The sequence below is a fragment of the Methylosoma difficile genome (assembly GCF_054657615.1).
This window is the reverse complement of record NZ_BAAHYJ010000002.1, coordinates 518,019-630,964: the sequence shown is the minus strand read 5'-3', so window position 1 is coordinate 630,964 and position 112,946 is coordinate 518,019. Positions and strand designations below refer to the sequence as shown.

The window sequence follows — 112,946 nt, the reverse complement described above, 5'->3', positions numbered from 1 at the left end:
TTACGCTGCAAATAGCCTTGTGACTGCATTTCTATTAAGCGCGATACGGTGCGTCTGAATTCAAAGGCACCATCGCCTTCGACATACAAATCTTGGGCGGGTACTTCGGCGCTGCATATCAATTGGATATGGTGTTCGTACAAGACATCGACCAAGGTCACGAAGCGCTTGGCTTCATTGCGCTTTTCGGCGGTCAGTTTGGGTATGTCGGAGAGGATGAGGGTGCGGCAATGTTGGGTGATAGCCAAGTAGTCAGCTGCACCCAAGGGTTGCACGCACAAGGCTTCGAAGCTGGTCATGATGATATCTTGGTGCGCTGCCGACAGCAACACTTGTCGTCCGCTGACGGTTAATGTCAAAGGCTTGATGGCCGCGCCTTGGCTTAAGTCTTGGTAGCTTTGCCGGACAAAACGGTCGGCGTGTTCGCCTAACGGATGCCAGTAGCTGGGCGAGGCAGGCATGCCGTTAATCAGCCGGTAATCTTCTTTGGCGACCAGTTCGATAATTTCTGCCGAGTTGCGCAGCACTTTAATAAAAAACAAGAATTGCTCGCGTTGCAAGCCGCCTTGGTATAAATCGTTGGGATGGCGGTTGCTGGTCATGATGATGCTGATGTTGGCTTCAAACAGTTTGCTGAACAAACGGCCCAAAATCATGGCATCGGCAATATCGGTGACGTGGAACTCATCAAAACACAGCAATGACACCGATGCGCTGATTTGTTGCGCCAAAGCGCTTAAGGCGTCGCTGCCATCGGTTTGCCGATAGGCATGGATGAAGGCATGGACTTCCAGCATAAAGCTGCTGAAATGGACGCGGCGTTTTTCTTGGATAGGGCAGGCATCAAAAAACAAAGCCATTAACATGGATTTGCCGCGCCCGACATCGCCAAAAATATATAAGCTAGGGAATTTTATCGGCGGCGGTGCCAGCCATTTGTGTAAAACGGGTTTGCGTTGTTGCTGATGGGCAATGAGCAGCTGCTCCAGCACAGTTTGCAAATGCTGCAAGGCGCTGAATTGCGCGGCGTCAAATTGGATATGTTGGCTGGCGATTTGCTGGTGGTAAAGCTTTTCCATCAGCCCGTGGACGTGGCTAGGGACGGCAGCTTGAACCGATTTGGGGGCGAAAAAAGAGGGTTTGTTCAGCATGTCCGCTATAACAACTGATGGGGCATAGTGAGTTTTCTTGACATGAAAGTCTTGCTAGCGGCGCTTACCTTCGGCGTTAACCGAAGGTAAGCGCACAAAAAGAGCGTCAGTTGATTTTACCGTGGCACTGTTTGTATTTTTTTCCAGAACCACAAGGGCAAGCATCATTACGACCGACTTTGTTACCGATCCTTACAAAAGGTTGTTCCGCGTCTTCTTCTGGTTCTAAGCTGGTAGCTTCAGCGGCCTGCGCTTCGTCGAAGGCAGATAAGGCGGAAGCCGCTTCGGCGTGTTCAAAATGCATCTCGCGGGGCGCTTGCATTTGTCTGTCCAAGGCTTCGACATCTTCTTCTTCACGGACTTGTACTTTTGCCAAAATGCTGACCACTTCATGTTTGATATGGTCGAGCAAATCGGTGAACATTTCGAAAGCTTCGCGTTTGTACTCTTGTTTCGGGTCTTTTTGTGCGTAACCCCTAAAATGGATGCCTTGGCGCAAATAGTCCATCGCTGCCAAATGTTCTTTCCAGCTGGTATCCAAAACTTGCAACATGACCGATTTTTCAAAGTGTTGCAGCACTTCTTTGGTGATTTGCTGTTCTTTTTCTTTGTAGTTGTTTTCGATCAGGTCAACAAGGCGTTGGCGTAAGGCTTCTTCGTGCAATTTATGGTCTTGTTCAACCATTTGTTTAACAGGAATTTGGCAGCTAAATTCTTGTTCGATTTGCTCTTCCAAGCCTTCCAAATCCCACTGTTCCGCCATTGTTTTCGGTGGGATATAGCCGGTAATCATTTGGTTGACCACATCGCCACGGATCGCGGAAATGATTTCGGACACTTCATCCGCCGCCATCAATTCGTTACGTTGGGCGTAGATGACTTTACGCTGGTCGTTGGCGACATCGTCATAAGCCAAAATTTCTTTACGGATGTCGAAGTTGCGGCCTTCCACTTTACGCTGGGCGTTTTCAATGGAACGGGTCACCCAAGGATGTTCGATGGCTTCGCCGTTGCCCATGCCCAATTTTTTCATCAGTCCGGCTACGCGGTCTGAGGCGAAAATGCGCATCAAATCGTCTTGTAATGACAAATAGAAACGGGTTGACCCCGGGTCGCCTTGACGACCGGAACGACCCCGTAACTGGTTGTCGATACGGCGCGATTCATGGCGCTCGGAGCCAATCACATGCAAACCGCCGCTGGCGACCACTTGGTCGTGGCGGACTTGCCAAGCGGCACGGACAGGTGCTTTGGCGCTATCAGGTGCATCCAGACCTAATGCCGTCAATTCGGCTTCCAAGCTACCGCCCAAAACGATGTCGGTACCACGGCCTGCCATGTTGGTGGCAATGGTGACGGCACTCGGCATACCGGCTTGTTCAATAATGTGCGCTTCGCGTTCGTGTTGTTTGGCGTTCAGGACTTCATGGGCGATACCCATTTTTTTCAATAAAGCCGAAACACGTTCAGAGTTTTCAATCGATGTGGTGCCGACCAATACCGGCTGCCCACGACTGACGCAATCTTTAACGTCATTAGCCACAGCTTGGTATTTTTCATCGGCGGTCAGGAACACCACGTCGCCGAAGTCTTTACGGATCATGTTGCGGTGAGTAGGGATGACCACCACTTCCAAATTGTAGATTTTGTTCAGCTCAAACGCTTCGGTATCGGCGGTGCCGGTCATGCCGGACAGCTTTTCGTATAAGCGGAAGTAATTTTGGAAGGTGATTGAAGCTAATGTTTGGTTTTCATTTTGGATAGCAACGCCTTCTTTGGCTTCAATCGCTTGGTGCAAGCCTTCCGACCAGCGACGGCCTTGCATCACCCTGCCGGTAAACTCATCAACGATGATGACTTCGCCATTGGCAACAATGTAATCGACATCTTTTTTGAACAACACATGACCGCGCAAGGACGCGTTCAGATAATGCATCAAGCGGATATTGGCGGCATCGTACAGGCTGGTGCCTTCACTCATCAGGCCGTATTCCAGCATCAGGCTTTCGACGCGTTCATGACCGGCTTCGGTCAAATACACTTGGCGGACTTTTTCGTCAACCGTGTAGTCGCCAGGGTGTTCTTCGTCTTCCTGTTTGGTCAGGAAGGGAATGATTTGGTTGGCCTTAATATAGACTTCGGTGCTTTCTTCGGTAGGGCCGGAGATAATCAGCGGGGTTCTGGCTTCGTCGATCAGAATGGAGTCGACCTCATCAACGATGGCAAAGTGCAGGTCGCGTTGGACTTTTTGCTCTAAGTTGAAGGCCATATTATCGCGCAGATAATCAAAGCCAAATTCGTTGTTGGTGCCGTAGGTGATGTCGGCGGCATAAGCTTCACGGCGCTCGGCCTGCAGCATGCTGCTGAGGATAACGCCAGTTGTCAAGCCTAAAAAGCCGTAAAGGCGACCCATGGTGTCGGAGTCACGCTTGGCAAGGTAGTCGTTCACCGTTACAACATGCACGCCTTTGCCGGGCAGGGCGTTTAGGTAGGCTGCCAAGGTAGCCATCAGGGTTTTACCTTCACCGGTTTTCATTTCGGCAATTTTGCCGTCATGTAAGATCATGCCGCCAATTAATTGCACATCGAAATGGCGCATGCCAAAGACACGGGTGGAGGCCTCGCGGACGGCGGCAAAGGCTTCTGGGACAATGCTTTCCAGCAGTTCACCTTTGCCTAAGCGGTCACGAAACTCTTGCGTTTTGGATTTTAGCGCGTCGTCCGATAATTGTTCGTACTCAGAAGCCAAAGCGTTGATCTTTTTGACCAGCTTTTTTTTCTTCTTAATTATCCTATCGTTACGGCTACCTACAACCAATCTGACTAGCTTACCCAGCATGTTTTTTCCGATGTGAAATTAGTAAATGATTAAATCAAAAATCCCAATTATATACGTTATAGGCGCTAAGTGACAGTTAAAACGGCTGACAAACGGCAATACTAAGCCCAAGCGCTTGAGATTAGTTGACAGATATGGGGATACTTTTTGATTAGTAAAGTGGTGCGGTCTTTTTTTTATCGACGATAGCGGCGTTTAATTTAGCCTATAATTCGCGGCTAGGATTTGGCTAAAGGGATTTTACGGCGTCGAGACTGCAACTGACACCTTGCACATCATAACAATTATAAAAGTGAGGACATCATGAAAGAGTTATTAAAGAAGCTTTTCAATTACTTCCTGATCGGGACATTTGCGGTTGTCCCTATCGTTATCGTTTTGCAGATCATTTTCTTTGTTAAAGGGATTGTTTCTGACTTGTTCCAAATTGTTTACCATTTTTCGGATAGCTACACGTATACGGCCTTATTGTTCATTATCAGTTTTGCCATCTTGGTTTCCATTGGCAACACGCTGGTCAAAAATGGCCGCTCTTGGATTATCAGTTCGTTTGATTTTGTAATAGACCGGATTCCGGTGTTGAGCAGCATTTATCGGGTTTTGAAAAAAATCATCACCATGTTTTCTTCGCGCGAACAAAAACAAGCCAAAGAGGTGGTGTATGTTGAATATCCTAAGGAAGGTGTTTGGGTGCCCGCTTATATCACTAACCGTTACGATAACTGGTATGTGTTGTTTATCCCCACATCGCCCAACCCAACTTCCGGTTTTACCGTGATTGTCGATCAGGACAAGGTTATCAAGTCGGACATGAATATCGAGGAAGCCACCAGCTTTATTGTCAGTGTGGGCGTTGATTTCAATAAAGTGGAAGAAATGAAAAACTTAGGCTGACAGCCTAAAGCTTAAGCTTGGCGTTAGATGCCGCCAAGCTTAAGGTGAGGGGCATTACTGGGCTTGTCCGTCTTCCTTATGGTAGCGGACAATACGTTCAACTTCATTTTTGGAGCCTAAAATCAGTGGAACGCGTTCATGGACGGCGCTGGGCTTAATGTCAAGGATGCGTTCACGGCCTGTCGAGCAAGCGCCGCCGGCCTGTTCGATAATAAACGCCATCGGGTTGGCTTCATACATGATGCGCAATTTTGCAGGACGGCTTGGGTCGCGCAAGTCATGCGGATAGAGGAACACGCCGCCACGCGTCAAAATTCGGTAAACTTCCGCCACTAACGAGGCCACCCAGCGCATATTGAAGTCTTTGCCGCGCACACCTTCTTTGCCTTCCAAGCATTCGCCGATATAACGCTGCACAGGCGGTTCCCAAAAACGTTGGTTCGACATATTGATGGCGAATTCGCTAGTGTCTTCAGGAATCCTCATATTGGAGTGGGTTAAGATAAATTCGCCAATGTCCTGATCTAAGGTAAAACCGTTGACACCGTGTCCGGTCGTCAGCACCATCATGGTCGAAGGGCCATACAACACAAAGCCAGCGCACACTTGCTCGGTGCCTTTGCGCAAAAAATCTTCCAGCTCAGGTTCGACACCTTCGCGGCAACGCAAGATCGAGAAAATGGTGCCGACTGCCAAGTTGACATCAATGTTTGATGAGCCATCCAGCGGGTCAAACAAGGCCAAATATTTGCCACGCGGGTATTGTTCGGGGATGGCGATTGGATTGTCGTCTTCTTCAGAAGCCATGCCAGCCAAGCAGCCGGTCCAATTGAGGGCATTAATCATGATTTCATTGGTAATTACATCCAGTTTTTTTTGTACTTCGCCCTGAATGTTTTCCGTACCGGCGCTGCCCAGCACACCGATTAGGTTGCCTCGGTTAACCTTATGGGAAATCTGTTTGCAAGCAGTCACAATATTGTTCAGCAGCAAGGTAAATGTGCCTGAAGCATCGGGCAAGCCGCGTTGTTGTTCAATTAAAAACTGCGTTAAGGTAACTTTGTTGGTCATGCAACTCTCTCGGTTTTTACAATTAGGTTGGTTAGCCATGTTAGTGGCAAAATTTTTGGCATCTGGCTTAGAGGAGGGCAGGGAAGGAAAAACCTAGTACCCCAAATCGGACGGCTGACATTAACACAACGCCATTTACAACTAAACAGCGAAAAAATCGGTTTAACTTTTTTTGATAAAGGTGTTGTAAAGCTTAAAGCACAGAATAATTAGCGCTAATAGAAAAGTAATTGAATTAGCAAAGATTATTGCTTTGTCATCAATAAATATCCCATAAAATAGCCACAATAAAACACCTAAAGTAAACAGACTATACATCGTTAACGACAAAGATTGGGTGTCTTTGGTCTTAATGGTCATGATGGCTTGGGGTAAAAACGAGACGGTGGTCAACACGGCTGCAACATAGCCGACCAAATCAGGAACAATATTCATAGGAAGCATTTTTAAAAAATTAGGACACTTGCGACACCTCAACACAAAGATGTTTTTCAAACCGCATAATGGCTGAATTAGTTCAGTCTCAACAATACGGCGACATCTTAAGTGCAGGTGTTTATGTCAGTGCTTATCTAGGTTAGCACTGACACGACAATTTATAAGTTTAACCAGTTTTGCGGTTTCAGATAGCGCTCATACAAAGCCGCTTCAGGGCTGCCCGCTTCGGGTGACCAGTTATATTGCCATTTGGCATAGGGCGGCATCGACATCAATATAGATTCGGTACGACCACCCGATTGCAAGCCAAACAAAGTACCTCGGTCGTAAACCAAGTTAAACTCCACATAACGGCCCCGACGGTACAACTGGAACTCGCGCTCACGCTCGCCATAAGGTGTGTGTTTGCGCTTTTGCACAATCGGCAAATACGCTTCCACATAATGGTCGCCCACGCTTTGCATAAAAGCGAAACATTGTTCAAACGACCATTCGTTCAAGTCATCAAAAAACAAGCCCCCGACGCCACGGGTTTCTTCACGGTGCGGCAAATGGAAATACTCGTCGCACCATTGTTTGTACATGGGGTAGACATCATTGCCAAAGGGCTGGCAAGCGGCGCGGGCAACGCGATGCCAATGCAATACATCTTCTTGGAACGGATAAAAGGGCGTCAAATCAAAGCCGCCGCCAAACCACCAGATTGCCGGCGACCCGGGTTTTTCGGCAATCAAAAAACGCACGTTGGCATGGGAAGTGGGTACATACGGATTTTTGGGGTGGATCACCAACGATACGCCCATGGCGTGGAATTGGCGGTTGGCCAATTCGGGGCGTTTGGCGGTTGCCGAAGGTGGTAAACTGATGCCCGACACATAAGAAAAATTGACGCCGCCTTGTTCGAAAACATCGCCGGTCAACACCCGGCTTCTGCCGCCACCGCCTTCGGCTCTATCCCAAATATCTTCAACAAAAAGCGCACCGTTTTCTTCACCTTCCAGGGCCGCGCAAATTTTGTCTTGTAAGTTAAGCAGATAGTCTTTTACTTGGTTAATATCGTAAGAGTTCATGATTAGCCCGGCGTTATTCTTATTGTAATAATTGGAGGTTGAGAAAACCAAAGGCGATTGAAACGCCCCCGCCCATAACCGCTGCAAGTATAGGGGTTGCCTTGTCCGCATTCAACCACTGAGTTTGCTAGGAAACACGGCTGCCAAAAATCAAAATCGCACCAAAACAGTGAAATAATGCACAATCTTAGCAATATCAAACATTAATCAGCGATTATTTGCATTGTGCCTGAAATTTTAGGATTATTGTCTTTGATAATTCTTGATTTTACCGGTCACAGACCTCGGAGATATAAATGCACGTTGTTACGTTAATTAAGGGTGATGGCATCGGCCCATCAATTATGGACGAAGCGGTAAAAGTGATAAACGCCACGGGCGTTAAAATCGAATGGGAAGAAGCCTACGCAGGCATGTCCGCGTTTGAAAAATTTGGCACGCCGCTGCCAGAAGAAACCATGGCCTCGTTCGACAAAACCCGCGTCGCCTTCAAAGGCCCGCTAACCACTGTAGTGGGTTCTGGTTTTAGAAGCATCAACGTCGCCTTACGCCAACAATACGATTTATACGCCAACGTCCGTCCTGCGAAAAGCTGGGCCGGCATCAAAACCCGTTATGAAGATGTTGATATTGTTATAGTTAGAGAAAACACCGAAGGCTTATACGTCGGCTTAGAACATTATTTGTCACCGAAAAAAGACATCGCCGAAAGTTTGGCGGTCGTCACCCGCACCGCTTCTGAGCGCATTGTTGAATACGCCTTCCAATATGCCCGCGACAACAACCGCAAAAAAGTCACCGTCTGCCACAAAGCCAACATCTTAAAGTTCAGCCAAGGCTTATTTTTGGATGTCGCCCGCGAAGTGGCGGCTCGTTATCCTGACATTGCTTTCGACGAAAAAATCGTCGATGCGGCCTGTATGCACATGGTGATGAAGCCAGAACAATTTGATGTTGTGGTCACCACCAATATGTTCGGCGATATTTTATCGGATTTAACCGCAGGTTTGGTTGGTGGTTTGGGCTTGATTCCTGGTGCCAACATTGGCGCAGATGCCGCCTTGTTTGAAGCCGTCCACGGTAGTGCGCCGGACATTGCCGGCAAAAACTTAGCCAACCCCATCGCCGTCATCATGGCGGGTGCCATGATGTTGAACCACTTGGGCGAAGCGGAAGCCGCCGAGAAAGTCGTTAAAGCCGTTGAAAAAGTCGTTAATGAAGGCATTTACGTCACGCCGGATTTAAACCCCGATTCCAAATACGGCACCATAGAAATGGGCAACGCTATTGCCGCAGCGGTAGAGTAAATAAAATGGGTTGGGGTGGCCTATGTTGCCCCAACCTAATCCCGCCTATGCTTTATCCGCCCCTAGCTCAATCTACGAAAAGTTAAATTGATGGTAGATTTCAACCGTAAACGATTACAAGTATTTGTTTCGTCAACTTACACCGACCTTATCGACGAACGTCAAGCCGCCGTGGAAGCCATTCTAAGTCACGGACATATACCAGCTGGCATGGAGTTGTTCACGTCTGGCGATGAATCGCAAATGGACGTCATCAAACAATGGATTGAAGATTCTGATGTCTATCTGTTAATTCTGGGCGGTCGTTATGGCAGCATTGAGCTTAATTCAGGAAAAAGCTATACCCAGCTTGAATACGAATATGCGATTGAATTAGGTAAACCTTATTTTGCTTGTGTAGTGAATGAGGCAGCACAAGAACGCCGTGCTAAAAAATACGGTCCTAAAAAGGTAACAGAAACTGAAAACCCCAAGGAACTCAAAAAATTTCGGCAATTAGTCGAAAGTAAAGTAAGAGGAAAACCATGGGAAGATACAAAAGACATTAAAATTATCGTCGGCGAAACGCTGGTGGCTTTTGCCCGTCGGGAAAATTTAGTGGGTTGGGTTCGTGCCGATCAAGTGACGGTAAATCCGGCGGTTGCGGAAGAAATGGCTCGGCTTAGTAAAGAAAATGAGCAATTGCGGAGTCAAATTGCCAATGGTGTCCCAACTGAAGAAATAATTGATGGTTTAAGTTTTTCTGAATTTAAGATGCTACTTGAACACAACGGCTTACTTGAAATAATTAAGCAGGCTGCCGCCTCCGAAATACAATATTGGCATGATGTAACCATGAACTATTTTGATGAAATTGAAATTAAAAATCTGGGTTTTTTTGAGGATGATTCAGCAATAAAACTGACAAGCTCAGGACGCAGATTTATCAACAAATTAAACCTCGAAGAGCTAAAGCTCAAAATAGATTACGTCACAGTACGTGATGATTAGCTATAGGATGTATTGAGGAATGAAGCAAATTAATGGCATTACCCAAATGATGTTAGGCAACCTTTATCACTTTTTATAATCGCATCCAAACGCTAAATTTTTGCTTGAACAACTTAAAGAAACACATCAGCAGTAACACAAAACCGTTGCGCTAAGGCGCGGATTTGCCGGACATTCAATTGCCGTTTTCCGCGTAAAATTTCCGAAACTACGCCTTGGCTTCCGATTTCTGGCAAATCACTTTGTTTCAGCTGGTGTTCCGCCATTAAATAAGCCAACACATCTTGTGGCGTTGATGTGGGAATAGGATAGTGGGCTTGCTCATAATTAGATACAGCGATGCCTACTATATCGAGCAAAGAAGCCAGCGGATGATCTTCGTTTTCGCCCACTTCATCGATTAAATCGTTAAGTAAGGCTACCCGTTCTTGGTATTCGGTTTCGGTGTATGGTACGGCAACTAAAGGGGCGATAGGTTGCCAGTTTGTTACCATTGTTTCTAAGGTATTATTCATATAAAAGCTCCTGTCCCTAAGCGAGGCAATCAGCAAACGTAATGTGTCTTATGAGGTTTATTTGTAATACAACCCAGTAATTTTAAAACTTCCATTTCCCTTTATCGTACTCTGCATGGGTAAGAATATCGCGGATATACAACTTATTACGGTTGTAATGAATGGCAGCGATCAGTCTGACGTGATTACCATGGATATTGAATACCGTCAGCGTATCGCCCTTTTTGTTTTTAACAACGTCCGCACTCGGGAAAATGACTCTTACTTCGTTAATATTAGAAAAATTATTTTTACTCACCAATTTGAACCATGCCTCAAGCGAGGCTTTGGCATCAGGATGCACCTCGCAAAATTCCTTGATTATGGGGTATGAAATTATGTGCATAATTTAAACGTCCTTTTAAAAATTAGTTAAATTCCAACCTAAAAATATCTCGATTTGAGATTTATTGCAAGTTATATCGCCTTAAGGAGCCACCATGCTAGAACAATACCGCACCCACGTAGAAGAACGCGCCGCTGAAGGCATCGTGCCTAAACCTTTGGACGCAGCACAAACCGCTTCCCTATGCGAACTTATCAAAAACCCACCTGCTGGCGAAGAAGCTTTCATCTTGGATTTGCTCGCCAACCGCATTCCCGCAGGCGTGGACGAAGCGGCGTATGTCAAAGCCGGATTTTTGACCGCGATTGCTAAAGACGAGGCCACGTCACCGATTTTAACGCCGGAAGATGCCACCGAATTGCTCGGTACAATGCTGGGCGGTTATAACGTCGCACCGTTGATTGATTTGCTGGATGTCGCCGCACTGGCACCGATTGCCGCAAAAGCCTTGTCGCACACTTTATTAGTGTTCGATGCTTTCCATGACGTACAAAGCAAAGCCGATGCGGGCAATGCTTACGCCAAACAAGTCCTGCAATCGTGGGCGGATGCGGAGTGGTTCACCAGCAAACCTGCTGTGCCGGAAAAACTCACCGTCACCGTGTTTAAAGTCACGGGCGAAACCAACACCGACGATTTGTCACCCGCACCGGATGCGTGGTCGCGCCCTGATATTCCGTTACACGCCAAAGCCATGCTGAAAATGCCGCGCGAAGGCATCACTAACGCCGAGCTGCAAATTAATGAATTGAAACAAAAAGGCTTCCCTGTCGCTTATGTCGGCGACGTGGTCGGCACGGGTTCGTCGCGCAAATCAGCAACCAATTCCGTGCTGTGGTTCATGGGCAATGACATTCCGTTCATCCCCAACAAACGTGATGGTGGCGTGTGTATCGGCGGCAAAATCGCGCCGATTTTCTTCAACACCATGGAAGATTCCGGCGCGTTGCCGTTTGAATGCGATGTGACCCGTTTATTAATGGGCGATGTGATCGACATTTTTCCGTATCAAGGTGTGGTCAAACGCCATGACAGCGAAGAAGTGGTGTGTAACTTCAGCTTAAAAACCGATGTGCTGATGGACGAAGTCCAAGCAGGCGGACGTATTCCGTTGATTATCGGACGTGGACTGACTGACCGCGCCCGTAAAGCACTGGGTTTACCTGCTTCCACCGTCTTCATCCGCCCAACTGACGAAGCTGACAGCGGCAAAGGCTACACGCTGGCGCAAAAAATGGTCGGCAAAGCCTGTGGCGTTGCAGGTGTTCGCCCCAACACTTATTGCGAACCGCACATGACCACCGTCGGCTCGCAAGACACCACCGGCCCGATGACCCGCGACGAGCTGAAAGATTTGGCGTGCTTGGGTTTCTCCGCCGATTTGGTGCTGCAATCGTTTTGCCACACCGCCGCCTATCCCAAACCTGTCGATGTGACCATGCAACACACCTTGCCAGATTTCATTATGAATCGCGGCGGCGTGTCCTTGCGTCCTGGCGACGGCATCATCCATTCGTGGTTGAACCGCACTTTATTGCCAGACACCGTCGGCACGGGCGGCGACTCGCACACCCGTTTCCCGATTGGCATTTCCTTCCCCGCAGGTTCTGGCTTGGTCGCCTTCGCCGCCGCCACGGGCGTCATGCCGCTGGACATGCCGGAATCCGTGTTGGTGCGTTTCACTGGCACGATGCAGCCCGGTATCACTTTGCGTGATTTGGTCAACGCCATTCCTTACGCCGCCATCCAAAAAGGTTTGTTGACGGTTGCAAAGCAAGGTAAAAAGAACGTCTACTCAGGCCGCATTTTGGAAATCGAAGGCTTGCCGGATTTAAAAGTGGAGCAAGCGTTTGAATTGTCGGATGCCTCCGCCGAACGTTCCGCAGGCGGTTGCACCATCAAATTGAACGAAGCCCCGATCCGCGAATATTTGAATTCCAACATCACTTTGATGAAATGGATGATCGCGCAAGGCTACGGCGATGTCCGCACTATCGAACGCCGCATCAAAGCCATGCAAGACTGGCTGGAAAACCCTGTGTTGCTGGAAGCCGACCCCGATGCCGAATATTTTGAAATCATCGAAATCAACATGGACGAGATCAAAGAACCGCTGCTGGCTTGCCCGAACGACCCCGACGACATCAAACCATTGTCCGAAGTCGCTGGCACCAAAATCGACGAAGTATTCTTAGGTTCGTGCATGACCAACATCGGCCACTTCCGCGCGGCGGGCAAATTGCTGGAAAAAAACAAAGGCGAATTACCGACCCGCTTGTGGGTTGCACCACCGACCAAAATGGACCAAAACCAATTGGTCGAAGAAGGCTATTACGGCACATTCGGCAAAGTCGGCGCACGTACCGAAATGCCAGGCTGTTCTTTGTGCATGGGCAACCAAGCACGGGTCGCGGAAAACTCCACCGTGGTTTCCACATCAACCAGAAACTTCCCCAACCGCTTAGGCAACGGCGCAAACGTGTTCCTGGCCTCGGCAGAATTGGCAGCGGTGTGCTCCATCTTGGGTAAAATCCCGACTGTTGAGGAATATATGGCTTATGCGGATCAAATTAATGCAACGGCTGATGACACTTATCGGTATTTGAATTTTAATTTAATGGATAAGTATCAAGAGGCGGCAATCGCTTAATTGACGCTGGATGGCAGGGTTAATTCCGTAGAGACGTTGCACTGCAACGTCTCTACAATATTGATGTTGCGAATTGAAATGATGTATCGACGACCTAACGAAATAAAATAGTGGGTATTGGGATCATGAAACAATGGCGCGGTAAATACAGAATTTCTTCTGCACGTTTGCAACATTACGATTATCGTACCAACGGCGCGTATTTCATTACCATTTGCACTCATCAACAGGTGTATTTTTTCGGCGAATGCCTCGATGGTGAAATGAAACTTTCCACTATGGGCGCAATTGTGCAAGGCTTTTGGTACGAAATCCCGAAACATTTTTCGTTTGTGTCACTAGGCGAATTTGTTGTCATGCCCAACCATGTTCATGGCATATTGATATTGAATAACACCGTAGAGACGTTGCAATGCAACGTCTCTACCAACGCCGCGCAACCCGAACAATCGTTGCAACCTGTACAGACGTTGCACTGCAACGTCTCTACGGACGCACCGAAAAATGAATTTTTTTCCGCCATTTCACCCGATGCAGGTTCTGTTTCAACCATCGTGCGCTCTTATAAATCCATCTGTAGCAAACATATTCGTTTAGCCTTTCCAGCTCAGAATTTCAGATGGCAAACACGTTTTTATGACCACATAATTCGGGATGAACCCGCGTATGAAAAAATTTCAAATTATATTTTGCACAATCCCGCATCTTGGGAGGATGATAAATTTAACCATTCCGTAAAATGGAGAAATGAAAATGCACAGAATGTTGAAAACCGTTGTGGGGACGTTGCGATTTGTACAGCGAGGTAGGGCGGAATAGCGCAGCTTATTCCGCCGCATGGTCGAAGCTACAAACATACGACGCAATGCCCGTTGGTTATTACGTCCTACTTGCTTGGCAACAAAAAAAGTAAATGGTAGGTTGGGCAGGCTTTTTTGCCCACCGAATCGTACTTTCTGACTTTTGATATTATACAAATGGTGGGCAAAAAAAACTGCCACCCAACCCAACCAGCAATTTATAAATCTAAACAGAGGCTTCAATAGATGGAAATTATCAATTCAATTGCTCATAAAATTATTAAACACAAGCGAGAAAAAGATAAGTCAAACGTTGAAGCCGAAGTTCAGTTACGAGATGATATTTTTGATCCCGCCAACGAAAAAGTAGTCACGTTAATTGAAGCGCTCTTAAAAATTTACAAAGGGAAAACATTTGGTTCATTTGAAACTGACACAAAAAATCACCCTTTTCAATTATGGGCGAAAAACCTATATGCTGAAGATTATTCAAAGCAAGTATTTATTGAACTCACTGTCAGTACTGTCAGCAGAATAAAATATTTTATTGAAAAAGAAAATTTTGCAACAGGTGGTTTTTTGGTGTTTGTGCATTACAGAGATAACAACCAGACCTATTTAATGATCGCAATGATTAAAGATAAGGGTGGCTTAACTTTTACGCCTAATATGGAATTAACCGATGTTCAACATATTGATTTGGAAAAACTTCATCAAGCATCCCGTATTGATTTAAACCGATTTGAGCATGACAAAGACAGTTATTTGAGCTTTCTCAAAGATGCCAAACCTAAAGGCGACAAGGAAAGAGAGGTTACAGGATATTTTACAGATGCTTTAGGGTGTACTGGTTTAATTTCATCAAATCATGCAACAAAAGCTGTATTAAATTTAATTGACGAAATTTTTATCGAAGCAAAGTTAGACCCTAAGCCTATCCACGATGAAATCTATGACTTTCTACAAGAACGTCATAAAATCGGTGTCAAAATAGAAGAAATTGCAGCAAAGATAAATTACTATTTGCCAATCGAATCACACGATGCCTTTATTGAAAAAGCAAACTCTGACAAATTCCGAATTAGCCAAGAATTTTTTCCAAGTCTAACAATCTTAAACAACTTTAAAAGGGTGTATCACAAATCGCCTACTTGGAATTTATCTTTTGATAAAAACGCCTTAGGAACTCCAGAATCACAAGCAGAAATTATTTTTAATGCCAAAGAAAATTCCTTGACAATTAATAGCCTTCCTCAAAAATTTATTGATGAATTGATTGAATTAACTATACCAACAACGAATACAAATGGATAAGCAATCACTATTAAATGATGTTGTTAAACTCTATAGGTTATGCGGTAAGCCTAACTTTATGGACGGGACAGCAGTTAATTGTGAAATTTTGTTAAATGAAGAAGTTACTTTACTAATCAACGCTATTTATTGTCAAAACGAGGATGTTTTAGGCTCTATTAAATGTGACGGTGACTATATTGATTTACCCATACAAGAGTTAAAAACTGGGCAGGATTTAACGTTTAGACTAAATATTCCTCTCATAGAACATAAGCTCTTTTTTAAAGATATAGCTGATTTAATCACCAATTACACAGGAATAAAAATAGGCAAATTACCAGAATCTTTTTATTTAATAGGAGAAGATTATTTGACTACTGAAGCGAATGAGCCTGAAAAGCTAATTCAGCTTAGGCGTGTTTGCAGATGGATTTTATTTTTAGATAAAGCCTTACCACATACGGACAAATCAAATAACTCTTTCACTTTTGTACTGCTAACTGAGGACAAAGAAAATAAGGGGTTTAAAAAACATCTTATTGAATCGCGTTTTACTTTTGCAGATTTAAAACCATTGGATGGGTTAGAAAGCTTTGAAGAAATGCTGAAAAACCAAGATTTGCATTGCTCAGAAAGATTAGCAGTAGTTCGTAACGCATTAGAAGAATTACTTTCTAAGCGTCCTGCAACAAATCAACAGCTTGGGTATATTTTGTCTGAATTCGAAGTATTCAAAAAACTTTATCAAGACAACTACGAAACCTACATAAATGGCTTTTCATTAAAAGACTTTAAAAAAGAAGTTATTGAAAAACATCAAGACGTTGCCTCTAAAATTGACGGGGCATTGTATGACGTGATTAATAAAGCTCTAGCTATTCCAGTGTCAATTGTAACTATTGGCGCTTTAATTAAAGAAGATCAACTTATCAATAGCTTAGTTGTAAGCTGCGCTGTTTTGTTGGTCCCTGTTTTAATGTGGTGGTTAATCGGGCAACATTTAAAAAGACTGGAAGAAATTCAATTAGACATAAAAGAAATATTTGATAAATTTGAAAATAAAAAAGAAAGTGCCGCTCAATTTGTTGACGAAAAACGACAAAGTTTAGTTGATAGATCAAAATCAATTACTGTGGTTTTGAAAATTTTGAAATGGCTTGGTTTTGCTCCAGTTATTGCTGCTATTTTTTTGTTATTGAATAAATTTCCTGCAATTCCAATATTTTTTTGTGATATATATTACTTTATTGTCTATTTTGTATTTTGTGGGTAAGTCAAGTAGGTGGATTAGCCTTTGGAATTCAACATTTAGATAATTTCCTGCTATGAATCTAAAAAGCCCCATTAATACCCCCCAAATCCCGAATCGCATCCATGACTATTCCGGTGCCGACTGAAAGCATCAGGACATCGTTGGCGACGCGGACGTATCGGTAGCCAGGCATGGGTATGCTGATTTGGCTAATTACGGCGGGTGGCAGTTCATAAACAACCACATCTTGCGGTAAAGGCCGCCCCAAAACCCATTGCCGTTGTCCTGGAGGTACGCAGCCGTTATGTCTTTTGGCTAAGCCCGGAGGGCAATGGCCCGAATTGTATTCTTGGATATAGTAGTTGTTGACGATAGTCCGGTGATTGTCATTGAAACCTTGTTGCGGATAGCGGTAATCATCATCCCTTTCATAGTCTTCGTAGTCACCATGCCGCTCGTAACCGCCGTGCCTTTCATGATGCCCGCCATGATGACGCTCCCTGTCGGCTTGGCTTGGTAGGGCAAGCATCAATCCGGCAAGGGTTGCTAAAAAATGCAAGATTGTTAGGTTGGAAACTTTCATGGCGGATTCCTTATAAAATTGTAATGGCGTTAACGGCTGGCGATAAGCTTATACGGGTTTTCTGAATCGGAGCTGTATCAGAACTGCCCCGTTGCCACCTCAATAATTCAGTCCCTCCCTAACTGCAATTTTAGTCGCCTTCCGCGCTGGCAAATACGCCGCCAACATCGCCAAAACCAAAATCACCGCCAACCAAATCGCCACCGCAGCCCACGCAAAAACAAAATCCAAATGGATGCCGAGCATAGTGATGCCAAGCTGTTTGGCTAACGGTTCGGCGAGCAGATAGGCTAGGGGGATGCTTAACAGCCAAGCCAACAAACCGTGGAACAAACCTTCGAGCATGAATAATTTAAAAATAGCTGACGAGCTAGCCCCGATGGCGCGGAGTACGCCGATTTCGCGGGTGCGTTGCAGTACGCCGATGGCGAGTGTGCCGGACAGACCAATCGCACCGACAGCCGCGATCATGCCGGCTAAGCCAAGCAACATGCTGGTCAGTGGACGGAATTGGTTTTGCGCGAATTGGCGTTGTTCGAGCTTGGAGAGGGTGGTGTAGATGTCGAGTTTGATTTGTTGCTCGGCGAAGGCGGTTTTTAGGCTGTCGATGTAGGTTTTTTCTTCGTCTAGGTTGTTGATGTTAGCGGCGAGTAGGGCGAAGGAATGGTTGTTGTCAGTTTGGATGCTACTGAGTGGGGCGTAAACGGGTTCAACCGCGTAGCCTGAACCTGCAAACCAGCGGTAGAGGCCGATGACTTGCCAGTCGGTTGTCGGTGTTGTAGTTATGTTTTTGGGCAATTCCGATACGAGGTTAAGCCGTTCGTGGTGAGCCTGTCGAACCATGGACGGCTTAACCGTTTTCCCTTCGACGACCAATGGAAGTCCCTGTGGGGCAGGCTCAGGGCGAACGGTTAAGCCTTGATTGTCTTGATGTTTCATGGAAATTTGCTGAAAAACCTTCACTTGCAAAGTATCGCCAACTTGAATCCCATTCAATTCAGCCGTCGCCGCATTCAACACCAAATGCTGTTGCCCTTCGTCAGATTGTTCAAACCACCGCCCCGCAACTATCAAAGGCTGGTACATGTTGGTTTCAACTGGCAAGGCAATCATCTGCACACCTAAACTGCCAGATTGCTTAAGCAATTGCCCATTTTTCGAAAGCTCAGCGGGTAGGCGATTCCAAAATTCCACGTTGGTGGTCGGCGCAATGCCTTGCACGACAGGCGTGATGGTGTCGGCGGCTTGGTCTTGGCTGAACCCTAAACGCACGGCGTAGCGGCTACGCGCTAGTTCGTTGTCCAGCGTCAATTTGACTGATGCAATCAAGCTCATAATGATGATGAACAATACCACCGCAATGATTAACACGCTTTGCGTCCAAAACAACCGCGCTTTGCGGCGCAGCAAATTGCCCAACGCAACGGCGTAAATGGTCGGTAACAAACTGGTGGCGCGACGTTCCAACCAGCGATCAAAACCGCCGCTGGCAAAATCCGCCCCTAAGCCATAACTGGCAAGCGCTTGCCGCACCGACATCGCCGCGCCTTTCCAGATAGGCCACAGTGCCGCCAATAAAGGTGCGGTCAGGCCGCCGACGATCATGAAAACTAATGCGCGGGGCGAATAGGCAAAATCCGCCAATTCAATATTGAACAAACCCAGCAACCAGCGGCTGCTAAAGAATGCGCCCGCCCAACTGACCGGCACGGCAATCACCAGCGCAACCAGCGACAAAATCAACACCTCACTCAAGTAAATGCTGGCAATCGTCCAACGGCTTGCCCCTACTGATTTCATAATGCCGATTTGATCGGTTTGCTGGGTAATCAGCGCGGCGACGGTGTTTAGAATCAGCACCGAACTTAACGCCAACGATGCCCACGCCATCACCGTCAGCACCAAATGGATGCCAGAAAAAATTGCCCGTCCCCAGTGTTCGTCAGGGTTTTGCAACAGCGTGGCGTTGACGGCGATGCCGGATTTTGCCAACTCGGCGCGGAGTTTTCCGGCGATGTCGCGGGCTTTGTCAGCAGAGTAGGGTGGTTGGATTTGCACCAAGACTTGCCGGAAGCTATGTTCAGGAATGCCAAACTTGGGAGCCAATTCCGGCGCGATAAAGAAATGCAATTGCCCACCAAAAGCAGGTGGTTTAACGAAAGGATGGCGGATGATGCCGCTTAAGCTGACAATTTCCGAACCTTTAGCCGTGGCGAATTCGATAGTGTCGCCAATATTAAGTTTGGCTGATTGCGCTGATAAACGTTCGGCAGCGATGTGCTGGTCTTTGGGAAAATCACCAGACACCAAGCGCATCAAATCATAGCGTTGGCTTTGGTAATCAGGCCGGAAAATCACTGTTCCGGTTTGCCATTGTGCGGATTGCGGCGTTTTGTATTGCGCGGTGAATTGCGTTAGCAAGTCGATATTGGCAACGCCGTCGATAGTTTTTAGTGTGTCGGCGATGGTTATATCGGCATCTTGGCGCAAAATCAGACTGATGTGCGAGGGTTGTGATTGCCGATGGGCGTTGTCCATGCTGCCTAATTGCAAATCCATCATGCCTAATAAAGTGCCGATGACGAACAGGCCGATGGCGATGCTAGAAATGGAAAGGGCGGTGCGGGATTTGTGCGTTAGTAAATCAGACGCAATTTTGGAGTAAAAAAACATGTTTTTTACTCCGAATGAAGGCTATCGTGATGAATCCGCCCCGCGTGAATGGCAATGCGCCGCGACGCCGATTGCGCCAGTTCCTCGTTATGCGTCACCATCACCAGCGTTTTGCCTTGTTGTTGCAAAGTGCTGAACAGATCAAACACGGCATCGGCGGTGGCGGTATCGAGGTTGCCCGTGGGTTCGTCGGCGACAATCAAGGCCGGATCATTCGCCAAGGCACGGGCAATTGCCGCGCGTTGTTGCTGACCGCCGGACACTTGTCCTGGCAATTGCTTGGCTTGCGCGTCCAGCCCGACCAAATTCAGCAAATACCGCGCCCGTTCCAGCCGCTCACGTTTCGGCAGTTTGCCGACAAAATCCATTGGCAATTGGATGTTTTGTAAAAGATTCAGCGACGGCAACAATTGGAAAAATTGAAAGACAATGCCAACATTTGCCCCGCGCCATTTCGATAATTGTTCTTCTTTTAGTTTATGCAACGCCGCACCGTTGACTCGTACTTGGCCTTGGCAAGGGCGGTCGATGCCTGTCAATAAATTCAACAAGGTCGATTTGCCATTACCCGACGGCCCGACGATAGCGACAAATTCTCCAGCGGTGATGGTCAGGTTGATGTCGTGTAGCACAGGCGTGGTGATTTGCCCCAGCGTGTAGGCTTTGTGAACGTTGTTGAGTTGGATGATGTTGGGCATGGCGGGATTTTGGCTGGTATTATTAGGAAAAACTGGTAAATTCTAGCATGTGGCTGAATTAATTCGGTTTTACGGTAGGGTACGCATTGCGTACCTTTATGATTTTCAATATAAACCAAGTACTTAAAAATGTACGCGATGCGTACCCTACCAATAAACGAATCATCTGAATGAACCCAACACAAATCCTCTGGCTAAGCCTCGCCAGCCTCTGGGCGATAGCCGAAATCGCCATCGTCATAAAAACCCGCACAGCCAATGAAGCCAAGCCCGCCGCGTTCCGTTCGGCAAAATGGATTTGGTGGGCGATTATTGCCGCCTTGCTGATGGCTTTGGCTTTCAAACGCTGGCAATTAGTGCCGATTCCGCTAGATTACCAGCTACGGCAAATCATCGCGTTATTGATATTTAGTTTTGGTCTAGCATTGCGCTTTTACGCCATCGCCAGTCTGGGGCGGTTTTTTACCACCACGGCGATGGTGCAAGACCAGCACCAACTCATCAACCACGGCCCGTACCGACTCATCCGCCATCCGGCTTATTCAGGCTTGTTAATCAGTTTTTTCGCGGCGGGTTTGGCGATGGGGGATTGGCTGGCATTGTTCAGTTTATGCGCCCCACTCGCATACGCCTTGGCAAAACGCATCCAGTATGAAGAATCGCTGCTAGTAGGATATTTCGGGCAAGTCTATTATGATTACTGGCAACGTACTAAGAAATTGATTCCTTGGGTTTATTAAAGAGGTTATGCCATGCAAGCAGTCAAACAAGCCGCCCTGAACACTATCGCCCGCCTTCCCGAAGATGCCAATATGGAAGAGATTATGTATAGGCTTTATGTGTTGGAAAATATCCGGCGTGGACAGGAAGATGCCGCGCAAGGTAAAAGCCAAACGGTTGAAGAAATGCTGATAGATATTCAAACATGGTGAGATGGACAGCCCATGCCAAAGCGCAACTTCGGCATATTCATAGTTATATCGCTGATGATTCACCGCTTTACGCCAAACGGGTCACGGATACGATAGTGCGTAAAACCGTCGGGCTTGATGAATTGCTTTATCAAGGACGAAAAGTGCCTGAACTAAATGAGGATAATATTCATGAGTTGGGGATTTATTCTTACCGTATTATTTATGAAGTGAAAGCTGGTGCTGTTGAAATTCTGGCGGTTATTCATAAACGGCGGGATTTTTCGAAGGATGATTTGCTTTGATCCGAATATAGAACAACATAAATATGTTGGTACAAAGCAAATCAAAATAAATCCTCAGCCAACGCATTAAGAAATTGATTCCTTTGGTTTATTAAGGATTCATCCAAAAATAGATAGTTAAACATATAACAGTATGTTCCATAAATTTTTTCCAAAAAAACTTAAAACACCACATATCAAGCTTGGAATCGAATTGCGAGAAGCTATCGATATTCTCCGCTCAGTGGACAGCCATATTTTTGAAGAATCTGGCAAAGAAGATTCATATCGTATCAATACAGCGGATTTTGATATGGCTATTTATCCTCATGGTAATATCGTTAAATCAGTCTGGTTTGATGACTCTGCTGGAAGGTTTCTTGCCGCTGGAAAATTAAAAAAATCCAAATGTACCTCGATAGATACAGCTCCTTAAATAATTGGGGGCTTCGATTAGATAATGGTTGGATGCAATATTGGTTTAATGATGTTGACAAAATGCAGATGGTTTACGGACTACACAAAGATGTAATCAGGTTCAATCAATATTCCAATAACGACGAAGTATGAATTGAGAAGTGAATTGCATCATGATTTTTCTTAAAACGATGCGCTTCCTATCGTCAGCACATCCTACAAACCTAAAAATATCAATAACCTCCAAAATTTCCTTTAACCCGTAACCCTACCCAATCCATGCCCGAAAAAAAACACATCGTAATCATTGGTGCAGGCCCTGGCGGCTTGTGCGCTGGAATGCTGCTTTCCAAACGCGGCTTTAAAGTCTCTATTTTTGATAAAAACAGCGAAGTGGGTGGACGTAACCGCCCAATCCGTTTAGGAAAATTCGTTTTCGATACCGGCCCAACGTTTTTGCTGATGAAGCATGTGCTGGATGATATGTTCGCTTTATGTGGACGGCGTAGCGAAGATTATTTGGATTTTATCAAGCTCGATCCCATGTACCGCTTGCTGTTTTCTGACCGTGCTGTGCAGGTGTATTCCGACCGCGAGAAAATGCGCGAGCAACTGAGTGATGCGTTTCCTGAAGGCAGCGCGGGCTATGATGCTTATCTAAAAAAAGAAGGTGAGCGGTTTGAGAAATTGTATCCGTGCATCAAACGCGATTATTCCAGCCTGAAAGCGTTTTTCTCGTGGGATTTGCTCCGCGCTGCGCCTAGCCTGGCGCTGAACCACAGCGTGTTTACTAATTTAGGCAAGTATTTTAAAGAAGAGAAAATGCGTTTGGTGTTTTCTTTTCAATCCAAATACTTAGGCATGTCGCCGTGGGATTGTCCGGCTTTGTTTACCATGCTGTCGTATTTGGAACACGAGTACGGCATTTATCATGTCAAAGGCGGTTTGAACCAAATCGCGGCGGCGATGGCGAAAGTGATTATTGAACAGGGCGGGGAAATCCTTACCGATACGGCGGTGAAGTCACTCATCGTTGACAACAAAACCGTCAAAGGCGTGCGTCTGCAAGATGGCAGCGAAGTGCTGGCGGATGAGGTGATCGTCAACGCCGATTTTGCCTACGCGATGACTAATCTCGTCGAACCGGATGCGCTGCAACAATACAGCCCTGAGAAAGTGGCAAAGCTGGAATACTCTTGTTCGACCTTCATGCTCTATTTGGGCTTAAACACCCGTTACGATTTGCCGCACCACACCATCGCGTTCGCTGAAGATTACGTCACCAACGTCAGCAATATTTTTCATAATAAAATTCTCAGCAAAGATTTTTCCTTTTATGTGCAGAACGCTTGTGTCAGCGATGACACGCTCGCACCGGAAGGCAAATCGGCCTTGTATGTGCTAGTCCCTATGCCCAATAACGAAAGCGGTTTGGATTGGGAAAGCTTGTGTGCGGAAAAACGTGAACAAGTGTTGGATATGTTGGAAACGCGGATGGGGTTGACGGGCATCCGTGAGCACATCGAATGCGAGAAAATCATCACCCCGCAAACCTGGGAAACTGAAGAAAACGTGTATCGGGGCGCGACGTTTAGCTTGTCGCATAAATTCAGCCAGCTGCTTTACTGGCGACCACACAACCAATTTCAGGAATTGCGCCAATGTTATTTGGTGGGTGGTGGTACGCATCCGGGTAGTGGTTTGCCGACCATTTATGAATCCGCGCATATTTCGGCTAAGTTGATTTGTAAAAAGCACGGCGTGGATTTTGCCGTGGTGAAGTAATTTGGGTAGAGACGTTGCATTGCAACGTCTCTACATTTCTAGCCTGATAACGGTAAAGAAGCATAAGCAACATAAATAGTCTTATTCAATCGTTAACATAAAAACAATCAATTTTTATAATAGATAATTCGCTCGTATAGTGTTTACCAAGCCAGACGAGAAGCCTTTTCAGCTACTTAGCCCGAAAAGGACTGGCTTGAAACCAAACATTAACGAGGAGAATTATCATGAAATCACATACCAAAACTATCATCGCCATGATTGCCGCGATGACCATCACCAGTATTGCCAATGCCGATACTACCGCCTCCGGCACGATTGTTTACGACAGCAACGCAGCAATATACAGCATCCATAATTCACCCAACCCTGTGCAAGCGCAAGTGGTTGAACATGCCGAGATGGTCTATGTGAACCAAGCCAATGGGCCCGCGATTTATAGCTACCCCAGCCGTGTTGAACCCAAGGCCGTCAAATTGGAGATGATTTATGTTGACCAAGCTTATGGACAGGCCATTTACAGCTATCCACATAACCACTAAAAATCAACAAGAGAACATCCATGACTGAAAAGCCCTTCTCGCAAGCTTGTGAAAACAACAAAGTGCCGATTTTGCAAGTGTTGCAATCAGTATTTACCCATCCGGTAACGGTTTGGGAAATCGGCAGCGGAACGGGGCAACATGCCTGCCATTTTGCCGGACACTTGCCGCACGTGGTTTGGCAGCCGACTGACAGGGCGGAAAATTTAGCCGGTATTGAACAGTGGCGTGTTGAGGCGGCGTTAAGCAACCTTAATGCGCCCTTACCGTTGGATGTTGCCGATGCCGTTTGGCCTTGTGCCACGACCGGTATCGACGCGCTGTTTACTGCCAATACCTTGCACATTATGAGCTGGGCGTTGGTGCAGCAGATGTTTGTGCGTTTAGGGAATTACTTGAACAACCAGGCAAAAGTCTGCATTTACGGGCCGTTCAATTACCACAACGCCTACACCAGCGACAGCAACGCCCGTTTTGATGATTGGTTAAAAGCCCGTGACCCGCTCAGCGGTATCCGCGATTTTGAGGCCGTGTTGGTTTTGGCGGAAACAATAGGTTTGCAGTTGCATGAAGATATTGCCATGCCTGCCAATAACCGTTTGTTGGTGTTTGAAAAGTAAAGGTTTTTAGATTGTTCCGTTCGTCCTTCGACGCGCTCAGGACGAACGGAAACCAAGCGTACAAAAACCATTTTTGTACGCCGGATTGAGGTTAAGGTTTAGCTGCAACTAAATTCTGCTGCGCTGGCGGTTGGTTTTGGCTGTACAGTGAGTACGCACCGAATACCATTTGATGGGCGCGGCCCAGTTTTTCTTTTGTAAAATCAATACTGAATTGCTGGCTAAGCTGTTTGCCATCCCAGTTGTAGGCTTTCAAAAACTGTTCATTATCCGCACCTTTTTTATCCCAGTTCGCCAGTAAAGAAGACGTGAAATAAACGCGTTTGCCATCCCAGCTGGATGAAACCATATTCACCTGTGCGCCAATTTTGTGTTCATAAACTTGTTTCGGGCTGAACGGGTCGCTGATGTCGAAGGCGCGGGTTTTGCCGTCCATGAAGGTATTGACCCATAAGGTTTTGTCATCACTGGCAATGGAAATGTCAACCGGCAGCGGGATTTGTTTAGGGTCGCCAATGTCCGCCACGGCTTTCGCTTGCCAAGCACCGTCTTTGTCTTCGTAGATCAGCCAGATTTTTGAGGTAAGGGCAGTGCTGGTGAAGCAGTAATTGTGGTTCTCGCCCCAAGCGCAGCGGATTTCCAACGGCGCGCCCGGTACGTCAAAGATTTTTTTCGGCTGTTTGCTGTGCAAATCCCATTGCACGACGGTATTGCCGAAACGTTTCATGGCTTCGGGGTCTTGCAGCATTTTGCCAAAGTCCATCATGTAGTTCGACCAACCGGTGAACGATGAGGTCAGCATCAGGTTGCGGCGCGGTAACACGCGCAGGTCGTAGCCATAACCATCGGCATAGTTGCCGGTTTTGTTTGCGCCCTGCAAGTCGCCGTCAGTGGGTGTCCAATGCGTGGCGATATAGTCGCCGCTGTTGGTGTATTCAACAATGCCGGTGCGTCCGCCGTGGTCTTTGTTGTTGGAAAGACCCGTTATTACCATCCGCCCTGGTAAGGCGTAGGTGGTGTGTGGCCCGACAACACCTCCACTTTTGGCGACAAAATCGCCAATGGTTTTGACCAGCTTAGGTTTCGCGGGGTCGCTGTGGACATCGAAAACAAACAGTTTGTTGGTGTCCAAACCGCCCGCCCATAAATATTGGCGGTCATCGGTAAAGCCGGAATGATGGGCTTCGTTGCGTCCGCCCACCGACAAGCTGGCAACCACTTTGCCGTAATGGGGCGATTTTGGGTTGACATCGACGGTGACCAGTTTGTCTTGTTCATCGCCCAAGCCTTCCACGCCCAGCGTCCAGACGTAAATAAAATCTTCTTGTCCGACAATTTTTGCCATGTATGGCGATTGGCAGGTTTCGTCGGCATTGACCGGGCTGATGTTGGCGATTGCCAAAGTCGCGGCAGCAAATGTGCAGGCCGTTGCCAGTTTTTGTAAGGGTTTGCGGTGGGTTTTGTGCATTTTCCTCTCCTATTTTATTTTTAGTTATTTTGTGGTGCTGAGTGCGGCTGACGGGCATTGTCCGATCACGGCGAGCAGTTCCTCTTCACGGGCTTGGCTGCTGTCAATGACAAATTGACCATCTTCAATTTTAAAAACTGCGGGTAGATTTTTGACACAAACGCCGGCATGGCAGCATTTGTTGGGATCCCATTGGATTTGCATAAGCGTTTCTCCGGTTAGCTTTCGGCACTGGTGGGGTCGATGATGGTTTTCACTTCCGAAATCCGGTTGGCAGGAAAACCGCCTTGTTCAGCGTGTTGCTGGATGGCGGCGGCATCGGGTGCGATGTAAACGCAGTAAATTTTGTCGTCGGTCACATAGCTTTCCAGCCATTGGATGCTAGGCCCCATGGCATTGAGAATGCTGCAGGATTTTTGTGAAATGCTTTGCAGGTCTTGGGCGCTAAGTTTACCGGCATCGGGAATTTCACGTTCGATAATAAATTTGGGCATTGCGGCCTCCTGTGTATTTTTATATGACGGGTCGTCTTAAAAAAGGGCAATAAAAAATCACGCCTTGAAAAAGTCATTGAGCAGCGCTTGGCTGCATTGTTTCAGCGGTTGCGCCGATTGTTCTATTTTCATTCTCAGCAAAGCGCCTTGCCAGGTGTTGACCAATAAGTCCGCCATGTCTTCAGCGGATTGGTCGTTCCTTACTGTGCCTTGCTGTTGGGCTTTTGCCAAACCTACCGCCAAACTTTGCCGGTATTGGTGGACGGCAGTTTGCAGGGCTTGTTTGCATAACGGGCTGGTGTCGCCAATTTCACCCATTAAATTGCCCAACAAACACCCGCCTTGAAATTGGTTTTGCTCCAAGGCGGCAATCAGTTCGGCAAAATAGTTTTGCAATGCGCCTAAAGCATCGTGGTCGGCGCTTTGCAGATGCCGCTCAACTTGCACGATAAACGGGGCGATGTAATGCCCGATGACTTCGGCGGCAAAATTTTCCTTACTGCCGAAATAATTGTAAAAAGAGCCTTTCGGAATCTGTACGGCATCTAAAATCTCTTTCAGGCCGGTACCGTGGTAGCCTTGCTGCATCAGCAGGCTGACGCCTTGGTTGAGCAAGTTTTCGCGGTTGATTTGTTTTTGTGCGGGCTTCATCATGGTTATAAATAATACGACCGGTTGTCTTAAAGTGTCAATGTTTTTTAAATTTAGGGCAAATGACACAGTGACTGGGGCATTTGCCTGGGTGATTTGTGTGATGGATGGCTGAAAGCCTTGCCAGTAGCGGCTTTCAGCTGCATTTTCTATTGCCCAAGAGCTGCCATAAGCAATTAGTTTGCCAATTTTCGCTACTTTTTGTCGCGCGTCAATATGACACATTTTCAAGCGCTTGGACTGACATTACACTGCACGCGCTGTTATCGAATTCCCTTCCGTGACAGTGCAGATCCTTCCTCTCCGATGCGGGCAGTTGCTTAGCCCGCATTCTTTTTCTTTCGAGGTCACTATGAATCGTAGCCATGCCAGCAAAAATGTCGTTAACTTTGTCGATAGTAAAGAGCTGCTGAGAAAAACCGCTATCCACGAAGCGGGTCATGCGGCAGGCATTTATTTGGGCAATCTTGCCAAGCAGTTGCCGCCGGTGCATTTCCAGATTGTCCTAAAGCGCGAACACAACCGCCTACGCTTAATGGCCCATCAAGCCCATGCTCTTGACGGGTTTGCCAAGATAGAAGGCGGTCGTCTATTGCATACCTTGCCATCGTCGTTGGCGGAGGTGTTTGCCGAATTGTCGGCGGAACAAGCCTTGGCTTATCAAAAAGCCTTCGAGGCCGATATTGTCAATTATTTAATAGGTCCGTTGGCGGAAGCCAATTATGTGGCTTTGCGTGACGATGAAGTGTTTAACCCCAATTTGATTAACAAGGCGGCTTTGGGCAATTACGGTGGGCGTTATGATTTGGAAGTGGTGGATGAATATTTGCAATGCCTGGCTGATGACTTTGCATTAAAGCAGCAAAAAATCGACGCATTATTTCTGGAAGCCTTCCATTTTGTGAACGACCGCGCCAATTGGTTTGCCATTGCCAGCTTAGCCAATTTTATTTTGGCGGATAACAAAACCGTGATTCCCTGCGAAGAGGCTATCGCGGTCATGGATGCGGGGTTGATTTCAGCCAAGAAAAGAGTTTGGCGATACTGATGGGCCTTATGAGCGGCTACCAAACAAGGCTGTGCCGATCCTAACCAAGGTCGACCCTTCCGCAATCGCCGCGTGTAAATCCCCGCTCATACCAAAAGAAAAGGTATCCAAATCAGGCATGTCCGCTGAGTCGTTTAAAGTGCGTACAACCTCCATCAATTGTTGGTAAGGCCAACGCTGTTTGGCAAAATCATCTTCTGGCGACGGAATAGCCATGACTCCCCTCAAGGCCAATCTTGGCAGGCTTGCCACTTGCCGGCACAAATCCGGCAGTTCTGCCAAAGCCGTTCCCGATTTACTGTCTTCGTCACTAATATTCACTTGTAGGCAAATGTTTAATGGCGGCAAATGCTCGGGTCGTTGCTCGCTTAAGCGTTTGGCTATCTTCATGTTTTCAACACTGTGAACCCAGTCAAAATGCTGGGCGATTGGCTTGGTTTTGTTGGATTGGATCGGTCCGATAAAATGCCAGCAAATATCGAATGCGCCCAATTGTTGTTGTTTGGCGAGGGCTTCTTGGCAATAGTTCTCGCCAAAATGGCGCTGCCCCGCCTGATAAGCCTGGGCAATATCGCTGGCAGGTTTGGTTTTGCTGACGGCGAGCAATTGCACGCTGTGGGTTGGGCGTTGGTAAGCCAATTCGGCTTGGCGTATTTCGCTAAGCACTTGTTGTAATCGGTTGGCGATCATGCGTTCGGTTATTTTTTGTTGATTAATTCACTTCATTAAACATTATGGCTTTAAAAAACTAAAGACCTGAACTATGTTATAGGTCATTATTTTCTAATTTCACGTTTGAAGGAAGGTTTATGGATATTACAGAGTTGCTGGCGTTTTCGGTTAAAAACAAAGCCTCGGATTTGCATTTGTCGGCAGGACTGCCACCCATGATCCGTGTTGATGGTGACATCCGCCGTATTAACGTGCCGGAGTTGGATCATAAAACCGTGCATGCGCTGATTTATGACATCATGAACGACAAGCAACGCCGCGACTACGAAGAGTTTTTGGAAACCGACTTTTCGTTTGAACTGCCCAATGTTGCCCGTTTCCGGGTCAACGCCTTTAACCAAGAACGCGGCGCTGCGGCGGTATTCCGTACCATTCCTTCACAAGTACTGAGTTTGGAAGAATTGAAGGCCCCACGCTTTTTTGAAGAGCTCTGCCAAAAGCCGCGTGGCTTGGTCTTGGTGACGGGCCCTACGGGTTCCGGAAAATCGACCACTTTGGCGGCGATGATTAACCATATCAACACCAACGATTACGCCCATATCCTGACCATTGAAGACCCTATCGAGTTTGTTCACCAAAGCCAAAAATGCTTAATCAACCAACGTGAGGTCCATCGCGATACCCACGGTTTTAGTGAAGCTTTGCGTTCGGCGCTCAGGGAAGACCCTGACATCGTTCTGGTGGGCGAGATGCGTGACTTGGAAACAATCCGTTTGGCCTTAACCGCCGCCGAAACTGGTCACTTGGTATTTGGCACTTTGCACACCACCTCGGCAGCAAAAACCATCGACCGTATTATTGACGTGTTCCCCGCCGCCGAAAAAGACATGATCCGCGCGATGTTGTCAGAATCGCTGCAAGCGGTTATTTCCCAAACCTTGCTGAAAAAAATAGGTGGGGGCAGGGTGGCCGCCCATGAGATTATGGTGGGTACGCCCGCTATCCGAAACTTGATCCGTGAAGCTAAAGTGGCGCAAATGTATTCTGCTATCCAAACAGGCCGTAAAGACGGTATGCAGACCTTGGACCAAAATTTAAAAGAGTTGGTCGATAAAGGTTTGGTATCCGCCAAGGTAGCTATTACGCGTGCCGTCAATAAAGAAATATTTAGGTAATCGCTTAACCGACAGGGGAATGGTATGGATTTTAGAGCTTTACTCGTCTTAATGGTGGAAAAAAAGGCCTCGGACTTGTTTATTACTGCCGGTCGGCCTCCCATGCTTAAGGTGGATGGCGGCTTGCTGGCGGTTTCCAAAACGATTCTTGATCCTGAGCAAACCCTCAAGATTGTACAGAGCATCATGGATGATCGGCAAAGGGATGAATTTGAAGAAACCAAAGAGTGCCAATTCGCGATTGGCTTCCATGATTTGGGGCGTTTCAGGGTCAGTGCTTTTACCCAACGCAACGCCGCCGGTATGGTGTTGCGCCGCATTGAGCATAATATCCCCGATTTGGAAGATTTGAATCTGCCGATCATTTTAAGGGATCTTATTATGGAAAAACGCGGCCTGATTATTTTTGTGGGCGCGACAGGTACGGGCAAATCAACCTCATTGGCTTCGCTGATCAAATACCGTAACCAAAACAGCAGCGGTCATATCATTACCATTGAAGACCCGATGGAGTTTGTCCATCCGCACCTAGGCTGTATCGTGACCCAGCGCGAGGTGGGGGTTGATACCGAATCTTATGAAATTGCCTTAAAAAACACTTTGCGGCAAGCCCCGGATGTCATTTTAATTGGTGAGGTAAGAAGCCGCGAAACCATGCAAAATGCTATTACCTTCGCCGAAACCGGACACCTATGCTTAACCACCTTGCACGCCAACAACGCCAACCAAGCCATTGAACGTATTCTGCATTTTTTCCCCGATGAAATGCATAGTCAGTTGCTAATGGATTTGTCTTTGAATTTGCGCGGTATTGTTGCACAGCAGCTTATCAAGCGTGCCGATGGTCAAGGCCGCTATCCGGCGATAGAAATCTTCCTTAACACGCCATTGGCAAAAGACTATATTCGTAAAGGTGAAGTCCATAAGCTAAAAGAATTGATGCGTGATTCGCGTGAGCAAGGCATGCAAACCTTCGACCAAGCTCTGTTCGATTTGTACAAGTCCGGTAAGATCGGCTACCAAGATGCACTCAATTCGGCGGATTCTAAAAACGAAGTGCGCTTAATGATTAAACTTAGCTCGGAAAATCCGGGCGAAATCCTTGGCGACATTACCTTGACCGATGTTGAAAACCAAGATACCGGTTACATATCGTCAATGTCGCGTTTCAAAAACAACAACTAAACATGCCTGCATCAATAAGGGTTTAAGCTTGCTTAAGCCCTTGCTCCGCAAATAATGCTAGAATGTCTGCCAACATTTATAACCGTTATTGCGAGGAACTATGAGCGCCGAAGACGCACTTTACCAATCAGACCTGCCATCTTTAACGCTACTCGCCCGTGGCAAAGTGCGTGATATTTACGATATTGACGGCGAGCATATGCTGATTGTCACCACTGACCGGCTGTCAGCATTTGATGTCATCCTGCCCGATCCCATCCCTGGCAAAGGCCGTGTGCTGACCAGCGTATCCAATTTTTGGTTTGAAAAAATGCGCGACATTATCCCAAATCATTTGTCGGGCATCCCTTTGGCGCAAATTCTGCCCAACGATGAGGAGCGCAAACAAGTTGAGGGCAGGGCAATTGTGGTCAAAAAGCTCAAACCTTTACCGGTTGAAGCGATTGTGCGCGGCTACTTGATTGGTTCAGGCTGGAAGGATTATCAGCAAACCGGTGCGGTGTGTGGCATCACTTTGCCGCAAGGTTTGCAACAAGCCCAGCAATTGCCTGAACCCATTTACACGCCATCAACGAAAGCCGATGTCGGCTTGCATGACGAAAATGTCTCCTTTGAACGCACCGTAGAATTGATGGGGCAAGAGAAAGCCGAACAAGTCCGTGCTGCCAGCATCCGCCTTTATCAGGAAGCCGCTGCTTACGCCAAAGAGCGGGGCATCATTATTGCCGACACCAAGTTTGAGTTTGGTGTGGATGAACAAGGTGTGCTGTATTTGATCGACGAAGCCTTAACGCCTGATTCTTCACGTTTTTGGCCTGCCGACCAATACCAAGTGGGTATCAGCCCGCCAAGTTTTGACAAGCAATATGTCCGCGATTATTTGGAAACTTTAGATTGGGATAAAACCGCTCCAGGACCCCATCTGCCGGCAGAAGTGGCTGAATATTGTGCAGCCAAATATAAGGAAGCACAAAACCGCCTGACCCAAAATTAATCCGTCTCTTTATTCGAGGCTCGTTGCCAGATAAGCAATGGGGTTTCAAGCTTAAATAAGCCCATGTTCGGCAAATGAGTACGGTTGCCCGTCGCCAATAATGAAATGGTCCAGCACGCGGATGTCAAATAAGGCCAACGCCTGTTTAAGCTTGTCGGTAATAAATCGGTCGGCTTGACTGGGTTCGGCAACACCGGAAGGGTGGTTATGTGCGAAGATGACAGCTGAAGCGTTGTGGTGCAAGGCTTGTTTGGCAACTTCGCGTGGGTAAACGCTAGCACTGTCTAACGTGCCACGAAATAACTCGTCCAGTTGGATGACGCGGTTTTGATTGTCAAGAAACAAACAGGCAAACACTTCATAGCTGTAGCCGCGTAATTGCGCGCTTAGATAGGCGCGGGTAATGTCGGGGTTTTTCAGGGCGTCGCCGCGCTGCAACACTTCTTTAAAATGACGCCTCGCCATTTCCAGCACTGCTTGCAGCTGTGCATATTTGGCACTGCCAAGGCCGTGTCCTTGGCAGAACTGGGATTGATCTGCATCAAGCAGCGTTTTCAGTGAACCAAAGCTGTCCAATAATTCGCGTGCCAGATCAACCGCTGATTTGCCAGCGGTACCGGTGCGTAAAAAAATGGCCAGCAATTCAGCGTCTGTGAGCGCACCGGCGCCACGTTGTAAGAGTTTTTCGCGAGGCCGTTCTTCTGCAGGCCAGTCTTTAATTGCCATAGTCAAATATTGCTCTGTTGATTAAGTGAGTATTTAAATATTAGGTTAGGATTGGGTTTTTGCCAAGCATCCGTCGGTATCGGAATATAATCTAAGCGGTTTTCCGGTCTTCTCTATGTGATTGAATGGTTTATCTAAGAAGGCTTTTTGGGTGAAAAAACTAATTTTTCACCCAAAATTTGACGGAGCTCGGCTACGATGGGGAATGTTGTTTACAAATCTAAAGCGGCGCGTAATTGCTTTTCGATTTCTGTCGCCAACCATTGCGCGTGATGGCGTTTTAAGATCGAATCACTCGGTGCAGCCGTTAAGCTTTCGGTGATTTGTTGGCGCAGCAGGCTGAGGGTGTGGCGCCTAAGTATGGAATCTTCTGGCAGAATTGTTTTCTGGGTGCATGATTTAGTAGTGCTGATGATTGTGTTGCCAATTGCTGCACTTAAAGCTTCGCTGGCAATAGCGGCGTCTTGGGTATCGGTTTCCATTTCGTCATCATCGAAATCCATTTCGGCAAACAGATTGGCAATCTCTGTTTCGGTAGCATCTTCAGGGTCTGTTGATGCTTCGGCAGTCGAATGGGCTTGTGCTTCATCGCTTTGCTTTGCTAAGGTGTTGTCAGTTATATCAGTTTGTTTATGTGCGTGTTTTTTGGCGTTAATCCAAACTACGATCGGCATGATGATGCCCACTAAAGCAAAGCAGCCAGAAACTGCCGCCCAGTTAAACAGTTCAATGGTAATCAGATTGAATGTCCACCATGTAAAGCCGAAACAAACCAATAGCCCGTAGATCACTTGTAGGATAACGGCAAGTGAAGGAAAAACTTTGGAGTTTGCTGATGAGTGGCGCTTGCTGCTCAGGGCGATGATTTGGATGAGTGTAATTGAGCTAATGGTAATGCTGGCGATAGCGGTTGCTACCATTTCGTAAGGCAAGGTTAAAAACTCTTGAAGCGTCATAGTGTCCTCCTCAATTTATATTTTTTGTTATAAGGATTGCCCATTTTTATGCTTTATCGTTGGGGAAACGGCATTTTTTTATGCCTGTCCAATGTTTGCCAACACCTGAAATTTATCAGAAAAACAAATGCTTTTCTAACAAATTCTAGTTTTCATACCCAAGAAATGTGTATTATTACCAAAATGTATCCATATAGTTTTTTATGGACTTATTCTTGTCGTTTTTCATATCTATTTTTCGCTAACTATTATCTCGCCCGTTATGCTTTCACCTTTACAAGTTTTTAAATCGCTTGCTGATGAGACACGCTTGCGTTGCATGATCTTATTGCACAAAGAAGGCCGTCTTTGTGTTTGTGAATTGGTTACCGCCTTAAACATGTCGCAGCCAAAAGTTTCCCGCCACTTGGCTTTGTTAAGACAAAATCAAGTCTTGCTGGATAGCCGTGAAGGGCAGTGGGTTTATTACCGAATTAATCCAGATTTGTCTGAATGGGTATCCACAGTTTTAAGTGCAATGCTGCTCGACGAGGAAATACAACCAGTATTGAACCAAGATTTTGCCCGTTTACAAGCAATGGAAGGGCGTCCGACAACCACTAATGGGGAAAGTAAGTGTTGTAATTGATGCATGACCCCAGTAATATATGGTTTTCCATATTTACAAGCAACTGAGGTCAACGTGTTAAACATCCTTATTTTATGTACCGGCAACTCCTGCCGCAGCGTCTTGGGAGAAGCCTTAATTAACCATTTGGCAAAAGGCCGTTTCCAAGCTTTTTCGGCGGGCAGCCGTCCGGTTGGTAAGGTTAACGATAACGCCTTGGCAACTTTGGCTCGTAACGGTTTGCCCACCCATGGTTTTAGCAGCCAGTCATGGGACGAATTTGCCGATCAAGGCATCGACATTGCCATCACCGTTTGCGATCAGGCTGCCGGTGAAGTGTGTCCTGTTTACCTGAACAGCACGGTAAGGGCGCATTGGGGATTGCCAGACCCTGCCCATATCACCGGTACGGAAGCGGAAATCGAAGCCGCTTTTCAGGCCACCTACAATGCTCTGCACGAGCGCATCACCAAAATGCTGGCTTTGCCGGTAGAATCCATGGCCAATGCCGAACTGGCACAAGCATTGAATGCGATTGGTGCTGAACATGCAGGACACTAAAGCCAGCCCAAGCTTAACTTCAAATCCTGAAAAACGCTTAGGATTTATCGAACGTTTCCTGACCTTATGGATTTTTCTGGCAATGGCTGGCGGTGTCAGTATTGGCTATTTTGTACCCGACTTTACACAATGGCTGGCGCAATTCCAATCCGGAACCACATCAATACCCATCGCCATCGGCCTGATTTTAATGATGTACCCGCCACTGGCTAAAGTGCGTTACGAAGCTTTGCCGCAGGTTTTTAAAAACGGCAAAGTCTTGCTGTTGTCATTGGTACAAAACTGGCTGATCGGCCCCGTTCTGATGTTTGGCTTGGCGGTGCTATTTTTGCGCGACTATCCCGAATACATGGTGGGCGTGATTATGATCGGCCTGGCACGCTGTATTGCCATGGTATTGGTTTGGAACGAATTGGCACAGGGCGATGCGGATTATTGCGCTGGATTGGTGGCGTTCAACTCCATCTTCCAGATGCTGTGCTTTCCTTTATATGCTTATTTTTTCGTGACAATCCTGCCCGATTGGCTGGGCATTGCCTCTGGCCTTGCCGTTCCTGTGACGATTATGCAAGTGGCACAAAGCGTGTTCATTTATTTGGGCATTCCTTTTTTTGCCGGATTTCTTAGCCGAGTGTTGTTAGTGAAATTTAAAGGCGTGGAGTGGTACGAAAAAGCATTTATCCCCGCTATCAGCCCGATAACTTTAATCGCTTTGTTGTTCACCATTGTCGTGATGTTTTCTTTAAAAGGCGAAATCATCGTGCAATTGCCCATGGATGTCTTGCTGATAGCCGTACCGCTGGTGATTTATTTTGCGATTATGTTTTTGGCGACATTTGTCATGTCTTACTGTGCTGGCGTAACTTATCCAGTCTGCGCCACATTATCGTGTACGGCAGCGGGCAATAATTTTGAGCTGGCGATAGCCGTGGCTGTTGCCGTTTTTGGTCTGTCGTCGGGGCAGGCATTTGCTGCCGTTGTCGGGCCGTTAGTGGAAGTGCCTGTACTAATTGGTCTGGTGAATTTGGCTTTATATTTCCGCCGAAAACTCCATTTAAAATAAGATTATTACCCAATATGTGCGCTAGCAATCTACTTTAGTCTGGCGCAACTTTTATAAGATATTGATTTTTATTATTTTATAGTCTGATCCATAAACTTGCTCCTTAATTTGCCCTATATCTGGTATTCCTGTGGTTTTCCATCGTATAAGCTTCAGTCCTGCCGCTTCTATTGCCTTGTTTTTTCTGCTGTCAGCTTCTTTTCTTTTTACGGTTTCGTGGCTTTTGTCGTCCAGTTCAATTACTGCCACAATGCTAAAATCTTTCCTGCAAACCAAGTAATCAACACTCATCCTATTGATTCTGTTAAACCACTTACCGAAATCATTACCTTTTTTAACCCCCAAAAACCGTGACATTTGCACTTGTGCAAGCACAACATAATCGGGCAGGGCATCCACAAGCCTGAAATACAAAACTTGCTCAACTTTGCTTAACGGCTTTTTGGCATAAAACGGCCATTCCCCATCATCGCTTTTTTTTGACCTGACCGTTATCCAGACCAGCACCACGATTAAGCTTAAAACGATTGCCAATATTTTCATTCATAAACTCCAGTTAAAAAAAACCGCCACCGGCGGTTTCTTCGCAATACTTTTTTGTTTTACTTCCCGTAATAACAGTCCACCGTTTCGTTACTGATGACCTTGTCTTTGCCCATGCACTCGCTTAGCTCATGTTGCTTTGACCTGACCGTATAAGCCTCTTTTTTTCCAGCCCACCGGTTCAACCGTTTTGATGTATCCACAATATCCAGATCCGCCTTGTTTTTTAATACCTTGCCCACAATCGTTTCCCTGATCGCTTTCTCAACAAGCCTGCTGGTTCTGTCGTCACAATTTCCCTCGATCGACAACACCAACAAAACTGCATGATTTTTCATTAAAGTATCCTAAAAAAACGGACATAAAAAAACCGCTCGATCGCGGTTTGATGATTAGACTTTAAATTGGCATCAATTTCAGTTAACTGTTTCACACCTCCTGTAATTTTCTTTATTATTTAACATAATATACAGAAGGTGCTTAAAAAACCATTAAATAAGCCAAGCACGGGCTGATAGAGGAACAAAAAAACAAAACTCATACCCGACCGAAGACTAATATTTTCCCACGCCCTACGCACCTCTCCTTTGCTTCTTGCGATTGCCGCTGCAATTAATACCTCACCTTCGTTTATCCCTAGCTGCTCTGCTATTTTTATCGCGGTTTCGTCCTTAATGTTCCCGCCTTTTCTAATTACGCTTACTGATTGTTTGGTTATGCCCAATGCCTTTGCTGCAGCATAATCACTTCCGGTTTTTTCTTTAAGTTCGTCTAAGTATTCGCTGATATTTTTCATATTTTCACCTCTTGCGTCAGTTTACGCTTGACCTTATTTTTTTCTATGGTCACATAATAACTGACCGTCAGTTAATATCTGACTTTGAACCATAGAGGCAAGCTATGAAACCCCAAACCACCCAATGCCTACACTGCTCGGCACCCATTACCCAACATCAAAAGGGCAGGGTACGCCTTTACTGCGCCAGCGCACATAAAAAACTCCATTACAACCTGCTTGAACGTCAAGCTAAACAACGCGAATGGTTGGAATCTGAACACGCTTATCGTTCATCCTTTGGCATTCTTTCGCGTCAAACCCACATCGTTGATCTGGTAGGTTTAGCATGACCACCAACAACACCCTATCAACCGGCCTTGCCCGGCCTGATGTTCCGCCGGTGGTGGATTTAGCTCATCAGGCCACCCGCTGCCCTTATTGCTTGAACAAACCGCTTCGCGTCACTCTCGATTGTGAGCATTGCAACGGCACGGGATTGTTTCGCGCTTTCAAACGCCCCGCTCCGGTCGAAAAACTCTCGCGCATGATCCGCCAAGCCGGTGAATGCCAAAAATGCAACATTACCAAAACCGTCGAAACTTTTTACCCTGCTTCTGAGCCGTCAAATTTTGTCGTCCGCGTTTTCTGTAAATGCCATTTCACACAAACCAAAGTCATCTACAACCCACGCAAATTTTATGAACAGAACTACGACAAAAACCACGTCGGATTTTTACACCCCGAGGACATCTTGAATGACATTCTTCCTAATGTAAAAAAACAAAACTCCGCCGCTTCGGAAGTGCCTGTACTTGTAACACAGGCACTTTGTCTCATGGGTGAGACTTTTACCCCAAAAACTCACCTTTTTAGCTGTTAGGAACTGCCATGTTAATTGACTGGATAACAGCCTATTTGCCTATGTCAAAAATCAACGAATCAGAGTGGCAAAAACTCATTCTGATGACAGAACGCGTTATGCGTTTTAAGCCGGATTCACAAAGTCACAGTGCGGATGATTGTTTTTTTCTGATAGACCGCGATTCCGTTGTTTATGAAACTTCGGCTTGGGAGTCTGTCCGCTCCGACTCCCATCAGATCGCCTTTAAAGTCGGCGGCGATTCCATTTACGTCCAAGGCAGTCCGGCGCGTCTTTGTGGTTCGGGTGATGCGGTCTTTGGCGAAGGTGCAGCCGCTGCTTTGGATTTGACCGCTTGCGTACACCGTATGGCTGCCTTTGTCGCTTCCAAGTTCTCGCTTGATATATCGCTCAATCCTGATGATTGGCACGTTACCCGAATCGACGTGACCGGCAGCTTGCTCCTTGATGACTTAGCCGCCGTCCGCGAAGCCCTCCGCGTCCTCCGTAATTGCGAAGGCGGACGTTATCGCGTTAGCCAGCAAGCGGGTGACACCGTTTATTGGTCTCACAAAAGCCGCTTAAAAGCGGGCAAAGCCTACGCAAAAGGCCCACACATCGACTATTCAACCAAACGGCCTGACTACACCGGTCGTGAATATACCGACTCCGAAAAACAATTGGTTAACCGCCTCTTACGGTTAGAGCTTCGCTTAGGCGCTCAATGGATAAGGGAAAGGGCAGGGCTGCCTTGGCAAAAACTTACACCTGAAATGCTAATAGACCAGTGGAAACAATACTTTAACCGAATGATAGGTGATACACACATGAAAACAACAGACGACGTAAAAGCTAGGGTGATGGCAGCCGCCAAAACAGAAGGGCAGGGCAAGGCCGCTTATTGCTGCTTTCTCATGATTCAATCCCAAGGTTGGGAAAATGCCCGAAATAACCACACTAAACCTTCATGGTATAGACATCTAAAAATTCTCCGCGCCGCTGGCCTCGGTGATGCTGACATTTCAGCCGGTAAGGTCGTACAGCTCCGCCGCAAAATCATTGAATGTCAAGTAATCAACTCATGGTCTGACTTCAAAAAAGCCGCTTAACCAACTAAACATAAAGGAAAAAAACAATGACATTACAAGTAATCATAGATCACGACCAAGTTAAAAACGTACGTATTCGCGAAGGCCAAAAAAACGGTCGCAACTGGCGTGTTGTCTCCCAAAACGTTTGGATCAAAAAACCAAACCAACATTTTCCAGAACAATATTCGATTGATATTCCCTCCGGTGCTGACCCGTATCCAGCGGGCAACTACACCATCGACATTGAAAGCATGGTCACACCTGGTCAATTTAAGTCTTTGTCGCTTGATACCCGTGGCGGCGTCTTGCTCACTCCACACATCAAAACGGGGTCAGTCCAAGACCTTAAAACCGGCACGGCTGGCTAACCCTTAAGCCATTGGCGGCAAGCCGTTGCCGCCAATGGCAATACAAAATTCACCACACTTTGTGAATCCGCACCGGACGGCATCCGGTTTATTGAACCTTCTAGGACTCGTATTATGAAACGTATCTTATCAACCTTACTGGCGGTCGGTGCGCTTACCGCCTTTTCATCCACTCAAGCGGCTAACAGCCCGTTGTTCCATTCCCCAACAACCGGCAACAACTACATCGCCTATGATCTTTACCGCACGGGTGCACAGGCAAAAGCTTACTGTGTTTCAAAAGGCGGTCAGCTCGCAGTTGTCAATACCCATGCCGAAGCTGATGAATTGATGGCTGAGCTGGATCTGCTTTTACCGGATGCCGTCTTACCCGATTCCGAAGCCTATTACACAATCGGCTCAACCATTCCGGCTAATACAACCGTTCCCAAAAACATCAACACCCAAGCTTTCTTTCAAGACCCTGCTTATTACTACTTGGATTTTGACGGTACAGCCACGGCAACTGAACGTTATTTGACCGTTTCGCCTTTATCACAATATTTCAAGTGGGTTGATTTGACTACGCAAACACGCCGTTTTGTCTGCGAGTTCAACCACGCCCCAATTTAAAGCCCACGCTTTAAAAACCTGTCGCAAGACAAAACCAACCGCCCATTCTGGGCTTTTTAACCAACTTTAAAAGGTGATTTATGAAAAACGTTTATAAAAAAATCTCAACCGGCGTATTGGTTGTTTCAGCTTCTGTTGCCGGTACCGCTTATGCTGACGGCGCGTCAGATGCCGTATCTAAATTGGCGGATGTTGCTGTAAACGGTGCAGCGATCGGCGGCGCCGTCCTTGTTGGTCTGGCTGCGATCGCAGTTTTCAAACTGTTGCGCCGCGCCGTGTAACAAAACCGAGGCCAGCTATTCGCTGGCCTCACCCTTTCGGATGATTACCCATGAACCTCTATAAAAATTACTGTTACCCAGACTCCCAAGCCGTTGCCGAGGCCGTCCACAGCGAATTTACTATTGAAGGTTTCGGCATTATCCAAACAGTTACCCCTAACGGTGATGCTTTGACCATCACTGTTTTAACGCCAGATCTCACCCAGCAAACCATCAACTATACGCTTCAAACTTGCAACCAACTGGGCTTCAACCAAAGTTACACCGGCCTTACTGTTGACGATTCTTTGCTTTTATCCGGTGAAATACTTTTCGCCCTCGCTTCCGTCTATGCAATTAAAGCCGTAAGGAAAGCCTTCTGATGGACATTTACGCCCTTATCATCCTGATTGTTAGCATCATTGCTTATACAATCCTCTTTACGGATTGAACCTATGCGCGCCATTATTTTTACTTTGCTTTTTTGGTTGTTTGCATTGACATCAGCTTCCGTATCAGCTCAAGACTGCACAACGAAACTCTCCGCTTGTTCAAATTCTACCGTACGCCTCAATTGTCGTTTGTCATCTTCTGGGGTTACTAATGCTATCGTCTATGACACTCCAGATCAGTCCTCAATGGGTTTACCTCAAAAAACTGGTCTGGCTTATCAGTCTTGCACTGCAACCCAATGTCCTACGGGTCAAACGCTCAGTCTTTATAACGCTCTCTGCGGCGTTCCTTCTGCACCTACTTGCTCCGCGAATTCTTCAACCGCTGCAATCAATCCCGGTATGCCTTGTTCTCCGGCTGCTTCCGGCTGCAACTCAACCGTCTCCGGCTTTATAACTGGTCTACCCCTTTGTGCGTCTGCTAATGACGTTCCAACCTCTCCACCAACCGGCACGGGAGGCACTCCTTCTGGTACTGGTAATACTGGAGGTACTCCATCCGGCACAGGTGATACAGGGGGTACATCTGGAGGTACATCTGGAGGCACGTCTGGAGGTACATCTGGAGGCACGTCTGGAGGCACATCTGGAGGTACAACCAACAATTATTTTTACGACTATCAAATGGACACGTCCGGCATTATCTCTGCTGTAAATGGCGTTCAAGTTGCAATCCTCGGCTCTGTTGTTCCCACCGTTGCTGCGGGTAACACTATATTGACAGGCATTGCCACCCAGCTCGGTACGATTGCCGCTTCTGTTACGCCCATGCTCCCGCAGATTGCCGCGATTGCTGCCGCGACCACCGCTATGGTTGGAACTGTCCAATACATTCAGTCCGCTGTCGAAACTGGCAACACAAACCTAGTCGGCATCAAGGATGCAGTTAACAATTTAAACACCGAACTAAAAACTATCCAGACCAAACAAGACCAGTTTTCAGGCCAGTTTGATGCCCGTATGAATGAACAGCGTCAATACATCGACCAGCTAGAAACCATCACTTCTGATATTTCGTCAAAATTAAGCCAATCACTCGACAAACAGGATTTTACTAATCTTCAACTCGACTACATCCGCGAAAACGTTTTCACCCTTAACCAAACCGCTGTAGAGCAATTGAAGGCCGCACAAGACACCAACGAAGAACTCCGTGGTGTATACAACCAGATCGTAACAACGAACAGCAAGCTTGAGGCCATTGACAGCGACTTTGCCAAGGTCGATACCACAAACAATTGGCTGCAAAGCATTTACGACAGCATCCAAAATTTCAGCCTTCCCACCGCTGACTCATTCTGTCAATCCTCTGGCCTCTGGTTTTGCTCAAACCCCAACCCGCCCGCCATTGAACCCCAAGAACTTGAAACTAAAAACATTGAGGATATGGACATTTCGCCAAAAGTCTCATCCTCCGGCTCGTGTCCTGCGGATATAACCGTATCCATCACCTCCGGCAACTCACTCACATTTAGCTTTCAACCTATTTGCGATTTTGCCAGCCTCATCCGTCCGCTTGTTATCGCCTTGGCTTATCTCGCATCGGCGCGGCTTCTCATTAACGACCTTAAACCATAGGTAGGTTTTTTCATGGAAAGGATTTTTATCTGGCTTCTCACTGTTTTTATGTCCGTTCCCGGTCGCGTACTTGCCACCATGGGTTTTGGCTGGGTTTCTTATCACGGCTATAAAACCGCGATAGATGAGGTTGTTTCACAAGCCACCTCTTCCGTTAATTCAATCTCAGGTGTTGCCTATGAACTGGCTGGATTATTCGGATTTATCGACGCATTCGGCATCATTCTTGGCGCTATTAGCGGTAAGTCTGTTCTTGCCACTGTTGACAAACTCACTAAAATTCTTAACCACTAAACCATGATTACATTAATAACAGGCGTGCCTGGCTCAGGCAAAACCGCCTATGCCCTAAGCGAAATGCTTAAATTCGTTGGCAAGGACTCTGTCCGTCCCCTCTACGTCCACGGCATCCCTGATTTGAAGCTTCCCCATGAGGCCGTTGTCTGCTCGTCGCCCAGCTGTGATTGCTGCCCCAATTTGCCGCCTTCCGACTACCTAAAAGCCGACCAATGGCATGAATGGGCGCCCGATGGTGCTATCCTGTTTTTTGACGAAGTCCAAACCATTCACAGGCCGCGTTCCTCCGCCTCAAAAGTACCCGAAGTGATCGCAGCCTATGAAATCCATCGCCACAGAGGCTTGGATTTTTACCTTATCACCCAAAACCCCAACCTCATGGACGGCAACGTTCGCCGCCTCGTCTCCAAGCACATCCACTTGACCACCAACTGGATGCACCGCGTCCAGTACGAATGGCCAGAATGCTCAGCCAACGTCCAAAGCGTCCAACATGCCGTCAAATCCGCCTACAAAATCCCCAAGCACGTTTTTAAGCTTTACAAATCCGCCAGCTTACACACCAAGATCCAACGCAAAACTCCCGCTTTAGCCTACATCTTCATTGCGCTGGTTATCTTTTTGATATTCGGCGTTAAAACATTTTTAGGCATTGCGCTAAACCCCAACCAACAAACCGCCAAACAAACCCAAACGAACCAGGCCCACCAAAACCCCAACCAACAAACCCAACCACCACCGACCCAACAAGACCTTAAGGAACAACAGCGTTTACAGCTTTATGACTTCAAGCCCACCATTCCAAACCTTCCCCAGTCCGCTCCCGCCTATGCCGACATAGCTAAACCAGTTACTTTCCCCAAACTCTCCGGCTGCTTGCTATCAAAAAAAACCGAGCAATGCTTTTGCTACACCCAACAAGGCACAAAATATGAAGTTGAACAAAGCCTCTGCCGTGACTACATAAAAAACCTGCCTTTCGACCCTTACAAGCCTGACATCCAATATCGCGCCGTTACCAACATCACCAACAAAAAAACCTGAGCGGAACGCCTTTAGCGTTTCCGGTCAGGTTTTTTTTGGCTGTTCATCCCTTTACCGTGACACGATAACATGGTACTATGCTATCGTGTCACTTTTAAGGGCTTTCTATGAAATATTTAATCTCATTTGATGATGGTTTAAAGCGTGTTCATCATTTGCGCGGAGAACAGTATTTAACTTGCTCGTCTGCTTCTGGTTATAAAAAAGGCAAAGCCTTGGAGTCTTCCCGCCTTGTCTATAGCATATCCTGTTCATTTTGCTTGTCTTTTTTTGAGGGTGTGGGCAGGGCAAAATACTGTTCTGAATCATGTAAACAAAAAGCCAAACGTTTACGTCAAAAGGTAAAACTATGAGCAACTACGATCATGATTTTTACAGCTGGACGCAAGAGCAGGCGGGTTTGCTAAGGGCAGGGCGCTTGTCCGACTTGGATATACAGAATTTGATTGAGGAAATAGAAACGATGGGTAGAAGCGAGAAGCGGGAACTTCAAAGCCGGTTAACCGTTCTGCTTGTCCACCTTCTCAAATGGACGTATCAGCCAGAAAGGCGCGGTCGCAGCTGGACGCTGACCATAGAAGGCCAACGCATAAACTTTCAGGATGTCTTCGAGGATAATCCTGGCCTCAAACCACAAATTGAAGCCATATTTTCCAATGCCTACCGCCTCGCCAGAATCAACGCATCCAAAGAGACTGGCCTAGATAGGCGTATTTTCCCAGAAACCTGTCCTTGGACATTCGAACAGGTAATAGATGACGGTTATTATCCAAGCGAGTAACCCCGCACCCGAAAGCGTCCAAACTCGTCAAGGGCGCGTAACGCAGTGGAGCGGCGAAGCGAACCCTTGATTGAGCAGGACGTAAAAATACGCTGTAATTAGGAAGAATGAATGCTTTTCTCATTCTTCCTAATTACCTTTGGCGGACAAACCGGAGTGAAATTCGGAGTCCGAAAATATTCCTAAAATGCCATCTTGCCAGCTCCAAAAGCCCTTCTAGCCGGTAAAGCCGCCAGATTTTCCCTTCAAGCTCTTGTAGCTGCTTTAAAATCCTTTCATGTTCCAACAAATTTTCAGGCCGCCACCGGTGCTTCTTGTAAATTAAAGCCCCTTGGCTAAACGAAAACCCCTCCCACCCCGCATACCCGATATGCTTTCTATCCCAAAGCAACAGCAGCTTTTCAGCCATCGCCGGTGCGCCTTCAACATCCCACTCCATTACCTGTTCAGTAGACACCTCCAGCACTTCCGCCGCCCGCTCAACATTCAAACCGACCTTATTCCACCGCGTATGGTAAAAGCTTGATTTTTTTGGCCTTCCTTTACGTTTGTTCTTTACCATCTGCTCCATAAATTCCTCCTAAAAAACAGGCACAAAAAAACCGCCACCGGCGGTTTCTTGCAATACCATTTAGTTTTTTTTACTTCCCGTAATAACAGTCCACCGTTTCGTTACTGATGACCTTGCCTTTGCCCATGCACTCGCTTAGCTCATGTTGCTTTGACCTGACCGTATAAGCCTCTTTTTTTTCAACCCACCGGTTCAACCGTTTTGATGCATCCACAATATCCACGTCCGCCTTGTTTTTTAATACCTTGCCCACAATCGTTTCCCTGATCGCTTTCTCAACAAGCCTGCTGGTTCTGTCGTCACAATTTCCCTCGACCGACAACACCAACAAACCAACCAACAACACAACCGCATTATTTTTCATCAAAGCCTCTCAAAAAACGGACATAAAAAAACCGCTATCGCGGTTTGATGATTAGACTTTAATTTCGCATCAATTTCAGTTAACTGTTTCACACCTTCGCTAAATTCTTTTCTATTTTACATAATATACATTATGCGAATTCTAGGAGACAGGTGTCCGGTGGGCTGAAAGAATAAAAAGCGGTCTTTCGCTGTTGTGTGGGGTCTGACAACACACATCCTAGTGCTTCCATAAAGCGCACGTCCGAGTGACAGACCAGTTAAACTCTGGCGTACTGTGAGCGGCTTATTATGTGCGGTTTATACGTTGTGTGGGGTATGGATGCGCTTTGCCGTACATTCCGCGCGACATGGGATGGCAGACCGAAGTGCGTCAAAACGGGCGACGGCGGCCTGAAAATGGGCGTTGAGGCCATAAAGGACGGCGCAGACGTTTTCGGCATCCGCGCCGCAATCGCCCGTAATCACCTGCAGGCCATCATATTGTTCCCGCTTGGTTAGGCGCTACCGACCCCATCAAACTGCGGGCAGACCGCCTTGCACAATTTGGCTATTCGGCTTTTGTCGCTGACATGTACGGATGCTAAACTTTTTCGGCGAAATTTTTGATGGCAATCATTAACAACGTTCTAATAAGATATAGTGGTTGAAGGTTGCGGTTAACAGTTTAAAACAACCTGCCCTACCTAACGGGTAAGCAGCCTGTTAACGCAGCTATCTGGCAATTCATTTAATACTAGGCACTTAGGCCACCTTGAGAGAAAACATGAAATTATTAGCATTTGCAGCAAGCAGTAGTAAAAAATCAATCAATAAGCAATTGGTCACTTATGCGGCTAGCTTAATGGAAGGAGCAGACGTTGAAGTCCTAGATTTAAACGACTATGAACTGCCTTTATACAGTGTTGACAAAGAACAAGAGCTTGGTCATCCCCAATTGGCGCAAGCGTTTATGGCAAAAATTGCCGCTAGTGACGCGGTCATCATTTCTTTTGCCGAACACAATGGCTCTTACAGTGCGGCTTACAAAAACTTGTTTGATTGGTGTTCACGTATCAATCCCAAAGTCTTTCAGGATAAACCACTGGTTTTACTAGCGACGTCACCTGGCCCAAGAGGTGCGGCTACCGTCCTAGCTGCAGCAGTCAATTCCGCCCCTTATTTTGCTGGTCACGTTAAAGCCAGTCTTGCTGTGCCAAGTTTTTATGAAAACTTTGATGTTGAACTGGGCGTTCTTAAAGACCAACAGCTCAATCTACAACTTGTTGATGCAATGAATAGTTTGAAGTAAAACTATGCAGGCATTAGATTTTCCCTCAAACGACTTGCCTTGCGCGTGGGAATATTTGGCCTACTAAAACCGCAGACCCACTTGGTTACTGGAAGACAGGTTTCTGGAATTTGATTGGTAGGTGTTTTAGTCCGTAACTTTGCCCCCTAGCCGCACAGTGCAAAATCAAAACTTCGTGGTAACGCCATTATTTTAAACAACGTTTATGATCGGATGATTGCCGCTGCTTTGCCGATGCCCAGGCTGGCACTGCGTTTATGGTTCATCAACATTTTCCTTTCCTAAGCATTTAATGTGGGCGTTCAGCGCAAAGCTTGAACGCCCGTCAATACCGCTATTTACCCGAAAAAGCCGCTTTAATTTCGCTGGCAATATCCGCCGCGTGTTCTTCCAGGGCGAAATGTCCGGTTTCGTACCAAACAATTTTTGCCGCCGGCATGTCTTTTTTAAAGGCTTCCGCACCTGCCGGAATAAAGAACGGATCATTCTTGCCCCAGACAATCAGCGTTTTGGGTTGATGTTTCTTAAACAACACATGCCACGCGTCATACGCCGCGACGTTGGTTTTGTAATCTTCAAGCAAGTCGATTTGGTAAGCATCGGTGCCTTTGCGGTCAAGCAAGGCTTGGTCGATTGTCCAGTTATCGGGACTGATGGCTTCAGGATTTTTCGCGCCAAAGGTGTATTGGAATTGAGTGGTGTCTGCCGTTAAAAAGCTGCGGGCAGCGGCTTCGGAAGCCGCATCACGTTTTTCCCACAACGGCAGGAAGACTTTTTTAGGCGCCTCCCCTACCCCTTCCATATAAGCATTGGTGTTTTGCACCACAAAACCTTTGACCTTTTCAGGGTGGTCAGTAAACAAACGGAAACCCACCGGGCCGCCGTAATCTTGCATGTACAAAATGTACGATGGCAGGTTCAGCTGTTCCAGCAAGCCATCGACATGTTCGGTCAATGCCGCAAATGTGTATTTGAAATCGGTGTTGGCTGGCGCATCTGATTGCCCAAAACCGATATAGTCCGGAGCTATCAAATGAAACTTGTCGGCTAACGCAGGAATCAGCTCGCGGTACATGTGCGAGGAAGTCGGAAAGCCATGCAACAACACGATAGTCGGATTTTTGCGGTCACCCGCTTCGCGGTAGAAAACCTTAAGACCTTTGACAGTGGCATAGCGATAGTAAGTTTTGTTCATTTTTGCGGCCTGATGATGTGCTGTTTTCACTTTTGCCGCCGTAGCAGAGGCCATTGAAAACGGTTGAAAAAATATTGCCGCCGATGCCGCAAGGGCAACAGCCGCAGATGAGAGGATTTTTGTTTTATTCATAACACGACCTTTGTAACCATTAAAATTGCGTATTAATAGTGACAAGTATTTAGTAACCTTTCAAATGTATTTTTATAGGTTACACTGGAGATTAATTAATGAATGGCGCAGGAAAACTTCCCACAACCCCAAGCTATGTTTACGGCTAAAAAGGAATGACCACTTAGTTAGCCAATTGAAAATAAACAAGAAAATAAAGAAATTACCTAGACAAACTATCGTTTGCAAAGAGGAAAATACGGGGATTTGATGGCTTAAGGATAAAGCCATGCCCTACCCTGATTTTTTAAAAACGATGCCAAGCTGTTTGGGCGGCTAGCCAAACAACAGCCAAAAGAAAGCGAGGGTAAAAAGAAAATGCTGTTTTTGTAGGTAAACGTAAATCCGTTCGACCAGAGCTGGTCGAACGGATTTACGTTGTAAAGATTATTTGTTTTTAGATTTCGCGCGAAATGCGGCAACCTTCATGCGATTGCCGCACAAAGCCATATCGCACCAGCGGCGTTGATGGGATTTGGTTCGGTCATAAAACCACAAGGTACAAACAGGGTTTTCGCATTGTTTGACCAAGTTGAAATCGCCGCTAACCACCAACTCAGCAATGGCTTCAGCGACAGGTACTAATAAATCAGCCCATGCGCTGATCCGGTGGTGATGCAAACAAGCAGGCGATTGCCCATTTTCCCAGCGCAATTGCTGATAACAATGGCTGCGTGCCAGAAAACTATTCAGCATTGCTGGGTTTTCGTAGCCAGCGTTTTTCCGTGCCGCCAACAGATTTTTGGCGGTGTCACGCAATGCCAATGCGGCAGTGTGCAAGCTACCCGAAGCGTCGTTATCGAGCCGATCAGCCTCGGCAACACTAACACCTGCCTGCTCTAGCCAAGCCAACACTTGCGCGTCATCGCCAAGGTATTCCACACGGCTGTCGCCAGACCCCATTTCGGTGTTGATAAAATCCAAGGCCAAATGACCCGCTATAAAAAAGGCGGTGGGCGCGGTGCTGTGCATAGGCTTACTCTATTTAAGTGAATGAATTCAATAAAATAGTAACCTGTAAAATCAGATTACACAAGTTATGACGGTGATCCATCTGTCCATACTGTTGCACTGGGCAAGCGTTACACCGGCATCAACTGTTTGCCTATAAAACGCTGCGCTTGCTGATCGCCCTTTACCAACACAGCGTGTTACTCAAGGCGTGATTTGGGATAACGAATCATTCAACCCACAGGGCGTGTAATTAGACAACTGCTTTGGCAGTCCAAAATCCAAGATTGCCAGCGGATTTAAGCCGCTTGCCCCCTGCCCTGCATCACCACATCTTCCTTCGCCGCCCATTGCCCGATGTCGCCGCCGTTTAGCGCGGTCGCCATCAAATCGGGGAATTTGTCAGGCGTGCAGGCAAACGTCGGTACGTCCAGATTAGCGAAGTGCTGCGCCATTCGTTGGTCGTAACTCGGCGCGCCGTCATCATTTAATGCCAACAACGTGATGACGGTCGCGCCGCTGTTTTTCAGTTCGGCAATACGGGCCACCAAGCTATTGCCGTCGCCGCCTTCGTACAAATCGGTAATCAAGATAAAAGTCGTGTCACGCGGCTTGCTGATTTGTTGCTGGCAATAGCCCACGGCGCGGTTGATGTCGGTGCCGCCGCCCAATTGCACGCCAAACAATACATCCACGGGGTCGGCGAGTTGTTCGGTCAAATCCACCACGGCGGTGTCAAACACCACCAACTGGGTTTTTAAGGCCGGAATCGATGCCATCACGGCGGCAAAAATGCTCGCATAAATCACGCTGGTCGCCATTGAACCGGACTGGTCCACGCACAAAAACACTTCTTTCAAATGCTGCGGTTTTTTGCGCCCAAAACCAATCAAGCGTTCGGGGATGATGCTGTTATATTCTGGCTGATAATGCTTGAGATTGGCGCGGATGGTGCGCCCCCAGTCGATGTCGCCCGCCAAAGGCCGCTGTTTGCGGGCGGCGCGGTTCAGGCTACCGCGCAAGGCTTGCTCGGTTTTACTGCGCAGCCGTGCCAGTAATTCGTCCACCAGTTTTTGCACTAAACGCCGCGCCGTGTCCTTGGATTGGGCTGGCACCAAATGCTTGAGGCTAATCACGGTGGCGACCAAATGGATGTCCGGCTCGATGCCCTCAAGCATTTCCGGCTGCAACAACATCGCCGTCAGATTCAGGCGTTCAAACGCATCTTTCTGCAACACCTTGACGACATTGGCCGGAAAACGCTCGCGGATGTCACCCAACCAACGGCTGACTTTCGGCGCGGAACTGCCCAATCCCGCCGACCGTTCCGCCGTTTCACCATTCGGGTAAAGCTGGCTCAGCAAGTTATCCAATTGGATGTCTTCTTTGCTTAAGCCCATTTGGTTATCGCCGCCCAGCAATAAACGCCAACGTCTTTGGCGGGTCAGTTGTGCTTCGTTGAGTTCAGTCATGGTTTATGATCCTAAAATGTGGGTCGATGGCTTGCCGCAAAGTCAGGAAAATCGCGCTCAATCACCCGCCATAAACCCCATTGGCCGATTTCTTCGATGCGTTTTTTGGCTTTTTGTAAATAATCATTAGCGTTTTTGGAGTACAAAACCTGTTTTGTACTCCGACAGATTCGGGCGGCGAGTAAATCCAATTCGGCATCGCGTAGGTGGTAGCTGGTTTCTTGGATTAAGATTTGGGCTTCCTCGTAGTGGTTTATAGCGGTGTCAACATCTTGGATGGCAAGGCTATAACGTCCGTAGATTAAACAATAATCGACTTGGTAGAGTTTCATATCGCAGCGTTCGATGATTTCGTATGCGCTGTTTAAATCGGCGGCGGCTTTTTCTAGTTGGTTTTGGGTGAGGTAGAAGTCGGCGTGGGATAAATAAAACTCTGAATTAAAAATTATAGCATTCGATTTTTGCACTTCTGCAATTGCTCTATTAAAAAATAATTCAGCATCTTTATTTTCGCTTGCAACACAACATAAAGCCAATGTAAGGCACTCATTTGCTTTTGGATATAAGCCATCGTCATATTTTTTTTGACAAGCATTATTTAAACGATTCACCAATATTTTTTCACGTTCACTTTTATTTTTAGATCGTTCTATTTGCAAACAAAAAAATCTATCACTTATAATTTGAGTATATTCTGAAATATCTTGTCTTTGTGTGCTAAAACTATTAGCTATCGCCTCCTTAAACATTATTTCAGATTCTTTTAACTTTCCATAAAAATAATAAGTAGTTGCCAAATAATTACACCCAATAATTTCACAATCATAATTTTTAGATGATTTAGAGTATTCAATTGATCGTCTTGCAGCTTCTTCAGCTAAATTTAATTTTCCTAATGCGAAGTACATATCAACAAGGTTTTGATAGGAAATAGCTATGCAATGCAACGTTGTGTCATCATTGAAGTTTGAATATCGTTTAATAATTTCTTTTGTATATTTTATGGAATCGCGCAAGCGACCTAATGACATTAGGCATGATGATATTACTGCTAAAATATTAGTCAAAGCGGATTCTGGAATATTTAATATTTCCTCTTTTTGTATTTCTGAAATAGCTATTTTCAATATACTCAAATCGTTACTGTACGCACCTAAATAATTTTGACTGTAATAATATTCTCTATTAATGCGTCTAAAATAATTTTCACTAATTGCTTGCTGATATTCGCCAGCCAAACACCCATGAACCACCGCTCGATAAAGCGGCAACATTTCTTCTAACGTATCAGGAAATTCTTTTTCAGGCAGTTTTTGATAATAATCAAACAAAACCGAATGCGCTTGTTTAAATTCTTCGGGATAATTTTCTTTAAATTTCTCACCAAAGTAACTACGAATAATCGGATGAGTATCCCATTCCAAACGTCCAAAACTGCCTTTTTTACCCAATAACAAACCATTGTTTTCCAATCGCTGTTCCAGCTTTTTCCATTCGGCATCGCTCAAGGCGCGTAACGGCGCTGCGAGTTCAGCTTTGGCAATCAATTCCCTTTTTTCATCCGGTTGCATCGGACGGTCAAACAAACCCAACAACTGCAAAAAACACCGAGAGACGGCATCCTGCAAGCTATCGTAATAATCCAACACACGTAGCGCATGACGGCTGTCTTTTTCCGCATCAGTGTTTATAAAATCCCCCTCAGTCCCCCTTTGATAAAGGGGGAAGCGGTTCAGCTCGTTAGCATAACGCGGATCGCCCTCATGATATTCTCTTAACAAATGCCCCATTAACACCAAACTCAAAGCATGACCGTTCAAATCCTGGCTAATCGCCTGCCGCTCGGTGTCATTCCCCTGAACGCCTAATTTCGCTAACAGTGTCGCGCCATCACTATGCGGCAAGGTCGCTAACGGCAAATTCAAAAAATGTTCGGCCTGCCACTTTTTCAATTCCACCAACGGCTGACGCGATGACAACAACACAAAACTTTGCCCTGCAGCCCGCCGGAATTGCAGAATAAATTCCTTTAACGCGCTGTCCTGCAATTCGCCATTCATGCTGGGCAGATTTTCGGCATATTGCAACGGTTCTAAACCATCGAGTATCAACAAACAGGGTTGTTTTTGACATTCCCGCGCTAACAGCCGCGCTTTTTCAATCTCATCTTTAGGAATCTCAGTTATGCCTAGAAACGGCAATACCGCACTGAAAAACGGCTGCGAGTTGGTAAAGGTGTTATGCGAACCTTGCGAATAAAACGACCAGCCAAATATGCGGGTTTTGCCGTGGTAATTGTGTTCTGGTTTACCAATTTCTCTTAACCATTCATAGGTTAAAGCGGATTTACCAATGCCGCCCGCCGCGACAATAATCGCTAAACGAGTTTTGCCGTCGGTAAATCGTTCAGTGAGTTGTTTTAATTCTGCTTGCCGTCCGATTAAAGCAGTAGTGGGTTCGGAGAGGTGGTATAAATTAGGAGGGATGATTTCTTCTTGAGATTCGCCCAGTGAAATAGTAATCGTTGAATTTTTAATATTTTTAACGTTAGTCGAATTGTCAATAATTGTCTTGCTTGGGAGCAGTTTTTTAAACATGGCAATCCTGATTATTCGGTTTGTTGTATTTTTTGCCATTCAATAATGATAACGGCACGCCAAAATTCTGATTTTATCGTCCAGAACTTCATAAACTAAACGATGTTCCTGGTCTATACGCCTTGACCAACAACCGGACAATTCATGTTTTAATGCTTCTGGTTGCCCTGTTCCGGTAAACGGCGTGCGTTGAATTTCTTTGATTAATTTTAAAATTTTCAAGGCTTTTTTGCGGTCTTGTTCTACCCACCACGACAAATCTTCGAAACCTGTTGGGTCAAATTCCAAGCTTTTCACAAGCCGCTCCAAATTCAATACCTTCTTTACGTTCCTTGGCAGCCAATAAACGCTGTTTCATGGTTGCGCTTTTCAGTAAATAAGCGGTTTCTTGCTCGGCGGTTATTTGTTGCCATAATTCAATCGGCACAATCACCGCCGTTGGCTTGCCTTGTTCATTGGCTACATATTGAATTTCTGCGGTATTCATACTGTCACCTTTTGATTTTAATTTTGGAGTCGTCGATTTCTTCAATAGTAATATTGCGTCCTTTAGGGCTTGCTACGTCAATATTGCTTTTTTTGATGTTCTTAATCGCGGTTTGGTCTTTATTTTCACGTTGGCTCGCTGTTATTTTGAGCTTGTCTTTAGTGAAAATGGCACTGAATTTACCGCTGATTAATAGCCCTACAACTATTACGATAAAGCCGCCGATAAACCAAAGTTGTGTGTTGTCCATTTTAATTACCTGATGGGATTATTTTTGTTTGGTTTCTAAGCTTACGCTTGGGAATGCGGTTTTGGAAGCTCTAGCTTCCATAATTCTCGAAGCTGGAGCTTGAGAACCCACTAATCAGTAAAACCAACAGAAAACTCAGTTACCACTGACAACACCCTCCACCCCACCCCCCAAAATCACATCCAATAACGGCAAGGCCAAAGCTGCCAGTTCGTGGTCAAAAGCGTCATTCCCTGGCGGTGTATCAGCCACTAGATTGCTATGGCGGATTTTGTCCAACAAACCGCGCCGTTCGCCTAAGGCAAAAGTTGAAAAGGTGCGTCTTAGCAAGGGTGTGATGGAGTCGAATCGTTCTGGGCTTAGGCCGCAGACATAAGCGTCCAGCACAGCCAGTAAGGTTTCGTCATGCAGCAAAGCCAGGCCAGCACCTGCCAGCAAACCTTCCAACCAGTCGGCGGCTAGGGCGGGGTCTTGGGCGCGGGATAAGGCTAGGCTTAATGCGCTGGCGACAGTTTCAGTGCTGATGACGTGGGCGTTTGCCAATAGGCGGTAAGCTTTGCCTGCAATGACGGCGTGGATGCCGTCGCTGTCCGCCAGCCGCAGCAACATTTGCCGCCATGCGTCCAGCAAATCGGCGTTGTCCAACACTTGCAAGGCGTTGTTGACGCTTGCCAGCGCGGTAACAAGGTGGCGGGCATTGTCGGCATCGACTTGGCGGCAGTGGTTGTTCAGGCCAATGTTGATGCGTACCGCCAAGCTTTCCACCAGATGCTGCAAGGCGGCGTTGTCCGTGCCGCGCACATCGCCGTAACGGACGATTTGCACCAAGCCCGGCAAGGCGGCGAGCAGTTCGTCAATCTGTTGGGTGGTGGCTGCACGGTTGTGGAGGATGTCCAAAGCAAGGCGGACAGCGTTGGGCAAGTCTGCCAGCAACAAGCGTTGCAAGCCTTGTAAAATGACGGTCAAGGTGTCGGCCTTTTGCAAGTCGGCGATGGCAAAGGCTTCGGCGGCGCTGGCGAGGGTGGTTCCCCAAACATTTTTTTCTATCAACGCCAGTTCAAATTCCGGTTGCCATTGGATTTGCCAGTTTTCTTTAAACGTGCCTTTGCTGCGGCTGCCAACGTTGCGCCCCCACGGCAAGCCAAGGATTTGCAGGCGATACAGCAACACCGAACGGTTGCGTCCGGCATCGGTGCGCAAATCCAATTCGATGGTTTTTTCGACAGCTTCTTTCGCCAGTCGTACGCTTTTTAGCTGTTGGTTGAAATCTTGTTGCAAGGGCGTTTGTGGCAGCTCATCCGGCACTTGCCCCAAGCGTTCGCCGACCCAAAGCTGCGCGTCCAAAAGATGCAGTGCGGTGGCATCGCCCATGCCGAACAAGGTTTGCATGGCTTCCTGCATATCGCTGGGATTAGGCGGATGCCGTCCGCGCAAAATCGCCAGATTGTCCGCCAAGCGCACTGCATCAATGACGCTGGCGGGGGAAATGTCCACGCCTTGTTCGCGTAACAATCGGGCGGCGCGGGTGATCCAACCGCCGCTGACGCTGTAAACAGGCGGGTCTTGTTGACCGTGTTCCCAAAGGAAATCGTACCAGCCGGGCGAATTCACGCCCGCGCCGTAGCCGCTGTGGTAGCTGATGCGACTGTAAGTCCACGGTATCCAGGTCGCGGAAATTTTGGTTTTGGGCAAGCCTTTTAATAACGCGGCGTCGGTTTTGGCGGCGATGTTTTCCAGCAACGCCGGAACATGCCAAGCCCCGCACACCACGGCGATTTTTGCAAAACCGTCTTTACGCGCTTTGCGGATGGTTTGGCGCATCCAAGCTTCGCGGTATTGCTCGCGTTGGCTAATGGGGCGTTCGCTGGCAACTGCCGAACGCACAGCGTACATAGCTTCGGCAATGGCGGCAAATACTTCGCCTTCGTGCGGATGCTGCTCGACCATTTGTTCCCACCATTGTTCGCCGTCATCGAAACCTGCGGTGTGGGCGAGCAAATCCAGTGGGTCTGCGGGCAGTTGCAGGCTGTCGATGGACTCGTCATCGTTTGGCGTTGCCGCCGCTTCGGCGCGTTTTAAGGCCAACGAATGCGCTTGCGGCAAATCGAAAAATTCCAGCGGAATGCCTGCGGCTACGGCATATTGCAAGGTTTGCCATTCCGGCGAAAAGCGCGTGAACGGATAAAACACCGCTTCTGCGGGGTTGTCGCTGGCATAAAACAATTGCGCGACCGGCGGTTGCAAGTCTGGGTTTTGCAGATGCGCCAGTAACGGCGTGGCTTCCGGCGGGCCTTCCAGCAAGATTTTATCGGGCGCGAAATGGTTTAATGCCCGCAATACGCTGTGCGCGGAGCCTGGGCCGTGGTGGCGGATGCCTAGGTAAAAAATGTTGTCGATCAGCATAGTTTATTAGAATTGCTGTTCTGGGTCATGAGAGACCCTAGTCTAAAAACAGGAAGCTGGAGCTTCCCGTCCTGCATTCCCATTTATGCCCTGCGGGTAAGCCCCAGCTTGGGAACGAGCTGTTGAGATTAGCTAAGTTCACGGCAAGCGCGGTACAAATCCCGCCAATCGGCGCGTTCTTTAACGACGGTTTCTAAATATTCCCGCCAGACGATGGGGTCTTGCACGGGGTCTTTGATGACTGCGCCAATCAGGCTGGAGGCCAAATCCGCCGCGCTCAACTCGCCATCACCAAAATGTACCGATAGGCTAATCCCGCTGTTCATGACGGAAATAGCTTCGGCGGTGCTTAAGCTGCCGGAAGGTATTTTCAGTTTTTCTTTGTTATCCAGTGTCATACCCATGCGTAGTTCGCGGAAAATTGTCACCACGCGCTGGATTTCTTTCAAGGCCGATTTTTCCAGCGGCAAGTACAATGATCTGCCCAAATCGCGCACCCGTTGCTCGACGATTTCCACTTCTTTTTCTAAGCTTGCAGGTGTCGGCAAAATGACGGTGTTGAAACGGCGTTGCAAAGCACTGGACAATTCGTTGACACCTTTGTCGCGGTTATTGGCGGTGGCGATGACATTAAAGCCTTGGCGGGCGGCAATTTCGGTGTTCAGTTCCGGGATGGGCAAATGCTTTTCGGACAAGACGGTAATCAAGGTGTCCTGCACATCGGACGGGATGCGGGTGAGTTCTTCAATACGGGCGATTTTGCCGTTTTGCATGGCGTGCAGCATCGGGCTGACCACCAGCGCGTCCATGCTGGGGCCTTTTGCCAACAGTTGCGCGTAGTTCCAGCCGTAACGGATGGCTTCTTCGCTCACGCCAGCCGTGCCTTGGATGACCAAAGTGGAATCGCCGCTGACCGCCGCCGCCAAATGTTCCGACACCCAAGATTTGGCTGTACCCGGTACGCCGTACAACAGCAAGGCGCGGTCGGTGGTAAGCGTGGCGACGGCGATTTCCATCAGGCGTTGCTCGCCGATGTATTTGGGTGAAACGACAAAGCCATTATCCAAGGTGCACCCCATTAAATATTGCACCACCGCCCACGGCGACAAGACCCAGTTGGCGGGCTTTTGCCGGGTGTCTTGGGCTTTAAGGGCCGCCAGTTCTTCGGCGTATTGGTGTTCGGCGTGGCGGCGAATGACTTCAGTCATGGGCAAACTCCTGATGCAGTGCGTGACGTTGGGAAAAGTTGGTTATTAATTCCGAAAAATACGGGGTGTCGCTTTGTTGTAGCCGTTGATTAATCAGCGCGTAATCCGCCAACGGCAATTTAAAGGCCAGTTGCGCCAAGGCGTTACGGTCGAATAGATAACGCCCGTTGTCTTCTTGGGTGGCGGCGAGCATAGCCTTGATTAATGCCAAAGCCATTGTGCTGGATAAGCTTTGTTCGTGGTGGACGATGCCCAACATAAAAATGGCGGCTTCGCGTCCTTTCAGTTCTGCAAGATGGCTAATGACCAGCGTCTGCAAGTCTGCCAAGGGAATCGTCCTACTGTAGCGGTTCAGCCAGCCGCTACGTTGTTTGCTGTTAAGACTGGCAAAACGGGGCGGCAACCATTCGGTGCAACTGTGCAAAGCCGCCCCTGTATCCAAGCCCATCAGCAAGACGTTGGCAAAATCGCTATGGCTGGCGGCGGCGACTAATTGCCCAATGCTTAAACCCAAACTCTGCGCTATTGGCTGTGGATCGCACAGGCTCAGCCATTGGTACAACCAAGCGGCTTTTGTGCCAATTTTTTCGTTGCTGCCGGGCAGGTATTCCAATTTTTCCTGAATGCCGCGTTGTTTCCAAACATCGCTTAAGGTTTCCGGTAATTGGATGTGCAACTGCGCGTTGCCCAATAACGGTTTGTGGACGCTGATGATGGCGGTCAGCGTGTCTTGCAACAAGGCCGTGGTGTCCGGGTCATGCAATTTAGCCAGGCATTGCGTGGCTTTTTCGCGCACGGGCAGGCTGCGGTCGCTGTGCAGGCTTTGTAAAAACGGCAAAACTTCAGGATTAAGATAGTCTGCTAACACCTCCAGCAAAGCCAAGCGGTCTTTGGCATTTTCGCTAGGCCAAACCGTAGGCAGTTGCGCCAGGGTTTGGGCAAAATCAGCTTGTAAGGCTTGCCCGAACAACGATAAGCGCGCCGGGCCGTGCGCCACTTGCCACGCCGTGTAATCCTCAGCCGCCAGACCTAGCAGACGTTCCCAATCGGGATTTTGGGCGCATAACCAGAAACCGCGTTGACCGATGACCGCCCGGACTTGCGTGGCATCGACGCGGTTGTTGGCGCACCAAGCCAAAAAATCTGCCAAGATGTCCGGCGTAAGAATGTAAGGTTTACTAGCGAATAAGGCCAAGGCTTCTTGAATCAGGCCGTGGTTTTGTTCCTGCAAATAGCGTTGCAGACGCGATTTTAAGGGGGCGGGAATAAAGGTTTGGTTTTCGGCGGGGCAGACAGGCGGCGGTTCGGCGATGGTGCTGACCGCCGATTGCCCGACCGCACGGTAAGCGGACACTAAAGCTAGGGCGTTGAGCAGTTGCCGCTCTTGGCTGAGGTTTTTCCAATGCGTTTGGCGTTGCGCCAAGGCGGTAGGCGTTAATGGCGGCAACGGCGTGCCATGTTGGCTGCCGACAATCGCGTGTTTGAGCAAATTTTGCCAGATGTTCATCAATTACCTGTCCTTGCCAATAAGCTATAACCGTGTGGATGCCAAACGCCCAAGGCTTGCAAACTGTTGCCGTCCCATTCGCCAAACACCAGCACCGGCAGGCCGCCGCTTAAGGCCAATAGCGTCCACGGCGGCATTTGCCGAGTATCGACGGCTATCGCGTTGCCATTGTCAAAACGCAAAAACAAGCGGCTGTTTTGATAGCAAGGTGTGGCGGCGGGTATCAGCACCGGATAGCGTTCCAGCCACGGATTGCGGATTTTCCACTGCGGGTAATCCTGCCATAACGGGTAATGGCTAGGCACAGGCACGTCGCCGCCCGTATCGGTTTGGCATTCGCCCAGTACGGCGCGCAGTGGGCTGGCGGAGGGATAAAAATGCACGGCACCGTGGATGCGGTTACTGATTAGCCAAGCCGTTAAGCTGTGCCGCTGGCTGGTATGGGCAAACTGCAACAATTTGGCGAAGCGCCCGCTGGTTTGGCCTAATAACCAAGTTTCGCGCGTAATCAAGGCATTGTCTTCGCTGTCGCGGCACGCCAGCACGATCCAAGTATCGGTGACGGGTTCGGTTTTCAACACCTCGTCTTCACGCAACACCACGCCCAATAATTGTTGTAGATCGGCTTGAACATCAACAGGCAATTGCCCGCGTTGTGGGTAAGCTTGTACCAATAAATGCAAACGGGCGATTTCTTCGGCAAACGCGCTTAAGTGATCGCCTTTTTGCAACAGCAAGCCGCTGAGTTTTTTGATCCGCACCGCCAACCCCGGCAATTTCGCGTCTACCATCCGTGCCGCCAAGGTATCCCAATAACGCAAGGGTTTGGCGGGCAGTTCGGCAAAACCAATGCGGATACTATCTTCCAACCATAACGCCAATTCGGCGATGCCTTGGGACATGTCCGCATCGCGTTGTTGCTGGCGTTTGGCTTGGGCTTTGGCATCGACAGGCTTATCTTTAGGTGCCGCTTTTTTGGATTCGGCTTTGCTTTCGCGGTTGTCTAGCCACTCCGATACCCAAGCCGGTTCGGTGTCGCTTTGGCTAAAACTGGCGGTGTTTTCGGCATACAACAAATACAAGGCCAAACCGTGTTTGCATGGGAACTTACGGCTAGGGCAAGAACATTTGAAAGCGTTGCCACCCAGATCGATACGGGTTTGGTAAGGTTTGGAGCCGCTGCCTTTGCATTCGCCCCACACCGCCCGTGCGCTAAAACCGAGCGTCGGCCAGGTTTTGGCATTTTCCAAGGGTTTGGCGGCGGCAACGGAGGCAGCATCAGAGGCTAAGGCAAGGATTTGTTCCCGGTTCATCATGAGTCTGTGCTGGCGGATAGATGGGCAAAGCTTTAGTAAAGACGGCTATTAAAAGTAACAGCTGGGTGATGTTTTGGGCATTTTGCGTTTGCGCGCTTATTTTGTAAACCTCCAAGAAGCAAGTGGCATGGGCAACACCTGCTGTAGCGCTGGCAAGCCGCTTGCCTGTATCAATGAAACGCTTAATGTTTTCCATGGCAAACTTATCTTTATTACCGCCACTTGACCACGATATTGATATGGTCGGGATCATAAATAATCCGCAAAGGCCGCCAAGCAAAAACAAAATTCTTACCGGCAAAACCAATTGCCAACACCGTAAAAACCATCACCGCCCACCAATGCACAGACAATACTAACAGCATTGCTAAATCAAATCCCATTAACGCCGCACCGATAATGATCCCTATCCAACCCAATGTTGATTCGGCACACAAACAGCGCATCGCCTGTCTTATATTGCCAGCCGATTGCTTGCGCCGGATTGTCAGCAAGTAACAATCCCTGAGCAAACCTTGCAACAGCAATATAGCGGACAAGTACAGCAGCAACCGCCCCAACTCCAATTGCATCGGCAACACATCGCCGAATGGATAAACGCATAAAACCGATAATACGATTAAAACAAGTTCAAATATTTCATGGCGTTGCATAAGTTTCTCCAACGAGAAAACACGTGATGATAGTGATCTGTCAGCACTGGCTATTCTTACCTATACACAGCCAATTGGACAGGGCATTATCTGGCGCGCCGAAAAGGTAACACAACTTTTTTATGTCCATTTAGAATGCATAATGACCGTTGAACTGATAGGAGCAGAAAACACGATGGCAGCCGATGTACTCGGTACACAAGAAGTATCTGATATTTGGGAAGACTAATAGTTATACGTTAGCTATAAACAACAGAAAACATTTGTGCCATTAGCGTTTAAAGCAGGTGAACAAGACACGGCAGTACCATCGAAGTCCTCAGCAAACCGCAACAAGGAGCCACTTTTATGTTTAGCTTGCCCTTTTCGCAGGGTGTGTAGTTGATCTTCGGCTGCCATTATCCTTCTTTTATTGTTGGGTACGCGGTAAGTTATATGCGTTAAAATTGTCTGACGGCAATCTGCCTCGTACTCTTCCGAAGCAACTAAACATGCAAATAAAACCACTGGCCTGCCTGCACGAAATGGATAGCGTAGCTTGGAACACCTTAGCAGGCAGCGGCTACCCTTTTTTACGCCACGAATTTCTGTCGGCCTTGGAACAATCGGGTTGTGTGGGTGGAAAAACCGGTTGGTTGCCACAGCATATCACCGTTTGGGAGGGTGAAACCTTGGTTGCGGTGATGCCAATGTACCGCAAAAGCCATTCTTCTGGTGAATATGTCTTCGATCACGCCTGGGCGAATTTTTACCACCAAAACGCTGTGGCTTATTACCCCAAATGGCTGACGGCGATTCCGTTTACGCCCTGCCAAGGGCCGCGTCTGGCGTGTCTGGCGGGTGTCGATGCAGCCAAAATCAACCGTGCTGTGTTTGATTTTATCCGCGCCCAAGCTGAAATTGACGGCATTTCTTCTTGGCATGGTTTGTTTCCGTTGCCAGATCAATTGGCACAATGCCAAAACTTAGGCTTAAACATCCGCGAAGGTGTGCAATTCCAATGGTTTAATCGCGGTTATCGGGATTTTTCAGATTTTCTCGATGCCATGACCGCCAGCAAACGTAAGATGATTAAACGCGAACGCCGCAAGGTCACCGAGCAAGGCATTGAATTTTTAATGCTGACCGGTGATGAAGCCAGCGATGTGCAATGGCAGGTTTTTTACCAATTTTATGCACTGACTTACCTAAAAAAATCGTCGCAACCGTATTTGAATTTGGATTTTTTCTTACGCTGCGCCGCCCGCATGGGCGAGCAAATGCGTTTGGTGTTGGCGATAAAAGACCAACGTTATGTCGGTGCGGCCTTAAGCTTTATCGGCGGTGATACGTTTTATGGGCGCTATTGGGGCTGTTACGAGGAATATAATTTTCTGCATTTTGAAGCTTGCTATTACCAAGGTTTGGATTATTGCCTAGCCAACGGTTTGCAGCGTTTTGATTCGGGCGCGCAAGGCGAACATAAAATTGCCCGAGGTTTTGAACCTGTCACCACCTATTCTGCACATTGGTTAAAAGAAGCCCGTTTTGCCAAACCCATCGCTGACTTTTTGGCGCGGGAAAAAATCGCCATACAGGATTACCGCGCCGATGCTGCACGGCATTTGCCTTTTAAAACCCCAGAAAATAAGGGTTGATAATTGAGCGCCAACTGTTACATTTGCGCTTTTACTTAAGACGAGAACTTTTATGGAATACAAAAAATACGAATGCGTCGTGTGCGGCTATATCTACGACGAAGCCTTGGGTGATCCTGATTCTGGAATCGAACCCGGTACCGTGTGGGCGGACGTGCCTGATGACTGGTTTTGTCCGGATTGCCGCGTCGGTAAAGAGGATTTTGAATTGATGGGTTAACTGGCGGCGGAGTACAAAATGGGTTTTGTACTCCCGATTAGCTTTGTTGCGCGACTGCCGTTTTAAAGCGGGCTTTGCTGAGCGCACTTTCAATGGCATGGTCCAGCATCGGCGGCGGATAGCCGCAAGGCTGATGGGATTGATACCAGTGATGGATGGTTTTAACAGCCTGCCCTTGCAATTCCGGCAGCCATTGCAAAATGTAACGGCAATCGGCATCAAACTTTTGTTGTTGCAGCCACGGGTTAAAAATTCGGAAATAGGGTTGGGCATCGCAGCCGGTGGATGCCGCCCACTGCCAGTTGCCGTTATTCACACACGGGTCGTAATCGACTAAATGTTGGGCAAAATACCGCTCGCCCCAACGCCAACTGATATGTAAATCCTTCACCAAAAACGACGCGGTTATCATTCTGACCCGGTTGTGCATAAACCCGGTCGCGTTCAATTCACGCATGCCGGCATCGACAATAGGAAAGCCGGTTTGGCCTGCGCACCAACGCTTAAACTTCTCCAAATCGTTATCCCATTGCAAATCGGCATAGTTCGGATTGAACGGCTGCCCAAACACGTGCGGAAAATGGTAGGCGATGTGGGTAAAAAAATCGCGCCAATATAATTGCCGAATTAACGGATGCGCATGTCCGAGTTGCTGACTAATGGCGTGATAAACCTCCCTGACCGAACAGGTGCCAAATTTTAAGTGCGCCGACAGCAAACTGGTGGCGGCTAAGGCCGGAAAATCGCGTTGGTTTTGATAGTCGCGGTAACGCGATAAATTGTTGATGATAGCTAGCGCTTGTCGGCGACCGCCGATGATTTTGCTTTGGACATCTGATTTCAGCGCTTCAAAATTAAAGTCGCTGGCTAGGCTTTGAAAATGTTGTCCAACCAGCGGTTGTGGCTTCGCCACCGGCAAACGTGCGGCGTTATTAAAAAACGGGGTGAAGACCTTATAAGGCGTTTGACCGTTTTTTAACGCTTGCTCCGGTTCGTTAAGCAAAGCATCGGCAAGATAGTGCAATTGGATGCCTAAACTTTCGCAAGTTTCGGCGATGGCAAAATCGCGTTGGCGGCTAAACGGAGTGTAATCACGGTTGGTAAATACGGCATCAAAACCGTATTGCTGATGCAATTGGCGAATGACTTGTTCGGCTTGGCCTGTGCGTAATGCCAGTTGGCTGCCGGCGGCTTGCAATTGTTGCTGAAGATCGTCCAGCGACTGCAACATAAACTGCAAGGCGGGTTGGCTTTGGTAAGGATGCGCCTGGATTTGCCGAGGATCGAAAATAAAACAAGGCATGACCTGCCTGGATAAGCGCAGTGCTTCGTTAAGGGCGTTGTTGTCGCTTAGGCGTAAATCGCGACGGAAAACGAACAACGCCCGTTGGTAAATAGTCACGCCAATTTATTCAATGACACCGGCATTTTGCAGTGTTTGCCGCAAGCTTTCGATGCGGCGGCGGTTAACGCCAAAATCACTGTGTCCGGTACGCGAGGCCGAACGGATGTGGATCAATTCGGCTTCGGCATCCATCACCACGTTGATGTCGTCAATAAAACGGAACACCAAGCTGGTGGCTTCGGCATGCAGGGTATCATGGGTTTCGTGGGTGATGACCATGCGCTGCTTGTCATTGATGGCCAGTTTTAAGGCTTCCCACGCTTTTTGGGGATTACCTTTGATTTCAAACGGGGCAATAAAATGCGTCTTGTCAATCAACGGCGCTTGGCTGGACACGCAATTGGGGCTTTTTAGGCACGGCGGCAACTTTTTGCTATTGGCTTCCGCCATTTCGGGTAAGGTGTTGAGTAAAGTCATCAGCAGGCAAAGTAGTAAAGGTTTAAGAGTCATAAAACACACAAAGGCAAGGATGCGTAGGCTACCAATTTGACACAATCTTGGCGGCTGTCAATTTTAAGCGCCATCCCTTACGAGAATAGTTTAAATGGCCTATAAAAACAAAATATTAAAGCATAACAAAACAGTATTGCAGACTTGTAGAATGCCTTAAGCAACTTCATTCTGTAAAACTGTCATAATATAAGCACGCATTACCCCATAGGAGTTGCCCCATGCGCCGTATTATTTTACTCTGCTTGCTTGCTTGCCCTGCGTTCGCCGACGAGGCACCGCCAAAGCTGGAGCAAGTACCTGATGTGCCTCAACCACCCTTGCCTGTCCATAGCGGTGAAAATTTGGAGCCGGACATTACCATTGTCCGACGCGGCAACCAAATCGTCCACGAGTACCGCCGCAGCGGCAGGCTCTATATGGTGAAAGTGGTACCCGATATTGGCCCCGCGTATTACTTTTTGGATACCAATGGCGACGGCAAGCTGGACATCCGCCGCAGCGATATGAATCAAGACGGCAACGTCAACCTTTGGAAAATTTTCGAATGGGATTAATCGCCCGTTAAACAGCAACCAGCAGGAAAACACATGCCCAATCCATCCAAGGCCAACACGTTAAAGGCCGATTTACTCCCACATTGGCTGGTCGTCGCCCTAGTGGCTTCGGCCTTGGTGGCGTTTATCGTTATCAGCCATGTCATGGGTGCCAGTTTGCAAGAACCTGCGCCTGAAGACCAACGCGTTTTCGCGCGTACTTTATTTTATGTCATGGGCATTATCATGATGCCCATCACCAATCTGATCCGCCATATCCAGCTGCGGCTAAACCAAACCATGCCGGGCGACAGGCCTTCAAAAATGCGTTATTTCTATACCGTGGTGGTGTCGATGGTCATGGTTGAAACCATTGGCGTATTTGGTTTTGTCATGTACATGCTGGGCGATGGCTTCAATACTTTGTATATTTTTGCCTTTATGTCGGCTTTGGGGATGTTTTTGTACCGGCCTAAACTGGCGGAATATGAAGCCATTATCGACATCAGGGAACGCCTGAAAACAGAAAGCTAAGCCCTCCCCTACCTTTGTTTTCGTTTTGAACACTTATCTATTTGTCTACGGCACATTACGCAGACATCACCCAAGCCGCCGTCAACAGCTGTTCGGTGCTGATTGGCACTGGTTGTCTTATGGCTATTTGCAGGGGCGTTTGTACGAAGTGGACAATTATCCGGGTGCGGTATTGTCTGATAATCCCGCTGAGCGGGTGGTCGGCGAAGTGTATGTGCTTGCCGACAGCAGCGTGCTGTCACGATTGGATGATTATGAAGAATGCAGCCAACGCTTTCCTGAGCCGCAAGAATATTACAGAACCCTCACCGACATCGTCTTGCTTGATAGCTCAAGTGTGACCGCGTGGGTTTATCTTTACCATTGGGATGTCAGTGGCTTGATGCCTATTGCCGGTGGTGATTATTTGGCTTGGCAAAATGGTGGTTCCTAAGCCAATCAATAAATTGTGCTGCGCTGGCAAAAGCCAAGCGCAGCAATACTTGCCGTTAACCTAACTTAACCAACCGCCCTTCCGCTGCCGATTGCAAAGCCGCCACAATAATTTGGCAATTGGCTTTGGCATCGTCCAACGATAGCAACGGCGCGGTATCGTTCAGCACATTCGCGCTAAATTGTTCAATCTCCAAACGGAAGTGGTTGGCTGCAGGCAAACGCTCTTCGCATTGCTGGCCCGCTTCAGTCCACAAAGAAATCACCGGCACATCGCCTGGCAATTGCCAAACCACATGACATTTGATGCCGCCTTGCGTACCGATGATTTCGTACTCGCAACGGCGCGCCCGCTCAAAGCTAAAATCAAAATGCGCGTATTTGCCGTCGCCAAAATCGATGATGCCGCTGGTGGCGACATCCGCACCGCTAGGTACGTATTTACTGATGGCGGTAACAGCCAAGGCTGGTTGTGGAAAAATAAGCCGTGCCGAATGGATGGCATAGCAGCCAATATCCCACATGGCGCCGCCACCGTGTGCCACACTTTCCGCCAAACGGTAAATTCGCGCCGGACGCATCATAAATGAATAGCTGGCCCGCACCGAACGCACTTCACCGATAACGCCCGATCCGATCAATTCCAAAACACGTGCGTGTTGCGGATGGAAACGGTACATAAAACCTTCCATCACTTTGACCTGATGTTGCTGCGCGGCCTGTTCTATTTGTTCAATATCCGCCACTGTCAACGCCATTGGCTTTTCGCACAGCACATGTTTGCCGTGTTCGATGGCGCGCAATGCCCATTCGGCGTGTTCGTGGTTGGCAACCGGCACATAGACGGCATCGACATTGGGGTCGGTCAGTACCGCTTCCAGGCTGTCGTAGCAAGCTACATTTTGTTGGTTGGCGCCATATTTCGCCAAAGTTTCCGCCGCCGCTCCGACGCGACGACTGCCAACCGCAACCAATTGGGCGTTGTCGGCTTCGACAATGGCAGGCATGAGCCGTTCGTTAATGCGGGCCGCGCCTAAAATGCCCCAGCGCAATTTTTGTTGAGTTTCCATGTTTCACCTAAATTCATTATGACAGACCATAAAAAATCCCCCGTCCGTGTCCGCTTTTCCGGCACAAACGGGGGATTTGCCAATACGGGTTGAGCCGCGCTTATTCTAAGTTGGCGTGGCGTTCGCGCATGATTTCTTCGGGGATGCCTTTCTCGTGGATCAGATGCGAAATGTACGCTTCCAAGAACAATAAGGTGGACAATTCAAACACCGTTCCCATCGGCATGCCTTCGACTTTGCTGTATTGGCTAGGTACGCCAATTTGCAAGACATTGTCCGCCATATCGCCAATGGTTGAATTGGCTTTCGTTGAAATCAAGACAATATCGGCACGCACTTCGCGGGCTTTTTTGGTGAAAGCGATCAATTGCTCGGTTTCGCCCGAACCGGAAATGATGATGAGCAAGTCGCCGCGTTTAATGCTGGGCGTCACAATTTCGCCAACAACACTGACGGTATAGCCGCTGTGCATGAGGCGCATGGCGAAGAATTTGGCGATTTGCCCTGAACGGCCGGCACCGGTGACAAAAACGCGGCCTGCGCGATCCAGCATACGCGTCAAGATGACGGGATAGTAGTCGTTGGTTTCTGACAAAATGCTGGTGATTTTATTGACGACCATTTGTTGGTGGGTGTTTTTGCCATCGGCAATGTCGCGGATTTTTTTCGCTGCTTCAGCAGGGCAAGGTGCGCCGTAAATGGCTGCGCCGACGACAATAATATGGGCACCGGCTTCGACCACTTGTTTGACAGTCGATGGCTTGATGCCACCGGCAACCGATACGCGCATTTTCAAGCCCAGCTCAGCAATGGCCTGCAAATCGGCAAAAGGTGTTTGTCCAGCCGCTTGTGCATCCAAACCGGTATGGACACCAATGATATTCGCGCCCAGTTCGGCAGCTGCGCGCGCACAGGCCAATTTGTCGGGTACGTTGATTAAGTCAATTTGCGCTTCGGCTTTATGGGCTTTGGCGGCTTTAACCACGCCTTCGATGGTCGCCAAACCGGAAACGCCCAATACGGTACAAATATCGGCACCGGCGGCGTAAAACGGTGTGGCTTCGTATTCGCCCGCATCCATGGTTTTCAGGTCAACCAAGATCAGCTTTTCCGGAAACTTAGCGCGTAAGGCCTTAACAATTTCAACACCGTTAAATTTGATGCACGGTGTACCTACTTCAAAAATATCAACATAAGGTGCGGTTTTTTCTGCGAGGCTGAGGGTTTGGTCAAAATCCAACGAATCCAACGCTAACTGTATCAATGCTCTTGCCATGTGCTATCTCCCGTATAATTTTTATATTATCACTCAATCGTTGAACTCTAAAACAGCTGGGGGCGGATGTCAATTTGGTGGCTGGCTTGCGCCTGACAAATCACAATTCCCGCAGCACTTGCAACGGTGGTTTTGATAAAACACCGCGCAAACCCAACAATCCGGCGATGCCCACCAAAACCGCAGCGCCAAATGGCACAATGGCCCAAAGCGCGTAAACAGGGTGATAGTCCAAGCTGAGTACGCGTGTATACAAGACATACAACAAGGTTTCAGAAAGGATGACCGATAACCCGCCCGCCAATAAGCCCAAGACGCCGTATTCGATCAGATGCGCGTTTTGCAGCAACCGGCGGTTAGCGCCCAAAGTCCGCATCAGCGCACCTTCGTAGATGCGTTGGTCGAGGGTTGACAGCAAGGCCGCAAACAGCACCGTGAAACCCGCCATCAAGGCAAAATACAATAAGTAATTGATAGCTTGAGTCAGCTGGCTAAGCAGCGTTTTAAATTGTTGCAACAAGGCATCCACTTCCAGCAACGTCACGGCGGGGAATTGCTTGACCAAGCCATTCAACTGGTTTTTATCCGCTGCCGGCAGATAGAAACTGGTCAGATAAGTACTGGGGAACGCATCCAACGTGCCAGGCGAGAAAATCATGTAAAAATTTGGCTTCATCGTTCCCCATTGCAGGGCGCGGATGCTGGTGACGGTCGCCTCCAGTTGTTCGCTGCCCAGCGTAAAGGTCAGCTTGTCGCCCAATTTGATTTTCAGGCTTTCCGCCAATTTTTGTTCCACCGACACCTGTCCGGCTTGCGGGCTTGTCCACCAAATGCCTTGGCTCAGGCTGTTTTCTTCAGGCAATGTTTGCGACCACGTTAGGCTCAGTTCGCGGTGGGTTGCCCCTTCGCCTTGGCTGTCTTTGCTGACCACTTTTTGCACCGGTATGGCGTTGATAGCCACCAAGCGGCCTCGGCTGACCGGATAAAAACGGCTGCTGCGGATATTGCCCGCCTGCAAAGCTTGTTGGAAGGCGGCTTGTTGGTCGGGAAAAATATTGAGCGCGAAATGGTTGGGCGCATTTTCCGGCAATTGTTTTTGCCAGTTATCGAGCAAATCGTTGCGGACGTTATAGCTCAGCAACATAGCCACCAAGGTGATGCTGAACGCCAAAATTTGGCTAACGCTAGCGGTCCGGTTTCTGGACAAGCCTTGCAAACCAAACCGCCAGCTCAGGCTGAGTTTGGGCAGTAGCGGCTGGATCAACCCCAGCAACGCATAAACCAATGCCCCCAAAAGCAACCAACACACCAATCCCACGCCTAAAATGGTTGAGGTCATTTTTAAGTCGTGGGTGGCTTGCCAAACCAAAATACCCACGATGCTGATCGCCAAACCGTAGACCAGCCATGCACTGCTTGGTAAAGGCTCCAACTCGCGGCGCAGGACGCGCAACGGCGACACTTGTTTTAAGCGCAATAACGGCGGCAATGCAAAACCCAACAATACCGCCATGCCGATCACCGCGCCGAACAATAAGGCTACGGGGCTGGGATTGGCGACGTGTTGCGGTAACAGCGGCTTTAACAGATGGAACAAACCGGCTTGCGCCAACCAACCTAAACCACAGCCGACAACACTGGCCAGCAAACCCAAGACGATAAATTGGCTGCCATACAAAAACAAGATTTCCTGTTGCTGGCAGCCCAAGCAACGCAACAAAGCCGTGGCGTTGAAATGCCGTTCGCTGTAGCGGCGGGCCGCCATAGCAATCGCCACACCCGCCAATAAAATGACGACAATGCTCGATAGGCTTAAATAACGTTCGGCACGCTCGATGCCCAAACCAATTTCGGGGCGGTCTTGGCGAATATCCAATAAGCGTTGCGAAGGGTTAAGCTGCGGCTTAAGCCATTGGCTGTATGCCTGCAAAGCCTGTTCTGTACCCGTAAATTGGGCAAAATAATGGACATGGCTGCCGGGTTGGATCACCTGGGTTGCCGCCAAATCGGCATCATTCATCATGACACGCGGTGAGAAACTAAAGAAATCGCCTTGTTTGTCGGGTTCGTAAGTCAGGATGCGGGTAACCTGCAAGGCTTTTTCGCCCACCGTCAAACGGTCGCCTAAGTTAAGTTTTAGTGCTGATAAGATGCGTTTTTCTACCCACACCGTACCGGCAGGTGGGCCTTGTGCGCTTTGGGTTTCGTTGGCGTAATCGCTTTCGGTGGTTTTTAGCTGCCCGCGTAACGGATAGGCTTCAGTGACGGCTTTAACGCTCGCCAACAGAATTTCGTCGTGTTCCATTAAAACGCTTGAAAACTCGGTAGTGCGGGCTTGTTTAAGCTGCCATTCTACGGCTTTTGCCAGCCAAGCGTTGGGGATGGACGCACTGCTGCTGACCGCCAGATCGCCCGCCAAAAACTCGGCGGATTGCGTCATCATGGTTTGTTGCAGACGGTCGGCAAACAACGCAACGGCGCTGGCGCTGGTGACGGCAATAATCAAGGCGGTAATTAATAGGCCCAGTTCGCCGGAGCGGCTATCCCGCCACAATAACCGTAAGGCTAAATTAAAACGCTTCATACCATGCACCCGGCTGACAAGCGCAGTGTGCGTTGGCAACGTGCCGCCAATCCGGCATCGTGGGTGACTAAAATCAGCGTGGTGTGATTTTCTTGGTTGAGTTCGAACAGCAAATCAATAATGGTCGCACCGGTTTTGCTATCGAGGTTGCCGGTGGGTTCGTCTGCAAACAAAATTGCGGGGCGGGTGACAAATGCTCTGGCTAAAGCCACGCGTTGCTGTTCGCCGCCGGACAATTGTTTGGGTGTGTGGGTTAGCCGATGCGCCAAGCCTACGCGCTGCAACAGCGCCGCCGCCATGGCCTTAGCCTGCGGATTGCCGCTTAATTCCAAAGGCAACATGACGTTTTCCAAAGCCGTCAAGCCCGGCAGCAATTGGAACGATTGGAAGACAAAACCAATCAGGGCGTTCCGTAACGCTGCCCGACCGTCTTCATTCATCGCCGTCAATGATTGGCCTTGTATGTGGATGCTGCCGGATGTGGGTGTATCCAATCCTGCCAATAAGCTGATGAGCGTGGATTTTCCTGAGCCTGATTCGCCAATAATGGCAAGGCTTTCACCCGCTTTTATGGTGAGATTGATGGCCGATAGGATATTGAGCGTGCCATCGGAAGTCTGCACCGCTTTGCCCAGACTTTCTGTTACTATAATGTTATTTAAATCATCTTCTTGAAGGCGCATAATGTCGAGATTTTTAGCTGTTGTGATAATTTCGTTATTGCCAATGTGTGCTTTTGGGCAATCGACCATTGTTGTTTTGGGCGACAGCATCAGCGCGGGTTATGGCATGGAGGTAGACCAAGGTTGGGTGGCCTTGTTGCAAGACCGCCTGCAAGTTTCAAACAGCCCTTACCGCCTTAGCAATGCCAGTATTAGCGGCGAAACCAGCGCTGGAGGTTTGGCGCGCCTGGATCATATCTTGGCGGCACAAAAACCAGCTTGGGTTTTAATAGAACTCGGTGCCAACGATGGTTTGCGTGGCCTTTCACCGGTCGCGCTAAAAAGTAACCTGACCATCATGATTGACCGCATCCGCACCGCTGGCGGTAAAGTCATGTTGTTGGGTATGAAAATCCCGCCCAATTACGGCAAACGCTATATTGAGCTGTTCTACAATGTTTATCCACAATTATCCCAAGAACTTAATGTGCCATTGGTGCCGTTTATGCTCGACAAAGTCGCCCTTAACCCCGAATTGATGCAAGCGGATGGCCTTCATCCGAATGCAAAGGCACAATCCATTATTGCCGACACTATCCAATCTACCCTTTTTCCTTTACTTAACCATTGAGAACCGCCCATGTCCGTACTAACGCTCAAACAAGCCAACCATATCATCAACACCGCCATCCACGTTGCCAGAGAGTTGAACATGGCGCCGATTACCGTCGTTGTCTTGGATAACGCCGGACATCTTAAAGCTTTGCAACGTGAAGACGGTGCCAGCATGATCCGCCAAAAAATCGCCACGGCAAAAGCGTGGGGTGCGGTCAATATGGGCGTGTCTTCACGCAGTTTGGCAGCCGTCGCGGAACAACGCCCTGATTTTATGAATGCCTTGATTGATGTCGCCGAAGGCAAAATTATGCCGGTTCCTGGCGGCGTGTTAATCCGCGATGCCGACAATAATTTGATTGGCGCAGTCGGCATTAGCGGTGACAAATCCGACCAAGACGAACGTTGTGCCATTGCCGGTATTGAAGCAGTTGGCTATTTCGCCAGCGTCTAAGCCATGCCCGCCGCCCGCTTTGACCTGACCCGCACCCTGCTCGCCATCTTGGCCTTGTGCGGGTTGGCGGGCGGATCCCTCTGGATCATCTCACCTTTTATTCCCGCACTGCTTTGGGCCGCAATGATCGTGGTTGCCACATGGCCCTTATTGATCGGCGTACAAAACAAGCTGCAAAATAAGCGTGGCCTTGCTGTAGCAGTGATGACCGGTGCGCTGCTGCTGATTTTTGTCATCCCTTTTACCCTCGCCATCGGCACCATTGCCGACAATATTGACCAGATCAGTGAATGGGTAAAAGCCTTAACCAGTTTGCAAATTCCTGCGATTGCCCCACCATGGTTGCAAGACTTGCCTTTGATAGGCGACACCATTGGCGAAGCTTGGCATAAGTACATGAGTATCAACAGTACGGGCCTGACCCAAAAAATCAGCCCGTATGTCAGCAAAACCGCCCAATGGTTTATTAAAGAAGTCGGTAACTTTGGCTTATTGACGATGCAATTTTTGCTGACGATTTTGATGTCTGCGTTGTTATACGCACAAGGCGAAAACGTTAAAAGTGCGGTGTTGGCATTTGGTCGGCGCTTGGCTGGTGATGCTGGCGAACAATCCATGCTGCTGGCGGCACAAGCCATCCGAGGCGTGGCGTTGGGTGTGGTGGTGACGGCTTTAGTACAATCCAGCTTGGCGGCGGTCGGCCTGTTTGCAGCGGGCATTCCTTTTGCCGCCATTTTAACAGCGCTTACATTCATGCTCACGCTGGCACAATTGGGCACTTTGTTTGTGTTGTTTCCTGCGGTGGCTTGGTTGTATTGGTCGGGCGACACCACATGGGGTTCGGTGTTGTTGGTTTGGTCTATTTTCGTCAGCTCCATCGACAACGTCATCCGCCCCATTCTCATCAAAAAAGGCGCAGATTTGCCATTATTACTGATTTTTGCCGGTGTCATCGGCGGCATGATCGAATTGGGTTTGGTTGGTATTTTTATTGGCCCGGTATTATTGGCTGTGACCTACACGTTGCTTGCCGCTTGGATTGCTGAACAACCTGAATAGCGGAAATCACCCACTTCATTTACAGAAAAAGCCGTTAACATCCGCTAAAATGTCCGGCTTTCTTTTAACCACTCACTCAATATAAAAAATACGGGGAATTTATGTGCTGGAGCGGTGAAGCTTCAACAGTACTGGCAACCGTGGGCTTATCCAGTACCGTTTATTTTTATTATAAAAAACATCCGCCTGCCATTTGCGCGGCCTTGGGGTTTTTCTCATTGATGGAAGCCTTGCAGGCTTACACCTACACGGTGATAGACGATTGCAGCAATCCCGGCAACCAGATTGCCACCCTATTGGGCTATCTACATATTGCTTTCCAACCTTTTTTCATCAACGCGGTATCGCTGCATTTTATCCCTGAACAGGTCAAAAATAAGCTCACCGGCGTGGTTTACAGCGTGTGCTTTTTAGCGACCGTCTGCTTGTTGCTGCGATTGTATCCGTTCGATTGGGCGCCCGCTTGTTACGAAGTAAAAAGCAAGCTGGTTTTATTCGGCGATTATTTTGATTCATTCACCGTACCGTTTTGCGGCAAGCGGGTGTGCTCCATTTCAGGGGATTGGCATATCGCTTGGGAAATTCCGGCAACTGCCAATTTGCTGCTGTACAACATGTATCTTGTTGCCGCTTTTGTGATGCCGGTTCTGTATGGTTCTTGGAAGTTGACCATTTACCATATTATGACTGGGCCATTCCTTGCGTTTTTAACCACCAAAAACCCGAATGAATGGGCCGCCGTTTGGTGTTTGTATTCCATTGGTTTGTTATTGTTGCTATTGAAAACGCCCATCCATAAATACTTGCATGTGCGGGCGTGGTTCTTATGGCGGTTGCTTAAAATAGGCTCGTAAATCTACAGACCCATTTCATATAACCACTTAATGGACACATAAACCGTCATCAATACACCCAACAGATACGCGATATAAACGACCGGACGATCAACAAAAGCTTGCCAGATGGTTGAGTGTTGTCCGGCTTGTTTGCGCTGCAAATAGGCTTGCCGCTGACTTATATAACGCTGTTGTTGATAATCCGACAACAACATTTGCGCCTTTGTTAAATCCGTATCGTCCTTAAGCCAAATGGCAGGCATTGATACCCCCCAATTGCCAGCCGTGGTCTCATAAAAGTCGATTCCTTCTGCCGTTAAGAGATCACGGACTTCTAATGCTTCATCTTCGGGTACACCGCGCAGGTGAAATATTAATTTGCTCATTGTGCTGTTTGGTAAAAATTAAGTGCCTATCTTGGGATTTATTTATTGTCTATGCTGGATATTTTAATAAATGTCACATAGACTTTCTAAAAATGTTTTTTATTTAATGGGTTAGGATCAGAGGGAAAATAAATGAAAGGTTTTTCACCGCTCAAAATCATGTGGATACTGATGGTATCCGTTTTGTTATTACACAAGCCGTCTGATGCGTTGGCGGTCGTGCAAGAAATTAGGCTGTCAACGGCAATGCCTAGCAACTGGTTTACCACCAATACCGCCGCACTTCCCAAGGGTATGAGCCAACATGCCTTCATAAGCCCCAGTAATCGTGCAGACGTTGGCTACTCGGTTTACCTGCCGCCCGGCTATACAACCAACACAACCAAAAGATACCCGGTTGTTTATTGGCTGCACGGGGCGGGCGGCAATGAAATAATGGCTTCTTGGCTGGCAGAGTTAGTTGACCCCGCTATATCGGCCAAAACAATACCGCCGATGATTATCGTTTTTCCAAACGCGGGCGGCAGGTCTATGTGGTGCAATTCGTTCGACAGATCCATGCTCGCCGAGACGATGGTTATTAATGAGCTTATCCCCTTAATCGACAGCAAATACCGCACCATCAAAAACCGTTCAGGCCGCTTTTTGCAGGGTTTTTCAATGGGCGGGTTCGGTTCGGCCCGGTTTTTGTTTAAATATCCGCAAATGTTTAGCTCAGCTATTACCTATGGTGCGCCTTACAACACGAAAACCAGTATTGTTGGCACAGCCGAATACACAACCGCTTTTGGCAATAACATTAACTATTTTACCGCTAACAGCCCTTATACATTAGCTAATGGTTATAGCAAACGGACTGACAAAAACCTTTACCCGGTGCGTATCCGCGTTGTTGCCGGTACCGATGACCCGCAACTTAACTTAAGCACACTTTACAAAAACGTGCTTATCCAATTGAAAATTTCCACCCAATATTTGGAAGTGGCGGCCGTGGCCCACGATTCACAAGCCTATTACGATGCCATAGGCATTGATGGTTTTAATTTCCATTAACGGATGCACCGCTAGCAAGCTTTAATGGCTTGCTAGCCAGTTCCCTCGCCTATCAATATTCCCTTAACAAAACATCACAAACCAAGCGCATTTTTTTGACCACCGCTTGCAAAAATAAGCTGCTTTGAACAGCTTGCCTCAATCTGACAATTAATTTTCGTTCAATTAAATAACGGCTTAATTTGGGCTTTTTCCAAGCAACGGATTTACCTTGGAGTTTTTCTAGTGCCTGCCAGAGCGTTTCAGGCGGATAACCTAACAACCTCAAATCTTCGGGATTAATATCAGCGATCATGTTTTTCATCATGGACAATTTGTTAGGATCAGCCTGTAATTCTTCGGCCCATTTGTCTAACGAACTTAATGACGGCCTAACGAATTTACCAACCCCTAATGGATCGCCCAAGCCTTGGCTTAGATTATTTTCACCATAATTGATGCAACTAGGCTCAAAGGGTATTTCCAAATAATCACAAAGTTTTGCAACCACCGCATCAGGATCAGCCACCAAGTCTTCATAACGGATGGCGCAAAAATTACCGGCTTCTTGCCGAATAAAATGGGCCATTGCGGGTATGTACCGCGATAAAATCGGGTCATGGGCTTGGGTAACTTGCCAATCACCATCAAAAAAAGAATTGGCAAACGATGAGAAAATAGCGGCGGGATGACGGCTTAAAACAATGTATTTGGCATCAGGGTAAAGCTTGGTAATAAAAGGCAAAATAGTGGCATATTCGGGCGTTTTATCAAGGCAAATCAGTTTGTTGGGATACGCTGAGAGGTAAGCGTTATAAAGTGTGTCGCAATAAGCTCTGCAAGCAAGCCAATAGTCTTGTTCCTGGTTCGGCAAATACGCAATAAAATCTTTTTGTCCAATAGCGGCAACAATGTGGTCAAACGGCGCTTTGTCTACGTTACGCCAAACGCCAAGATGTGCTAAAGGCGTTAACAAATGCGGCTCGCTACCGCCTTGAATGAGCGAATGTGCAGATAATATCCGTTCTAGCAAAGTCGTACCTGAACGCGGTGCGCCAATTAAAAAAAGCATTTTCATAACAGATTCACCTGTAAGTATTTGCGGTTATTTGCCTAACGCAGCGGCAATAAATTTAAAACTGCCAAAATCATCATGTTCATAATATTCAATGGGATTATGTTTTACATCATTCAATACTTGATAATTATGCGTAATTGACAAGCTTGTCAGTAAATCATGCATTTTGTCATTAAATGGGCGGGTAAAATCAGCATCACCAATCACTAACCTAATATTTTCATGATATTTTTTTAATTCATCACGATTTTTTGCACACCAATAAACTGGAGTATTCACTTGTAAAAAATTAAAATCATTATTAAAAATACTTTTGAAAGTATGGCCTTCATGACGTACAGGGAGATTATCCTTATCAATAAAAGCACCACCTAATGTTTCTACCGCCACAAATTTTTCGGGGTATTTGCAATAAAATTTCAAAGCCCCAAAACCACCCATAGAAAAACCAATTAAGGCGCGGTTTTCACGATTAGCCAAAGTGCGGTATTGCTTATCAATAAATGGTAACAGTTCGTTGATAATCATCGATTCAACTTTTACACCACCATCAAAAGCATCCGTGTAAAAATTATCAACACCGCCATTTGGAAATACCATAATGGTTTCTTTTAAAATACCTTGTGCGATTGCGTCATTTAAATATTTGGCAAGATAAGCTCCGCGTGATTCATTACCCGTTTTACCATGCAGCCAATAAATCACCGGATAATGCTGGTTGCCCGCTGCATAAGACGGTGGCAAATAGATACTATAACCAACAGGCTGGCCTATCGCTTGGCTATCAAACTGAAAGTGTCCAACATTTTCAGAACCAGGACGATGGTCAGGGGAATTAACCCACTGAGTGGATAAAGTGGAACCGCCATCAGTGTTGTGACGATTCGATTGCCAAGCAGGTGTACCCTGTCTTGCCTGTCGAAATTGACCTAATCTATCTGGCGGTTGTGCGTTTGCAAAACAAAAACCAGCAAAATAAAAGCATAAACATAAAATATAAGGGCGCATAAATACCTTAAGTGATTGGGCAATCGGTACGTTTAACGAATAAAGGGTTTTCCCATAACAACAAACGGGCATCTAACGATTCTTTAACAACACAAAAATGCTTATCTAAGTAATCGGACATTTCTTTACCATAGCTTAATTTGGATGGCCCATCAGGTGCCGATACAATCCAAATCCGTGGGTGGCTTTGCATAACATCGTTTAATGCATCAATACTGGTCAACACAGGATTCCCGTGCCATTTATCTAAATATAAAGAAGGGTTACTATGATCATACATAATCGGCATTACCGTATGTGCTTGTAAAAAATAATCACCTTCGATACCTAAATAAGCCCCCGTCGGAAAAGGTGCCTGAACAACCAAAATATCACCTTTTTGATAATGTTGTTGTAAAGCCAAATTGACAGAACGGAACCGAAAACCACTTAACTCCCTACGCAATTCAAAGGGGCGGTTATTTTGCAAAAAATCACCTAGATCAGTTGCCTGAATACCCCATGGAGAAGCCACGCCAACCATTAACAATAACATTAATAAATAAGCTAATTTGGATTTATCAGAAGGAAGCATTAAGCTATCAAGCAGTTTAACTGAAGTATTTGAAACAATTAATAAAATAAGCGGTAATAAAAAATATATATAACGAAGCGCATAATATCCTAAAAAGAAATTAAGCATCAAAACTGATAAAAAAACAATGCAAAATAAATAACGTAAATTCCAAGATTTTTTTAAAAAAAACAAACTTATTCCAAACAAAGCATAAATTAATACATGTGACTCTGAAAAAAGTGACCTGATATAAAAAAATGGATCAAAATCAGAATTTAGGAAAGCTAAACTTAAAGCATTTAAATTAGATTGCGTATTACCCAAAACATTATAAGGCTCCCTTAGCGAAGTACGGTATGTTAACTGAAAAATAACAATAAATACAATTAACAAACCAAGGATTACTGCCTGTTTATTAGCAAGCCATTGCCATTGTCCAAACTTTAACAACAAAGCTGTGATAGAAAAAACTAGCAATAAAACACCTGAACCTTCCCAGCTAAAATACATAAAAATAAAAAATAAAAAAACTTTTATATAATCCGATTGTTGTAATTTATCTTTAGTTAGCAAAGCATGAACTGACATAATACAGAGTAAAGCGAAACACTGTAGTTGCGATGGATAAAAAGCATTAGCCCCCCAATAAATAGACCACGGCAATAAACAAAAAAGACTGATTGCAATAATTGCGGTTCTTACATCAAAAAGCTTTTTCCCATAATAATAAATAAAATAAACCGTCAGCATCGCAAACAATGTAGACGGTAAACGTACTGCTGTTTCAGTATGTCCAAAGAGTAATGTCGACAAAGCTATCGGATAAGGAATTAACTCATAAGTACTGATAATAAAATCACCAACCGTTTGACGAAGAAATGGATAACCACGCTCAGAAACGCCTCTGGAAAATAAAACCATAGTTGATTCATCTTGGGTAATAGAATTGGTTGACGAATAAGAAATTCTTATAAGCCCCGAAAGGGCAACAATCAACATCACATAACCATCTAACAACAGATTTTTATTGATCGACTTCATAATAATCTCTTTTTATCAATTCGTGATGCTGTTAACAACAAAATAACACTACTAATAAAAGTAATAAAAATACCGAAAATAAACGGTATTTTTAAATAACCAATATAAAAAACAAAGTCAGGATCATAAATAACAAAAATCACTCCCAACATAACGATGCAAGCGATAACATAAGGATAGCAATACCATTGCCAGTAAGAAAAACAATGCGTCGATTCTGCTAAAAATGAAACTAAAACTTGTCCAATTAAAACAATAAAGACACCCACAACGAAGATATTCATTGTAAAACCTATGTATTTATTAAAATAAAAAAAAGGAGCAGAAGTGTTAGCGACTGTGGTAAATTTAGGTATATTTTTATCAGGTTTAAAAAAAACCAAGCCTTCATTGCGTTTATTATCAGCCGCCACCCAATTGGCATCTGTTGAAATATTGGTCATTTGTCCGGTTTTATAAACTATATTTCCATATACAGCAGCCCTTTTAGGAAATCCAGCAGAAAATAGATCAATTGCTATTGTGTTTTTACTTTTTAAATAGCGTCCAATATCATGCAAAACGACTTGACTAGTAGTTGCCTTATTATTGACTATATCATAGCCATTGACTTTTATTTTATAATAACCATCAACTGATACGCCTAAATTTGCCGATTCGACTGGTATATCAAGGAGAAAAAAACTATTCTCTATTGTTAGGTGTGGTGTTAAATTATCCTTATCCCATAAATATAAACTTTTATTGAATTGAGCCAATTGCTTTGGCATTACGTTATTAGGTACGTGCGATAAGTTGTCATAACTCGTTGCTAAAATGGCATTACCCCAATAATGGCTAGCATAGCCATTCTGATACCAATATAATGGATTACCCGTAACAAGATACTGAACTATAGGAAAATGGTTTGTCGATAACCAGCTAGAGTCAGAATAGATATTAAAAGTACCTGAGGTAGTTTTATAAACCATTTCAGAAATTAGATGACTATTAATTCCAGAGCTGTTGCTAACAACTTTCGCTGCTAAGACATTAGGCCCTGCTTTTAATAAATGATGAACATCATAAGTAGCAACTGGTTTGCCGCCAAGATAGTTTTTTCCACCTGCTAATATGCCATTAACATAAAAATTAAAACTATCTGTTGCTGAAACAGTAATAAAGGCTTGAATGGGTTTTTCAGATAAATGGATAGGTTTTATATAGTAAGATTCTTCGCTAGCTGCTTTGGACTTTATCCAATGGGCATTGTTATTAAAGTGATGGTAAGAGTTTATTGGTTGGTCTATTAATAGTTTATCTGACAAAAAAACCATTAAAAATGAAAAAAACAGAATCACAAAAAAAACAGGGATGGGTATAGGCAGTTCAAATATTTTAATTCTAGCCATCGTTATTTCCAGTTATTTATGTCCCAGACAATGCTTTTGCAGCACGGAAATTATAAGCTTTGTCTATATTTCGGCAGGCAAAATATGCTTTTCTTGCCAATAAGTATTTTCCACTTAAATGATAAGCATCGCCTAATCCACATAACATATCAGCCTTGATTCGTTTATATTCAATATCGGTAACTAATAATTTATAATAGTAAGCTGATTTTTCAGGATTCTCCGATTTATTATAAAGCATTGCCAAATAATAATTCTTTAGTAAATTATCATCTTTAATTAATGTTAAAACTTGATTGAGCGCATAACTTTCATTGTGCTTTGTTACTGCTTTTTTAATATTACTTAAAATGGCTTGCTCGCCATATCGAAGTAGCCAGTTTAATAACTGAACATCTAAATCCGACTTTAGTGTTTTTCTTAGCTCAATTTCATTTATAAGTAACTTATTATACGTGTAAATAAATAGTGGTTCTGCACCCAAACTAGGGGCTTTAATTATTACGTTTTTCTTCCAAACCAAGTTTGTATAACTGGTTAATGGGTGGGTGTATTTGTAGTTTTTCAACACAGCTAAGAAACAATCGCCCATCATTGAATCAGAATAAGCATATAGTGGCTTTATTCTGATTGTTAACTGACAAACATCAAGAGCTTGTTTAGATTTTCCTTCAGTATTTAATTGCGATATGGTCTTTAAGTTTTGACTACTGACGATAAAATTATTAATACCTTCAATATTAGCCGTTATAAAAAAAATGATAATGAAAAAACCAACTCCAAATGTATATTTTTTTTCTAAACGCACATTATTGCAAATTAATAAATGTAATCCAATGACAAAAAATGCACAAAAAAACCATGAAACACTGAGTGTTGCCATTAATATTTTTACAGTGTCCCAAGCATTAGCAATATCAGTAACAGGTTCTAATACTGGCTGAGAAACTTGATTTAATGGCAAATAGAGAACACTGATTTGATTGATGGCAATACTTAATTTTGATTGCACCAAGTATGATAAAAATAATCCATCATTATAAAGCAAAGTTATGATAGGAATTGAAAAAACCAACACAACCGTTAGCCATGATAAGATAAGTGCAGCTATCGGGTTAATCTTTATAGTTAAATAGGAAGAAATAAGAGCCATTAAAAAAACCATATAAAATGGCACAGATACGCCTAAAAAAATACCCTTTATATGCGTAGCGTAAATTGAATCGTATAACGGAAAAACAAACCATTGACCCAATAGGCTTAATGCCGACATGGCGACTAGTACCGCCCCCAATACCCAATATTTTGGCAGGTTGCTTAGATGTTTCAAAGTTATATCTTTAGCAGTAGAAAACAACTGAAGCCTCCATTAGGGTTGTAACAAGGTTATAGCTATTTTAATTGTTTTTTCCAAGCGCTGATTTTATTTCAGAAACAGAAAATAACTGCAATATCAATACCATCAAAAGGTAGATGGCGTAAAAAACAAAGCTTGCGATAATTTTTGCTGCCAATGAATCGCTCAGCATAAATGGCGCCATCATTAATAATGAAAACAGCACACACAGAAAAGACTTACCGTAAATTCTAAAAACCCGCATAGTAATTAAATTGTTATTTAAGGTTGCCACACATAAAACCATTGTTAACAACTCAGTAACAACCGTTGCAGCGGATGCGCCTAATTCTGCGTAAACAGGTATCAATAATGCATCCAGCAATGCTTTTAATACTAATATGCCAATCGTTATAGCCATGAATGATTTTTGTTTTCCCAGTACCGAAAAACTTGAATGAAATAGTGTTGCCGGAATTGTAAACATCATGGCTATGCTTAATATTGTCAGCACATGGCCTGCACCTATAAAAGCTTTTCCATAAAGCAATGGCATTATTTGGTTAGAAAAAATAATTAACCATGCAATAACTGGACTGATAATAACCACTAACACCCTAAAAGCGCTTTCATTGACTACTATAAATTTTTCTATGGAACTAATCGAAAGCTTTGACAATAATGGGTAAATGACACTACATACAGACAAGCCCCCCATTTCAAGTATTTGCACAATCCGATAGGTTGCACTGTAAAGGCCCACGGCAGATGCCCCTGATAATCCTGTCAGCATGAATATATCTAATTGGATGGTCAGTTTTCTTAAGGTAATGGCTATTCCTAAAGGTAATGCTTCTTTTATCATGGCCTGCCAATGATTTAGATCGACCAAAAAGTGTACCCGGCAATAGTTTATGCTGACATAGATAACAAAAAAAACCCAATAACATAGGGCTGCTATCAGATGGGCGACTGCAATCCCCGTTAAACCTAAATCTAATTTTATGGCTATCAATACCCATAAAAAAATGACCACCTTATCGATTATTGCCAAAAGGGCGACAACGGCCATGGCTTCGTTGGCCCTTAAAACGGCGACAAATATCAGGCTATGCAAGCTGACCAAGCCGGTTAATACCATAATGGTCACCACTTCCCTTAAATAGAAATGTGGATTTAAAATTTCGAAATATAGATATAGCAATAAAAAAGCAATAATACTAACTATCCAAATTAATGAATAAGTTGTGCTTAATATACGCATTACGTTGGCTTTATTTCTAGCAACGTCCCTAATGGTTATTGTTTGGAAACCGCCATCCGAAAAGGTTTGGAATACCGTCAATATGGCAAAGGCAAAGGCAAAATTACCAAAACCTTCAGCACCTAAGTAACGGCTAATGGTCAGTGTCAAAGCAAAAATGATTATTGCACTAATGACACCGCCACCAGTTATCAGCAACGAGTTACGCCCTAATTTAGTTGGTTTGATTTCGGAAGTTTGATCCTTCATTGCCTTTGCCGTTATTGCACTTGCAATTCTTCGGCAGGCTCTACCACACTCACTTTATCGCCTTCTTGCAATTCCACTTGTCCAGCGACTACAACCCTATCATTTGCCTTAAGCCCGCTTTTTACTTCAGCATAACCTGAACTGATGACGCCGGTTTGAATGGTTCGCTGCTTGGCAATATTGCTATCATCAACAACAAAAACGGTACTTTCATTATTGCGGGTTGAAATCAAGCTAACGGCTGGAATACGCATAGTGTTCAAATCATTAATAATTTGTCCCGTTGCAGCCATGCCTGGCAATATCAGCCCATCGTCGTTATTCAGTTCTACGTCAATATTTACCATCCTTTGTTCGTAGTTAGCCAGCGGCTGTACCCTTTTTACCTGTCCTTGAAAACCATGCCCTGCCAATGCCGGAAAACTCACTTTAACCGGCAACGCCGTTTTGTTGTCACCCAATAAGGCGTAATCCGTATCAGACATCGCACATTCCAGCAGCATGGGATTGATAACAGCGACCGATACCAAGCTATCCCGTATAGTTGACACCTGCCCTACTTTAGTGACGTCAGTAACAATCCCATCAACTTGCGAGACAATAGCCGTCTTTTCCAAATCAACCGATGTTTCCGACAACAAACGTTGCGTTTGCTGATGCTCACTTTGGGCTTTCAGCCAATCCACTTTCGCTTTCCGAAAATCGGCCTCTTTTACCAAACCTCTGTCCAAATTGGTTTTGTAATAGTCGGCTAAATTAGCTTGCTCACTGACTGTCGCTGATAAAAACTGCAGCTCTTTTGATAAGTTGTCGATGGTGGCTCGATAGGCGCGATCATCCAATTTAACCAAAAGCTGGCCTTTTTTAACTCGGTCGCCGATAGAAACCGGTACGTCTTGTACGATGGCATTCATCAGCGGCGAGTTAATAACTAATTGTGGATTCGCAGCCGCTTGGCATTCAAACGCGGTTAATGCGTAAATATTTCCGGAAGCAGCCGAATAAACACTGACAGGTATGGGTTGACCATTACTTCTTGCCACACTGGCATCAGTGAGTAATTGATGGCTTTTGCGGAGGTTATATAAAACCATAATGGCAAAAATTAAGCCTAGGACAACAACAATAAAATTAACATGTTTTTTCACTAAAACCCCTTTGCGACGCGCTTGTTGACTTTACGACTATAAACCTTATTTCACGATTTAGCCTACAAAAATATTTTACAAATTATTTTTTAATCAATGCGTTAATATAAAGCTAACATACTACGACCTAGCGATGAATACACTGATTTGACAAAAAACTATGTTAAGCTTAGCCAACGATTGTTAAGCTTTGTGTAGGGTGCCTCCCTTAACAACCCCAGAATTTACTTATGAAAGCCTCTGAAACAACCAAAAAATAACCAAATTTTTAACTGAAATCTATAGTTACATAAAAAACCAGTTAGACCAAAACATAAATTCAATCACATAATGAAATTCTTACGCTGACCCGGCAAAACCGCTTGTTGAACCGACAAGGCTTTTTGCCTGCCAATAAATTCCACCCCAACCCCTTTTCTGGCAGACACAAAAATGAGCAAAAACATTCTTAATACGACGTTATACGCCCCGCTGATTGTCTTATTGACCATGGCGAGTTTGCCAACACAAGCCGAAGACCTTGCCAGCGTTTACAAGCTAGCATTAGAAAACGACCCTACCCTGAAAGCGGTCAGAGCCAACCAAATGGCAACTGACGAAAGTAAAAACCAAAGCATTGCACAATTTTTGCCTAACATATCATCCATTGGCATTGCCAGCCGCGACAACATTACCAATAACAACCCGAACAGTTTTTTACGTAGCCAATCGTTTTGGAATAACTCTCTGGTGTTCAGTTTAAACCAACCCATTTTTCATTGGGAACACTGGGTAAAGCTTAGCCAATCGGACAATCAAATTGCCCAAGCAGAAGCGGAATATAAAGCCGAACTGCAAAACCTGATGACCAAAACAACGGAAGCCTATTTCAACGTGCTCTTGGCTGAAGACAACTACAGCTTTGCAATGGGGGAAAAGGATTCCGTTTACCAGCAGCTTGAACAATCCAAACGCCTTTTCGCCAACCACCTTATCCCCATTACCGATGTCCATGAAGCCGAAGCAGGATACGAGCAGGCCACCGCCAACGAAATTGATGCCGCCAATAAAGTTGATGATGCCAAAGAAGCCTTAAAAGAAATTATTGGTGACCACGATGTCAAGTTGACACCATTGCTGGAAAACGTCGTCTTACAAAAGCCTGAGCCGGCGGACATCAATGTCTGGAGCCACACCGCCGAGGCCAGCAACTTCAGTGTAATTGCCGCCATCAATGCCACGGAAGTGGCCCGCAAAAACATTGACTTGCAACGCACTGGGCATTACCCCAGCTTAGATTTGGTCGGCACTTACAATATTTCCGATGTCGGTAGCAATTTCGGTATCCAAGGCGACCGCCAAACTATCGGCCTGCAATTAAACGTACCTTTATTTGCTGGCGGTTCGGTCAACTCAAAAACACAACAAGCGGCTTATCTGTTCGAAGCCGCAAAAGAAAACCTAAATACCATCAAACGTGCTACCAACAGGCAAATTAAAGTGGCTTATCGCGGTGTGACGACCAGTATAAAACACATCGAAGCCTTGCAGGCATCACTAAAAGCAAGTGAAAAAGCTTTAAAATCAAGTGAATTGGGGTTTGAAGAAGGTACACGCACCATGGTTGACGTGTTGAGCGAACAGACGAAATTATTTGAAGCGAAAAGGGAATATGCCCGCGCCCGTTATGATTATTTTATCAACAGCGTCAAGTTAAAACAGGCGGCAAGCTCTTTGGATGAGAATGATCTTGAACAAATCAATAAGTTTTTAGCTAACTATAGTGCAAAAAAATAGTAGCCGGGTAAACCCATACGGCGAGGTTTACCGAACCCCGCCATAACCCAACTAACCGGCATGAATTTTTAAGGTTGCTGAACCCAAAGCGTCCATCAACCCCATCACCACTGCTTCCATACGTGAAAATTGCCTTTTCGGCACCACTTTTACCAATCCAGCACAAGCCAAGGTAAGCAAGGTTCTTTTAGGATCTTTCCACAAAATTCTGGCATCGGTTTTGATGGCTAAGACCACCAGCTTCATCGCCAATTTGGCCTCCCTGGAACGGATCGCCCGCCTAGCCAAGGAACGCAATTGATAAGCCTCTGCCAACCTGCCCCAAGTGGCAAACACTTTTGGTGATTTGACTTGCAGTTTTTTTACCGCCCGCTTCCAACTGTCAAACTGGCTGACAACAGTCAACGACAATAGGTCTTCATTACTGCGGCAAAATGTCAATGCTTGTGGGATACCGGCAAATTGCCAAGGTGTTTGTGTAGCAATCCTTAACCAACATTCAATATCTTCCGATTGCTTAAAGGTTTCGTCAAAATACCAATAACGCACTTCGCCATTGCGATGGTGCTTAAATGCAACGGCTTCAAATGCCGCTTTGCGGATCACCGGTACCGAACCATTGTCGATCGGATTGCTGCATAAAATATCTTCGATACCAATATTATTTAACTTCGGCACATGCCTGATGCCCATTACTCGACCCTCTGAATCTACAGTCTTCGAAGGGCAGTAGCTGAGACCCAAATGGGGATTATCTTCCAAATGCGCAATATGCTTTTCTAATTTATCGACCGCCCAATAATCGCCAGCGTTGATAAGGGCAATGTATTTGCCTTGTGCAAGATGGATACCGGTATTGCGCCCAGCCGCCAACCCCATGTTTTGTAAATGGACAATCCGGATACGTGGATCTGTAAAATTTTCTGCAATGTCCACGCTATTATCAGAAGATTGGTCGTCGATCAGTAATAGCTCAAAATCTTCATAAGATTGTTGCAATACCGAGGCAATCGCTTGGGCGATATATTGCTCGGCGTTATAGACGTACATGATAACGGAAACTGTAACCATGATAATTACCTGCGTTTCTAAAATAGTGAAAATGCCGTACGGTCTCGGCTGCTGCCAGCTGTGCAATCAATAGCCCGAAGCAGGTGTATGGCTAACAGCAGTTAACAACTCCCCGAGCTAGCCATTCCTTTCAGCATTTGCAGGATATTTAAGGTTTTTTGCCTTACGTCCAGACCAATCTTCCATATGGAATGCGTAGCCAACAGCATAGATTTACGCAAATTCATGATGCTTGTTCAACGCGTAAAAATAAGCACTGCAATTATCTAAAGCTTCTTTAAAATCATTAGCCAAACAACGGCGAATAGGTTCTGCGTTAAAGGATTTCGAACATGTGTTGGTAATTGCTGAAAATTCATAATCCGGGTTGAAATTTCCAATAAATCCACCAGGAATTTTTAATCGTTCGCATAAATCCGCCCCCTTGTTGGAATAATAAAGGTTATAAGGGACGCGACCTGCTGCCAGTGCCAGAATAGCCGTGTGATAACGGACCGCAACAATTAAACCTGCTTTTTTAAGGACGGCCTGCAACAACTCCCAGCTTGGCACAGTGCTTTGGTAAGCCAGTAAGTCCAACACCTTAGCCCCCGGACAAAGCTCCATAATTGCCTTGGCAACAACCCAATCGCTTTCTTTTTCAGAGACTTTGGATTGGATCAACAATACGGGTTGGTAATCGTATTCCAATAGCTTCCGGCATAGTTTGCCGATATTGCGGACAAAAATTTCGTTGTTGGCTGGATACAGTGAATTGAATTCCCGCAGGGAAATGACTGCTGAACGGGTTGCTTCCAAATTCTCCAAAACAATATCGGCTTGCCGTTCCGCCTCAGCCGAGCATTGCAAAACAAATGATGTATCGAAAGACAGCTTACAGTTGACCCCCATTTCGGACAATTTTTTATAACTTTGCTGATCGCGAACCGTCACCGAATTGATGCGTTTCAATTGGCTAGCCAACAATTTAAGGCTAGGGCCATTGCAAGAAGCTGGGATGGACTGACCAAACAAAAACGTAGTATTCGGTTTTTTTCCTAACAAATTGAGGTTATTAAGAAATTTTTTGGTGACAAACCAAGGCCGCGTATTGTTAAAAACATCGCCGCCGACACTGACAAAGCTGTCACACTGGTTAAGGTTGCGTTGGTTGTGAATACCCGATGGAATTGGCGCTTGCGCTTCCATAAGATTTGCATAAACCTCGTGACCATTAAGTAATTGCGCCAACGCCGCATAAGTAGCAGCATCACCAACGTTGTTGTAAGAATGGGTATTGATTAAGCCGATTTTCATGTCGCTCTCCTTATTAAGTGTTCACTAGCACTTTAGCAATCGCTGTGCCACCTAATAAAAATAAACAACCAATTGAATAATAAGACTTTATCTTTTATTTTGGCAATTTTTCGAAAACCTTTCATTGCTAAACTTGGCTACCCCCTGCAAATTGCAAACAAGCATTAGCGTTTTGCAATTTGCAGGGGGTATTTCTTGTTAAAATCACCCCGCCGACACCTCCTAACCAAGAATCCGCAATGTCAAAACGCCCCGAACAACCTGTTCCAACCCCCATTCGCGATTTAAACAAGCCACATCTAATTCCTTTATGCTGTCTTGAATCAGTGGATTTTTTTATATCTTTAAAGGGAAAAATAGTTATAAATCCCAGTACGCTATTGTTCCTTATATTTGCCCTTCAAAGCCCACAAGTTAGCGCGTGGGAAGCCATCCAATGCATTGCCCCCATCAACAAAAACCTGCAAAAACACTGGATGGGTAAAATTTACCAACCCGTTCTTGACCCCCAAACCATTCCCGTAGGCTCGCCATACTATTTTGCGGTGCTTGAGGCCCTGGAACGCATGAACCGCAACCCTAGCCAATTCCGTTACGTATTCGGTGGCATGGATAAAAATCCCGGTATTGGCTTAAACAATGGCGAAAGCGAAATTTATATGAAAGATTTGGGGGCGGCGTATGCCAACAATTCCGCCATTGAAGAAAGCGACTCTGATTATTCGCCCAACTGCACCGCCACAGAATCGGACATTGTCATCAACAGCCATTACCGGCTACAGCGTACGCCAAGCGGCATCAGCAAACTGGCTTATAGCGATGACAAACGCCAAATGTTCGTCTACGGCGGCAGCCATGCCCATTTGGTCTCGACGATAATGCATGAATTAGGACATAGCGCGGGCTTGCATCATGAAGGCGATGTGATGAATTTGATGGGCGGCAACAACCTGTTAGCAACTAACGGCGACCGTGTTGAACCCTATATCGGCGAAGATGCCGCCAATGGTTTAATTGCCTTGCACGGCTTATCGGCGCAGGCATTGGAAGACGTCAGCGTCAGCCATTGGCGTTATGGCGACAAACTAACCGCAAAAGATGGCAGTATTTTTAGTTTGCATAACCGGACCAGGTTATTGGATGCGGATCACAACGACCTACCGTTAACCTGCCCTTACCGCAACCCCGATCTCAACGGCCCTTTGACAACCACTTGTCCAGAACCGGTTTACAAAGTACACAAAGGCCAAACCGTAAAACTGGAATTCACCTTTGAGAATTCCGGAAAAACCAGCCCTATCGGTATAACCGCCCATTATGTCCTCTCAACGGACGCTAACATTGATGATAGCGACAGATTATTGTTCAGCAAAAACTATTCACTCAAGCGCGATGGGCAACCCTCGACGGTCGCAGCTCAGGTCAAACTGCCCAATTCATTGACAGAAAACACCCCTTATTGGTTAGGCTGCCGAATTAAAACTTCCCGTTCAGGCATCAAAGAAAGCAATGAAAATAATAATTCGGCCTATGTTGGGATAAAAATTGAACCCGGAACTTCACATTAATGGCTTTTGGCGTGATTTGGCTTCCAAAACCTATTTTGGAGGCCATTATTTGCTAAACAATCACCCCCGCCGCCACGGTTGCCAAGCTGCTTTCGTCGATGACGATAAAACTGCCTGTCACTTTTAAATGTCTTGTTACTAATCCGACGTTGTCCATTTTGTTGATGGCGAGTACGACGTGCTAAACGCCCAACAAATGCGCCAAGTAAGAATGTCGGCGGGTTTGCGTTACCAAGCCTTTGCGGGCATCGACCAGAATAACCGCCAAACCGAGCTGGACACGCAAACCGCGTACCTGAATTTGAACTCCAGCATCGCCCAAGTCAACGCCTACCAGCAAGCCTTAATCGGCAGCCAACGCCAATTGGATTCAACTAAAACAGGCCACGATGTAGGCGTCAGCACCTTCCAACGCCCAATAACAATTATTCGCCGCCAAACGGGATTTGTTGGCAGCGCGTTATCAATATTTGCTGAATATTATTCGCTTGAAAGCAGCGGTTGGGGTGATTGGTGATGGGGATTTGGCGGATGTTAATTTGCAGTTGGAGAAGGGGCTGTAAAACGTAGTTGTGTAGTTACCGTCTTAAACTCAGTGGCATGGCGGTTTGCTTCCCGAAACCACCATACAGCCCTACCGTAGAGCGCATTAGCGATAGCGTAATGCGCCGGATGTTTGAAATCCAACATGCGGTGCAATACGGCTACCGTCTATTGCACCCTACGGGCTAGCTTCAAGACCGATTTTATTGGAAAAAATCCAAAGACTAAACGGGGCTATCCTAGTTTGTCAGCTTGCGTTTTGCCAGTCTTAAACAACAAAAATCACACACTGGCGTTAGCGTATTGCACTGCGTGGGATTAAAATCGTGAAAGAAAGCTAACCCTCCAACCAATCTCAAAAATGACTTTATGATGATTTCGCCGAGAAAAACCACCTCAGCCGAACAAGAAGGCAACTGTTTTGTCGCTGGCACTTTAGTTCACACCCAAGCGGGCCTAAAGCCCATCGAGCAAATCCAAGTGGGCGACTACGTGTTGTCCAAAACCGAATCGGGCGACGGCGAACTGAGCTACCAGCGCGTGACCCGCACGTACGAATATGAGGATAGGGAGGTGTATTTCCTCAGTTGGATTGTGCTGAGCGATGGCGACAAAGTCACGGATAAATATGGTCAGCCGAACGAACGCGGCCATGTGGTGGTAACCGGTGCGCATCCGATCTGGATTGCTGAAATCCGTATTGCGGAGTCCGCCGATCAAGAATTGGTAACTCAGCCTGTTAATCGATGGATGTCTGTGGCAAGCTTGGATTTAATGAGGAAGGAATACGACCTTAAAGGTGGTACGGTTATTTTTAATGCCCAACTTTCTGATGGTCGTTTAGTGTATCTCGAAAATTTTAACCCTGTCGTGCATAACCTTAAACATCAAAGCAAAGGCATAGTCAGGCCAAGTTTCATTTGGTATCAGTGGGATGGTCACGGTATCGAGGTCGAATTTAACCAAAACGGGCCGTCAGTAGGCGTTATCGAAACGCTGAAACCGTGGCATACTGTCTGCTATAAAGATTCTTTAATCGAACGCGATTGGGATTTAATGGATGACTCGGAAGACTTGGATGAGAGCAGTCTGGCCTTTCAGGGCTTTCACCCCATGTGCCGTACGGTCTATAACATCGAAGTTGAAGATACCCATAGCTATTTTGTCGGCGAACACGGCCTGTGGGTGCATAACCTCAGCCCGTAGGTTGGGGTGACGTCAGGAACCCCAACAATTGATGCGTCCGGATGTGTTGGGGGTTCGTTCCTTTTATGCCGTTGGGTACACCCCAACCTACTATACTGCGTGGGATTAAAATCGTGAAAGAAAGCTAACCCTCCAACCAATCTCAAAAATGACTTTATGATAATTTCGCCGAGAAAAACCATCTCAACCAAACGGGAAGGCAACTGTTTTGTCGCTGGCACTTTAGTTCACACCCAAGCGGGTCTAAAACCCATCGAGCAAATCCAAATGGGCGACTACGTGTTGTCCAAACCCGAATCGGGCGACGGCGAATTGAGCTACCAGCGCGTGACCCGCACGTACGAATATGAGGATAGGTAGGTGTATTTCCTCAGTTGGATTGTGTTGAGCGATGGCGACAAGGTCACGACTAGAGGTCAGCCGAACGAACGCGGTCATGTGGTGGTAACCGGTGCGCATCCGATTTGGATTACTTCAATTGGTATCGCAGAACCATCCGACCCAAAAACAGTTGACCAGCCTGTAAATCGCTGGATGTCGGTAGCAAGCTTGGATTTAATGAAAAAAGAATACGACCTTAAAGGTGGTCGGGTTATTTTTACTGCCCAACTTTCTGATGGTCGTTTGGCGTATGTCAATAATTTTTCCCCCATCGTGCAAAACCCCAACTATCCCGCCAAAGGCATCGTTAGGCCAGGAATGATATGGTATAACTGGGATGGTTTCGGTATCGAGGTTGAATTTAACCAAAACGGGCCATCAGTAAGCGTTATCGAAACGCTGAAACCATGGCATACTATCCGTTATAAAGATTCTTCAATCGAACGCGATTGGGATTTAATGGATGACTCGGAAGAAATGGATGAGAGTAGTCTGGCCTTTCAGGGCTTTCACCCCATGTGCCGTACGGTCTATAACATCGAAGTTGAAGATACCCATACCTATTTTGTCGGCGAACACGGCCTGTGGGTACACTACCTCAGCCCGTAGGTTGGGGTGACGTCAGGAACCCCAACAATTGATGCGTCCGGATGTGTTGGGGGTTCGTTCCTTTTATGCCGTTGGGTACACCCCAACCTACGGTTTTTTGGGTGGTTTGCCGGGGCAGATGTCTATCTACTCAACCCGTAAGTCGGATGAATGTAAGGTGGATTCGCGCCAGCAATCCACCATTTCGAAGCCTTGATAATCCATTAGCTTGTAGGTTGGGGTAGTTTTCTGGACCAAATGCCTATCTGCTCAACACCCCGCATCATGCGTAAACCTGACGCTTTCCTCCGCCGAACGCCTTAGCAAACCAAGGCGGTGGCGCGGCAAATACACTTTACGCTGGTTACCAAGCTCTGGCTTGGTAACCCGGTTGTCAGAAGCTCTAGCTTCGAGGGGCAAGGGAAGCTAGAGCTTCCAGAACTGTATTCCCAAGCTGGAGCTTGGGAATAAGCGAAGATTACAAAGTGAAAGGTTTTAAGCGCTTAGGACAATGGTATGAGCGAATGTTCGATGTAGGATGCACCCAAGGGCATAAAGACTGACGGCAGGAAGCCCATCAATTTATATCCCCAATGATGGGCTTCCTGCCGTCAGCCCATCCTACGATTTACGCTAGTTACCAAGCTCCAGCTTGGGAATGAGCGAATAGTTAAACAATCACCCCCGCCGCCACCGTAGCCAAGCTGCTTTCATCAATCACAATAAAACTCCCCGTCACCTTATTTTCCGCATAGGTATCCACAAACAACGCTTGTTGCAGTTTGATTTGTACGCGGACGATGTCGTTCATGTGGACGGCTTCGGGTTGCGGGTGTTGCTCTAAGGTGTTGACGTTGATTTTATAGTGCAATTCGCCAAACAAGCCTTTCACGGTGCGGGTGGTGTGCTTGATTAAATATTTGGCTTTCGGGTTTAGCGGCTGTTCGGCTAGCCAGCAAATATCCGCGTCTAATTCCCGCGTTACTTTGGGTGGCTGGTCGTTGCCGACGATGATGTCGCCACGGGAAATGTCGATTTCATCTTCCAACTCCACCACCACGGCGCTGCCGGCAACGGCTTTTTTTACCGATTTGCCTGCCAGTTTTAAGCTGCGGACTTGCGAGCTGCGCCAGGCGGGCAACACCATCACGGTATCGCCGCATTGCAAGCTGCCTTCGGCGAGTGTGCCTTGATAGCCGCGAAATTCCACATCGTCACCAGTGGTTTGAGTGGCGGCGTTGCCGAGCATCACCCGCACCACGCGTTGTACGGGCATACGCAAGGCTTTGTTACTGACATCGGCTACCGTAGACACGGTTTGCAAATAATCCAGCAAAGTCGAGCCTTGATACCACGACATGGCGGTGCTGGCATCAACCACGTTATCGCCTTTGAGCGCGGACATGGGGATGGCGACAATATTGCTTAAGCCCAAGGCTTCGGCAAATTCTTGATAGTCGCTGACGATTTGCCGATAAATGTCTTGCTGCCAATCGACGCTGTCCATTTTGTTGATGGCGAGCACGATGTGCTTAACACCCAGCAAATGCGCCAAATACGAATGTCGGCGGGTTTGCGTTGCCAAGCCTTTGCGGGCATCGACCAAGATCACAGCCAATTCGGCAGTGGAAGCGGCGGTGACCATGTTGCGGGTGTATTGCTCGTGGCCCGGCGCATCGCCAATGATAAATTTGCGTTTCGGCGTGGAGAAATACCGATAGGCGACATCAATAGTGATGCCTTGTTCGCGCTCGGCTTGCAGGCCGTCGGTGAGCAAGGACAAATCCACTTCCGATAAGCCGCGTTTCAGCGAGCTTTGTTCAATGGCGGAAACTTGGTCGGCGTGCAGGCTTTTGCTGTCGTACAGCAAGCGACCGATCAAGGTGCTTTTGCCGTCATCGACACTGCCTGCGGTGATAAAACGCAGCAAGCCGATGTTGGCGGGTGCTTCGGTTTCGGTGGTTGGCGCGCTGGCGATTGATAAAGCAGTCATTAGAAATACCCCTCTTTTTTACGTTGTTCCATGGCCGCTTCGGAAGCGCGGTCGTCTAGTCGGGTTGCGCCGCGTTCGGTGACACGGGCGGTGGCGGTTTCATGAATAATGTCGACAATAGTGGCGGCGGGCGATTCCACGGGTGCGGTGCAAGTGATGTCGCCGACGGTACGGAAGCGGCAAGTCACGGTTTCGACTTGATCGCCCGCTTGTGGAGGCGTCAGTTCAGTGACCGGCACCAACACTTCACCGCGCCGTACCACATCGCGTTGGTGGGCAAAATAAATCGACGGCAGTTCGATGTTTTCGCGTTGGATGTATTGCCAAACGTCCAGCTCCGTCCAATTGGAAATGGGGAACACCCGTAAATTGCCGCCAGGAATCACCCGTGCGTTGTACAAAGACCACAATTCTGGACGCTGGTTTTTTGGATCCCATTGCCCAAATTCATCACGGACACTGAACACCCGCTCTTTGGCACGGGCTTTTTCTTCATCGCGTCTCGCCCCGCCGATGCAAGCGTCGGCAGACAATTCTTCAATCGATTCCAATAAAGTCACCGATTGGTAAGGGTTGCGCGACTCTAGCGGGTGCCGTAAGCGTATCGTGCCGCGCGCGATGGAATCGTCCAAACTCCGCACTTGTAAGTTGCATTGATAATACTCAGCCATACGGTCGCGGTAGTCGATGACTTCGGGATAATTGTGTCCAGTGTCGATATGCAATAACGGCAAGCGGATACGTTCGGGGTAAAAGGCTTTGTAAGCCAAATGCAGCACCACTGCCGAATCTTTACCGCCGGAATACAACAACACCGGATTACGGCATTCAGCCGCGACTTCACGGAGGATAAAAATGGCCTCAGCCTCTAACACATCCAAATGGCTGTGCAGCGCGTTGGCGTGTGGATCGACGTCAGCGGCGGATGCGTCATCATCCTGCCAAACTGATTTTTTTAAGCTATTCATTTGCCATGCTCCAAGTTAGAGGTTGTAAATTGATTGTTTAATGGGATACAAAGATTCTTAATAAAACAATGAGTCGCTATCGCGACAGTTTTTCTAATCGGGTTCTCGCACCCGAAGGCGAGCTACTTTCTTTTGCGCCGCCAAAAGAAAGTATCCAAAGAAAAGGCGGCCCGATTACCGCTTCTCCCTGCGCTCCTCGATTTTGTCGGGAGTCAGCAGAGAGGGCTTCCTGCCCTCCTGCTGACGCGCGGCTTCCCTGCCGCGCCCCTTACGGGCTATTCCCAACAAAATCTGCGGTACTCGGCGCGGTAAACGGGGATAACACTCACTATTCGGCTTTACTCGCATTTAAGTCACTGTGTAATGGCTGGTAACAGCGGCTTACTCAAGCGACGATTTATGGTAGCAATCGTTGATAATTTCATCCAATATATGTATTTAATGAAATCGTTCGCTTTTTTATATGGATAAACATGGCTTCCTTAAACTACCACCACCTCCGCTACTTCTGGGTCATCGCCACTGAAAACAATCTCACCCGCGCTGCCGAACGCCTGCACGTCTCGCAATCGGCGTTAAGCATTCAGCTGCGGAATCTGGAAGAATCATTCGGGCAAACCTTGTTTGAACGCCAAGGCAAACGGCTGATTTTGACCGAAGCCGGACATATGGCTTTTGATTACGCCAACAGCATTTTTAAAGCCGGGGATGAGTTGCTGAATTTGATGCACAACCGTCCGGTGAGCCAGCGGCAGATGTTACGAGTGGGTGTGGTGTCGACTTTATCGCGGAATTTTCAGCTGGAATTGGTCAAGCCAGTGCTTAACCGCAGCGATATTGAATTGGTGTTGCGCTCGGGCAGTTTGAAAGAATTATTAGGCTTGATGCACACGCATATGTTGGATTTGGTGGTTTCCAATCGCCCGCTGCCCAGAGATTCAGAAAGCAATTGGAATTGCCGATTGCTGGACGAGCAATCGGTGAGCTTAATTGGCAAGCCGGAGGCGGTGAAAGCACATTTTAAATTCCCTGACGACTTGCAATTTACGCCATTGCTATTGCCCAGCATGGAAAGTGAAATCCGCGCCGCTTTTAATTTCTTAATGGAGCAAGCCAATATCCGCCCATTTATTGCCGCCGAAGTGGACGATATGGCGATGTTGCGCTTATTAGTGCGCGAGTCCAATAGCTTGGCGTTAGTGCCGCCCGTGGTGGTGCGTGATGAATTGAACAGCGGCATGTTGGTGGAACATTACTGCATACCGGATATTTTGGAACACTTCTACGCGATTACACCGTCACGCAGGTTTCCGAATAGCTTGTTGAAGGAATTGTTGGCGGGGCATTTGTAATAAGCCAATGGCGCTTAAAAAAGTTTGTTTGATTAAACAGGCTTGTCATCATCGTTAACGGTATCAGTTTTTAGAATCCGCTCCAGTTCTTTAACCTGCATTTTGGCAAAGTTGACCAATTCCGGTTCGTTGTCAAAAAAAGCAAAAGACTCCCTCAGCGCCGCTTCGTCGTAGTCTTTGAATTGTTGGGCTTTGGCATGTGCTTCAGCTTCGTCTTTGCCCAGTGTCATGATAATTTGCTGGCCCATTGCTAAAGACGAATCAAAAATTTCCCGTTTGTAAAAATCAACACCGGCTTTGTAAAGCTCGTAAGCATGACGGCGATTGCGGGCGCGGGCAAAAATGCGCAGTTGCGGAAATTCGGCCTTGGCAAGCTTGACGATAGCGACGCTGGCGGCAGGGTCATCCACGGTAACGACCAGCAATTTGGCTTTCGCCGCACCGGCGCTGCGCAACAAATCCAAGCGCGAAGCATCGCCAAAGTGGCCTTTAACGCCAAATTTTCTAAGTAATTCAATTTGTTCAGGATTTTTTTCCAAAACCGTGGTTTTAATGCCTTGCGCCGCTAAAAAGCGTCCAATGATTTGTCCAAAACGCCCGTAACCGGCAATGATAATGGGGTTTTCTTCAGCAAAATTATCATAATCTTGCGGCAAGGCGCTCATGAAACGGGTTGCGATCAAGCGGTTGTAGGCCAACATTAGCAAAGGCGTGGCAGCAATGGAGGTCGCCACCACCAAAGTTAAAAACTTGGCTTGCGCATCGGGCAATATCTGCAAATTTCCGGCAAATTGGAACAACACAAAGGCAAACTCGCCGCCTTGCGCCAACGCAAAGGCGAAGCCAAAGTTATGCAAGGCGTTCAAACCAAATAAGCGGCCTAAAGCGAACAAAACCAAAGCCTTGCTGGCCATTAAGATGACGACGGCAGCTATCAGGCGCATAGGCGCTTCGGCAAACAGGCCAAAATCCATGCCCATGCCAACAGAGATAAAAAATAGGCCGAGCAATAGACCTTTAAAGGGTTCAATGTCGGTTTGCAAAACGTGGCGGTATTCGGAGTTAGCCAACACCACGCCCGCAACAAACGCCCCTAAGGCAGGCGATACGCCCACCATCTGCATCAATAACGTAATGCCCACCACCATTGCCAAAGACAAGGCGGTAAACACTTCGCGGATATTGGTTTTGGCGATTTCCCTAAACAAATGCCTCGACAAATGGCGTCCTGCAATAATAACAGCAGCAATGACGCAAGCGACTACAACGGCTTGCAACCAGCCTGGCAAATGGGCGATAAAACTGGCGTGCGCCGGTTCGATAGCGCCGGTATGGCTTGCCAAAAGCGGGATAATCACCAAAATGGGAATGACAGCAATGTCTTGGAACAACAGCACGGAGAACGACGTTTCGCCCATCGAGGTGTTCATCAGATTGGTTTCTTGCAGCATCTGCAAGACCAAAGCTGTTGATGATAAAGACAAGGCCATGCCGGCCGCCAAGCTCATCTGCCAAGAATAGCCCAACGCAACGCCAAGCAGCGTGAACAAGGCGCTGGTCAGCAACACTTGCAAGCCGCCTAAGCCGACAATGGATTTGCGTAGCCGCCATAACAAAGCCGGATCGAGTTCCAAGCCGATCAAAAACAGCATCATCACCACGCCAAATTCGGCAAAATGCATGATTTTGGCGGCTTCGCCAATCAGACCCAAGCCGAATGGGCCGATGAGGATACCGGCAGTCAGATAACCTAATACCGAGCCGAGTTTAAAGCGGCTGGCTAAGGGTACGACCACGCAAGCGGCGGTCAGGAAGATAAAAATATTAAATAGGCTGTTATCCACGCAAGACTCCGGCAATGCGGTGTGGTTTCTGGAAGAAATTAAGCGGTTGCAACAGCAGGCATCCTTGCCATCTGCCCTTATAAATGTGAACGGGCAGATTAATTTGAGGGCTTAAGACACGCTAAAGCTTTCCCCGCAACCGCACTGGGCTTTGACATTGGGGTTATCAAAACGGAAAGCTTCGTTAATGCCTTCGCGGCGATAATCCAATTGGATGCCGTCCAAAAAAGGCATGTCGCTGGCAGGCACAATCACTTTGACGTCGAAAGCTTCAAATACGGTATCGTCGTCATTGAGTTGGTCGGCATAATCCAGCGTGTAGGCATAGCCGGAACAACCGGATTTTTTGACGGCTAATTTTAAGCCGATGCCTTTGCCGCGTTTGCTCAGTTGTTTTTGGATTTGGCGGGCAGCACTTTCAGTAAGGGTAACGGACATAAGAACCTCTAAATCAATGTTTTTAAAACGTTTAAAAATGTTAACACGTCGGCTTCGGTATTATCTTTCCCCAAGCTGATGCGGACGGCGGTTTTGGCTTGTTCCGGCGCATAACCCATCGCCACCAATACTGGGCTGGGTTCGCTGCCGCCACTGGCGCAGGCGGAACCGCTGGAAACGGCAATTCCCTTTTGGTCGAGCTTCATCAACAACATTTCGCCATCCACGCCTTCGACACCCCACTGGACGGTATTGGCAACGCGGGGTGAGTGTTCGGCAAATAGAGTGACTTTAGGCAAGGCTTTCAAGCCTGCTTCCAGAATCGTCTTAAGTGTTGCCAAATGGTGTTGGCGATCAGCGAGTTCGGCTTTTGCCAATTCGGCAGCTTTACCAAAGCCGACAATCGCGGCGACATTTTCAGTACCAGCGCGCAACCCTTGTTCTTGTCCGCCACCCACAAACAGGGGGTTGAGCGGAACGGATTTTTCAAACACCAAAGCCCCGCAACCTTTCGGCCCATAAATTTTATGGCTGGAAAGGCTCATCATATGCACTGGCAAATCATTAAAGCTCAGCGGTATTTTACCCAAAGCTTGTACCGCATCGGTATGCACCCAAATGCCGTCGCCATGTAACGCTTGGGCAAAACGGGCGACATCTTGAATGGCACCGGTTTCGTTGTTGACCATCATCATCGATACCAGTTCGGGTTTGGCCTGTTTGACAGCATCAATGTCAAAGTCCAGCAAACCATTTTGTTTAACCGGTATGATCATGCCCTCATGACCCAGACTTTGTAAGCGCATGGCTTGTTGGAAAACCGAAGGGTGTTCGATGGCAGAAACCGCAAAACGCGCTGGCTTTGTCAAAACCGAAAAAGCCAAGTGATTGGCTTCCGTTCCGCCGCTGGTAAACACGATTTGCGGGGCGGTTGCGCCAACTAAGACGGCAACCTGCTCACGCGCCGTATCAATTGCTGTGCGGGCAAATCTGCCGTGCCGGTACAAACTGGAAGGGTTGCCGTAAAAACTTTGCAGATAAGGCAACATAGCCGCCAGCACGCGCGCATCAAGCGGCGTGGTGGCATTGTGATCAAAATAGATCATTCATTGTCGGATTAAATTCGGGGTGGCGATGGACTTCAATAACGTGCTGGGCTTCCAAATCTTGCCGCCTTGCCACTTCTTGCACGTGGTGTTTGTCCAGCAATTCTGCCAACGTGATGCCTTTTAGGTAATCACGGATTTGTTCGCTTAAGCCTACCCAAAGCTCGTGCGTCAAGCATGCTTGATGTTTCTGGCAATTGGCTTCGCCACCGCATTTGGTGGAGTCAATTTGCTCGTCAACGGCGTGGATAATGTCGGCAATGTTGATTTCGCTGGCTTTACGGCACAACTTGTATCCACCGCCAGGGCCGCGTACACCTTTAACCATTCCGGCGCGGCGTAAACGTGCGAACAATTGTTCCAAGTAAGATAAAGAAATGGTCTGACGGGTAGCAATATCCGTTAACGTGACCGGTTTTTTTTGGCTATGGAAAGCCAAATCGAGCATGGCAGTGACCGCATAACGGCCTTTAGTGGTTAAGCGCAAAGTAAATTCCCCAAAACATATACAGTTGCTTGTTACTATACTTAACCCACTAAATTAGTCAATTAATATAGCTTACAATTCATGTGCTTTTAGGCTGAGTTTTTAAGTTGCACTTAACGTAAACAACACCCTATAACAGGATGTTGTTTATCGAATGGATAGGACAAGCTTATGCTTTAGTCCATTTGGCAGCCAAAACACCAGACAACTGACCAAAGTAAGTGCCAATGACAATAGACAAAGAAATGACGACTAACGGGTTGTCCAAAGAAACGCCCAACAACACTTCTTTGTTCAATTTATCAGCCGTTTGCAATAAATAGGCAAAGGTTGAAGAATAGCCCAAGACGCTGGCAGGAATACAGGCCAATTGCGGAATGCTTGCAGCCAAACACAACACCACAACCGATACCGACACAGTAAACGCCGCCATAATCGGGAAGCCCAACAGTGTTTCCGGTGAAATTTCAGTCAACAACAACGCCGTTACCCAAGCCATCACCACACCGAAAATACCGCAAACGATGGTGTTGACCAACGCTTCTTTAGTCGCACCCAAAAAGAAGTACGCCGCCCAAGCAATCGTTGCCGCCCAGATAAAAAAGACGCCGCTCGCAGGACCTACCGCCAGAAAAGTTGCCACGCCAGACAAAGCGCCGATGCTTAAAGAAAGGGCTGTTAGTTTATTCATTGTAAATCTCCACATTGACACCTCATTGATAAAATTGCCAAGCTTTGCATTGAGGCGGAGCTGCAAAACTCGGCGTTTTCGATAACTAAATTGGCTTGCCGCCAGTAACTTACCCCTACTAACGCCTAGAAGCCGGCACAAAAATGATACTGAATTGGGGTGATTGTTCTATTATTGATGTTTATTTTTCAAAAAATCTTACATCACTATGGATCTGATTCTAGCACTTAAAGCCATTATCTTGGGCATTGTCGAAGGCTTAACCGAATTTTTGCCCATTTCCAGCACCGGACACTTAATCTTAGTCGGCGATTTGCTGCATTTTAATGACGAAAAAGGTAAAGTTTTTGAAATCGTAATCCAAGTTGGCGCAATTTTGGCCGTCTGCTGGGAATATCGACGCAAAATTGCCAGCGTTGTGATCGGCCTGCCCACACAACGTGCCGCACAAAAGTTTGTTTTAAATTTAATGATTGCGTTTATGCCTTTAGCGGGGTTGGGATTTTTGTTCGGCAATACCATTAAGGCCCAACTGTTTAAACCCGTACCCGTCGCCTTGGCTTTTATTATTGGCGCATTGGTCATCATGTGGGCAGAAAAGCGCGAGCATAAAATCCGCATCCATGAAGTGGACGACCTGACCCCATTAGATGCCTTAAAGCTGGGCTTGGCACAAGCCTTTGCACTTATTCCCGGCACGTCGCGTTCGGGATCAACCATTATTGGCGGCCTCTTATTTGGCCTGTCCAGAAAAGCCGCAACAGAGTTTTCATTTTTTCTGGCGATTCCCACCTTAGTGGTTGCCAGCGCTTATAACTTGTACAAAAACCGAGAACTGTTAGATTTGGCTACCGATGCGCCCGTTTTTTCAATCGGTTTAGTCGCCGCTTTTTTAAGCGCCTTGCTGGCAATAAAAGCCTTGCTGCGCTACATCAGCCAACATAACTTTGTCGTTTTTGCCTGGTACCGGATTATCTTCGGGCTGTTAGTTTTGGCGACTTCTTATAGCGGCTTGGTGGAATGGACCGTCAACTAAACCCTCTTATTCGGCATCAGACACAAGGTTAACCATGCTAAAAAATACATCCCTTTTACTTATGGCATTATTGCTTAGCATTGACGCTTCTGCTGATCGAACCATTATCAAATGTAAAAAGCCTGATGGCGAATACACCTACCAGAAAGCGCCTTGTGCAGAGAATACCGAAGCGGTGACTTCTTGGACAGCACCGGTTGAAACACGAAAAACCAATATCCCATTGGTTTTGGAGCAAAGCTACGGCGGGCATTATTTTTTAGACAGTGAAGTAAATGGCATTCCGGTCAAGTTTGTGGTCGATACCGGCGCAACCCTGGTCAGTTTGCCGTTGTCGTTGGCTGAGTCGGCGGACATCACCTGCAAAAAACAAATATTAATGGAAACCGCCAACGGCGCATCTTTGGCGTGTACCGGCATCATTAAAAAGCTAAAGTTTGGTTCGTTTACCTTAAAAGAAGTGGATGTCGCGATTGTGCCCAATTTAAGCAGCCCGTTATTGGGTATGAACATCTTAGAAAAATTTAAAATCACCCAACAAGGCAATACCATGAGAATTGCCGATCTCGACTAAACGTACCTAAGCATCAACTTTTCCATCCACTTTCGGCAATTGCTCAGCTAAATGCTGTCAAAAACAATACAGAATGACGCTATCACCCTCGCTGGCGCAGTGTATTCGTATCTAGGCACAAACTGTTTACTTTTTATAACTGATACTACAATGTATGTGCCGAAGAAATTGAATTACAACAAAACTAAGGGGGATGCAGATGCAACAAGCATTGATTAACAACAAATATCCAACCATAAAACCGTTTGCCTTTAACGGGTTAGCCTTATCAATTTGTTTGCTTTGCAACATGGCTTTTGCCGGAGACTTTGCACCGGTCACATCAAAAGTAGTAATTAGCTATCAAGATGGACACGAAATTACCGAGCAATACCGCTTTTCCTCAGAAAGCGAATTTAGCAATATGCTAAACAAACAAATCCTGATCGACCCCGACTACAACCAAGGTGGTGAATTACCACAGGTAGTATCGATATCGGATATTCAAGGCAACGCTTTTGTTGTCAGCACAGAAAACAATTCCACAGTTTTAAGTTTGGATGCGCAATCTTTGGGCATCCATGAAACGTTTTCTGGAGCAACACGGGAAGCAAGCTTGAAATTATTGGAAGATTGGGCAAAAAATAACTCGGCACAAATCTTTAAAGCCATCAACGAAAAATCCCCCCTTTCAACCATCGGTGGCGTTTCAGGTTATATCGTCAGAACGCCCTCTTTGGACAGCGCAATTGATGGCTCAGGATTCAGTGCCAATGTACTGAAAGAATTGGTTGGTGAAGAACGGGAAAACCATTTGACCGTATTGACGGGGTTTTCCAGCTACCATGCCAACGGAAAAACAGCCGACGTCTACAATATTCCTGTTAACTATAACAAGGAAATAAAAAAGGGATGGGCAGTGCTATTGAATGTGCCGCTGACTTATATCGACACAGAAGGTGTCTCTTCGTTTAGCGGAGCCTTAGGTCTTGGCCTGCGAGTTCCCGTTTCCAATTATGTCAGCACCGGAAAACTCAAATGGGATTTGGTGCCGCTATTCCGTATTGGCGCGATTGGCTCAGAACAAAACAATGTTGAAACCAGTGTCATTTATTCCGGCGGCCTGCAAAGCAACCTAGGGATACCGCTTGGGAATGGTTACTCTATAATTATTCAAAACCAATACAATTACTACACGGTCACTTCAATTACCGCCTATACCGATGTCAGGGTGAATGGCAACCTCATTGAAATCCCCACCATCTCCAACAGTATTTACCGTAACGGAATGCAATTTGTTAAAGATTTTAATTACAAGCTGCTCGGGCGCACGCTAATGGCGGACATTACCTTTGCCGATACACGCCTGTCCGGTGCAACTTTGGCACTTGATAGCCAGCAGGAGATAGGTTTTGATATTGGTTTAAGAACAAAATCGAAATCAAAATTCAAATTGGATGTATGGGAAACCGCAGAAAATGTTGTGAATTTGGACAAAGCCAAATTGATAAAAATGGGCAAAGACAAAGTGGCTGGCACTGAATTCAAACTTGGGTTCAAGTACACTGTCGCAACAGGCATTGATAGCGCATATGGAATGAACACTTCTTTTTCTTACTGACCTTTTACTCAATTCTGGAAATCCTGTTAGTGATTCTTTTCCCTACCGGTTGCAAACTGAATCCGCATTTAAGCGGACGTACGCAAGAAGGAACAAAACACCACAATTGCCTTTCATAAGATTTGTTCAGCGATTCCCTAGGTAAGGCCAAAAGCTGCAAGGTATAATCCTCCCATTTATCGCCTTTTACTTAGGACAGAATCACAACATGAACGCCGAAAAAAACCTTATCAGCCGCCGTGGCATTTATCTTTTACCCAATTTATTTACCACTGGAGCCTTATTCTCAGGTTTTTATGCCATCACCTCCGCCATGGACGGACGTTACGAAACTGCTGCCATCGCCATTTTTGTCGCCATGATTTTAGACGGCCTGGATGGGCGCGTCGCCCGCCTGACCAACACCCAAAGCGAATTTGGCGCACAGTATGATAGCTTGTCGGATATGGTCGCCTTCGGTGTTGCGCCCGCTTTGGTCATGTATTTGTGGGCGTTTTACAGCCTTGGACGCTTAGGGCTATTTGCCGCATTCGTACACACCGCGGGCGCAGCATTGCGCTTGGCCCGCTTCAATACCCAAATTGAAACCGCCGACAAACGCTATTTCCAAGGCTTGCCCAGCCCAGCCGCTGCCGCCATTTTGGCGGGATTCATCTGGATCAGCATCGAACACGGCTACGATGTCAGCATGCTGAAATACCTTGCCGTTATCCTAACCATCAGCACCGGCCTGTTAATGGTCAGCAATTTCCGTTATTCCAGCTTTAAGCAAATCGACTTTAAACGGCGCGTTCCCTTTTTTGTCTCGATAGCTATTATGCTGGGCATCGCCTTCATCATGGCACAACCCCAAACCATGCTGTTCCTGCTGTTTTTGGGTTACGCCATTTCCGGTCCGATCATAACTTTAGTCGGCCGCAAACGTAAACTGCAAGGCCGTAAGGGGTAAAATCTGCTTGAGGGCTTAAGGCCAATCGGGTATAGTCAGCGGCATGATTACTATCAGAATTTTCCCTTTTTCGCCTCTCCCAGCCAGCATAAACGGTGCAGCTGCCGCGTTGCGCCTCGCCTTATGCCTGTCTTTAAGATTGCTGCCCTGATGGGCATCTCTATCTTACTTTCGTACATTACAACTCGCCTATTCTACTTCCATCAACTTTAAGTTGACGGCTCCACTTGTATGGAATTTTTATGAAAGACCAATTGATAATTTTTGACACCACCATGCGTGATGGCGAACAAAGCCCCGGCGCATCCATGACCCGCGACGAAAAAATCCGCATCGGCAAAGCCTTGGAGCGATTGAAGGTCGATGTCATCGAAGCAGGCTTCCCTGCTGCCAGCCCTGGCGATTTTGAATCTGTGCAAGCAGTCGCTAAAGTCATCAAAGACAGCACCGTTTGCGGCTTGGCAAGAGCCTTGGACAACGACATTGACCGCGCCGGAGAAGCCTTGAGAGGGGCGGCGCGCTCGCGCATCCACACCTTCATCGCCACTTCGCCCATCCACATGCAGATGAAGTTGAACATGACCCCAGAACAGGTCATCGAACACGCCGTCCGCGCCGTCAAACGTGCCCGCCAATACACTGACGATGTGGAATTTTCACCCGAAGACGCAGGCCGCTCCGACGAAGACTTTTTGTGCCGTATTTTAGAAGCCGTCATCAACGCCGGTGCAACCACCTTGAACATCCCCGACACCGTCGGCTACAGCATCCCGCAACAATTTGGCGCGACCATCGCCAACTTAATCCAACGCATCCCCAATTCAGACAAAGCCATCTTCTCGGTGCATTGCCATAACGATTTGGGTTTGGCGGTTGCCAACTCCTTGTCAGCCGTCATGAACGGCGCACGCCAAGTCGAATGCACCATCAACGGCTTAGGCGAACGCGCCGGCAATGCTTCTTTGGAAGAAGTGGTCATGGCGGTCAAAACCCGTCACGACGTGTTCAACTGCCAAACCCGCATCGACACCCGCGAAATTTTGACCTGCTCAAAATTGGTTTCCACCATTACCGGCTTCCCCGTCCAACCCAACAAAGCCATCGTGGGTGCCAATGCTTTCGCGCACGAAGCAGGCATCCACCAAGACGGCGTTTTGAAAAGCCGCGAAACTTACGAAATCATGCGCGCTGAAGATGTCGGCTGGTCCGCTAACCGCATGGTATTGGGCAAACATTCAGGCCGTAACGCCTTCAAAAGCCGCATGACCGAATTGGGTTTTGAATTTGCCTCGGAAGCTGAATTAAACGATGCTTTCGCCCGCTTCAAACAATTGGCAGACAAAAAACACGAAATTTTCGACGAAGATTTGCAAGCCTTGATTTCTGAAGTGGATTTGGCTTCGGAACAAGAACACATCAAATTGATCGCCTTAAAAGTCTGCTCAGAAACCGGTGAAATCCCCAACGCGACCGTCACTTTGCGTTTGAACAACGAAGAAGTCATCGGCAGTTCCGAAGGCGGCGGTGCGGTGGATGCCAGCTTGAAAGCCATCGAAAAATTGGTCAAAACCAATGCCACTTTGGCATTGTACTCGGTCAACAACATCACCAACGGCACCGATGCCCAAGGTGAAGTCACTGTACGCTTGGAAAAAGCCGGACGCATCGTTAACGGCTTAGGTGCCGATACCGACATCGTCATCGCCTCGGCAAAAGCCTACATCAATGCCGTCAACAAATTGCAAAGCCCAGACCAGCGCAGACATCCACAAAAAGGTGATGTCTAGTCAAATGCGGATGTTTTGTTGGGCTGACGCAAGTTAGCCCAACTCGCTAAGCGATTTCTTTTGGCATCGGATTAGTTTTTTAATCTAACCCGACATCAAATCAGCATAATCAACATCATAACGATTATGAACACCCCCAACCGGCTACACTATCTACAAACCATGGGCATCGACGTTTGGCTGCCAAGAGCTGCCGCCGTCGAGACTGTCGAAACGCCACCATCGTTTGTTGAAACCCAAACGCAACCTGCCCTGCCCCCACCTAGCCAAAGCTTTACGCCATCGACCGATTGGCAAACCTTGGAAGCCGAAGTGGCTGCTTGCACGCGCTGCGGTCTGTGCGAAACCCGTACCCAAACGGTGTTCGGCACGGGCAGCCGTCAGGCCGATTGGTTGTTTATTGGCGAAGGTCCAGGCCAGCACGAAGACGAGCAAGGCAAGCCGTTTGTCGGTAAGGCCGGTACTTTGCTGACGGAAATGATCCGCGCGATTGGTTTGGATCGTGAAGAGGTGTTCATCACCAATGTCATAAAATGCCGCCCACCTGGCAATCGTGATCCGCACACGGACGAAACCGCCAGCTGCCATCCGTATTTGCAACAACAAATCCAACTGATCCAACCGAAAATCATCGTCGCTTTAGGCCGCATTGCCGCGCAAAAATTGTTGCAAACCGATATGCCGATTTCCAAGTTACGTGGAAAAGTTCACACTTTAGATAATCTGCCGCTTGTAGTAGTCTATCACCCCGCTTATTTGCTGCGTTCCTTGTTGGAAAAACGCAAAGCGTGGGAAGACTTGCAATTTGCAGTACAAACTTTTAAAGCAAACAAAGGCTAACAATGCGCGGATTACTCGACCATATCAAAAACGCCCTGGTTTATGATGCCGATAGGGAATTTTATGCCAAGCTATTCCCCGATTCTGTAGAGAGAAAAGATTTGCTGCGCTTAAGAAAAATGAACGAAACCGATTTGCCGGAAGTGCTGGCTATCGAAAGGCAGAACTACCCTTTCCCGTGGGAAGTGGATATTTTTACCGACTGTTTCAAAGCCGGTTACAGTTGCTGGGTGTGTGAGGAAGACGACAAAATCTTGGGCTATTGCCTGATGTCGATGGCGGTGGGCGAGGCGCACATTTTGAATATTTCCGTTGACCCTGCCGAACAAAAACAAGGGATTGGACGGAAAATGCTGGAACATTTGATAGATACCGCGCGGGGCAAGGCAGAAACGGTGTTTTTGGAAGTGCGCCCGTCAAACCCAAGAGCCTTGGCCTTGTACCAAAATACTGGGTTTAACGAAATTGCCATCAGAAAGGATTATTACCCCGCCGAGAATGGTCGCGAAGATGCCATTATGCTGGCCTTGCACTTGTTCTAAGCTGCCAACCTAAACTTCACGGCGTCCATTAAAGGCATGCATTAAGGTGCTGCTGTCGATAAATTCCAACTCCCCGCCCATCGGCACGCCGTGGGCGATACGGCTGGCGGGAACTTGATATTTTTTTGCCAATTGGCTGATGAAAAAGGCCGTAGCTTCGCCTTCAACAGTGGAGTTGGTGGCTAAAATCAGCTCTTTTACTGCACCACTTTTTAGCAACGGCTCCAGCTTATCCATGCCCAACTCATCGGGGCCGATGCCATCCAAAGGCGACAAGCGCCCATGCAGGACAAAATATCGGCCTTTAAATACGCTGGCCTGATCGATAACCCAGACATCGGATGAATTTTCGACAATGCATATTTGGCTTTGGTCGCGCCCGTCGTCTTGGCAAATATCGCAGACGGTTTGTTCGGTCAGGATGCGGCAATGTTGGCAATAACCAATTTTTTCGATGGCTTCCAATAAGGATTCCGCCAACCGCAAACCGCCGTTACGGTCACGTTGCAGCAGATGAAAGGCCATGCGCTGGGCAGATTTGTTACCTACGCCAGGCAAGCAGCATAGATTTTGGATAAGTTGTCCTAGCAGGCCTTTTCTTTGCATAGCCGGTTTTAGAATGGCATTTGGAAACCAGGCGGCAATGGCAAGCCAGCGGTCACTTCTGCCATTTTTTCTTTTTTCATTTTGGCGACTTTATTGACGGCGTCGTTAATGGCTGCGGCAACTAAATCTTCCAGCATGTCCTTGTCTTCGCCCACCAAAGAGGGGTCGATCGTGACTTTGCGGGCTTCGCGTTTGCCAGTCATGATGATGGTGACAAGGCCGCCACCCGATTCGCCAACAACTTGCATCAACGTCAGTTCTTCTTGGGCTTTTTTAATGTCTTCCTGCATTTTTTGGGCTTGTTGCATCAAATTGCCCAGTGGGTTTTTCATAGTCTCTCCTTAAAGCTAAACGGGCGTGATCGTGCCCGGAATAATTCTGGCATCAAAATGTTCTTTTAACGCCTGGATGTTAGGATCCGTTTGGATAGCATCGACAGCGGCTTGCTGGCGGTCTTCGCGGGCTTTGGCGATTTGCGCGGCGGGCGTTGCGTCCGCAATGTTGGTTTGGGTGTCTATCTGCAATTTTAACGGACTGCCCCGATACTTCTGCAACGCTTCTTGCAAGGTGTTTTCGCTGCGCGGGCTACGGATGTGTCCTGGGTCAATCACCAATTTACAGACATGATCGTCGATATGCTGCAATACGCAATGATTTGCCAGCTCGCGCGCCAAACCGGTCAGCCCCATGTTTTCTATCATGGTTTGCCAATTGTCCATGGTTTTGACGGACGCTTCCCTAACCGGCAAAGCAGCAGCGGCAGGAGGTGGTGGTGTCGATTCGGCAATTTTGGGTGGCGGCTGCGGGCTGCTGGTTGGTTGCTTAACCGCTGGTGCTTCTGTCGGAGTATTGTTGACGGGATAACTGGGCTTTGGCGATTTGGCAACCGCTTCAACAGTAGCCGGTTTGAAAGCCAGCATCCGTAACATGACCATTTCAAAACCCATGCGCGGTTCGGGTGCTAAGTCCAAGTCTTTTTGCCCCATCAGACCAATTTGGTAAAACAGCTGCACATCTTCCGGACTCAGCCGCCCGGCAAGCGCTTCGATGGTGTCTTTGTCGAAATCATCCGCAATGGCACCAGGCACTTGCTGCACCAACGCCACACGGTGCAAAACCACTAATAGTTGTTGCAGGACGGCGCCAAAATCAACGGCGGTGTCGGCAAGTTCGGCAATGTTGTCGAGGATGGTTTTGGCGTCGGCTTGCGTTAAAGCGGTCAGCAAATTTTCGACCGGTTGTTGGGCAACCGTACCTAACATGGCATTGACATCATCGGCGGTCACTTGACCGTTACCAAATACGATGGCCTGATCCAAAAGGCTTAAGCCGTCACGCATACTGCCAGCGGCGGCGCGCGCCAAAACTTTTAAGGCAAGGCTTTCGGCAACAATGCTTTCTTCTTTTAAGATGTATTCAAATTGCTGAAAAATTTGCGCGGGCGACAGGCTTTTTAAGTTGAGCTGCAAGCAACGCGATAAGACCGTAACGGGGAGTTTTTGCGGATCGGTGGTCGCCAATAAAAATTTGACGTGGGCAGGCGGCTCTTCCAAGGTTTTTAGCAACGCGTTAAAGC

At 47.0% G+C, this 112,946-nt stretch carries 120 protein-coding genes (2 of these 120 cut by a window edge); 60 read left to right on the top strand and 60 right to left on the bottom strand.

Annotated features, from left to right (window positions below; genetic code table 11):
- Together zapE and secA are read right to left on the bottom strand one after the other, a co-directional pair.
- On the bottom strand, window positions 1-1,151 hold the 5' portion of the coding sequence (zapE, locus tag ACYQ1O_RS08440; RefSeq protein WP_459991225.1) for a cell division protein ZapE. The gene continues 19 nt to the left of window position 1, outside the view; 1,151 of the gene's 1,170 nt are visible here — the first part of the coding sequence; its start codon is at window positions 1,149-1,151; the stop codon falls past the left edge of the window.
- A 106-nt stretch (window positions 1,152-1,257) separates the two neighbouring features.
- Window positions 1,258-3,990 (bottom strand): preprotein translocase subunit SecA, encoded by a 2,733-nt coding sequence (secA, locus tag ACYQ1O_RS08435; RefSeq protein ID WP_459991224.1) that lies wholly within the window; start codon window positions 3,988-3,990, stop codon window positions 1,258-1,260.
- 303 nt (window positions 3,991-4,293) lie between these two features.
- Between secA and ACYQ1O_RS08430 the strand changes: the two genes are divergently transcribed.
- On the top strand, window positions 4,294-4,884 hold the full coding sequence (locus ACYQ1O_RS08430; RefSeq protein ID WP_459991223.1) for a DUF502 domain-containing protein: 591 nt from the start codon (window positions 4,294-4,296) through the stop codon (window positions 4,882-4,884).
- A gap of 54 nt (window positions 4,885-4,938) precedes the next feature.
- Here ACYQ1O_RS08430 and ACYQ1O_RS08425 read toward each other — a convergent pair whose 3' ends face one another.
- The 3 genes from ACYQ1O_RS08425 to hemF form a co-directional block, all read right to left on the bottom strand.
- Window positions 4,939-5,955, bottom strand: a complete 1,017-nt coding sequence (locus ACYQ1O_RS08425; RefSeq protein ID WP_459991222.1) for a class 1 fructose-bisphosphatase — start codon at window positions 5,953-5,955, stop codon at window positions 4,939-4,941.
- A gap of 162 nt (window positions 5,956-6,117) precedes the next feature.
- Window positions 6,118-6,390, bottom strand: a complete 273-nt coding sequence (locus ACYQ1O_RS08420) for a SemiSWEET transporter (protein ID WP_459991221.1) — start codon at window positions 6,388-6,390, stop codon at window positions 6,118-6,120.
- Window positions 6,391-6,551: 161 nt separating this feature from the next.
- The gene (gene hemF, locus ACYQ1O_RS08415) at window positions 6,552-7,463 is read right to left on the bottom strand and encodes an oxygen-dependent coproporphyrinogen oxidase (RefSeq protein WP_459991220.1); all 912 of its coding nucleotides are present in this window, start codon (window positions 7,461-7,463) and stop codon (window positions 6,552-6,554) included.
- Between the two features lie 296 nt (window positions 7,464-7,759).
- Between hemF and ACYQ1O_RS08410 the strand changes: the two genes are divergently transcribed.
- Both ACYQ1O_RS08410 and ACYQ1O_RS08405 read left to right on the top strand, forming a co-directional pair.
- Window positions 7,760-8,770 (top strand): isocitrate/isopropylmalate dehydrogenase family protein, encoded by a 1,011-nt coding sequence (locus ACYQ1O_RS08410; RefSeq protein ID WP_459991219.1) that lies wholly within the window; start codon window positions 7,760-7,762, stop codon window positions 8,768-8,770.
- Between the two features lie 90 nt (window positions 8,771-8,860).
- Entirely contained in the window at window positions 8,861-9,760 is a 900-nt protein-coding gene (locus ACYQ1O_RS08405) for a DUF4062 domain-containing protein (protein WP_459991218.1), read from the top strand.
- Window positions 9,761-9,873: 113 nt separating this feature from the next.
- On the opposite strand, the gene ACYQ1O_RS08400 is transcribed toward ACYQ1O_RS08405, so the two are convergent.
- Both ACYQ1O_RS08400 and ACYQ1O_RS08395 read right to left on the bottom strand, forming a co-directional pair.
- Window positions 9,874-10,275, bottom strand: coding sequence for a helix-turn-helix domain-containing protein (locus tag ACYQ1O_RS08400; protein ID WP_459991217.1), 402 nt, complete (start codon window positions 10,273-10,275; stop codon window positions 9,874-9,876).
- A gap of 82 nt (window positions 10,276-10,357) precedes the next feature.
- Complete coding sequence (locus ACYQ1O_RS08395) at window positions 10,358-10,660, bottom strand: type II toxin-antitoxin system HigB family toxin (protein WP_459991216.1); 303 nt, start codon at window positions 10,658-10,660, stop codon at window positions 10,358-10,360.
- A gap of 94 nt (window positions 10,661-10,754) precedes the next feature.
- Between ACYQ1O_RS08395 and acnB the strand changes: the two genes are divergently transcribed.
- From acnB to ACYQ1O_RS08375, 4 genes are all read left to right on the top strand, one after another.
- Entirely contained in the window at window positions 10,755-13,310 is a 2,556-nt protein-coding gene (acnB, locus tag ACYQ1O_RS08390; protein WP_459991215.1) for a bifunctional aconitate hydratase 2/2-methylisocitrate dehydratase, read from the top strand.
- 125 nt (window positions 13,311-13,435) lie between these two features.
- Entirely contained in the window at window positions 13,436-14,119 is a 684-nt protein-coding gene (locus ACYQ1O_RS08385; protein ID WP_459991214.1) for a transposase, read from the top strand.
- A gap of 237 nt (window positions 14,120-14,356) precedes the next feature.
- Window positions 14,357-15,424 carry a nucleoid-associated protein gene (locus ACYQ1O_RS08380; protein WP_459991213.1) on the top strand — a complete coding sequence of 356 codons (1,068 nt, stop codon included), beginning with the start codon at window positions 14,357-14,359 and terminating at the stop codon, window positions 15,422-15,424.
- Window positions 15,417-16,679, top strand: coding sequence for a hypothetical protein (locus ACYQ1O_RS08375; RefSeq protein ID WP_459991212.1), 1,263 nt, complete (start codon window positions 15,417-15,419; stop codon window positions 16,677-16,679). Before ACYQ1O_RS08380 ends, ACYQ1O_RS08375 begins: the two co-directional genes overlap by 8 nt.
- 58 nt (window positions 16,680-16,737) lie before the next feature.
- Here ACYQ1O_RS08375 and ACYQ1O_RS08370 read toward each other — a convergent pair whose 3' ends face one another.
- The 3 genes from ACYQ1O_RS08370 to ACYQ1O_RS08360 all read right to left on the bottom strand — a co-directional run bounded on the left by ACYQ1O_RS08370 (window position 16,738) and on the right by ACYQ1O_RS08360 (window position 20,612).
- On the bottom strand, window positions 16,738-17,241 hold the full coding sequence (locus ACYQ1O_RS08370; protein ID WP_459991211.1) for a hypothetical protein: 504 nt from the start codon (window positions 17,239-17,241) through the stop codon (window positions 16,738-16,740).
- Window positions 17,242-17,340: 99 nt separating this feature from the next.
- Window positions 17,341-19,914 (bottom strand): ABC transporter permease, encoded by a 2,574-nt coding sequence (locus tag ACYQ1O_RS08365; RefSeq protein ID WP_459991210.1) that lies wholly within the window; start codon window positions 19,912-19,914, stop codon window positions 17,341-17,343.
- A 5-nt stretch (window positions 19,915-19,919) separates the two neighbouring features.
- Complete coding sequence (locus ACYQ1O_RS08360) at window positions 19,920-20,612, bottom strand: ABC transporter ATP-binding protein (protein ID WP_459991209.1); 693 nt, start codon at window positions 20,610-20,612, stop codon at window positions 19,920-19,922.
- A 170-nt stretch (window positions 20,613-20,782) separates the two neighbouring features.
- Between ACYQ1O_RS08360 and ACYQ1O_RS08355 the strand changes: the two genes are divergently transcribed.
- The 7 genes from ACYQ1O_RS08355 (at window position 20,783) to ACYQ1O_RS08325 (ending at window position 25,171) form a co-directional block, all read left to right on the top strand.
- Complete coding sequence (locus ACYQ1O_RS08355) at window positions 20,783-21,352, top strand: methyltransferase family protein (protein ID WP_459991208.1); 570 nt, start codon at window positions 20,783-20,785, stop codon at window positions 21,350-21,352.
- A 12-nt stretch (window positions 21,353-21,364) separates the two neighbouring features.
- The gene (locus ACYQ1O_RS08350) at window positions 21,365-21,544 is read left to right on the top strand and encodes a hypothetical protein (protein WP_459991207.1); all 180 of its coding nucleotides are present in this window, start codon (window positions 21,365-21,367) and stop codon (window positions 21,542-21,544) included.
- Complete coding sequence (locus tag ACYQ1O_RS08345) at window positions 21,538-21,828, top strand: type II toxin-antitoxin system RelE/ParE family toxin (protein ID WP_459991206.1); 291 nt, start codon at window positions 21,538-21,540, stop codon at window positions 21,826-21,828. Before ACYQ1O_RS08350 ends, ACYQ1O_RS08345 begins: the two co-directional genes overlap by 7 nt.
- A gap of 133 nt (window positions 21,829-21,961) precedes the next feature.
- Window positions 21,962-22,243: a hypothetical protein gene (locus tag ACYQ1O_RS08340; protein WP_459991205.1), complete on the top strand. Its 282-nt coding sequence runs from the start codon at window positions 21,962-21,964 to the stop codon at window positions 22,241-22,243.
- Between the two features lie 260 nt (window positions 22,244-22,503).
- Window positions 22,504-24,009, top strand: a complete 1,506-nt coding sequence (locus ACYQ1O_RS08335) for a phytoene desaturase family protein (RefSeq protein ID WP_459991204.1) — start codon at window positions 22,504-22,506, stop codon at window positions 24,007-24,009.
- Window positions 24,010-24,236: 227 nt separating this feature from the next.
- The gene (locus tag ACYQ1O_RS08330; protein ID WP_459991203.1) at window positions 24,237-24,551 is read left to right on the top strand and encodes a hypothetical protein; all 315 of its coding nucleotides are present in this window, start codon (window positions 24,237-24,239) and stop codon (window positions 24,549-24,551) included.
- 20 nt (window positions 24,552-24,571) lie between these two features.
- Window positions 24,572-25,171, top strand: a complete 600-nt coding sequence (locus tag ACYQ1O_RS08325) for a DUF938 domain-containing protein (protein ID WP_459991202.1) — start codon at window positions 24,572-24,574, stop codon at window positions 25,169-25,171.
- 91 nt (window positions 25,172-25,262) lie between these two features.
- Here ACYQ1O_RS08325 and mtoX read toward each other — a convergent pair whose 3' ends face one another.
- Genes mtoX through ACYQ1O_RS08305 form a run of 4 tightly spaced genes read right to left on the bottom strand, consistent with a single transcriptional unit; the run spans window position 25,263 to window position 27,787 of the window.
- Entirely contained in the window at window positions 25,263-26,639 is a 1,377-nt protein-coding gene (mtoX, locus tag ACYQ1O_RS08320) for a methanethiol oxidase (RefSeq protein WP_459991201.1), read from the bottom strand.
- Window positions 26,640-26,663: 24 nt separating this feature from the next.
- Entirely contained in the window at window positions 26,664-26,843 is a 180-nt protein-coding gene (locus ACYQ1O_RS08315; protein ID WP_459991200.1) for a (4Fe-4S)-binding protein, read from the bottom strand.
- Window positions 26,844-26,857: 14 nt separating this feature from the next.
- Window positions 26,858-27,133, bottom strand: a complete 276-nt coding sequence (locus tag ACYQ1O_RS08310; RefSeq protein ID WP_459991199.1) for a DUF4242 domain-containing protein — start codon at window positions 27,131-27,133, stop codon at window positions 26,858-26,860.
- Window positions 27,134-27,190: 57 nt separating this feature from the next.
- A complete protein-coding gene (locus ACYQ1O_RS08305) occupies window positions 27,191-27,787 on the bottom strand; it encodes a TetR/AcrR family transcriptional regulator (RefSeq protein ID WP_459991450.1) in 597 nt (198 codons plus the stop codon).
- 349 nt (window positions 27,788-28,136) lie between these two features.
- On the opposite strand from ACYQ1O_RS08305, the gene ACYQ1O_RS08300 reads away from it, so the two are divergent.
- Window positions 28,137-28,832: a hypothetical protein gene (locus tag ACYQ1O_RS08300; RefSeq protein ID WP_459991198.1), complete on the top strand. Its 696-nt coding sequence runs from the start codon at window positions 28,137-28,139 to the stop codon at window positions 28,830-28,832.
- Window positions 28,833-28,838: 6 nt separating this feature from the next.
- On the opposite strand, the gene ACYQ1O_RS08295 is transcribed toward ACYQ1O_RS08300, so the two are convergent.
- Window positions 28,839-29,522 carry a YggS family pyridoxal phosphate-dependent enzyme gene (locus ACYQ1O_RS08295; RefSeq protein ID WP_459991197.1) on the bottom strand — a complete coding sequence of 228 codons (684 nt, stop codon included), beginning with the start codon at window positions 29,520-29,522 and terminating at the stop codon, window positions 28,839-28,841.
- Between the two features lie 119 nt (window positions 29,523-29,641).
- Between ACYQ1O_RS08295 and ACYQ1O_RS08290 the strand changes: the two genes are divergently transcribed.
- The 3 genes from ACYQ1O_RS08290 to ACYQ1O_RS08280 all read left to right on the top strand — a co-directional run bounded on the left by ACYQ1O_RS08290 (window position 29,642) and on the right by ACYQ1O_RS08280 (window position 32,858).
- Window positions 29,642-30,679, top strand: a complete 1,038-nt coding sequence (locus ACYQ1O_RS08290) for a type IV pilus twitching motility protein PilT (RefSeq protein WP_459991196.1) — start codon at window positions 29,642-29,644, stop codon at window positions 30,677-30,679.
- Between the two features lie 24 nt (window positions 30,680-30,703).
- A complete protein-coding gene (locus ACYQ1O_RS08285; protein ID WP_459991195.1) occupies window positions 30,704-31,864 on the top strand; it encodes a PilT/PilU family type 4a pilus ATPase in 1,161 nt (386 codons plus the stop codon).
- A 100-nt stretch (window positions 31,865-31,964) separates the two neighbouring features.
- Window positions 31,965-32,858, top strand: a complete 894-nt coding sequence (locus ACYQ1O_RS08280) for a phosphoribosylaminoimidazolesuccinocarboxamide synthase (RefSeq protein WP_459991194.1) — start codon at window positions 31,965-31,967, stop codon at window positions 32,856-32,858.
- Between the two features lie 51 nt (window positions 32,859-32,909).
- Here ACYQ1O_RS08280 and radC read toward each other — a convergent pair whose 3' ends face one another.
- On the bottom strand, window positions 32,910-33,584 hold the full coding sequence (gene radC, locus ACYQ1O_RS08275; RefSeq protein ID WP_459991193.1) for a RadC family protein: 675 nt from the start codon (window positions 33,582-33,584) through the stop codon (window positions 32,910-32,912).
- Between the two features lie 212 nt (window positions 33,585-33,796).
- On the bottom strand, window positions 33,797-34,540 hold the full coding sequence (locus ACYQ1O_RS08270) for a hypothetical protein (RefSeq protein ID WP_459991192.1): 744 nt from the start codon (window positions 34,538-34,540) through the stop codon (window positions 33,797-33,799).
- Between the two features lie 262 nt (window positions 34,541-34,802).
- Here ACYQ1O_RS08270 and ACYQ1O_RS08265 point away from each other — a divergent pair, with 262 nt between their 5' ends.
- From ACYQ1O_RS08265 to arsB, 3 genes are read left to right on the top strand one after another with little or no spacing between them, the layout of a single operon-like run.
- Window positions 34,803-35,168, top strand: a complete 366-nt coding sequence (locus ACYQ1O_RS08265; protein WP_459991191.1) for a metalloregulator ArsR/SmtB family transcription factor — start codon at window positions 34,803-34,805, stop codon at window positions 35,166-35,168.
- Between the two features lie 54 nt (window positions 35,169-35,222).
- Window positions 35,223-35,708 carry an arsenate reductase ArsC gene (locus ACYQ1O_RS08260; RefSeq protein WP_459991190.1) on the top strand — a complete coding sequence of 162 codons (486 nt, stop codon included), beginning with the start codon at window positions 35,223-35,225 and terminating at the stop codon, window positions 35,706-35,708.
- The gene (arsB, locus tag ACYQ1O_RS08255; protein WP_459991189.1) at window positions 35,695-36,771 is read left to right on the top strand and encodes an ACR3 family arsenite efflux transporter; all 1,077 of its coding nucleotides are present in this window, start codon (window positions 35,695-35,697) and stop codon (window positions 36,769-36,771) included. Before ACYQ1O_RS08260 ends, arsB begins: the two co-directional genes overlap by 14 nt.
- Window positions 36,772-36,822: 51 nt before the next feature.
- Here the strand turns inward: arsB and ACYQ1O_RS08250 are convergent, their stop codons facing one another.
- From ACYQ1O_RS08250 to ACYQ1O_RS08240, 3 genes are all read right to left on the bottom strand, one after another.
- The gene (locus tag ACYQ1O_RS08250; protein ID WP_459991188.1) at window positions 36,823-37,314 is read right to left on the bottom strand and encodes a DUF2726 domain-containing protein; all 492 of its coding nucleotides are present in this window, start codon (window positions 37,312-37,314) and stop codon (window positions 36,823-36,825) included.
- A gap of 59 nt (window positions 37,315-37,373) precedes the next feature.
- Complete coding sequence (locus tag ACYQ1O_RS08245; protein ID WP_459991187.1) at window positions 37,374-37,652, bottom strand: hypothetical protein; 279 nt, start codon at window positions 37,650-37,652, stop codon at window positions 37,374-37,376.
- A gap of 119 nt (window positions 37,653-37,771) precedes the next feature.
- Window positions 37,772-38,110: a helix-turn-helix domain-containing protein gene (locus tag ACYQ1O_RS08240; RefSeq protein ID WP_459991186.1), complete on the bottom strand. Its 339-nt coding sequence runs from the start codon at window positions 38,108-38,110 to the stop codon at window positions 37,772-37,774.
- Between the two features lie 104 nt (window positions 38,111-38,214).
- On the opposite strand from ACYQ1O_RS08240, the gene ACYQ1O_RS08235 reads away from it, so the two are divergent.
- From ACYQ1O_RS08235 to ACYQ1O_RS08180, 12 genes are all read left to right on the top strand, one after another.
- Window positions 38,215-38,442 (top strand): hypothetical protein, encoded by a 228-nt coding sequence (locus ACYQ1O_RS08235; protein ID WP_459991185.1) that lies wholly within the window; start codon window positions 38,215-38,217, stop codon window positions 38,440-38,442.
- Window positions 38,439-38,972: a hypothetical protein gene (locus ACYQ1O_RS08230; RefSeq protein ID WP_459991184.1), complete on the top strand. Its 534-nt coding sequence runs from the start codon at window positions 38,439-38,441 to the stop codon at window positions 38,970-38,972. The genes ACYQ1O_RS08235 and ACYQ1O_RS08230 overlap by 4 nt, the downstream gene beginning before the upstream one ends.
- A gap of 8 nt (window positions 38,973-38,980) precedes the next feature.
- A complete protein-coding gene (locus ACYQ1O_RS08225; protein WP_459991183.1) occupies window positions 38,981-40,060 on the top strand; it encodes a phage/plasmid replication protein, II/X family in 1,080 nt (359 codons plus the stop codon).
- Window positions 40,061-40,086: 26 nt separating this feature from the next.
- Window positions 40,087-40,410: a single-stranded DNA-binding protein gene (locus ACYQ1O_RS08220; protein ID WP_459991182.1), complete on the top strand. Its 324-nt coding sequence runs from the start codon at window positions 40,087-40,089 to the stop codon at window positions 40,408-40,410.
- A 114-nt stretch (window positions 40,411-40,524) separates the two neighbouring features.
- On the top strand, window positions 40,525-41,022 hold the full coding sequence (locus ACYQ1O_RS08215) for a hypothetical protein (RefSeq protein WP_459991181.1): 498 nt from the start codon (window positions 40,525-40,527) through the stop codon (window positions 41,020-41,022).
- 80 nt (window positions 41,023-41,102) lie between these two features.
- A complete protein-coding gene (locus ACYQ1O_RS08210; RefSeq protein WP_459991180.1) occupies window positions 41,103-41,303 on the top strand; it encodes a major capsid protein in 201 nt (66 codons plus the stop codon).
- Between the two features lie 50 nt (window positions 41,304-41,353).
- Entirely contained in the window at window positions 41,354-41,665 is a 312-nt protein-coding gene (locus tag ACYQ1O_RS08205) for a hypothetical protein (protein WP_459991179.1), read from the top strand.
- Window positions 41,666-42,358: 693 nt separating this feature from the next.
- The gene (locus ACYQ1O_RS08200) at window positions 42,359-43,312 is read left to right on the top strand and encodes a virulence factor TspB C-terminal domain-related protein (RefSeq protein WP_459991178.1); all 954 of its coding nucleotides are present in this window, start codon (window positions 42,359-42,361) and stop codon (window positions 43,310-43,312) included.
- A 12-nt stretch (window positions 43,313-43,324) separates the two neighbouring features.
- Window positions 43,325-43,606, top strand: a complete 282-nt coding sequence (locus ACYQ1O_RS08195) for a DUF2523 domain-containing protein (protein WP_459991177.1) — start codon at window positions 43,325-43,327, stop codon at window positions 43,604-43,606.
- A 3-nt stretch (window positions 43,607-43,609) separates the two neighbouring features.
- Window positions 43,610-44,653: a zonular occludens toxin domain-containing protein gene (locus ACYQ1O_RS08190; protein WP_459991176.1), complete on the top strand. Its 1,044-nt coding sequence runs from the start codon at window positions 43,610-43,612 to the stop codon at window positions 44,651-44,653.
- Between the two features lie 107 nt (window positions 44,654-44,760).
- A complete protein-coding gene (locus ACYQ1O_RS08185; RefSeq protein ID WP_459991175.1) occupies window positions 44,761-45,006 on the top strand; it encodes a hypothetical protein in 246 nt (81 codons plus the stop codon).
- Window positions 45,003-45,434 (top strand): DUF29 domain-containing protein, encoded by a 432-nt coding sequence (locus ACYQ1O_RS08180; protein WP_459991174.1) that lies wholly within the window; start codon window positions 45,003-45,005, stop codon window positions 45,432-45,434. The genes ACYQ1O_RS08185 and ACYQ1O_RS08180 overlap by 4 nt, the downstream gene beginning before the upstream one ends.
- A gap of 133 nt (window positions 45,435-45,567) precedes the next feature.
- On the opposite strand, the gene ACYQ1O_RS08175 is transcribed toward ACYQ1O_RS08180, so the two are convergent.
- Window positions 45,568-46,005 carry a hypothetical protein gene (locus ACYQ1O_RS08175; RefSeq protein ID WP_459991173.1) on the bottom strand — a complete coding sequence of 146 codons (438 nt, stop codon included), beginning with the start codon at window positions 46,003-46,005 and terminating at the stop codon, window positions 45,568-45,570.
- 70 nt (window positions 46,006-46,075) lie between these two features.
- Window positions 46,076-46,369: a hypothetical protein gene (locus tag ACYQ1O_RS08170; protein WP_459991172.1), complete on the bottom strand. Its 294-nt coding sequence runs from the start codon at window positions 46,367-46,369 to the stop codon at window positions 46,076-46,078.
- A gap of 290 nt (window positions 46,370-46,659) precedes the next feature.
- Between ACYQ1O_RS08170 and ACYQ1O_RS08165 the strand changes: the two genes are divergently transcribed.
- From ACYQ1O_RS08165 to ACYQ1O_RS08155, 3 genes are all read left to right on the top strand, one after another.
- The gene (locus ACYQ1O_RS08165; RefSeq protein WP_459991171.1) at window positions 46,660-46,869 is read left to right on the top strand and encodes a hypothetical protein; all 210 of its coding nucleotides are present in this window, start codon (window positions 46,660-46,662) and stop codon (window positions 46,867-46,869) included.
- On the top strand, window positions 46,851-46,955 hold the full coding sequence (locus ACYQ1O_RS08160; RefSeq protein ID WP_459991449.1) for a dienelactone hydrolase family protein: 105 nt from the start codon (window positions 46,851-46,853) through the stop codon (window positions 46,953-46,955). The genes ACYQ1O_RS08165 and ACYQ1O_RS08160 overlap by 19 nt, the downstream gene beginning before the upstream one ends.
- Before the next feature lie 179 nt (window positions 46,956-47,134).
- Window positions 47,135-47,659, top strand: coding sequence for an NADPH-dependent FMN reductase (locus tag ACYQ1O_RS08155; RefSeq protein ID WP_459991170.1), 525 nt, complete (start codon window positions 47,135-47,137; stop codon window positions 47,657-47,659).
- Between the two features lie 334 nt (window positions 47,660-47,993).
- On the opposite strand, the gene ACYQ1O_RS08150 is transcribed toward ACYQ1O_RS08155, so the two are convergent.
- The 12 genes from ACYQ1O_RS08150 to ACYQ1O_RS08095 all read right to left on the bottom strand — a co-directional run bounded on the left by ACYQ1O_RS08150 (window position 47,994) and on the right by ACYQ1O_RS08095 (window position 61,869).
- Window positions 47,994-48,986 (bottom strand): alpha/beta fold hydrolase, encoded by a 993-nt coding sequence (locus ACYQ1O_RS08150; protein ID WP_459991169.1) that lies wholly within the window; start codon window positions 48,984-48,986, stop codon window positions 47,994-47,996.
- 426 nt (window positions 48,987-49,412) lie between these two features.
- Window positions 49,413-49,997 carry a CGNR zinc finger domain-containing protein gene (locus ACYQ1O_RS08145; RefSeq protein WP_459991168.1) on the bottom strand — a complete coding sequence of 195 codons (585 nt, stop codon included), beginning with the start codon at window positions 49,995-49,997 and terminating at the stop codon, window positions 49,413-49,415.
- A gap of 278 nt (window positions 49,998-50,275) precedes the next feature.
- On the bottom strand, window positions 50,276-51,448 hold the full coding sequence (locus tag ACYQ1O_RS08140) for a VWA domain-containing protein (protein ID WP_459991167.1): 1,173 nt from the start codon (window positions 51,446-51,448) through the stop codon (window positions 50,276-50,278).
- A gap of 11 nt (window positions 51,449-51,459) precedes the next feature.
- Complete coding sequence (locus ACYQ1O_RS08135; protein WP_459991166.1) at window positions 51,460-54,045, bottom strand: ATP-binding protein; 2,586 nt, start codon at window positions 54,043-54,045, stop codon at window positions 51,460-51,462.
- Between the two features lie 39 nt (window positions 54,046-54,084).
- On the bottom strand, window positions 54,085-54,342 hold the full coding sequence (locus ACYQ1O_RS08130) for a Txe/YoeB family addiction module toxin (protein ID WP_459991165.1): 258 nt from the start codon (window positions 54,340-54,342) through the stop codon (window positions 54,085-54,087).
- A complete protein-coding gene (locus ACYQ1O_RS08125; protein WP_459991164.1) occupies window positions 54,323-54,532 on the bottom strand; it encodes a type II toxin-antitoxin system Phd/YefM family antitoxin in 210 nt (69 codons plus the stop codon). Before ACYQ1O_RS08125 ends, ACYQ1O_RS08130 begins: the two co-directional genes overlap by 20 nt.
- A gap of 4 nt (window positions 54,533-54,536) precedes the next feature.
- Entirely contained in the window at window positions 54,537-54,782 is a 246-nt protein-coding gene (locus ACYQ1O_RS08120; RefSeq protein ID WP_459991163.1) for a hypothetical protein, read from the bottom strand.
- 135 nt (window positions 54,783-54,917) lie between these two features.
- A complete protein-coding gene (locus ACYQ1O_RS08115; RefSeq protein ID WP_459991162.1) occupies window positions 54,918-57,185 on the bottom strand; it encodes a DUF5682 family protein in 2,268 nt (755 codons plus the stop codon).
- A 128-nt stretch (window positions 57,186-57,313) separates the two neighbouring features.
- Window positions 57,314-58,393, bottom strand: coding sequence for an ATP-binding protein (locus ACYQ1O_RS08110; protein WP_459991161.1), 1,080 nt, complete (start codon window positions 58,391-58,393; stop codon window positions 57,314-57,316).
- Window positions 58,386-59,900 (bottom strand): DUF5691 domain-containing protein, encoded by a 1,515-nt coding sequence (locus ACYQ1O_RS08105; RefSeq protein ID WP_459991160.1) that lies wholly within the window; start codon window positions 59,898-59,900, stop codon window positions 58,386-58,388. The genes ACYQ1O_RS08110 and ACYQ1O_RS08105 overlap by 8 nt, the downstream gene beginning before the upstream one ends.
- Window positions 59,900-61,216, bottom strand: coding sequence for an SWIM zinc finger family protein (locus ACYQ1O_RS08100; RefSeq protein ID WP_459991159.1), 1,317 nt, complete (start codon window positions 61,214-61,216; stop codon window positions 59,900-59,902). Before ACYQ1O_RS08100 ends, ACYQ1O_RS08105 begins: the two co-directional genes overlap by 1 nt.
- Before the next feature lie 212 nt (window positions 61,217-61,428).
- Entirely contained in the window at window positions 61,429-61,869 is a 441-nt protein-coding gene (locus tag ACYQ1O_RS08095) for a hypothetical protein (RefSeq protein ID WP_459991158.1), read from the bottom strand.
- 491 nt (window positions 61,870-62,360) lie between these two features.
- Here ACYQ1O_RS08095 and ACYQ1O_RS08090 point away from each other — a divergent pair, with 491 nt between their 5' ends.
- Both ACYQ1O_RS08090 and ACYQ1O_RS08085 read left to right on the top strand, forming a co-directional pair.
- The gene (locus ACYQ1O_RS08090) at window positions 62,361-63,506 is read left to right on the top strand and encodes a GNAT family N-acetyltransferase (RefSeq protein ID WP_459991157.1); all 1,146 of its coding nucleotides are present in this window, start codon (window positions 62,361-62,363) and stop codon (window positions 63,504-63,506) included.
- A gap of 52 nt (window positions 63,507-63,558) precedes the next feature.
- Complete coding sequence (locus tag ACYQ1O_RS08085) at window positions 63,559-63,726, top strand: rubredoxin (RefSeq protein WP_459991156.1); 168 nt, start codon at window positions 63,559-63,561, stop codon at window positions 63,724-63,726.
- A 37-nt stretch (window positions 63,727-63,763) separates the two neighbouring features.
- On the opposite strand, the gene ACYQ1O_RS08080 is transcribed toward ACYQ1O_RS08085, so the two are convergent.
- Complete coding sequence (locus ACYQ1O_RS08080) at window positions 63,764-65,128, bottom strand: cryptochrome/photolyase family protein (protein WP_459991155.1); 1,365 nt, start codon at window positions 65,126-65,128, stop codon at window positions 63,764-63,766.
- A 6-nt stretch (window positions 65,129-65,134) separates the two neighbouring features.
- Window positions 65,135-65,581: a DUF1499 domain-containing protein gene (locus ACYQ1O_RS08075; RefSeq protein WP_459991154.1), complete on the bottom strand. Its 447-nt coding sequence runs from the start codon at window positions 65,579-65,581 to the stop codon at window positions 65,135-65,137.
- A 221-nt stretch (window positions 65,582-65,802) separates the two neighbouring features.
- Here ACYQ1O_RS08075 and ACYQ1O_RS08070 point away from each other — a divergent pair, with 221 nt between their 5' ends.
- From ACYQ1O_RS08070 to ACYQ1O_RS08060, 3 genes are read left to right on the top strand one after another with little or no spacing between them, the layout of a single operon-like run.
- Window positions 65,803-66,138: a DUF2782 domain-containing protein gene (locus ACYQ1O_RS08070; protein ID WP_459991153.1), complete on the top strand. Its 336-nt coding sequence runs from the start codon at window positions 65,803-65,805 to the stop codon at window positions 66,136-66,138.
- A 33-nt stretch (window positions 66,139-66,171) separates the two neighbouring features.
- Window positions 66,172-66,651, top strand: a complete 480-nt coding sequence (locus ACYQ1O_RS08065) for a hypothetical protein (RefSeq protein WP_459991152.1) — start codon at window positions 66,172-66,174, stop codon at window positions 66,649-66,651.
- A gap of 25 nt (window positions 66,652-66,676) precedes the next feature.
- Window positions 66,677-67,084, top strand: a complete 408-nt coding sequence (locus tag ACYQ1O_RS08060; RefSeq protein ID WP_459991151.1) for a gamma-glutamylcyclotransferase family protein — start codon at window positions 66,677-66,679, stop codon at window positions 67,082-67,084.
- Window positions 67,085-67,139: 55 nt separating this feature from the next.
- On the opposite strand, the gene ACYQ1O_RS08055 is transcribed toward ACYQ1O_RS08060, so the two are convergent.
- From ACYQ1O_RS08055 to ACYQ1O_RS08040, 4 genes are all read right to left on the bottom strand, one after another.
- Complete coding sequence (locus ACYQ1O_RS08055; RefSeq protein ID WP_459991150.1) at window positions 67,140-68,153, bottom strand: Gfo/Idh/MocA family protein; 1,014 nt, start codon at window positions 68,151-68,153, stop codon at window positions 67,140-67,142.
- Window positions 68,154-68,253: 100 nt separating this feature from the next.
- Window positions 68,254-69,429, bottom strand: a complete 1,176-nt coding sequence (gene hxlAB / locus ACYQ1O_RS08050; protein ID WP_459991149.1) for a bifunctional 3-hexulose-6-phosphate synthase/6-phospho-3-hexuloisomerase — start codon at window positions 69,427-69,429, stop codon at window positions 68,254-68,256.
- Window positions 69,430-69,529: 100 nt separating this feature from the next.
- Window positions 69,530-72,013, bottom strand: coding sequence for an ABC transporter permease (locus tag ACYQ1O_RS08045; RefSeq protein WP_459991148.1), 2,484 nt, complete (start codon window positions 72,011-72,013; stop codon window positions 69,530-69,532).
- On the bottom strand, window positions 72,010-72,696 hold the full coding sequence (locus ACYQ1O_RS08040) for an ABC transporter ATP-binding protein (protein ID WP_459991147.1): 687 nt from the start codon (window positions 72,694-72,696) through the stop codon (window positions 72,010-72,012). The genes ACYQ1O_RS08045 and ACYQ1O_RS08040 overlap by 4 nt, the downstream gene beginning before the upstream one ends.
- 1 nt (window position 72,697) lies before the next feature.
- Here ACYQ1O_RS08040 and ACYQ1O_RS08035 point away from each other — a divergent pair, with 1 nt between their 5' ends.
- From ACYQ1O_RS08035 to ACYQ1O_RS08020, 4 genes are all read left to right on the top strand, one after another.
- Entirely contained in the window at window positions 72,698-73,306 is a 609-nt protein-coding gene (locus tag ACYQ1O_RS08035; protein ID WP_459991146.1) for an arylesterase, read from the top strand.
- 9 nt (window positions 73,307-73,315) lie between these two features.
- The gene (locus ACYQ1O_RS08030; RefSeq protein WP_459991145.1) at window positions 73,316-73,744 is read left to right on the top strand and encodes a GlcG/HbpS family heme-binding protein; all 429 of its coding nucleotides are present in this window, start codon (window positions 73,316-73,318) and stop codon (window positions 73,742-73,744) included.
- 3 nt (window positions 73,745-73,747) lie between these two features.
- Window positions 73,748-74,803: an AI-2E family transporter YdiK gene (gene ydiK, locus ACYQ1O_RS08025; RefSeq protein WP_459991144.1), complete on the top strand. Its 1,056-nt coding sequence runs from the start codon at window positions 73,748-73,750 to the stop codon at window positions 74,801-74,803.
- A 101-nt stretch (window positions 74,804-74,904) separates the two neighbouring features.
- On the top strand, window positions 74,905-75,657 hold the full coding sequence (locus ACYQ1O_RS08020) for a DUF5765 domain-containing protein (RefSeq protein WP_459991143.1): 753 nt from the start codon (window positions 74,905-74,907) through the stop codon (window positions 75,655-75,657).
- Between the two features lie 2 nt (window positions 75,658-75,659).
- Here the strand turns inward: ACYQ1O_RS08020 and ACYQ1O_RS08015 are convergent, their stop codons facing one another.
- Window positions 75,660-76,025, bottom strand: a complete 366-nt coding sequence (locus tag ACYQ1O_RS08015) for a DUF6164 family protein (protein WP_459991142.1) — start codon at window positions 76,023-76,025, stop codon at window positions 75,660-75,662.
- Window positions 76,026-76,157: 132 nt separating this feature from the next.
- On the opposite strand from ACYQ1O_RS08015, the gene ACYQ1O_RS08010 reads away from it, so the two are divergent.
- Window positions 76,158-77,078: an alpha/beta hydrolase gene (locus ACYQ1O_RS08010; RefSeq protein ID WP_459991141.1), complete on the top strand. Its 921-nt coding sequence runs from the start codon at window positions 76,158-76,160 to the stop codon at window positions 77,076-77,078.
- 52 nt (window positions 77,079-77,130) lie between these two features.
- Here the strand turns inward: ACYQ1O_RS08010 and ACYQ1O_RS08005 are convergent, their stop codons facing one another.
- From ACYQ1O_RS08005 to ACYQ1O_RS07975, 7 genes are read right to left on the bottom strand one after another with little or no spacing between them, the layout of a single operon-like run.
- Window positions 77,131-78,135: a sulfotransferase family protein gene (locus tag ACYQ1O_RS08005; protein ID WP_459991140.1), complete on the bottom strand. Its 1,005-nt coding sequence runs from the start codon at window positions 78,133-78,135 to the stop codon at window positions 77,131-77,133.
- Window positions 78,136-78,162: 27 nt separating this feature from the next.
- Window positions 78,163-79,143, bottom strand: coding sequence for an alpha/beta hydrolase (locus tag ACYQ1O_RS08000; protein WP_459991139.1), 981 nt, complete (start codon window positions 79,141-79,143; stop codon window positions 78,163-78,165).
- A 7-nt stretch (window positions 79,144-79,150) separates the two neighbouring features.
- Complete coding sequence (locus ACYQ1O_RS07995; RefSeq protein WP_459991138.1) at window positions 79,151-80,740, bottom strand: ArnT family glycosyltransferase; 1,590 nt, start codon at window positions 80,738-80,740, stop codon at window positions 79,151-79,153.
- Window positions 80,737-82,131 (bottom strand): hypothetical protein, encoded by a 1,395-nt coding sequence (locus tag ACYQ1O_RS07990; RefSeq protein WP_459991137.1) that lies wholly within the window; start codon window positions 82,129-82,131, stop codon window positions 80,737-80,739. Before ACYQ1O_RS07990 ends, ACYQ1O_RS07995 begins: the two co-directional genes overlap by 4 nt.
- Window positions 82,132-82,147: 16 nt before the next feature.
- On the bottom strand, window positions 82,148-83,488 hold the full coding sequence (locus tag ACYQ1O_RS07985) for a hypothetical protein (protein ID WP_459991136.1): 1,341 nt from the start codon (window positions 83,486-83,488) through the stop codon (window positions 82,148-82,150).
- 40 nt (window positions 83,489-83,528) lie between these two features.
- A complete protein-coding gene (locus ACYQ1O_RS07980) occupies window positions 83,529-84,980 on the bottom strand; it encodes a flippase (protein ID WP_459991135.1) in 1,452 nt (483 codons plus the stop codon).
- 11 nt (window positions 84,981-84,991) lie between these two features.
- Window positions 84,992-86,128 (bottom strand): efflux RND transporter periplasmic adaptor subunit, encoded by a 1,137-nt coding sequence (locus ACYQ1O_RS07975; protein WP_459991134.1) that lies wholly within the window; start codon window positions 86,126-86,128, stop codon window positions 84,992-84,994.
- 432 nt (window positions 86,129-86,560) lie between these two features.
- Between ACYQ1O_RS07975 and ACYQ1O_RS07970 the strand changes: the two genes are divergently transcribed.
- On the top strand, window positions 86,561-87,904 hold the full coding sequence (locus ACYQ1O_RS07970) for a TolC family outer membrane protein (RefSeq protein WP_459991133.1): 1,344 nt from the start codon (window positions 86,561-86,563) through the stop codon (window positions 87,902-87,904).
- Between the two features lie 51 nt (window positions 87,905-87,955).
- Here ACYQ1O_RS07970 and ACYQ1O_RS07965 read toward each other — a convergent pair whose 3' ends face one another.
- Entirely contained in the window at window positions 87,956-88,975 is a 1,020-nt protein-coding gene (locus tag ACYQ1O_RS07965; protein WP_459991132.1) for a glycosyltransferase family 2 protein, read from the bottom strand.
- 213 nt (window positions 88,976-89,188) lie between these two features.
- Entirely contained in the window at window positions 89,189-90,271 is a 1,083-nt protein-coding gene (locus ACYQ1O_RS07960; RefSeq protein WP_459991130.1) for a polysaccharide pyruvyl transferase family protein, read from the bottom strand.
- A 380-nt stretch (window positions 90,272-90,651) separates the two neighbouring features.
- Between ACYQ1O_RS07960 and ACYQ1O_RS07955 the strand changes: the two genes are divergently transcribed.
- From ACYQ1O_RS07955 to ACYQ1O_RS07935, 5 genes are all read left to right on the top strand, one after another.
- On the top strand, window positions 90,652-91,839 hold the full coding sequence (locus ACYQ1O_RS07955) for a hypothetical protein (RefSeq protein WP_459991129.1): 1,188 nt from the start codon (window positions 90,652-90,654) through the stop codon (window positions 91,837-91,839).
- 178 nt (window positions 91,840-92,017) lie between these two features.
- Window positions 92,018-92,356 carry a hypothetical protein gene (locus ACYQ1O_RS07950; protein ID WP_488199430.1) on the top strand — a complete coding sequence of 113 codons (339 nt, stop codon included), beginning with the start codon at window positions 92,018-92,020 and terminating at the stop codon, window positions 92,354-92,356.
- Between the two features lie 395 nt (window positions 92,357-92,751).
- On the top strand, window positions 92,752-93,588 hold the full coding sequence (locus tag ACYQ1O_RS07945) for a Hint domain-containing protein (protein ID WP_459991128.1): 837 nt from the start codon (window positions 92,752-92,754) through the stop codon (window positions 93,586-93,588).
- A gap of 156 nt (window positions 93,589-93,744) precedes the next feature.
- On the top strand, window positions 93,745-93,948 hold the full coding sequence (locus tag ACYQ1O_RS07940; RefSeq protein WP_459991127.1) for a hypothetical protein: 204 nt from the start codon (window positions 93,745-93,747) through the stop codon (window positions 93,946-93,948).
- On the top strand, window positions 93,949-94,578 hold the full coding sequence (locus ACYQ1O_RS07935; protein ID WP_459991126.1) for a hypothetical protein: 630 nt from the start codon (window positions 93,949-93,951) through the stop codon (window positions 94,576-94,578).
- Window positions 94,579-95,227: 649 nt separating this feature from the next.
- On the opposite strand, the gene ACYQ1O_RS07930 is transcribed toward ACYQ1O_RS07935, so the two are convergent.
- Window positions 95,228-96,550 carry a sulfate adenylyltransferase subunit 1 gene (locus ACYQ1O_RS07930; protein WP_459991125.1) on the bottom strand — a complete coding sequence of 441 codons (1,323 nt, stop codon included), beginning with the start codon at window positions 96,548-96,550 and terminating at the stop codon, window positions 95,228-95,230.
- Window positions 96,550-97,518, bottom strand: a complete 969-nt coding sequence (gene cysD / locus ACYQ1O_RS07925; protein WP_459991124.1) for a sulfate adenylyltransferase subunit CysD — start codon at window positions 97,516-97,518, stop codon at window positions 96,550-96,552. The genes ACYQ1O_RS07930 and cysD overlap by 1 nt, the downstream gene beginning before the upstream one ends.
- A gap of 473 nt (window positions 97,519-97,991) precedes the next feature.
- On the opposite strand from cysD, the gene ACYQ1O_RS07920 reads away from it, so the two are divergent.
- On the top strand, window positions 97,992-98,870 hold the full coding sequence (locus tag ACYQ1O_RS07920; RefSeq protein ID WP_459991123.1) for a LysR family transcriptional regulator: 879 nt from the start codon (window positions 97,992-97,994) through the stop codon (window positions 98,868-98,870).
- Between the two features lie 32 nt (window positions 98,871-98,902).
- Here the strand turns inward: ACYQ1O_RS07920 and ACYQ1O_RS07915 are convergent, their stop codons facing one another.
- The 5 genes from ACYQ1O_RS07915 to ACYQ1O_RS07895 form a co-directional block, all read right to left on the bottom strand.
- On the bottom strand, window positions 98,903-100,714 hold the full coding sequence (locus ACYQ1O_RS07915) for a monovalent cation:proton antiporter-2 (CPA2) family protein (protein ID WP_459991122.1): 1,812 nt from the start codon (window positions 100,712-100,714) through the stop codon (window positions 98,903-98,905).
- A gap of 111 nt (window positions 100,715-100,825) precedes the next feature.
- Entirely contained in the window at window positions 100,826-101,152 is a 327-nt protein-coding gene (locus tag ACYQ1O_RS07910; RefSeq protein WP_459991121.1) for a HesB/IscA family protein, read from the bottom strand.
- Window positions 101,153-101,160: 8 nt separating this feature from the next.
- Window positions 101,161-102,258, bottom strand: coding sequence for a cysteine desulfurase family protein (locus tag ACYQ1O_RS07905; protein WP_459991120.1), 1,098 nt, complete (start codon window positions 102,256-102,258; stop codon window positions 101,161-101,163).
- Window positions 102,245-102,745: a Fe-S cluster assembly transcriptional regulator IscR gene (gene iscR, locus ACYQ1O_RS07900; RefSeq protein WP_459991119.1), complete on the bottom strand. Its 501-nt coding sequence runs from the start codon at window positions 102,743-102,745 to the stop codon at window positions 102,245-102,247. The genes ACYQ1O_RS07905 and iscR overlap by 14 nt, the downstream gene beginning before the upstream one ends.
- A 169-nt stretch (window positions 102,746-102,914) precedes the next feature.
- Window positions 102,915-103,436, bottom strand: a complete 522-nt coding sequence (locus ACYQ1O_RS07895; RefSeq protein ID WP_459991118.1) for a DUF1097 domain-containing protein — start codon at window positions 103,434-103,436, stop codon at window positions 102,915-102,917.
- Between the two features lie 208 nt (window positions 103,437-103,644).
- Between ACYQ1O_RS07895 and ACYQ1O_RS07890 the strand changes: the two genes are divergently transcribed.
- The 7 genes from ACYQ1O_RS07890 to rimI all read left to right on the top strand — a co-directional run bounded on the left by ACYQ1O_RS07890 (window position 103,645) and on the right by rimI (window position 110,764).
- On the top strand, window positions 103,645-104,472 hold the full coding sequence (locus ACYQ1O_RS07890) for an undecaprenyl-diphosphate phosphatase (protein WP_459991116.1): 828 nt from the start codon (window positions 103,645-103,647) through the stop codon (window positions 104,470-104,472).
- Window positions 104,473-104,533: 61 nt separating this feature from the next.
- Window positions 104,534-105,046, top strand: a complete 513-nt coding sequence (locus tag ACYQ1O_RS07885; RefSeq protein WP_459991115.1) for a retropepsin-like aspartic protease family protein — start codon at window positions 104,534-104,536, stop codon at window positions 105,044-105,046.
- A 289-nt stretch (window positions 105,047-105,335) separates the two neighbouring features.
- On the top strand, window positions 105,336-106,646 hold the full coding sequence (locus ACYQ1O_RS07880) for a hypothetical protein (protein ID WP_459991114.1): 1,311 nt from the start codon (window positions 105,336-105,338) through the stop codon (window positions 106,644-106,646).
- 208 nt (window positions 106,647-106,854) lie between these two features.
- The gene (pssA, locus tag ACYQ1O_RS07875) at window positions 106,855-107,595 is read left to right on the top strand and encodes a CDP-diacylglycerol--serine O-phosphatidyltransferase (RefSeq protein ID WP_459991113.1); all 741 of its coding nucleotides are present in this window, start codon (window positions 106,855-106,857) and stop codon (window positions 107,593-107,595) included.
- A 242-nt stretch (window positions 107,596-107,837) separates the two neighbouring features.
- On the top strand, window positions 107,838-109,382 hold the full coding sequence (locus tag ACYQ1O_RS07870) for a 2-isopropylmalate synthase (protein WP_459991112.1): 1,545 nt from the start codon (window positions 107,838-107,840) through the stop codon (window positions 109,380-109,382).
- Between the two features lie 126 nt (window positions 109,383-109,508).
- A complete protein-coding gene (locus tag ACYQ1O_RS07865; protein ID WP_459991111.1) occupies window positions 109,509-110,222 on the top strand; it encodes a uracil-DNA glycosylase in 714 nt (237 codons plus the stop codon).
- A gap of 2 nt (window positions 110,223-110,224) precedes the next feature.
- Window positions 110,225-110,764, top strand: coding sequence for a ribosomal protein S18-alanine N-acetyltransferase (gene rimI, locus ACYQ1O_RS07860; RefSeq protein WP_459991110.1), 540 nt, complete (start codon window positions 110,225-110,227; stop codon window positions 110,762-110,764).
- A 9-nt stretch (window positions 110,765-110,773) separates the two neighbouring features.
- Here rimI and recR read toward each other — a convergent pair whose 3' ends face one another.
- The 3 genes in view from recR to dnaX are tightly spaced (at most 15 nt apart) and all read right to left on the bottom strand, a layout consistent with a single transcriptional unit that may run on beyond the window.
- Window positions 110,774-111,370 (bottom strand): recombination mediator RecR, encoded by a 597-nt coding sequence (gene recR / locus ACYQ1O_RS07855; RefSeq protein WP_459991109.1) that lies wholly within the window; start codon window positions 111,368-111,370, stop codon window positions 110,774-110,776.
- 8 nt (window positions 111,371-111,378) lie between these two features.
- Window positions 111,379-111,702: a YbaB/EbfC family nucleoid-associated protein gene (locus ACYQ1O_RS07850; protein ID WP_459991108.1), complete on the bottom strand. Its 324-nt coding sequence runs from the start codon at window positions 111,700-111,702 to the stop codon at window positions 111,379-111,381.
- Window positions 111,703-111,717: 15 nt separating this feature from the next.
- Window positions 111,718-112,946: the 3' portion of a DNA polymerase III subunit gamma/tau gene (gene dnaX, locus ACYQ1O_RS07845; RefSeq protein WP_459991107.1), read on the bottom strand. The gene runs 403 nt beyond the window's last position; only the last 1,229 of its 1,632 coding nucleotides appear in the window; its start codon lies off the right edge, out of view; its stop codon occupies window positions 111,718-111,720.

Coding starts and splice junctions, on each gene's coding strand:
- secA (WP_459991224.1), bottom strand. CDS start 3,990: ATGCTGGGTAAGCTAGTCAGATTGGTTGTAGGTAGCCGTAACGATAGG.
- ACYQ1O_RS08430 (WP_459991223.1), top strand. CDS start 4,294: ATGAAAGAGTTATTAAAGAAGCTTTTCAATTACTTCCTGATCGGGACA.
- ACYQ1O_RS08425 (WP_459991222.1), bottom strand. CDS start 5,955: ATGACCAACAAAGTTACCTTAACGCAGTTTTTAATTGAACAACAACGC.
- ACYQ1O_RS08420 (WP_459991221.1), bottom strand. CDS start 6,390: ATGAATATTGTTCCTGATTTGGTCGGCTATGTTGCAGCCGTGTTGACC.
- hemF (WP_459991220.1), bottom strand. CDS start 7,463: ATGAACTCTTACGATATTAACCAAGTAAAAGACTATCTGCTTAACTTA.
- ACYQ1O_RS08410 (WP_459991219.1), top strand. CDS start 7,760: ATGCACGTTGTTACGTTAATTAAGGGTGATGGCATCGGCCCATCAATT.
- ACYQ1O_RS08405 (WP_459991218.1), top strand. CDS start 8,861: ATGGTAGATTTCAACCGTAAACGATTACAAGTATTTGTTTCGTCAACT.
- ACYQ1O_RS08400 (WP_459991217.1), bottom strand. CDS start 10,275: ATGAATAATACCTTAGAAACAATGGTAACAAACTGGCAACCTATCGCC.
- ACYQ1O_RS08395 (WP_459991216.1), bottom strand. CDS start 10,660: ATGCACATAATTTCATACCCCATAATCAAGGAATTTTGCGAGGTGCAT.
- acnB (WP_459991215.1), top strand. CDS start 10,755: ATGCTAGAACAATACCGCACCCACGTAGAAGAACGCGCCGCTGAAGGC.
- ACYQ1O_RS08385 (WP_459991214.1), top strand. CDS start 13,436: ATGAAACAATGGCGCGGTAAATACAGAATTTCTTCTGCACGTTTGCAA.
- ACYQ1O_RS08380 (WP_459991213.1), top strand. CDS start 14,357: ATGGAAATTATCAATTCAATTGCTCATAAAATTATTAAACACAAGCGA.
- ACYQ1O_RS08375 (WP_459991212.1), top strand. CDS start 15,417: ATGGATAAGCAATCACTATTAAATGATGTTGTTAAACTCTATAGGTTA.
- ACYQ1O_RS08370 (WP_459991211.1), bottom strand. CDS start 17,241: ATGAAAGTTTCCAACCTAACAATCTTGCATTTTTTAGCAACCCTTGCC.
- ACYQ1O_RS08365 (WP_459991210.1), bottom strand. CDS start 19,914: ATGTTTTTTTACTCCAAAATTGCGTCTGATTTACTAACGCACAAATCC.
- ACYQ1O_RS08360 (WP_459991209.1), bottom strand. CDS start 20,612: ATGCCCAACATCATCCAACTCAACAACGTTCACAAAGCCTACACGCTG.
- ACYQ1O_RS08355 (WP_459991208.1), top strand. CDS start 20,783: ATGAACCCAACACAAATCCTCTGGCTAAGCCTCGCCAGCCTCTGGGCG.
- ACYQ1O_RS08350 (WP_459991207.1), top strand. CDS start 21,365: ATGCAAGCAGTCAAACAAGCCGCCCTGAACACTATCGCCCGCCTTCCC.
- ACYQ1O_RS08345 (WP_459991206.1), top strand. CDS start 21,538: ATGGTGAGATGGACAGCCCATGCCAAAGCGCAACTTCGGCATATTCAT.
- ACYQ1O_RS08340 (WP_459991205.1), top strand. CDS start 21,962: ATGTTCCATAAATTTTTTCCAAAAAAACTTAAAACACCACATATCAAG.
- ACYQ1O_RS08335 (WP_459991204.1), top strand. CDS start 22,504: ATGCCCGAAAAAAAACACATCGTAATCATTGGTGCAGGCCCTGGCGGC.
- ACYQ1O_RS08330 (WP_459991203.1), top strand. CDS start 24,237: ATGAAATCACATACCAAAACTATCATCGCCATGATTGCCGCGATGACC.
- ACYQ1O_RS08325 (WP_459991202.1), top strand. CDS start 24,572: ATGACTGAAAAGCCCTTCTCGCAAGCTTGTGAAAACAACAAAGTGCCG.
- mtoX (WP_459991201.1), bottom strand. CDS start 26,639: ATGCACAAAACCCACCGCAAACCCTTACAAAAACTGGCAACGGCCTGC.
- ACYQ1O_RS08315 (WP_459991200.1), bottom strand. CDS start 26,843: ATGCAAATCCAATGGGATCCCAACAAATGCTGCCATGCCGGCGTTTGT.
- ACYQ1O_RS08310 (WP_459991199.1), bottom strand. CDS start 27,133: ATGCCCAAATTTATTATCGAACGTGAAATTCCCGATGCCGGTAAACTT.
- ACYQ1O_RS08305 (WP_459991450.1), bottom strand. CDS start 27,787: ATGATGAAGCCCGCACAAAAACAAATCAACCGCGAAAACTTGCTCAAC.
- ACYQ1O_RS08300 (WP_459991198.1), top strand. CDS start 28,137: ATGAATCGTAGCCATGCCAGCAAAAATGTCGTTAACTTTGTCGATAGT.
- ACYQ1O_RS08295 (WP_459991197.1), bottom strand. CDS start 29,522: ATGATCGCCAACCGATTACAACAAGTGCTTAGCGAAATACGCCAAGCC.
- ACYQ1O_RS08290 (WP_459991196.1), top strand. CDS start 29,642: ATGGATATTACAGAGTTGCTGGCGTTTTCGGTTAAAAACAAAGCCTCG.
- ACYQ1O_RS08285 (WP_459991195.1), top strand. CDS start 30,704: ATGGATTTTAGAGCTTTACTCGTCTTAATGGTGGAAAAAAAGGCCTCG.
- ACYQ1O_RS08280 (WP_459991194.1), top strand. CDS start 31,965: ATGAGCGCCGAAGACGCACTTTACCAATCAGACCTGCCATCTTTAACG.
- radC (WP_459991193.1), bottom strand. CDS start 33,584: ATGGCAATTAAAGACTGGCCTGCAGAAGAACGGCCTCGCGAAAAACTC.
- ACYQ1O_RS08270 (WP_459991192.1), bottom strand. CDS start 34,540: ATGACGCTTCAAGAGTTTTTAACCTTGCCTTACGAAATGGTAGCAACC.
- ACYQ1O_RS08265 (WP_459991191.1), top strand. CDS start 34,803: ATGCTTTCACCTTTACAAGTTTTTAAATCGCTTGCTGATGAGACACGC.
- arsB (WP_459991189.1), top strand. CDS start 35,695: ATGCAGGACACTAAAGCCAGCCCAAGCTTAACTTCAAATCCTGAAAAA.
- ACYQ1O_RS08250 (WP_459991188.1), bottom strand. CDS start 37,314: ATGAAAATATTGGCAATCGTTTTAAGCTTAATCGTGGTGCTGGTCTGG.
- ACYQ1O_RS08245 (WP_459991187.1), bottom strand. CDS start 37,652: ATGAAAAATCATGCAGTTTTGTTGGTGTTGTCGATCGAGGGAAATTGT.
- ACYQ1O_RS08240 (WP_459991186.1), bottom strand. CDS start 38,110: ATGAAAAATATCAGCGAATACTTAGACGAACTTAAAGAAAAAACCGGA.
- ACYQ1O_RS08235 (WP_459991185.1), top strand. CDS start 38,215: ATGAAACCCCAAACCACCCAATGCCTACACTGCTCGGCACCCATTACC.
- ACYQ1O_RS08230 (WP_459991184.1), top strand. CDS start 38,439: ATGACCACCAACAACACCCTATCAACCGGCCTTGCCCGGCCTGATGTT.
- ACYQ1O_RS08225 (WP_459991183.1), top strand. CDS start 38,981: ATGTTAATTGACTGGATAACAGCCTATTTGCCTATGTCAAAAATCAAC.
- ACYQ1O_RS08220 (WP_459991182.1), top strand. CDS start 40,087: ATGACATTACAAGTAATCATAGATCACGACCAAGTTAAAAACGTACGT.
- ACYQ1O_RS08215 (WP_459991181.1), top strand. CDS start 40,525: ATGAAACGTATCTTATCAACCTTACTGGCGGTCGGTGCGCTTACCGCC.
- ACYQ1O_RS08210 (WP_459991180.1), top strand. CDS start 41,103: ATGAAAAACGTTTATAAAAAAATCTCAACCGGCGTATTGGTTGTTTCA.
- ACYQ1O_RS08205 (WP_459991179.1), top strand. CDS start 41,354: ATGAACCTCTATAAAAATTACTGTTACCCAGACTCCCAAGCCGTTGCC.
- ACYQ1O_RS08200 (WP_459991178.1), top strand. CDS start 42,359: ATGGACACGTCCGGCATTATCTCTGCTGTAAATGGCGTTCAAGTTGCA.
- ACYQ1O_RS08195 (WP_459991177.1), top strand. CDS start 43,325: ATGGAAAGGATTTTTATCTGGCTTCTCACTGTTTTTATGTCCGTTCCC.
- ACYQ1O_RS08190 (WP_459991176.1), top strand. CDS start 43,610: ATGATTACATTAATAACAGGCGTGCCTGGCTCAGGCAAAACCGCCTAT.
- ACYQ1O_RS08185 (WP_459991175.1), top strand. CDS start 44,761: ATGAAATATTTAATCTCATTTGATGATGGTTTAAAGCGTGTTCATCAT.
- ACYQ1O_RS08180 (WP_459991174.1), top strand. CDS start 45,003: ATGAGCAACTACGATCATGATTTTTACAGCTGGACGCAAGAGCAGGCG.
- ACYQ1O_RS08175 (WP_459991173.1), bottom strand. CDS start 46,005: ATGGAGCAGATGGTAAAGAACAAACGTAAAGGAAGGCCAAAAAAATCA.
- ACYQ1O_RS08170 (WP_459991172.1), bottom strand. CDS start 46,369: ATGAAAAATAATGCGGTTGTGTTGTTGGTTGGTTTGTTGGTGTTGTCG.
- ACYQ1O_RS08165 (WP_459991171.1), top strand. CDS start 46,660: ATGTGCGGTTTATACGTTGTGTGGGGTATGGATGCGCTTTGCCGTACA.
- ACYQ1O_RS08155 (WP_459991170.1), top strand. CDS start 47,135: ATGAAATTATTAGCATTTGCAGCAAGCAGTAGTAAAAAATCAATCAAT.
- ACYQ1O_RS08150 (WP_459991169.1), bottom strand. CDS start 48,986: ATGAATAAAACAAAAATCCTCTCATCTGCGGCTGTTGCCCTTGCGGCA.
- ACYQ1O_RS08145 (WP_459991168.1), bottom strand. CDS start 49,997: ATGCACAGCACCGCGCCCACCGCCTTTTTTATAGCGGGTCATTTGGCC.
- ACYQ1O_RS08140 (WP_459991167.1), bottom strand. CDS start 51,448: ATGACTGAACTCAACGAAGCACAACTGACCCGCCAAAGACGTTGGCGT.
- ACYQ1O_RS08135 (WP_459991166.1), bottom strand. CDS start 54,045: ATGTTTAAAAAACTGCTCCCAAGCAAGACAATTATTGACAATTCGACT.
- ACYQ1O_RS08125 (WP_459991164.1), bottom strand. CDS start 54,532: ATGAATACCGCAGAAATTCAATATGTAGCCAATGAACAAGGCAAGCCA.
- ACYQ1O_RS08120 (WP_459991163.1), bottom strand. CDS start 54,782: ATGGACAACACACAACTTTGGTTTATCGGCGGCTTTATCGTAATAGTT.
- ACYQ1O_RS08115 (WP_459991162.1), bottom strand. CDS start 57,185: ATGCTGATCGACAACATTTTTTACCTAGGCATCCGCCACCACGGCCCA.
- ACYQ1O_RS08110 (WP_459991161.1), bottom strand. CDS start 58,393: ATGACTGAAGTCATTCGCCGCCACGCCGAACACCAATACGCCGAAGAA.
- ACYQ1O_RS08105 (WP_459991160.1), bottom strand. CDS start 59,900: ATGAACATCTGGCAAAATTTGCTCAAACACGCGATTGTCGGCAGCCAA.
- ACYQ1O_RS08100 (WP_459991159.1), bottom strand. CDS start 61,216: ATGATGAACCGGGAACAAATCCTTGCCTTAGCCTCTGATGCTGCCTCC.
- ACYQ1O_RS08095 (WP_459991158.1), bottom strand. CDS start 61,869: ATGCAACGCCATGAAATATTTGAACTTGTTTTAATCGTATTATCGGTT.
- ACYQ1O_RS08090 (WP_459991157.1), top strand. CDS start 62,361: ATGCAAATAAAACCACTGGCCTGCCTGCACGAAATGGATAGCGTAGCT.
- ACYQ1O_RS08085 (WP_459991156.1), top strand. CDS start 63,559: ATGGAATACAAAAAATACGAATGCGTCGTGTGCGGCTATATCTACGAC.
- ACYQ1O_RS08075 (WP_459991154.1), bottom strand. CDS start 65,581: ATGACTCTTAAACCTTTACTACTTTGCCTGCTGATGACTTTACTCAAC.
- ACYQ1O_RS08070 (WP_459991153.1), top strand. CDS start 65,803: ATGCGCCGTATTATTTTACTCTGCTTGCTTGCTTGCCCTGCGTTCGCC.
- ACYQ1O_RS08065 (WP_459991152.1), top strand. CDS start 66,172: ATGCCCAATCCATCCAAGGCCAACACGTTAAAGGCCGATTTACTCCCA.
- ACYQ1O_RS08055 (WP_459991150.1), bottom strand. CDS start 68,153: ATGGAAACTCAACAAAAATTGCGCTGGGGCATTTTAGGCGCGGCCCGC.
- hxlAB (WP_459991149.1), bottom strand. CDS start 69,429: ATGGCAAGAGCATTGATACAGTTAGCGTTGGATTCGTTGGATTTTGAC.
- ACYQ1O_RS08045 (WP_459991148.1), bottom strand. CDS start 72,013: ATGAAGCGTTTTAATTTAGCCTTACGGTTATTGTGGCGGGATAGCCGC.
- ACYQ1O_RS08040 (WP_459991147.1), bottom strand. CDS start 72,696: ATGCGCCTTCAAGAAGATGATTTAAATAACATTATAGTAACAGAAAGT.
- ACYQ1O_RS08035 (WP_459991146.1), top strand. CDS start 72,698: ATGTCGAGATTTTTAGCTGTTGTGATAATTTCGTTATTGCCAATGTGT.
- ACYQ1O_RS08030 (WP_459991145.1), top strand. CDS start 73,316: ATGTCCGTACTAACGCTCAAACAAGCCAACCATATCATCAACACCGCC.
- ydiK (WP_459991144.1), top strand. CDS start 73,748: ATGCCCGCCGCCCGCTTTGACCTGACCCGCACCCTGCTCGCCATCTTG.
- ACYQ1O_RS08020 (WP_459991143.1), top strand. CDS start 74,905: ATGTGCTGGAGCGGTGAAGCTTCAACAGTACTGGCAACCGTGGGCTTA.
- ACYQ1O_RS08015 (WP_459991142.1), bottom strand. CDS start 76,025: ATGAGCAAATTAATATTTCACCTGCGCGGTGTACCCGAAGATGAAGCA.
- ACYQ1O_RS08010 (WP_459991141.1), top strand. CDS start 76,158: ATGAAAGGTTTTTCACCGCTCAAAATCATGTGGATACTGATGGTATCC.
- ACYQ1O_RS08005 (WP_459991140.1), bottom strand. CDS start 78,135: ATGAAAATGCTTTTTTTAATTGGCGCACCGCGTTCAGGTACGACTTTG.
- ACYQ1O_RS08000 (WP_459991139.1), bottom strand. CDS start 79,143: ATGCGCCCTTATATTTTATGTTTATGCTTTTATTTTGCTGGTTTTTGT.
- ACYQ1O_RS07995 (WP_459991138.1), bottom strand. CDS start 80,740: ATGAAGTCGATCAATAAAAATCTGTTGTTAGATGGTTATGTGATGTTG.
- ACYQ1O_RS07990 (WP_459991137.1), bottom strand. CDS start 82,131: ATGGCTAGAATTAAAATATTTGAACTGCCTATACCCATCCCTGTTTTT.
- ACYQ1O_RS07980 (WP_459991135.1), bottom strand. CDS start 84,980: ATGAAGGATCAAACTTCCGAAATCAAACCAACTAAATTAGGGCGTAAC.
- ACYQ1O_RS07970 (WP_459991133.1), top strand. CDS start 86,561: ATGAGCAAAAACATTCTTAATACGACGTTATACGCCCCGCTGATTGTC.
- ACYQ1O_RS07965 (WP_459991132.1), bottom strand. CDS start 88,975: ATGGTTACAGTTTCCGTTATCATGTACGTCTATAACGCCGAGCAATAT.
- ACYQ1O_RS07960 (WP_459991130.1), bottom strand. CDS start 90,271: ATGAAAATCGGCTTAATCAATACCCATTCTTACAACAACGTTGGTGAT.
- ACYQ1O_RS07945 (WP_459991128.1), top strand. CDS start 92,752: ATGATGATTTCGCCGAGAAAAACCACCTCAGCCGAACAAGAAGGCAAC.
- ACYQ1O_RS07940 (WP_459991127.1), top strand. CDS start 93,745: ATGATAATTTCGCCGAGAAAAACCATCTCAACCAAACGGGAAGGCAAC.
- ACYQ1O_RS07930 (WP_459991125.1), bottom strand. CDS start 96,550: ATGACTGCTTTATCAATCGCCAGCGCGCCAACCACCGAAACCGAAGCA.
- cysD (WP_459991124.1), bottom strand. CDS start 97,518: ATGAATAGCTTAAAAAAATCAGTTTGGCAGGATGATGACGCATCCGCC.
- ACYQ1O_RS07920 (WP_459991123.1), top strand. CDS start 97,992: ATGGCTTCCTTAAACTACCACCACCTCCGCTACTTCTGGGTCATCGCC.
- ACYQ1O_RS07910 (WP_459991121.1), bottom strand. CDS start 101,152: ATGTCCGTTACCCTTACTGAAAGTGCTGCCCGCCAAATCCAAAAACAA.
- ACYQ1O_RS07905 (WP_459991120.1), bottom strand. CDS start 102,258: ATGATCTATTTTGATCACAATGCCACCACGCCGCTTGATGCGCGCGTG.
- ACYQ1O_RS07895 (WP_459991118.1), bottom strand. CDS start 103,436: ATGAATAAACTAACAGCCCTTTCTTTAAGCATCGGCGCTTTGTCTGGC.
- ACYQ1O_RS07890 (WP_459991116.1), top strand. CDS start 103,645: ATGGATCTGATTCTAGCACTTAAAGCCATTATCTTGGGCATTGTCGAA.
- ACYQ1O_RS07885 (WP_459991115.1), top strand. CDS start 104,534: ATGGCATTATTGCTTAGCATTGACGCTTCTGCTGATCGAACCATTATC.
- ACYQ1O_RS07880 (WP_459991114.1), top strand. CDS start 105,336: ATGGCTTTTGCCGGAGACTTTGCACCGGTCACATCAAAAGTAGTAATT.
- pssA (WP_459991113.1), top strand. CDS start 106,855: ATGAACGCCGAAAAAAACCTTATCAGCCGCCGTGGCATTTATCTTTTA.
- ACYQ1O_RS07870 (WP_459991112.1), top strand. CDS start 107,838: ATGAAAGACCAATTGATAATTTTTGACACCACCATGCGTGATGGCGAA.
- ACYQ1O_RS07865 (WP_459991111.1), top strand. CDS start 109,509: ATGAACACCCCCAACCGGCTACACTATCTACAAACCATGGGCATCGAC.
- rimI (WP_459991110.1), top strand. CDS start 110,225: ATGCGCGGATTACTCGACCATATCAAAAACGCCCTGGTTTATGATGCC.
- recR (WP_459991109.1), bottom strand. CDS start 111,370: ATGCAAAGAAAAGGCCTGCTAGGACAACTTATCCAAAATCTATGCTGC.
- ACYQ1O_RS07850 (WP_459991108.1), bottom strand. CDS start 111,702: ATGAAAAACCCACTGGGCAATTTGATGCAACAAGCCCAAAAAATGCAG.